This window comes from Streptomyces sp. NPDC008092 (assembly GCF_042957285.1).
GTDB lineage: Bacteria > Actinomycetota > Actinomycetes > Streptomycetales > Streptomycetaceae > Streptomyces.
Window position 1 is genome coordinate 1 of the sequence record NZ_JBIBHY010000001.1, and the last position, 107566, is coordinate 107566.

At 71.8% G+C, this 107566-nt stretch carries 84 protein-coding genes; 51 read left to right on the forward strand and 33 right to left on the reverse strand.

The genetic code is table 11. The features are described from left to right. The 6 genes from ACFZB3_RS00005 to ACFZB3_RS00030 all read left to right on the forward strand — a co-directional run. Window positions 1-518: alpha/beta hydrolase fold domain-containing protein (locus ACFZB3_RS00005; RefSeq protein ID WP_391367149.1), on the forward strand; the 518-nt coding region annotated here is incomplete at its 5' end. A 13-nt stretch (window positions 519-531) separates the two neighbouring features. After that, window positions 532-813, forward strand: a complete 282-nt coding sequence (locus tag ACFZB3_RS00010) for a hypothetical protein (RefSeq protein ID WP_391367152.1) — start codon at window positions 532-534, stop codon at window positions 811-813. A gap of 40 nt (window positions 814-853) precedes the next feature. Next, on the forward strand, window positions 854-1579 hold the full coding sequence (locus tag ACFZB3_RS00015; RefSeq protein ID WP_391367155.1) for an alpha/beta fold hydrolase: 726 nt from the start codon (window positions 854-856) through the stop codon (window positions 1577-1579). 118 nt (window positions 1580-1697) lie between these two features. After that, entirely contained in the window at window positions 1698-2420 is a 723-nt protein-coding gene (locus ACFZB3_RS00020) for a hypothetical protein (protein ID WP_391367158.1), read from the forward strand. A gap of 344 nt (window positions 2421-2764) precedes the next feature. Beyond that, complete coding sequence (locus ACFZB3_RS00025) at window positions 2765-3457, forward strand: hypothetical protein (RefSeq protein WP_391367161.1); 693 nt, start codon at window positions 2765-2767, stop codon at window positions 3455-3457. Between the two features lie 124 nt (window positions 3458-3581). Then, window positions 3582-4157 carry a sigma-70 family RNA polymerase sigma factor gene (locus ACFZB3_RS00030; RefSeq protein ID WP_391367164.1) on the forward strand — a complete coding sequence of 192 codons (576 nt, stop codon included), beginning with the start codon at window positions 3582-3584 and terminating at the stop codon, window positions 4155-4157. Here the strand turns inward: ACFZB3_RS00030 and meaB are convergent. From meaB to ACFZB3_RS00050, 4 genes are all read right to left on the reverse strand, one after another. After that, window positions 4145-5143, reverse strand: a complete 999-nt coding sequence (gene meaB, locus ACFZB3_RS00035) for a methylmalonyl Co-A mutase-associated GTPase MeaB (RefSeq protein WP_391367167.1) — start codon at window positions 5141-5143, stop codon at window positions 4145-4147. The two genes, ACFZB3_RS00030 and meaB, sit on opposite strands and share 13 nt — an antisense overlap. Beyond that, complete coding sequence (scpA, locus tag ACFZB3_RS00040; RefSeq protein WP_391367170.1) at window positions 5140-7299, reverse strand: methylmalonyl-CoA mutase; 2160 nt, start codon at window positions 7297-7299, stop codon at window positions 5140-5142. Before scpA ends, meaB begins: the two co-directional genes overlap by 4 nt. Further along, entirely contained in the window at window positions 7299-9104 is a 1806-nt protein-coding gene (locus ACFZB3_RS00045; protein WP_391367173.1) for a methylmalonyl-CoA mutase family protein, read from the reverse strand. The genes scpA and ACFZB3_RS00045 overlap by 1 nt, the downstream gene beginning before the upstream one ends. Before the next feature lie 113 nt (window positions 9105-9217). After that, window positions 9218-9715: a MarR family transcriptional regulator gene (locus ACFZB3_RS00050; RefSeq protein ID WP_391367176.1), complete on the reverse strand. Its 498-nt coding sequence runs from the start codon at window positions 9713-9715 to the stop codon at window positions 9218-9220. Window positions 9716-9814: 99 nt separating this feature from the next. Here ACFZB3_RS00050 and ACFZB3_RS00055 point away from each other — a divergent pair, with 99 nt between their 5' ends. Then, the gene (locus ACFZB3_RS00055; RefSeq protein WP_391367179.1) at window positions 9815-10330 is read left to right on the forward strand and encodes a YceI family protein; all 516 of its coding nucleotides are present in this window, start codon (window positions 9815-9817) and stop codon (window positions 10328-10330) included. Between the two features lie 357 nt (window positions 10331-10687). Here ACFZB3_RS00055 and ACFZB3_RS00060 read toward each other — a convergent pair whose 3' ends face one another. Then, complete coding sequence (locus tag ACFZB3_RS00060; protein ID WP_391367181.1) at window positions 10688-12385, reverse strand: hypothetical protein; 1698 nt, start codon at window positions 12383-12385, stop codon at window positions 10688-10690. A gap of 291 nt (window positions 12386-12676) precedes the next feature. Here ACFZB3_RS00060 and ACFZB3_RS00065 point away from each other — a divergent pair, with 291 nt between their 5' ends. The 4 genes from ACFZB3_RS00065 (at window position 12677) to ACFZB3_RS00080 (ending at window position 15715) form a co-directional block, all read left to right on the forward strand. Continuing rightward, on the forward strand, window positions 12677-13066 hold the full coding sequence (locus tag ACFZB3_RS00065) for a cell division protein SepF (protein ID WP_391367184.1): 390 nt from the start codon (window positions 12677-12679) through the stop codon (window positions 13064-13066). 386 nt (window positions 13067-13452) lie between these two features. After that, on the forward strand, window positions 13453-14736 hold the full coding sequence (locus ACFZB3_RS00070; protein ID WP_391367187.1) for an ATP-binding protein: 1284 nt from the start codon (window positions 13453-13455) through the stop codon (window positions 14734-14736). Continuing rightward, complete coding sequence (locus ACFZB3_RS00075) at window positions 14733-15062, forward strand: MazG-like family protein (protein WP_391367190.1); 330 nt, start codon at window positions 14733-14735, stop codon at window positions 15060-15062. The genes ACFZB3_RS00070 and ACFZB3_RS00075 overlap by 4 nt, the downstream gene beginning before the upstream one ends. Window positions 15063-15256: 194 nt before the next feature. Further along, on the forward strand, window positions 15257-15715 hold the full coding sequence (locus tag ACFZB3_RS00080; RefSeq protein ID WP_362588757.1) for a DUF6099 family protein: 459 nt from the start codon (window positions 15257-15259) through the stop codon (window positions 15713-15715). A gap of 220 nt (window positions 15716-15935) precedes the next feature. On the opposite strand, the gene ACFZB3_RS00085 is transcribed toward ACFZB3_RS00080, so the two are convergent. Then, a complete protein-coding gene (locus tag ACFZB3_RS00085) occupies window positions 15936-16118 on the reverse strand; it encodes a hypothetical protein (RefSeq protein ID WP_391367194.1) in 183 nt (60 codons plus the stop codon). Between the two features lie 244 nt (window positions 16119-16362). Between ACFZB3_RS00085 and ACFZB3_RS00090 the strand changes: the two genes are divergently transcribed. The 4 genes from ACFZB3_RS00090 (at window position 16363) to ACFZB3_RS00105 (ending at window position 22546) form a co-directional block, all read left to right on the forward strand. Further along, complete coding sequence (locus tag ACFZB3_RS00090; protein ID WP_391367196.1) at window positions 16363-17286, forward strand: TIGR03560 family F420-dependent LLM class oxidoreductase; 924 nt, start codon at window positions 16363-16365, stop codon at window positions 17284-17286. A 99-nt stretch (window positions 17287-17385) separates the two neighbouring features. After that, window positions 17386-18312 (forward strand): DUF4232 domain-containing protein, encoded by a 927-nt coding sequence (locus ACFZB3_RS00095; RefSeq protein ID WP_391367199.1) that lies wholly within the window; start codon window positions 17386-17388, stop codon window positions 18310-18312. A 230-nt stretch (window positions 18313-18542) separates the two neighbouring features. Continuing rightward, on the forward strand, window positions 18543-20003 hold the full coding sequence (locus tag ACFZB3_RS00100; RefSeq protein ID WP_391367202.1) for a 3' terminal RNA ribose 2'-O-methyltransferase Hen1: 1461 nt from the start codon (window positions 18543-18545) through the stop codon (window positions 20001-20003). Further along, window positions 20000-22546 carry a polynucleotide kinase-phosphatase gene (locus tag ACFZB3_RS00105; RefSeq protein ID WP_391367205.1) on the forward strand — a complete coding sequence of 849 codons (2547 nt, stop codon included), beginning with the start codon at window positions 20000-20002 and terminating at the stop codon, window positions 22544-22546. The genes ACFZB3_RS00100 and ACFZB3_RS00105 overlap by 4 nt, the downstream gene beginning before the upstream one ends. Window positions 22547-22592: 46 nt before the next feature. Here ACFZB3_RS00105 and ACFZB3_RS00110 read toward each other — a convergent pair whose 3' ends face one another. Next, a complete protein-coding gene (locus tag ACFZB3_RS00110; protein WP_391367208.1) occupies window positions 22593-23486 on the reverse strand; it encodes a hypothetical protein in 894 nt (297 codons plus the stop codon). Continuing rightward, window positions 23483-24616: an SPFH domain-containing protein gene (locus ACFZB3_RS00115; protein WP_391367211.1), complete on the reverse strand. Its 1134-nt coding sequence runs from the start codon at window positions 24614-24616 to the stop codon at window positions 23483-23485. The genes ACFZB3_RS00110 and ACFZB3_RS00115 overlap by 4 nt, the downstream gene beginning before the upstream one ends. A gap of 128 nt (window positions 24617-24744) precedes the next feature. Here ACFZB3_RS00115 and ACFZB3_RS00120 point away from each other — a divergent pair, with 128 nt between their 5' ends. The 3 genes from ACFZB3_RS00120 (at window position 24745) to ACFZB3_RS00130 (ending at window position 28886) form a co-directional block, all read left to right on the forward strand. Further along, complete coding sequence (locus tag ACFZB3_RS00120) at window positions 24745-25968, forward strand: arginine deiminase (RefSeq protein WP_391367214.1); 1224 nt, start codon at window positions 24745-24747, stop codon at window positions 25966-25968. A gap of 352 nt (window positions 25969-26320) precedes the next feature. Next, complete coding sequence (argF, locus tag ACFZB3_RS00125; RefSeq protein WP_391367217.1) at window positions 26321-27328, forward strand: ornithine carbamoyltransferase; 1008 nt, start codon at window positions 26321-26323, stop codon at window positions 27326-27328. A 118-nt stretch (window positions 27329-27446) separates the two neighbouring features. Further along, the gene (locus ACFZB3_RS00130; protein WP_391367220.1) at window positions 27447-28886 is read left to right on the forward strand and encodes an amino acid permease; all 1440 of its coding nucleotides are present in this window, start codon (window positions 27447-27449) and stop codon (window positions 28884-28886) included. A 184-nt stretch (window positions 28887-29070) separates the two neighbouring features. On the opposite strand, the gene ACFZB3_RS00135 is transcribed toward ACFZB3_RS00130, so the two are convergent. The 6 genes from ACFZB3_RS00135 to ACFZB3_RS00160 all read right to left on the reverse strand — a co-directional run bounded on the left by ACFZB3_RS00135 (window position 29071) and on the right by ACFZB3_RS00160 (window position 33728). After that, a complete protein-coding gene (locus tag ACFZB3_RS00135) occupies window positions 29071-29520 on the reverse strand; it encodes an ATP-binding protein (protein ID WP_391367223.1) in 450 nt (149 codons plus the stop codon). A 244-nt stretch (window positions 29521-29764) separates the two neighbouring features. Next, window positions 29765-30979 (reverse strand): GTP-binding protein, encoded by a 1215-nt coding sequence (locus tag ACFZB3_RS00140; protein WP_391367226.1) that lies wholly within the window; start codon window positions 30977-30979, stop codon window positions 29765-29767. A gap of 2 nt (window positions 30980-30981) precedes the next feature. Next, on the reverse strand, window positions 30982-31884 hold the full coding sequence (cysD, locus tag ACFZB3_RS00145) for a sulfate adenylyltransferase subunit CysD (RefSeq protein ID WP_391367229.1): 903 nt from the start codon (window positions 31882-31884) through the stop codon (window positions 30982-30984). Beyond that, entirely contained in the window at window positions 31881-32432 is a 552-nt protein-coding gene (gene cysC, locus ACFZB3_RS00150; RefSeq protein WP_391367232.1) for an adenylyl-sulfate kinase, read from the reverse strand. Before cysC ends, cysD begins: the two co-directional genes overlap by 4 nt. A 182-nt stretch (window positions 32433-32614) precedes the next feature. Then, window positions 32615-33427 carry a PaaX family transcriptional regulator C-terminal domain-containing protein gene (locus tag ACFZB3_RS00155; RefSeq protein ID WP_391367235.1) on the reverse strand — a complete coding sequence of 271 codons (813 nt, stop codon included), beginning with the start codon at window positions 33425-33427 and terminating at the stop codon, window positions 32615-32617. A gap of 106 nt (window positions 33428-33533) precedes the next feature. Next, a complete protein-coding gene (locus ACFZB3_RS00160; protein ID WP_391367238.1) occupies window positions 33534-33728 on the reverse strand; it encodes a DUF5999 family protein in 195 nt (64 codons plus the stop codon). A 270-nt stretch (window positions 33729-33998) separates the two neighbouring features. On the opposite strand from ACFZB3_RS00160, the gene ACFZB3_RS00165 reads away from it, so the two are divergent. Further along, window positions 33999-34436 (forward strand): DUF6299 family protein, encoded by a 438-nt coding sequence (locus tag ACFZB3_RS00165; protein WP_391367241.1) that lies wholly within the window; start codon window positions 33999-34001, stop codon window positions 34434-34436. A 64-nt stretch (window positions 34437-34500) separates the two neighbouring features. Here ACFZB3_RS00165 and ACFZB3_RS00170 read toward each other — a convergent pair whose 3' ends face one another. Then, entirely contained in the window at window positions 34501-35373 is an 873-nt protein-coding gene (locus tag ACFZB3_RS00170; RefSeq protein ID WP_391367244.1) for an alpha/beta fold hydrolase, read from the reverse strand. A 72-nt stretch (window positions 35374-35445) separates the two neighbouring features. Between ACFZB3_RS00170 and ACFZB3_RS00175 the strand changes: the two genes are divergently transcribed. Next, the gene (locus ACFZB3_RS00175; protein ID WP_391369651.1) at window positions 35446-37443 is read left to right on the forward strand and encodes a BTAD domain-containing putative transcriptional regulator; all 1998 of its coding nucleotides are present in this window, start codon (window positions 35446-35448) and stop codon (window positions 37441-37443) included. 78 nt (window positions 37444-37521) lie between these two features. Here the strand turns inward: ACFZB3_RS00175 and ACFZB3_RS00180 are convergent, their stop codons facing one another. From ACFZB3_RS00180 to ACFZB3_RS00195, 4 genes are read right to left on the reverse strand one after another with little or no spacing between them, the layout of a single operon-like run. After that, window positions 37522-38388, reverse strand: coding sequence for a TIM barrel protein (locus ACFZB3_RS00180; RefSeq protein ID WP_391367247.1), 867 nt, complete (start codon window positions 38386-38388; stop codon window positions 37522-37524). Further along, a complete protein-coding gene (locus tag ACFZB3_RS00185; protein WP_391367250.1) occupies window positions 38385-39401 on the reverse strand; it encodes a Gfo/Idh/MocA family oxidoreductase in 1017 nt (338 codons plus the stop codon). Before ACFZB3_RS00185 ends, ACFZB3_RS00180 begins: the two co-directional genes overlap by 4 nt. A 55-nt stretch (window positions 39402-39456) precedes the next feature. After that, a complete protein-coding gene (locus tag ACFZB3_RS00190; RefSeq protein ID WP_391367252.1) occupies window positions 39457-39609 on the reverse strand; it encodes a hypothetical protein in 153 nt (50 codons plus the stop codon). A gap of 11 nt (window positions 39610-39620) precedes the next feature. Next, window positions 39621-40571 carry a TIM barrel protein gene (locus tag ACFZB3_RS00195; protein WP_391367255.1) on the reverse strand — a complete coding sequence of 317 codons (951 nt, stop codon included), beginning with the start codon at window positions 40569-40571 and terminating at the stop codon, window positions 39621-39623. 234 nt (window positions 40572-40805) lie between these two features. Between ACFZB3_RS00195 and ACFZB3_RS00200 the strand changes: the two genes are divergently transcribed. Next, a complete protein-coding gene (locus tag ACFZB3_RS00200) occupies window positions 40806-41819 on the forward strand; it encodes a substrate-binding domain-containing protein (protein ID WP_391367258.1) in 1014 nt (337 codons plus the stop codon). A gap of 14 nt (window positions 41820-41833) precedes the next feature. Here ACFZB3_RS00200 and ACFZB3_RS00205 read toward each other — a convergent pair whose 3' ends face one another. Beyond that, window positions 41834-42838, reverse strand: coding sequence for a substrate-binding domain-containing protein (locus ACFZB3_RS00205; protein WP_391367261.1), 1005 nt, complete (start codon window positions 42836-42838; stop codon window positions 41834-41836). Window positions 42839-43576: 738 nt separating this feature from the next. On the opposite strand from ACFZB3_RS00205, the gene ACFZB3_RS00210 reads away from it, so the two are divergent. Further along, on the forward strand, window positions 43577-44677 hold the full coding sequence (locus ACFZB3_RS00210) for a helix-turn-helix domain-containing protein (protein WP_391367264.1): 1101 nt from the start codon (window positions 43577-43579) through the stop codon (window positions 44675-44677). Beyond that, a complete protein-coding gene (locus ACFZB3_RS00215) occupies window positions 44670-45662 on the forward strand; it encodes a helix-turn-helix domain-containing protein (RefSeq protein ID WP_391367266.1) in 993 nt (330 codons plus the stop codon). The genes ACFZB3_RS00210 and ACFZB3_RS00215 overlap by 8 nt, the downstream gene beginning before the upstream one ends. 19 nt (window positions 45663-45681) lie before the next feature. On the opposite strand, the gene ACFZB3_RS00220 is transcribed toward ACFZB3_RS00215, so the two are convergent. Next, window positions 45682-47652: a hypothetical protein gene (locus ACFZB3_RS00220; protein ID WP_391367268.1), complete on the reverse strand. Its 1971-nt coding sequence runs from the start codon at window positions 47650-47652 to the stop codon at window positions 45682-45684. Between the two features lie 292 nt (window positions 47653-47944). On the opposite strand from ACFZB3_RS00220, the gene ACFZB3_RS00225 reads away from it, so the two are divergent. Together ACFZB3_RS00225 and ACFZB3_RS00230 are read left to right on the forward strand one after the other, a co-directional pair. Then, entirely contained in the window at window positions 47945-48943 is a 999-nt protein-coding gene (locus tag ACFZB3_RS00225; protein WP_391367270.1) for a substrate-binding domain-containing protein, read from the forward strand. A gap of 275 nt (window positions 48944-49218) precedes the next feature. Further along, window positions 49219-50751: a DUF2867 domain-containing protein gene (locus ACFZB3_RS00230; RefSeq protein ID WP_391369653.1), complete on the forward strand. Its 1533-nt coding sequence runs from the start codon at window positions 49219-49221 to the stop codon at window positions 50749-50751. On the opposite strand, the gene ACFZB3_RS00235 is transcribed toward ACFZB3_RS00230, so the two are convergent. Further along, window positions 50727-51335: a flavin reductase gene (locus tag ACFZB3_RS00235; protein ID WP_391367272.1), complete on the reverse strand. Its 609-nt coding sequence runs from the start codon at window positions 51333-51335 to the stop codon at window positions 50727-50729. The two genes, ACFZB3_RS00230 and ACFZB3_RS00235, sit on opposite strands and share 25 nt — an antisense overlap. A gap of 518 nt (window positions 51336-51853) precedes the next feature. Between ACFZB3_RS00235 and ACFZB3_RS00240 the strand changes: the two genes are divergently transcribed. Continuing rightward, window positions 51854-52417, forward strand: a complete 564-nt coding sequence (locus ACFZB3_RS00240; protein WP_391367275.1) for a dihydrofolate reductase family protein — start codon at window positions 51854-51856, stop codon at window positions 52415-52417. Between the two features lie 199 nt (window positions 52418-52616). Here the strand turns inward: ACFZB3_RS00240 and ACFZB3_RS00245 are convergent, their stop codons facing one another. Further along, window positions 52617-54146 (reverse strand): UDP-N-acetylglucosamine 1-carboxyvinyltransferase, encoded by a 1530-nt coding sequence (locus tag ACFZB3_RS00245; RefSeq protein WP_391367278.1) that lies wholly within the window; start codon window positions 54144-54146, stop codon window positions 52617-52619. A gap of 264 nt (window positions 54147-54410) precedes the next feature. Here ACFZB3_RS00245 and ACFZB3_RS00250 point away from each other — a divergent pair, with 264 nt between their 5' ends. The 4 genes from ACFZB3_RS00250 to ACFZB3_RS00265 all read left to right on the forward strand — a co-directional run bounded on the left by ACFZB3_RS00250 (window position 54411) and on the right by ACFZB3_RS00265 (window position 56100). Then, window positions 54411-54572, forward strand: coding sequence for a hypothetical protein (locus ACFZB3_RS00250; protein ID WP_391367281.1), 162 nt, complete (start codon window positions 54411-54413; stop codon window positions 54570-54572). Between the two features lie 107 nt (window positions 54573-54679). Beyond that, window positions 54680-54883 (forward strand): hypothetical protein, encoded by a 204-nt coding sequence (locus tag ACFZB3_RS00255; protein ID WP_391367284.1) that lies wholly within the window; start codon window positions 54680-54682, stop codon window positions 54881-54883. Continuing rightward, window positions 54876-55820, forward strand: coding sequence for a hypothetical protein (locus ACFZB3_RS00260; RefSeq protein WP_391367287.1), 945 nt, complete (start codon window positions 54876-54878; stop codon window positions 55818-55820). Before ACFZB3_RS00255 ends, ACFZB3_RS00260 begins: the two co-directional genes overlap by 8 nt. Beyond that, complete coding sequence (locus tag ACFZB3_RS00265; protein WP_391367290.1) at window positions 55807-56100, forward strand: PqqD family peptide modification chaperone; 294 nt, start codon at window positions 55807-55809, stop codon at window positions 56098-56100. Before ACFZB3_RS00260 ends, ACFZB3_RS00265 begins: the two co-directional genes overlap by 14 nt. A gap of 77 nt (window positions 56101-56177) precedes the next feature. On the opposite strand, the gene ACFZB3_RS00270 is transcribed toward ACFZB3_RS00265, so the two are convergent. After that, window positions 56178-57530, reverse strand: a complete 1353-nt coding sequence (locus ACFZB3_RS00270; RefSeq protein WP_391367293.1) for a LuxR C-terminal-related transcriptional regulator — start codon at window positions 57528-57530, stop codon at window positions 56178-56180. Between the two features lie 146 nt (window positions 57531-57676). On the opposite strand from ACFZB3_RS00270, the gene ACFZB3_RS00275 reads away from it, so the two are divergent. The 4 genes from ACFZB3_RS00275 (at window position 57677) to acnA (ending at window position 64870) form a co-directional block, all read left to right on the forward strand. After that, window positions 57677-58840 (forward strand): hypothetical protein, encoded by a 1164-nt coding sequence (locus tag ACFZB3_RS00275; RefSeq protein WP_391367295.1) that lies wholly within the window; start codon window positions 57677-57679, stop codon window positions 58838-58840. Further along, entirely contained in the window at window positions 58837-59727 is an 891-nt protein-coding gene (locus tag ACFZB3_RS00280; protein WP_391367298.1) for a hypothetical protein, read from the forward strand. The genes ACFZB3_RS00275 and ACFZB3_RS00280 overlap by 4 nt, the downstream gene beginning before the upstream one ends. Before the next feature lie 1090 nt (window positions 59728-60817). Beyond that, window positions 60818-61942, forward strand: a complete 1125-nt coding sequence (locus ACFZB3_RS00285) for a hypothetical protein (RefSeq protein ID WP_391367301.1) — start codon at window positions 60818-60820, stop codon at window positions 61940-61942. Window positions 61943-62155: 213 nt separating this feature from the next. Continuing rightward, the gene (gene acnA, locus ACFZB3_RS00290) at window positions 62156-64870 is read left to right on the forward strand and encodes an aconitate hydratase AcnA (RefSeq protein WP_391367304.1); all 2715 of its coding nucleotides are present in this window, start codon (window positions 62156-62158) and stop codon (window positions 64868-64870) included. 60 nt (window positions 64871-64930) lie between these two features. On the opposite strand, the gene ACFZB3_RS00295 is transcribed toward acnA, so the two are convergent. Continuing rightward, window positions 64931-65932, reverse strand: a complete 1002-nt coding sequence (locus tag ACFZB3_RS00295; RefSeq protein WP_391367307.1) for a helix-turn-helix transcriptional regulator — start codon at window positions 65930-65932, stop codon at window positions 64931-64933. A 60-nt stretch (window positions 65933-65992) separates the two neighbouring features. Next, window positions 65993-69676: a S8 family serine peptidase gene (locus ACFZB3_RS00300; RefSeq protein ID WP_391367310.1), complete on the reverse strand. Its 3684-nt coding sequence runs from the start codon at window positions 69674-69676 to the stop codon at window positions 65993-65995. 300 nt (window positions 69677-69976) lie between these two features. Here ACFZB3_RS00300 and ACFZB3_RS00305 point away from each other — a divergent pair, with 300 nt between their 5' ends. Together ACFZB3_RS00305 and ACFZB3_RS00310 are read left to right on the forward strand one after the other, a co-directional pair. Beyond that, on the forward strand, window positions 69977-70702 hold the full coding sequence (locus tag ACFZB3_RS00305) for a winged helix-turn-helix domain-containing protein (protein ID WP_391367313.1): 726 nt from the start codon (window positions 69977-69979) through the stop codon (window positions 70700-70702). Then, window positions 70699-72210, forward strand: coding sequence for an ATP-binding protein (locus ACFZB3_RS00310; RefSeq protein WP_391367316.1), 1512 nt, complete (start codon window positions 70699-70701; stop codon window positions 72208-72210). Before ACFZB3_RS00305 ends, ACFZB3_RS00310 begins: the two co-directional genes overlap by 4 nt. 85 nt (window positions 72211-72295) lie before the next feature. Here ACFZB3_RS00310 and ACFZB3_RS00315 read toward each other — a convergent pair whose 3' ends face one another. Continuing rightward, window positions 72296-74563, reverse strand: a complete 2268-nt coding sequence (locus tag ACFZB3_RS00315) for an NEW3 domain-containing protein (protein WP_391367318.1) — start codon at window positions 74561-74563, stop codon at window positions 72296-72298. Window positions 74564-74938: 375 nt separating this feature from the next. Between ACFZB3_RS00315 and ACFZB3_RS00320 the strand changes: the two genes are divergently transcribed. Together ACFZB3_RS00320 and ACFZB3_RS00325 are read left to right on the forward strand one after the other, a co-directional pair. Beyond that, the gene (locus ACFZB3_RS00320; RefSeq protein ID WP_391367321.1) at window positions 74939-76030 is read left to right on the forward strand and encodes a lytic polysaccharide monooxygenase; all 1092 of its coding nucleotides are present in this window, start codon (window positions 74939-74941) and stop codon (window positions 76028-76030) included. Window positions 76031-76405: 375 nt separating this feature from the next. Beyond that, window positions 76406-79678, forward strand: a complete 3273-nt coding sequence (locus tag ACFZB3_RS00325) for a GH92 family glycosyl hydrolase (RefSeq protein WP_391367323.1) — start codon at window positions 76406-76408, stop codon at window positions 79676-79678. A 78-nt stretch (window positions 79679-79756) separates the two neighbouring features. Here the strand turns inward: ACFZB3_RS00325 and ACFZB3_RS00330 are convergent, their stop codons facing one another. Further along, the gene (locus ACFZB3_RS00330) at window positions 79757-83500 is read right to left on the reverse strand and encodes a GH92 family glycosyl hydrolase (RefSeq protein ID WP_391367325.1); all 3744 of its coding nucleotides are present in this window, start codon (window positions 83498-83500) and stop codon (window positions 79757-79759) included. 424 nt (window positions 83501-83924) lie between these two features. On the opposite strand from ACFZB3_RS00330, the gene ngcE reads away from it, so the two are divergent. The 10 genes from ngcE to ACFZB3_RS00380 all read left to right on the forward strand — a co-directional run bounded on the left by ngcE (window position 83925) and on the right by ACFZB3_RS00380 (window position 97924). Beyond that, window positions 83925-85400 carry an N-acetylglucosamine/diacetylchitobiose ABC transporter substrate-binding protein gene (gene ngcE, locus ACFZB3_RS00335; RefSeq protein WP_391367326.1) on the forward strand — a complete coding sequence of 492 codons (1476 nt, stop codon included), beginning with the start codon at window positions 83925-83927 and terminating at the stop codon, window positions 85398-85400. A gap of 30 nt (window positions 85401-85430) precedes the next feature. Continuing rightward, entirely contained in the window at window positions 85431-86357 is a 927-nt protein-coding gene (locus tag ACFZB3_RS00340; protein WP_093498536.1) for a carbohydrate ABC transporter permease, read from the forward strand. 4 nt (window positions 86358-86361) lie between these two features. Then, a complete protein-coding gene (locus ACFZB3_RS00345; protein ID WP_391367328.1) occupies window positions 86362-87261 on the forward strand; it encodes an ABC transporter permease subunit in 900 nt (299 codons plus the stop codon). A 336-nt stretch (window positions 87262-87597) separates the two neighbouring features. Then, on the forward strand, window positions 87598-88797 hold the full coding sequence (locus ACFZB3_RS00350; protein ID WP_391367330.1) for an ROK family protein: 1200 nt from the start codon (window positions 87598-87600) through the stop codon (window positions 88795-88797). 122 nt (window positions 88798-88919) lie between these two features. Further along, window positions 88920-90023: a substrate-binding domain-containing protein gene (locus tag ACFZB3_RS00355; RefSeq protein ID WP_391367331.1), complete on the forward strand. Its 1104-nt coding sequence runs from the start codon at window positions 88920-88922 to the stop codon at window positions 90021-90023. Between the two features lie 324 nt (window positions 90024-90347). Continuing rightward, window positions 90348-91139, forward strand: coding sequence for an ATP-binding cassette domain-containing protein (locus ACFZB3_RS00360; RefSeq protein ID WP_351490020.1), 792 nt, complete (start codon window positions 90348-90350; stop codon window positions 91137-91139). Beyond that, a complete protein-coding gene (locus ACFZB3_RS00365; protein WP_391367334.1) occupies window positions 91136-92488 on the forward strand; it encodes a sugar ABC transporter permease in 1353 nt (450 codons plus the stop codon). The genes ACFZB3_RS00360 and ACFZB3_RS00365 overlap by 4 nt, the downstream gene beginning before the upstream one ends. A 283-nt stretch (window positions 92489-92771) precedes the next feature. Further along, window positions 92772-94688 carry a 1-deoxy-D-xylulose-5-phosphate synthase gene (gene dxs, locus ACFZB3_RS00370; protein WP_391367336.1) on the forward strand — a complete coding sequence of 639 codons (1917 nt, stop codon included), beginning with the start codon at window positions 92772-92774 and terminating at the stop codon, window positions 94686-94688. Window positions 94689-94903: 215 nt separating this feature from the next. Continuing rightward, a complete protein-coding gene (locus ACFZB3_RS00375; protein ID WP_391367338.1) occupies window positions 94904-96400 on the forward strand; it encodes an amino acid permease in 1497 nt (498 codons plus the stop codon). 72 nt (window positions 96401-96472) lie between these two features. Continuing rightward, window positions 96473-97924: a glycosyltransferase family 39 protein gene (locus tag ACFZB3_RS00380; protein ID WP_391367340.1), complete on the forward strand. Its 1452-nt coding sequence runs from the start codon at window positions 96473-96475 to the stop codon at window positions 97922-97924. Window positions 97925-98033: 109 nt separating this feature from the next. Here ACFZB3_RS00380 and ACFZB3_RS00385 read toward each other — a convergent pair whose 3' ends face one another. Further along, complete coding sequence (locus ACFZB3_RS00385) at window positions 98034-98402, reverse strand: NTP pyrophosphohydrolase (RefSeq protein WP_391367342.1); 369 nt, start codon at window positions 98400-98402, stop codon at window positions 98034-98036. Window positions 98403-98466: 64 nt separating this feature from the next. Here ACFZB3_RS00385 and ACFZB3_RS00390 point away from each other — a divergent pair, with 64 nt between their 5' ends. Next, entirely contained in the window at window positions 98467-99483 is a 1017-nt protein-coding gene (locus ACFZB3_RS00390) for a hypothetical protein (RefSeq protein WP_391367345.1), read from the forward strand. Between the two features lie 76 nt (window positions 99484-99559). Then, the gene (locus ACFZB3_RS00395; protein WP_391369656.1) at window positions 99560-99946 is read left to right on the forward strand and encodes a hypothetical protein; all 387 of its coding nucleotides are present in this window, start codon (window positions 99560-99562) and stop codon (window positions 99944-99946) included. Between the two features lie 85 nt (window positions 99947-100031). Here ACFZB3_RS00395 and ACFZB3_RS00400 read toward each other — a convergent pair whose 3' ends face one another. The 3 genes from ACFZB3_RS00400 to ACFZB3_RS00410 all read right to left on the reverse strand — a co-directional run bounded on the left by ACFZB3_RS00400 (window position 100032) and on the right by ACFZB3_RS00410 (window position 104786). After that, the gene (locus tag ACFZB3_RS00400; RefSeq protein WP_391367348.1) at window positions 100032-102161 is read right to left on the reverse strand and encodes a 3-hydroxyacyl-CoA dehydrogenase NAD-binding domain-containing protein; all 2130 of its coding nucleotides are present in this window, start codon (window positions 102159-102161) and stop codon (window positions 100032-100034) included. Beyond that, a complete protein-coding gene (locus tag ACFZB3_RS00405; RefSeq protein WP_391367351.1) occupies window positions 102158-103375 on the reverse strand; it encodes an acetyl-CoA C-acyltransferase in 1218 nt (405 codons plus the stop codon). Before ACFZB3_RS00405 ends, ACFZB3_RS00400 begins: the two co-directional genes overlap by 4 nt. A gap of 373 nt (window positions 103376-103748) precedes the next feature. Further along, a complete protein-coding gene (locus tag ACFZB3_RS00410) occupies window positions 103749-104786 on the reverse strand; it encodes a hypothetical protein (protein WP_391367354.1) in 1038 nt (345 codons plus the stop codon). A gap of 572 nt (window positions 104787-105358) precedes the next feature. Here ACFZB3_RS00410 and ACFZB3_RS00415 point away from each other — a divergent pair. Next, window positions 105359-106111: a TetR family transcriptional regulator gene (locus tag ACFZB3_RS00415; RefSeq protein ID WP_391367357.1), complete on the forward strand. Its 753-nt coding sequence runs from the start codon at window positions 105359-105361 to the stop codon at window positions 106109-106111. A gap of 46 nt (window positions 106112-106157) precedes the next feature. On the opposite strand, the gene ACFZB3_RS00420 is transcribed toward ACFZB3_RS00415, so the two are convergent. Then, window positions 106158-107438 (reverse strand): HRDC domain-containing protein, encoded by a 1281-nt coding sequence (locus tag ACFZB3_RS00420; RefSeq protein WP_391367359.1) that lies wholly within the window; start codon window positions 107436-107438, stop codon window positions 106158-106160. Window positions 107439-107566 lie beyond the last annotated feature (128 nt).

The following is a 107566-nucleotide window of genomic DNA, read 5'->3' on the forward strand; positions in this document are numbered from 1 at the left end:
ACCTCGACGCCACCCGCATCGCCGTCGCCGGCGACTCCGTCGGCGGCAACATGAGCGCCGCCCTCACCCTCATGGCCAAGGAACGCGGCGACGTCCCCCTGCTCCAGCAGGTCCTCTTCTACCCGGTCACCGACGCCAGCTTCGACACCAACTCCTACCACCAGTTCGCCACCGGCTACTTCCTGCGCCGCGACGGCATGCAGTGGTTCTGGGACCAGTACACGACCGACGAGACCGAGCGCGCCCAGATCACCGCCTCCCCGCTGCGCGCCACCACCGAACAGCTCACCGGCCTGCCCCCGGCCCTGGTCATCGTCGCCGAGGCCGACGTCCTGCGCGACGAGGGCGAGGCCTACGCCAACAAGCTCCGCGCCGCCGGCGTCCCCGTCACCGCCGTCCGCTTCCAGGGCATCATCCACGACTTCGTCATGCTCAACGCCCTGCGCGAGACCCACGCCGCCGAAGCCGCCATCACCCTGGCCGCCCGCACCCTGCACGCGGCCCTGCACACCGCCTGATCCGGGAGCCGGCGTGACCACGAACGAGCCGCCGGAACCGTCGCCGGAGCCGTTGTCGGAGCCCTCCGTGCCGTCGGAGCCGTCCGCCCACGACGGCCACCCGCGCCTGCGGCACCTCAAGGACCAGCTGACCGAGCATCACCGCCGGGCCAAGGCGGAGCGCGAGGAAGCGGAACTTGAGGAGGCCATCGAGTCGGCGGCCTTCGACCTGGGGACCGACATCGCGCACCCCGCGCCCGACCACACGGAAGCCGCGTACGACATCGACACCGACATCGGCGTCGACCCACGCTAGCCGCCCGCCCAGACCTCGCACCGCACTCCAAGGAACTCCCATGACCGACTCCACACCCACCGTCGTCCTCGTGCACGGTGCCTTCGCCGACGCGTCCAGCTTCGCCCGGGTCGTCCCCGAGCTGCTGGCCGACGGCCTGAAGGTGCTCGTCCCGGCCGTGCCCAACCGCAGCCTCACCGGCGACTCCGCCTACATCGCCTCGGTGGTCCGGGCGATTCCCGGTCCCGTCGTCCTGGTGGGCCACTCCTACGGCGGTGCCGTCATCACCGTCGCGGGCGCCGAGGAGAACGTGCAGGCCCTGGTCTACCTGGCGGGCTACGCCCTGGAGGAGGGCGAGAGCCTCGGCGAGTTGCAGGGCCGGTTCCCGGACTCCGAGCTCGCCTCGGCCCTGGTGTACACGCCGTTCCCGGTCGAGGGTTCGGACGAGCCCGGCACCGACGTCACCGTCGAGACCGACCGGTTCCCCGCGATCTTCGCCCACGACGTGGACCCGGACCTCGCCCGGGTGCTCGCCGTCTCCCAGCGCCCGCTGGCCGGCGCGGCCTTCGCCGAGCCGGCCCCGGTCGCGGCCTGGAAGACCAAGCCGTCCTGGGGCCTGGTGTCGTCCTCGGACCACACCATCAACCCCGACGTCGAGCGCTACGGCTACGAGCGCGCCGGCATGACCACGGTCGAGGTCGACTCCTCCCACCTGGTGATGCTCGCGCACCCGAAGAAGGTCGCGGACCTGATCCGCGAGGCCGTCCGGAGCCTCGGTACGGAGTAAACGGCGCACCCCGCAAGGGTGATGCCGAGCGGGCCGCGCACCGGTGCCCACCGGGCGCGGCCCGTCCGCGTGTAGGTACGTTGCCATGCGGATGACACCGGCGCGGGTACGAGCACGCATGAGATCCCCCTGGACCTGGGCGGCGCTCGCCGCCGTGACGGGAACGTGCGCGGCGCTGCCGTTCCTCGCCGGCGGCGGCGAGGGTCCCCGCCCGCTCTCGGCGGACGAGGCCCGGCGCCTGGCCCTGACCCCGCTCCGCGCGTACCGGGACAGCCCGGCAGAGGTGACGGTGCGGGCACCGCTGCCCGGCGGTACGGCCGTGGTCCGCGCGGTGGTCGACGAGCACCGGCACCGGGCGGTGGGCTGGTTCGACACCGGGGACGCGGCGGAGCGGGGGCTGCTGGCGTGGGACGGTGCCGGGCTGGAGGTCGCCCGCCCCAAGACCGACGGCAGCGCGGGTCCGCTGGCGCGACCGGCGTCGACGGCGGAGGCGGTCCGGGACGCCGCGCGGCTGAGGCCGACGGCGTGGATCCGCCGCCGCTACGGGCCTGCCTCGCTGGACACGGCCCTGCGGCTGACCCTGTCCCTGGCCGCCGCCCGCCCGGACGACGCGCGCCGGATCGCCCGGTCGGGCCGCCGCCACCTGGGGACGGACCGCATCGACGGCCGTCGGTACGACGTCTTCTCCGCCGGTGACACGCCGGTGAGGTACTGGATCGACGGGGCGGGGCGGTTGCGCCGGGTCAGGGAGGACCTGGACGACGACCGGACGATCGAGGTGGACGTGACGGGGTCGAGAGTACGCACGGCGGTACCGGAGGCGCCGTGGGCGAAGGGCTGAGTGGGGCCGGGCCGGGGGGTGGGGACGCTTACCGGCGCTTGCTGGGTGCCTCCCCCAGCCTTCGGCCGGGGGGGACCCCCAGCGCCCACCCGTGCCGCCCCAGCGGCACGACTGCCCGCAGCCAAGTGCCCCTTCAGGGGCGCTGGGGGTCCCCCGGCCGAAGGCTGGGGGAGGAACTGCGCGACCAGCCCCCACCGGCCCGCACCCGACACCCGGCCCCACCGGCCCGCCCCGACACACGGTCGCTGTGAACCATCCCACCCGACCTGTGAGTTGAGCACACCGCCTGTGGATCGCCGTACCACTCCCCGACAGGTCGGCAGCGGATGCAAGGATGATGCGCCATGACGGCAGGGTGGTGTGCACGCACGATACGGTCCGCGGTGTTCGCGGCCGTCTGCGTGCTGCTCGCCGCCCTCGGTCACGTCATGATGTCCGGGAACCGAGTGCCCGGCTGGGCCCTGGCCGCCGCCCTGGCGCTCACCGGCGCCCTCGGCTGGGCCCTGTCCGGTCGCGAACGCGGGCTGCCGCTGGTCGTGTCCGCCGCGGTCGGCGCCCAGACGGTCCTGCACTCCGGCTTCTCCGCGGCCCAGGTGTGGACCACCCACACCGCGCCCATGGGATCCATGTCCATGCGCATGTCGATGCGCGTGGACACGCACATGGACATGGCCGGGGACATGGGCGCCATGAACACGGGGTCGATGCACATGGGCCCCGCCCACACCGACCCCTTCGCATACCTGGGCTTCGGCACCGGCGGCACCGCCTCCACCGGCATGTTCGCCGCCCACCTCCTCGCCGCACTGCTGTGCGGACTCTGGCTCGGCCACGGCGAACGCGCAGCGTTCCGTATCGTCCGGGCCGTCGCCGGCCGGCTCATGGCTCCGCTCCGGCTGCTGCTCACCCCGCCGGCCACCCCCGAGCGCCCGCGCCCCCGGCCGCACCGCCGCCGTTCGGACCGGGCGCCGCGGCTGCTTCTCCTCGTCCACGCGATCACTTCCCGGGGTCCGCCCGTGCGGACGGCTGTCATCTGACGACAGCTGGTGTTCCGGGACCGCCCCTGCGCGCCCCGGACGAACACGGCGGCCGTACGCCCGCTCAGGCACCGCGAGCGCCACCGGGCCGTCGCCCCCTTCACCTTTCTCACAAGGACACCGAGTGATCACTTCCGTCCTGCCCGCACGCCCTGCGCCGGACGAGAAACGCGACGCGTCGATCACGGCCTGGGCGCTCGCCGCCCGGTCCGGCGACACGGCCGCCGTGGACGCGTTCGTACGGGCTCTGCACCGCGACGTCCTCCGTTACGTCGCCCATCTCTGCGCCGACCCGCAGGCCGTCGACGACCTGGCCCAGGACACGTTCCTGCGCGCGCTGGGCAGCCTGCACCGGTTCGAGGGCCATGGCTCGGCCCGCGCCTGGCTGCTGTCGATCGCCCGCCGGGCCGTCGTGGACAGCCACCGGTACGCCGCCGCCAGGCCCCGCCCGGCGGACGTCCCCGACTGGCAGCAGGCCGTCGAGCGGGCCCAGCCGTACGGGCTGCCCGGGTTCGACGACGGCGTCGCGCTCCTGGACCTCCTGGAAGCGCTGCCCGAGGAGCGGCGCGAGGCGTTCGTCCTCACCCAGCTCGTCGGCCTGCCGTACGCGGAGGCCGCCGAGGTCAGCGACTGCCCCGTCGGCACGGTCCGCTCCCGGGTCGCCCGGGCCCGCGAGGCGCTCCAGGATCAGCTGGCCTGAGGACCCTCGGCCGGCTCCCCGAACGCCTTCAGAATGTGCTCGGCGGCCAGTGTCGCCGTCAACGTGCCGTCCCTGACCTGCTGTTCGAGGCCGGGGGCGGCCGCGCGCACCGCGGGGTGGGCGGCGAGCCGGCCGAGCAGTTCGTCCCGGACCATCGACCAGGTCCACCCCACCTGCTGCTCCCGCCGCTTCTCGGTGAGCCGCCCGGTGGAGTCGAGCAGCGCCCGGTGCTGCTCAAGGCGCTCCCAGACCAGCTCAAGGCCGGTCGACTCCCGGGCGCTGCAGCTCAGCACCGGGGGAGTCCAGAAGGCGTCCTTGCCGTGCATCAGGCGCAGCGCGCCCGCCAGTTCCCGTGCCGCGGAACGGGCGTCCCGCTCGTGCGGGCCGTCCGCCTTGTTGATCGCGATCACGTCGGCCAGCTCCAGGACGCCCTTCTTGATGCCCTGGAGCTGGTCGCCGGTACGGGCCAGGCTGAGCAGCAGGAAGGAGTCCACCATGTCGGCGACCGCGGTCTCCGACTGGCCGACGCCGACCGTCTCGACCAGGACCACGTCGTAGCCGGCCGCCTCCATGACCACCATGGACTCGCGGGTCGCCTTCGCCACCCCGCCCAGCGTTCCCGCGCTGGGGGAGGGCCGGACGAAGGCGTTCGGGTCGACCGCCAGCCGCTCCATCCGCGTCTTGTCACCCAGGATCGAGCCGCCCGTCCGCGTGGACGACGGGTCCACGGCGAGCACCGCCACCCGGTACCCCAGCCCCGTCAGCAGCGTGCCGAACGCGTCGATGAACGTCGACTTGCCCACGCCCGGCACCCCGCTGATGCCGATCCGCCGCGCCCGGCCGCTGCGCGGGAGCAGCTCGGTGAGCAGCTCCTGCGCCAGCGCCCGGTGCTGTGGACGGGTGGACTCGACGAGGGTGATGGCGCGGGCGACGACCGCGCGCCTCCCGTCGAGCACACCCTTCACATAGGCGTCGACATCGATCACAGGTCGTGCCCGAGTTCCGCCGACAGCCGCTCGACCAGGTCGTAGGCCGCGTCCGGAATCACCGTCCCGGGCGGGAACACGGCCGTGGCGCCCATCTCCAGGAGGGTCGGCACGTCCTGCGGCGGGATGACCCCGCCGACCACGATCATGATGTCCGCCCGGCCCTCCTCGGCGAGCTGCTCGCGCAGCGCCGGTACGAGGGTGAGGTGGCCGGCCGCCAGCGAGGAGACGCCGACCACGTGGACGTCCGCCTCCACCGCCTGGCGGGCGACCTCCTCCGGGGTCTGGAACAGCGGGCCGACGTCGACGTCGAAGCCGAGGTCGGCGAAGGCGGTCGCGATCACCTTCTGGCCGCGGTCGTGACCGTCCTGGCCCATCTTGGCGACCAGGATGCGCGGGCGGCGCCCCTCGGCCTCGCCGAACGCGTCGACCAGGGCCCGGGTGCGGTCCACGTTCGGGGACTCGCCTGCTTCGTTGCGGTACACACCGGAGATCGTACGGATCTGGCTCGCGTGCCGGCCGTACACCTTCTCCAGGGCGTCCGAGATCTCGCCGACGGTCGCCTTGGCGCGGGCCGCGTCCACCGCCAGCTCCAGCAGGTTGCCCTCGCCGTCCGCGGCCCGGGTCAGCGCGTCGAGCGCGTCCCGGCAGGCCGTCTCGTCCCGCTCCGCGCGCAGCCGCCGCAGCTTCTCGACCTGCTGGGCGCGCACCGAGGAGTTGTCGACCTTGAGGACCTCGATCTGCTCGTCGCTGTCGACGCGGTACTTGTTGACGCCGATCACCGGCTGCCGCCCGGAGTCGATCCGGGCCTGGGTGCGGGCCGCCGCCTCCTCGATGCGCAGCTTGGGAATGCCGGCGTCGATCGCCTTGGCCATGCCGCCCGCCGCCTCGACCTCCTGGATGTGCGCCCAGGCCTTGCGCGCCAGGTCGTACGTCAGCCGCTCCACGTAGGCGCTGCCGCCCCACGGGTCGATGACCCGGGTGGTGCCCGACTCCTGCTGGATGAGCAGCTGGGTGTTGCGGGCGATGCGCGCCGAGAAGTCGGTGGGCAGGGCGAGGGCCTCGTCCAGGGCGTTGGTGTGCAGCGACTGGGTGTGGCCCTGGGTCGCCGCCATCGCCTCCACGGCCGTACGCGTGACGTTGTTGAAGACGTCCTGCGCGGTCAGCGACCAGCCCGAGGTCTGCGAATGGGTGCGCAGCGAGAGGGACTTGGTGTTCTTCGGCTCGAACTGGTCGACCAGCTTGGCCCAGAGCAGACGGGCCGCCCTGAGCTTCGCGATCTCCATGAAGAAGTTCATGCCGATCGCCCAGAAGAAGGAGAGCCGGGGCGCGAACGCGTCCACGTCCAGGCCGGCTTCGCGGCCCGCCCGGATGTACTCGACGCCGTCCGCGAGCGTGTACGCCAGCTCCAGGTCGGCCGTCGCGCCCGCCTCCTGGATGTGGTAGCCGGAGATGGAGATCGAGTTGTAGCGGGGCATCCGCTGCGAGGTGTACGCGAAGATGTCGGAGATGATCCGCATCGACGGCTTCGGCGGATAGATGTAGGTGTTGCGGACCATGAACTCCTTGAGGATGTCGTTCTGGATGGTCCCGGCCAGCTTCTCGGGCGGTACGCCCTGTTCCTCCGCCGCCACGATGTACAGCGCGAGCACCGGCAGCACGGCGCCGTTCATCGTCATCGACACGGTCATCCGGTCCAGCGGGATGCCGTCGAACAGCTGCCGCATGTCGTAGATCGAGTCGATCGCGACCCCCGCCATGCCGACGTCACCGGTCACCCGGGGGTGGTCGCTGTCGTAACCCCGGTGCGTGGGCAGGTCGAAGGCGACCGACAGGCCCTTCTGGCCGGCCGCCAGGTTGCGCCGGTAGAACGCGTTGGACTCCTCGGCGGTGGAGAAGCCCGCGTACTGGCGGATGGTCCAGGGCTGGTTGACGTACATCGTCGGGTAGGGGCCGCGCAGGTACGGCGCGATGCCCGGGTAGGTGCCCAGGAAGTCCAGGCCCTCCAGGTCGCTGCCGGTGTAGAGCGGCTTGACCCCGATGCCCTCCGGGGTCTCCCACAGCGGCAGGTCACCGCCGGCCGCCCGCCATTCCCCGGGGCTGCCCTCGGTGACGGGGGTCCCCAGTTCGATGCCGGAGAAGTCGGGGATTCCCATCAGGACACTCCCATGCGGTCGAGGGTCTCGGACAGCACGGCCACGGCGTCGCAGCCCGCGAAGACGTAGGAGTCGACACCGGCGAACTCGCCCCGGCCCGCCAGGACCACGTGCCGGGCACCGGCCGCCTTCAGCGACTCGGCGGTCTGCGTGGCCTGTTCGGCATAGAGCGCGTCGCTGGAGCAGAGCACCGCCTCGGTGGCGCCGCTCTCCTCGAAGCCGCCCTCGGTGACGGGTTCGATGCCGCCGGCCTGGAAGAGGTTGGCGGCGAAGCCGGCCCGGGCGGTGTACGCGCCGGCGGGGCCGAGCGTCGCCAGGTAGATCCGGGGGCGGCTGCCCGTCGCCGCGAGGTGCGCGTCGGAGCGGGCGCGCAGCTCCTCGTACGCCTCGTCGCGGCGGACCCGGGGGAGGCCTCCCGACGGCGGCTCGGGCGCGGGCTCGCGCTCCACCGGCTTCTCGGCGAGGAACGGGAACTCGCTGACGCCGGTGACGGGTTCGCGGCGCCTGGCGAGCTTCTTGGAGCGCTCGGCCCAGGTGGTCGCCAGGTCCGTGCGCAGGCGGCCGGAGCGGAGCACGGCCGCCTGGCCGCCGTCCCGCTCGACGGTCCGGAAGAACTCCCAGGCGGCGTGGGCGAGTTGGTCGGTCAGCCGCTCCACGTACCAGGAGCCGCCCGCCGGGTCGATGACCCGGGCCAGGTGGGACTCCTCGATGAGGATCGTCGAGGTGTTGCGGGCGATCCGGCGGGCGAACGCGTCCGGCAGGCCGATCGCGTGGTCGAAGGGCAGCACGGTGACGGAGTCGGCGCCGCCCACTCCGGCGGCCAGCGTCGCGACCGTCGTGCGGAGCATGTTCACCCACGGGTCGCGGCGGCTCATCATCACCGGCGAGGTCACGGCGTGCTGCACCTGGGCGCCCGCGTCGGCGGCCCCGCTGACCTCGGCGACCCGCGCCCACAGCCGGCGGGCCGCGCGCAGCTTGGCGACGGTCAGGAACTGGTCGGCGGTCGCCGCGTACCGGAACTCCAGCTGCCCGAGGGCCTGTTCGACGCCGAGTCCGGCCTCGGCCAGCTCCCGCAGGTAGGCCACCCCGGTGGCCAGCGAGGCACCCAGCTCCTGCGCGGCCGAGCCGCCCGCCTCGTGGTACGGCAGCGCGTCCACCGTCAGCGCGCGCAGGCCCGGGAACTCCTCGGCGCACCGCTTCGCCAGGCCGGCGACGGGAGCGAAGGGGAGGGCGGTGCCGGTACGGGCCTCGTACCCCAGCGGGTCGGCGCCCAGGTTGCCGCGGACCGCCTCGGGGCCGACGCCCTTCTCGGCGTACAGCCGGAACAGCTCGGCCGCCGCCGCCTCGGTGTCCCGGCCGGCGTCCAGGACCACCGGGGCCAGGTCCAGGTAGACGCCGTCGAGAGCACGGGCGAGGCCGGGCACCGGGATGCCGCCCCGGCCCACGAGCAGCCAGAGCGAGGTGACGCCGTTCTCCAGGTCGGTCAGGAGCGCGCCGTCGGGAGCCGCCGCGTGCCGCTGCCGTACGTCCCAGCCGCCCGCGACGCCGCCCTCCGGACGGCCGCCGCGCACGTACGGCGCGAAGCCGGGCAGACCGGGGTCGGGCGCGGTGTCGTGCGCGGTGTACAGGGGACGGGTGCGCAGCCCGTCCTCCAGCGTCGTGGACAGAGCGTCCTCGGCGGCCTCGCCCGAAACTTCCTTGCCGGACTTGCGCAGCACACCTTCGACCAGGCGTTGCCACTGCTCTTGCGTCGCGTCAGGGAACTCGGCGGCCAGTGAGAGCCCGTCGTCAGGCAGGACCGTCATGCTCGGATGCTAGGGCAGACCGCTCGGGCCCACCTGGTGACAGGGCTGTGACCTTGCCCTCCCCGTGGTTGTGACCTGGGCCTCCCGGGGATGAAGTGGCCCGATTCGTACGGTCAGGGCGTGTCGTCGGCGAGCTCCGGGATCAGTGCGCACAGTGCCTCGCGCTGCTCCGGGCCGATGACATGGCCGACCGCCTGGCCGACCGTCTCGGCGAGCGCGCCGGAGGCGTCCTGGATCTGGCGGCGGGCCTTGTCGGTGAGGGCGACCTCGATGCCCCGCTTGTCTCCGCAGGCGGCCTTGCGGGTGACGAGACCGGCGTGCTGGAGGCAGGCGATCTGGTAGGTGAGGCGGGTCTTGGGGCGGCCCAGGAGTTCGGCGATCCGGGTCATGCGCAGACCCTCGCGCGGAAGTTCGGCCAGCAGGCACAGGATCAGGAACTCGTCGTGCGAGACGTCCAGCGTCTCCTTCACGACCGATCGCAGCCGCTGCTCCACCGCGCCGGTCGCGGCCAGCAGCAGCATCCAGGCGCGCAGTTCGGCCGGGAGCAGCCCGCCGCCCGCGTGGGACGGACATTCGGGCAGCTCTGCGGGGTGTTCCTGGTCGGCGGCCATGACATCGAGTCTACCTGTTGTCCAAATTTGGATATTGGGTTAGCGTGCAGCCGTAACCCAGTCATCCAAATTTGAACCATCAAGGATCGGAGTACGGCCATGACCGTCACCGTGGAAACCGGCGTCTGGCAGCTCGACCCGACCGCCTCCGCCGTCGCCGTCCGGCACAAGACCTTCTGGGGCCTGGTCGCCGTCAAGGGCACCTTCGCGGGCGTCACCGGCCGGGGCGAGGTCACCGCCGACGGCGCCGCCACCGGCAGCGTGACGATCGACGCGGCCACGCTGGACACCAAGAACAAGAAGCGCGACGACCACCTGCGCTCGGCCGACTTCTTCGACGCCGCGAACCACCCGGAGATCACCTTCGCGGTGCGCGGCGCCGAGCGGGGCCCGGGCGACGCGGTGCACGTCGACGGTCAGCTGACCGTCCGGGGCATCAGCAGGCCGCAGCAGGCCACCGCGAAGCTGGTGTCGGCGGACGCCGACGGGCTGACGCTGGAGGTGGAGTTCACAGTGGTGCGCGAGGAGTTCGGCATCACGTTCAACCAGATGGGCATGATGGGCGGCCCGACCACGGTGACCGCCACCCTGCGCTTCACCCGCACGACGGCCTGAACCACCCCGAACCTGCACCAGAATGCCGCTCCGCCGAGCGAACGCACCCCGGCAGCGCCCCCGAAGGGGCGCGGGGAACTGCGCGACGAGCCACGACGGTGCCGCACCTGGCGGATCGCGGCACCTCCGGCGGAGTGCTCGGCTGGCTGTCCGGCGGTGCGGTAGCGCCCTGAAGGGGCGCGGGGAACTGCGCGACGAGCCACGACGGTGCCGCACCCGGCGGATTGCGGCGCTTCCGGCGGAGTGCTCGGCTGACTGTCCGGCGGTGCGGCAGCGCCCCTGAAGGGGCGCGGGGAACTGCGCGACGAGCCACGACGGCGCCGCGGCCGACGGATCGCGGCACCTCCGGCGGAGCGCTCAGCGGACCGTCCGGCTGATCCTCACGTCCTGGCTGGACAGCGTCTGCGGATCCGCGGTGAAGGCGCGCAGCCGGATCCGGGTGCTCGGCTTGGCGGGGATGCCGAACCGCCCGTCCGAGGGAGCGAGTTCGACACTCGCCGTGCCGTGCCCGGGGATCGTCGCCGGCCCCCGCACCAGCAGCCAGTACTTGCTCATGCCCTGACCGGTGGTGAGCGTGTAGTGCGGGGTGAGCGGCACGCTCCCCCTGTTGACCACCTTCAGTGTCATCGCCCTGACCACCTCGGCCTGGTGCCCGGTGCGCCGCAGCGCGGTGATCTCCATCCGCAGCGGCGGCCGGCCGGACACCGCGAGCGCCGCGCTCACCAGCGCCGGGGTGAGCAGCAGCACGACCGTCACGGCCAGGGCGGGGCGGCGCCGGGCACCGGTCAGCAGGGCCGGACGCGGCTGCCAGGCGTGCTCGAACTCCGGCAGCGGGGCGGTGACCGCCGCCGCCAGCCACAGCGGGGTCATCAGCAGGTAGTAGCCGTCCTGGGAGCGGGTCGCCAGGAAGAAGGCGAGCCACGGCAGCACGGTCGCGGCCGGCCCGAGACGCCGCACGAAGAGCACGAACAGACCCAGCAGGGCCGCCGCGAAGAGCATGCTGGCGTGCGAGTACCAGTCGATGCGGTCGCTGCCGTTCGTGAAGTAGAGCGTGATGTCCACCAGGCCCTGGCCGTGCACCACGGCGCCCTGGGTGAGCGGCAGCGCGATCCCGCCCAGCCAGCGGCCGGGCTCGGACGCGATGAAGTACGTGTTGATCAGCAGCCACACCGTGACGGCCACCCCGGCGATCCGCAGGACCACCAGGGCGGCGGCCCGCCCGCCGAGCTCCCCGCGCCGCACCGCGTAGATGCCGGCCAGCAGGAACGGCGTGACGAACCACGGCAGTTGCTGCGCCGCACAGGCGGCCCCGAGGCACGCGGCCCGGGCGATCCCGGCCGCGCCCAGCCGGCCGCCCTGCCCGATCCGCGGCCAGCGCACCACCACCGGGATCAGCAGCGCCAGGGCGATCACCGCCGGGTAGCCGACCCGGGCGTACGTCGACAGGAAGCCGAAACCCAGGCAGGACAGGGTCGCCGCCGACCGCCACGGCACCGGGAGCATCCGCCACAGCGCGACCGTGCCGCAGATCAGGGCGCCCGCGCACACCGCCGTCGCGGGGGCGCCGTGGTGGCCGAGCCACAGGAACGGGACGGTCAGCAGCGGGGCCAGCGGGGGATAGCCGTAGGTGTAGTCGTAGCCGCCGCCTATCGTCGGCGTGAGGGCGACGCCCTTGCCGCCGAACAGCCAGGGCCAGGGCTGTCCGTACACCGGGTGGCCGGCGATGAGTTCCCTGGCGGCCTGGGTGGTGAGGACGCCCTCGTCGCCGCCGTTGTGGTTCAGCACCCAGGCGCACAGCGCCAGCGTCACCGCCGTGACCAGGATCACCAGGTCGAGGCGGGCCAGCGACCGGGTGCTGCGGACGGTCAGCGTCAGCACGCCGGTCACCAGGATGGAGACGTAGCAGAGGGAGATCAGGGCCGCCAGGACCTCGTGATGCGTCACCGCCTGCGTCCACACCGACCGGGTTCCGATGAACAGACCGATGTCGGCGAGGAGGGTCAGAACCCGGTGCCAGGGGGCCGGGGCTCCGGCATCGCCCGGAGCGGCGGACACCGCCGACTGTGTCCGCCGGCCGGGTGTCACCTGTTGTGTTTCTGCCAAGTGCACGGTCCGGACGGTAATCGCGGGCGGTGAGCGGGGCGTCGCAGGAGGAGAAGAGTCCGGTGTGAGGGCGGTAAGAAGCCCCCAATGCGCGGCAATCGCCTGAATGGTGACAAGATCACTTCTTTCGTGCGCAGCGCCCGGAAACGCTCGCGCCTCGTGTCGCTGTTGGGCCGAACGGGTGACTTGGCGTAAGAATTGGCTGGTGCAGGCATCGAGTGCGAGTCAGGTCGGGGGGAGCCGGTGAGCCGTTACGACGTCACCGATGAACAGTGGGAGGGGCTCGCCCAGGTCGTGCCGCTGCGGGGCCGCGACGCCTGGCCGTCGGCAGTGGGCCACCGGGCGCTGCCGGACGCGGAGACCGAGACGCGCCGCCGTTTCGTCGTCCTGCGGGTCAACGTCTTCGCCGACGCCCGCGACGTCGCCGAGACGCTGATGGCCGGGATACCGGTCCTGCTCGACCTCACCGGCGCCGAGACGGAGGTCGCCAAGCGCGTCCTCGACTTCAGCACGGGCGTGGTCTTCGGCCTGGCCAGCGGAATGCACCGGGTCGACCGCAACGTCTTCCTCCTCACCCCGCCCGGCACGGAGGTCGGCGGGCTGATGGAGGGCGCGGGGGTCTCCGGCAGCTGACGGCAGGTCCTGAGGGGCGGCCCCGCCGGTCCGCGGTGTGGCACGGCCGGTCCGCGGCGCGGCACGGCCGGTCCGCGGCGCGGCACGGCCGGTCCGAGGGGGGCACGGCCGATCTGAGATATGGCACGGCCGATCCGAGGAGTGACCGGGCCGGTCCGAGGTGTGGCCGGGCCACCCCACGGACCGGCCCGGCATCCCCCGATCGAAGGAAGGGTGCGCGGGCGGAACGGTTCGCCGGGCGGGCGGAGGCCTACGGTCCGCATATGGCCGTGCCCTCCGCCTCGTCCGCGTCCCGCCCTTCTCCTGCCGCCCGTTCCGCTGCGGGTGACACGTCGGCCCCGTCGCCGTTACCGCCGCTGTCACCCGCGGAAAGGGTGCCGTCGGCGGTGCCGAACGCGCCTGCGGAGCCCGGCGGTTCGACTCCCGGGCGGCCCCGTCCGGCCCGCTCCGGCACGCCCGCCGGACCGCCGGAGACCGTCCCGCGCGCCCGCTCGGGCAGCCGCCCGCCGGCCGCCGCACCGGCACCCCGCCCGGCGCCCGCCCCCACTCCCCGTCGCGACCCCCGCCCCCGCGTCACCGAGCTCCGGCTCTCCGCCTTCGCCCGGCATCGTGGTGCGGCCTTCCCCGTCGGCCAGGTCACCCTGTTCGCCGGGCCCAGCGGGAGCGGGAAGAGCGCGGCCCTCGCGGCCTACGAGGCGCTCGCCCGGCTCGGCGGCGGCGCCGTGCTCGCGGAGGTCTTCCCGGACCCCGGCGCGCTGGTGCCGGAGCGGGCCCGGCCCGACGCACAGCGGCGCCGGGGGTTCCGCATCGGGTGCACGGCCGACGGCGCCGAGGGGCCGGTGCGGCTCGACCTCGCCGTACAGGCCGAGCCCGAACTGCGCATCGTCGGCGAACGGCTGACCGCGGGCGGCCTCGTGCTCCTGGAGACCGCGCTGCGCGACCCGAGCCGCCCGGCCGTGCAGGCCGCCTGGCACACCGCGGGCTCCGCGCCGGTGACCCGGGCGCCGCTCCCCGACGACCGCCTCGGCACCGCACTGCTGCCGCTGCGCGTCGCGGGGAAGACGGACGGACAGCGGCAGGTCCTCGCCGCCGCCGAGCAGATGGTCGTCGCCCTGCGGTCGGTGTTCCCCTGCGACCCGCGGCCCGACGGCATGCGCGCCCCCGTCCGCACCGGCTCCGGCCGGCTGCTGCGCGGCTGCGACAACCTCGCCGACGTCCTGTGGCGGACCCGTGCCGAATGCGGCCGCCGGCACGGCCTGCTCGTCGACGCGGTGCGCACCGGCTGTGCGGGCCCCGTCGTCGACCTGCTCGCCGAACCCCTCGGCGACGGCACGGTACGGGCGCTCCTCGACCGCGGCGACGGCCACCGTACGGAGCTGGAGCGGCTCGGCGACGGCGAGCTGCGCTACCTCGCCCTCGCCCTGGTCCTCTTCACCGGACCCGGCGTCCTGGCGGTCGACGCGCCCGGCGAGGTCCCCGACGCCATGCGCGGTCTCACCGTCCTCGCCGACGGCTTCGACCGCGCCCTCGACCCGGGCCAGCGCGCCGAACTCCTGCGCACGGCAGTCCTGATGGGCGAGCGCGGCCACATCCGGCTGGTCGGCGCGGTGAGCGACGCGACCTGGGCCGAGGGCGCGGAGTCGATCACAGTGGTACACCTGGACGCGTGACCGACGAACCCCTCGACGTGGCGGGACTCCAGCACCGGCTGGCCGAGTTCGCCGCCGCCCGCGACTGGCGGCAGTACCACACCCCCAAGAACCTGGCCTCCGCCCTCAGCGTGGAGGCGTCCGAACTGGTCGAGATCTTCCAGTGGTTGACCCCGGAGGAGTCGTCCCGGGTGATGGCCGACCCCGGCACCGCCCACCGGGTCACGGACGAGGTCGCCGACGTCCTCGCCTATCTCCTCCAGCTCTGCGACGTCCTGGGCGTCGACCCGCTGGCCGCGCTGGCCGCGAAGATCGACCGCAACGAGGAGCGGTTTCCGCCCGCCTGACGGGCCGTGGGACGGCGTGGGCAAGGAGCACGGCACTCCGGTTTAACGCTCAGTAGCGAGTATCCCGCCCGAATCCGAATTGTTGTCCACAGATTTCCGTCTTCCCCTGGCTCCAGGTCTCAGGAACCCTCACTCTGGGTAGTGAACTACTGAGTGCGGCAAGGCAGTTCGGACCGACGGGGACGGGGCGACGGATGGACGCGATGCGGCTCATCGTGGCGAGCAGACAGGCGCTGGCGCACGGCGCGGGCGTTCCGGAGATGATGACCGAGGTGTGGCAGGCGCAGGCCCTGGCCCAGGCGATCGGCAGCCGGCTGGCCGTCTCCGGCCCGCCCGAGCTGCGTGGCGAGGCCCTCGGCCTGACCGAGCTGGCGGGCCGGGGCTGCGGCGTCCTGGGCACCCCCGACCTGGACCCCGGCACCCTGCGCGCCGCCCAGCTCACCGAACTGGACGACGCCCGCCTGACCCTGCTGAGCCTCGGCGGCCTCCTCGCCGAGGCCGGCATCGCACTGGTAGGCATGGCCAGCGCCGCGGCCGACGAGGCGACGTACTGGCAGTGCATGGAGGCCATCGACGCGGCCGACGAGTCCCGGGACCGGGTCCTGGAGATGCTCCGCAAGCTGGCGGCCCGGGAGGAGGTCCGCGACGGCTGAGCGTTCCGCACGAAGAGCCGCGATGCGTCGTCGTTCGTCCGCGGCGCCGTTGTGGCTGGTCGCGCAGTCCCCCGCGCATCTGAAGGGGCGGTCACTCCCGGTGCTTCCAGGGGCGCGGGGAACTGCGCGACCAGCCCCCACCAGCCCCCACCAGCCCCCACCAGCCCCCACCAGCCCCCACCCGACCGGCGCACCGCCCCCCTCACCTCGCCCGGCGGCCCTAGGGCCTGGGACGCGCCTCCCGGCCGAGATCGGCCTCTTCCCGCGGGGGCCGCTGCAGGTCCGCGTCGAGCGCGGAGAGGTCCGCGTTCAGCGCCGCCATGAGTTCCTCCATCTGCTGGAGCAGGCCCTTCGGCTGACCGGACGAGGCGCCGCCCTGCTGTGGAACGGTCTCTTCGGACAAGACGGCCTCCTCGGCCCCCCGGCCCGCCGCCGTCGGCGGGCCACGAACGACGCGCGGCGACGGCGGCCGTCCGGCGCGGGTGCCGGACGGCCCGGCTCCCCCCACCCAACGATCACCGCACAGGCCGGTCACTGGCCCGCGCCGCCCGGTGGCCCCGCCGTTGACGATATTCACCCGCGGGTGGACGCCCGTGACGGGCGGTGCCGGTGTCGTTGACGGGGCGGGGGCCGTGCAGGATAGGTGTATGGACCTTCGTATCTTCACCGAGCCCCAGCAGGGCGCGAGCTACGACACCCTCCTCACCGTCGCCAAGGCCACCGAGGACCTCGGTTTCGACGCCTTCTTCCGGTCCGACCACTATCTGAAGATGGGCGACGTGGACGGCCTGCCCGGCCCCACCGACGCCTGGATCACCCTCGCCGGACTCGCCCGCGAGACCAAGCGGATCCGCCTCGGCACCCTCATGACCGCGGGAACCTTCCGGCTGCCGGGCGTGCTCGCCATCCAGGTCGCCCAGGTCGACCAGATGTCCGGCGGCCGGGTCGAACTCGGCCTCGGCGCGGGCTGGTTCGAGGAGGAGCACAAGGCGTACGGCATCCCCTTCCCGAAGGAGAAGTTCGGCCGCCTGGAGGAGCAGCTGGCCATCGTCACCGGCCTCTGGGAGACCAAGCTCGGCGACACCTTCGACTTCCACGGCAGCTACTACGACCTCACCGGCTCGCCCGCCCTGCCCAAGCCCGCCCAGGCGCGGATCCCGGTGCTGATCGGCGGCCACGGCGCCACCCGCACCCCGAGGCTGACCGCGCGGTACGCGGACGAGTTCAACATGCCGTTCGCCTCGGTCGAGGACAGCGAGCGGCAGTTCGGCCGGGTGCGGGCCGCCGTCGAGGCGGCCGGGCGCGGCGCGGACGAGCTCACGTACTCCAACGCCCTCGTCGTCTGCGTCGGCAAGGACGACCAGGAGGTCGCCCGCCGTGCCGCCGCGATCGGCCGCGAGGTCGGCGAACTGAAGGAGAACGGCCTTGCCGGCACCCCCGCCGAGGTCGTCGAGAAGATCGGCCGCTACGCCGGGATCGGCTCCCGCCGCTTCTACCTCCAGATCCTCGACCTCTCCGACCTGGACCACCTGGAGCTGATCTCCGCCCAGGTCCAGTCCCAGCTGTCGTGACCGGCCGGGGTCGCGCATCCGGCCGGCTGTGACACGGCTGTGACCGGAGCTATGGCTTCCGTCACAGTCGCCCGGCGCCGTCCCTGATGAGGTGGCCGGATGCGCAGACCCCGTCCCCGTCTCCTCGTCCCCGCCGCCGTCGTCCTGCTGGCCACGGCCTGCGGCACGGAGCACCCGGACACCGGTGGCGGGGCCGGTGCGGCCGTCCCGGCACCGAGAGCCACCGTCACCGACCCCCCGGTGGACGGCGTCCGGATCACCTCGGTCACCATCCCCACCGCCTCCCCGACCCCGTCCGCCACCCCGGGCCTGGTGCAGGCGGACCGGCTGCCGGGCGACTCCGGCATCTCCGCCGCCTACCAGGTCAGCAACGACGGCGACGAAGCCATGACCTACACCGTGCGCTTCGACTTCACGACGGACACCGGCGAGGTCATGGGCAACAAGAAGGTGACCGTGCCCGGGGTCCGGCCGGGCCACAGCACCGCGGGCACCGTCGAGCTGGGCGTGCTCACTCCCGGCGCCTCCCCGGTGACCAGGGTGAAGGTCGCCGAGGTCACCAAGGTCCCCGCCGACGAGGCCCCGTCCGAGACGGGCGCCTGCCCCGCCTCGGGAGTACGGCTGTGGGCCGACCGCGGCGACGCCGCGATGGGCCTGCGGGTCGTCGGACTCCACCTGGAGAACTGCGGGAAACGGGACTACGCGCTCGACGGCTACCCGGAACTGAGCCTGCTGGACGACGACCGCGAGCCCGTCCACGGCATCCGTGTCCTGCACGGAGGTGACGCCATCGCCATGGGCACCGGCTTCGACGACCCGCCCGCCCAGCTCACCCTGAAGCCCGGCGAAGCCGCCCTCTCCGGCCTGATCTGGCGCAACACGACCCAGCTGGGCACGGCCGTGAACGTGCCCTACGTCCGGGTCCTGGCGAAGCCGGGCGCCGCGCCCGTGATGGTCACGCCGGGCCTTGATCTCGGGACAACGGGCAAGCTCGGTGTCGGAGCCTGGAAACGGGCCGACGGCTGACGTTCCGGTGGGAGGCCGCGGTGTGCCGTCCGCGGCGCCGTCGTGGCTGGTCGCGCGGTTCCTCCCCCAGCCTTCGGCCGGGGGTACCCCCAGCGCCGCTACGGGGCGCTGCCCCCGGCCGGGAGAAATTCCGCGCACCCGCCCCGCGTCCCCAGCTACGTTGGATTCGCGAACAACCGCGCGACCAGCGCGTTCGCACCCTTTCCAGATCCTTTTCGAGGCGACCCACCGTGTTCCTGACGATCACCACCACCGGCACCCCCGAACGTCCCGCGACCGACCTCGGGTTCCTGCTGCACAAGCACCCCGACAACGCGCAGACCTTCACCACCTCGCACGGCATCGCGCACGTCTTCTACCCGGAGGCGGATCCCGGCCGCTGCACGGCGGCGCTGCTCCTGGAGGTGGACGCGGTGGCGCTGGTCCGGCGCGGCAAGGGCAAGGGACGCGGCGGAGCCCCCGACGCGGCGCTCGCGCAGTACGTCAACGACCGCCCGTACGCGGCCTCCTCGCTGCTCGCCGTGGCGATCGGCAACGTCTTCTCCAGCGCGATCCGCGGTGTCTGCAAGGCCCGCCCCGAAGCCCCGGCGCAGGCAAGGCCGTTGCGGATCGAGGTGCCCGCGCTGCCCGCCCGCGGCGGCCCCGACCTCGTGCGGAAGCTCTTCGAGCCGCTCGGCTGGACGGTGACCGCCGAACCGGTCGCCCTGGACACCGAGTTCCCCGCGTGGGGCGACTCGCGGTACGTCGGCCTGGTCCTGGAGTCCGGGGCGCTGACCCTCTCCGAGGCGCTGCGCCACCTCTACGTCCTGCTCCCCGTCCTCGACGACGCCAAGCACTACTGGGTCTCCGCCGAGGAGGTCGACAAGCTGCTGCGCGCGGGCGAGGGCTGGCTGCCCGGCCACCCCGAGCAGAAGCTCATCACCAGCCGGTACCTCTCCCGCCGCTGGTCGCTGACCCGGCAGGCGATGGAGCGGCTGGAGCTGGTCCGGCTCGCCGAGACCGACGACAGCGAGGTCGAGGAGATCGACAACGCGGTCGAGGAGGAGACCGAGACGGAGGAGAAGCCGACCCCGCTCGCCGTGCAGCGCCGGGACGCGATCCTCGACGCGCTGCGGCGCGCCGGTGCCGCCCGGGTCCTCGACCTCGGCTGCGGTCAGGGCCAGTTGGTGCAGGCGCTGCTGAAGGACCCGTCCTTCACCGAGATCGTCGGCGTCGACGTGTCGATGCGGGCGCTCACCATCGCCTCCCGGCGGCTCAAGCTGGACCGCATGGGGGAGCGGCAGGCGTCCCGCGTCAAGCTCTTCCAGGGTTCGCTCGCCTACACCGACAAGCGGCTCAAGGGGTACGACGCGGCCGTGCTCAGCGAGGTGATCGAACACCTCGACCTGCCGCGGCTGCCCGCCCTGGAGTACGCCGTGTTCGGCGCCGCCCACCCGCGCACGGTCCTCGTGACCACCCCGAACGTCGAGTACAACGTCCGCTGGGAGACCCTCCCCGCCGGCCACGCCCGGCACGGCGACCACCGCTTCGAGTGGACCCGCGAGGAGTTCCGCACCTGGGCCCACCGGGTCGCCGGACTCCACGGCTACGACGTCGAGTTCACCCCCGTGGGCCCGGACGACCCGGAGGTCGGCCCGCCCACCCAGATGGCCACGTTCACGTTCTCTGCGAAGGAGGCGAAGGCAGCATGACAGAGACACAGCGCACCGGACGGGTCCTCCCCGTCACCGACCTCTCCCTGGTCGTCCTCGTCGGCGCCTCCGGCTCCGGCAAGTCCACCTTCGCGCACCGGCACTTCAAGCCGACCGAGATCATCTCCTCCGACTTCTGCCGGGGCCTGGTCTCCGACGACGAGAACGACCAGAGCGCGACCAAGGACGCCTTCGACGTCCTGCACTACATCGCCGGCAAGCGGCTCGCCGCCGGCCGCCGCACGGTCGTCGACGCGACCAGCGTGCAGCAGGAGTCCCGGCGCCAGCTGATCGACCTGGCCCGGACGTACGACGTGCTGCCCATCGCCATCGTCCTCGACGTGCCCGAGGAGGTGTGCGCCGAACGCAACGCGGCCCGCACCGACCGCGCCGATATGCCCCGCCGGGTCATCCAGCGCCACATCCGCGAACTCCGCCGCTCCGTCAGGCACCTGGAGCGCGAGGGCTTCCGCAAGGTGCACATCCTGCGCGGGGTCGAGGAGATCGAGTCGGCGACCGTCGTCACCGAGAAGCGCTTCAACGACCTGACCCACCTCACCGGTCCCTTCGACATCGTCGGCGACATCCACGGCTGCGCGAGCGAACTGGAGTCCCTGCTCGTAAAGTTGGGCTACCGCGACGGCGTCCACCCGGAGGGCCGTACCGCGGTCTTCGTCGGTGACCTCGTCGACCGCGGCCCGGACAGCCCGGGCGTGCTGCGCCGCGTCATGTCGATGGTCGGGTCGGGCAACGCCCTGTGCGTGCCAGGCAACCACGAGAACAAGTACGGCCGTTATCTCAAGGGCCGCAAGGTCCAGCACACCCACGGACTCGCCGAGACCATCGAGCAGATGGACGGCGAGAGCGAGGAGTTCAAGGCGCAGGTACGGGAGTTCATCGACGGACTGGTCAGCCACTACGTCCTCGACGGCGGGAAGCTGGTGGTCTGCCACGCCGGGCTGCCGGAGAAGTACCACGGCCGCACCTCCGGCCGGGTCCGCTCGCACGCGCTGTACGGTGACACCACCGGCGAGACCGACGAGTTCGGCCTGCCGGTGCGCTACCCGTGGGCCGAGGACTACCGGGGCCGGGCGGCCGTCGTCTACGGCCACACCCCGGTCCCGGAGGCCAGCTGGCTCAACAACACCATCTGCCTGGACACCGGCGCCGTCTTCGGCGGCAAGCTCACCGCGCTGCGCTGGCCGGAGCGGGAGCTGGTCGACGTACCGGCCGAGCGGGTCTGGTACGAGCCGGCCCGCCCGCTGCGGACCGAGGCGCCCGGCGGTCAGGACGGACGTCCGCTGGACCTGGCGGACGTGCACGGGCGACGGGTCGTCGAGACCCGGTACCAGGGCCGGATCGCGGTCCGCGAGGAGAACGCGGCGGCCGCCCTGGAGGTGATGAGCCGCTTCGCGATCGACCCGCGCCTGCTGCCGTACCTGCCGCCGACCATGGCCCCGACGGCCACCTCGCACGTCGAGGGCTATCTGGAGCACCCGGCGGAGGCCTTCGCCCAGTACGCCGCGGACGGGGTCGACCGGGTGGTGTGCGAGGAGAAGCACATGGGCTCGCGGGCGGTGGCGCTGGTGTGCCGGGACGCGGAGGTCGCCCACAAGCGCTTCGGCGTCGCCCCCGGCCCGACCGGCTCCCTCTACACCCGCACCGGACGCCCGTTCTTCGACGACGAGTCGGTCACCGAGGAGATCCTCGGCCGCATCCGCGCGTCGGTCGACGCGGCCGGCCTCTGGGACGAACTCGCCACCGACTGGCTCCTCCTCGACGCCGAACTGCTGCCCTGGTCGCTCAAGGCCTCCGGCCTGCTGCGCACCCAGTACGCGGCCGTCGGCGCCGCCTCCGGCGCGGTCTTCCCGGGCGCGCTGGCCGCCCTGGAGCGGGCGGCGGGCCGCGGTGTCGACCTCGGCGAACTCCGCGACCGGCAGCGCGAACGCGCCGCCGACGCGGCCGCGTTCACCGACGCCTACCGCCGCTACTGCTGGACCACCGAGGGCCTGGACGGGGTGCGCCTCGCCCCCTTCCAGATCCTCGCCGTGCAGGGCCGCAGCCTCGCCGCGCTCCCGCACGACGAGCAACTCGCCCTCCTGGACCGGCTGGTGGAGCACGACCCCAGCGGCCTGCTCCAGACCACCCGACGTCTGCACGTCGACACCGGCGACCCGGAGTCGGTGCGGGCCGGCGTCGACTGGTGGCTGGAGATGACCGGCCGGGGCGGCGAGGGCATGGTCGTCAAGCCGGCCGGCGCGGTCGTCCGCGACCCGCAGGGCCGCCTCGTCCAGCCCGGCATCAAGTGCCGGGGCCGGGAGTACCTGCGGATCATCTACGGTCCCGAGTACACCCGCCCCGACAACCTCACCCGCCTGCGCGGCCGCTTCCTCAACCACAAGCGGTCCCTGGCGATCCGCGAGTACGCCCTCGGCCTGGAGGCCCTGGACCGCCTCGCGGACGGCGAGCCGCTGTGGCGCGTGCACGAGGCGGTCTTCGGGGTCCTGGCCCTGGAGTCGGAGCCGGTGGACCCGCGGCTGTGACCCGCGGTCGTGACCCGCGGTCGTGACCCGCGGTGGCTCCGGCCGGTCAGCCGACCAGCCGGAGCCGCCGCGCGCACGCCCCCACCCGGACCGTCTGCCCCCAGGTCAGCTCCAGGGCGTCGGTCTCGATGCCGTCGCCGAAGGCGATCAGGCGGTCCGACTCGACCGTGAGGGTCAGGGCCGCCGAGGCCGCCAGCTCCCCGGCGACCAGGGACGTCCCGGTCGCCGGCGAGGGCCACGCCTCCCGGACGAACCAGAGGAGGCGGTCCTCCGTGGGGGCGGGCAGCGGCAGCCGGGCGCCGCGCTCCTGCCACACCGAGCGCAGCCAGCCGGTGGCCCCCGTGCCGGTGCCCACCAGCACCCCGGAGGATGCCTGGGCCTCGACGACACCCCCGTCGCCCTCCAGGCCCAGGCGGTATCGGGCGGTCTGATGACCGGCGGTACCGAGGTAGATCTCGTTGAGCGCCACGAGCCGCTGCGTGTCGTCGGCGACCGCCTCGACCATCGTCAGCTCGTCGGCCGCCGTGGCCGCGACCGAGGCCAGGAGCACGGCCGCCTGCTCCGGCCGGTGCCGCACCAGGACCCCCGGATTGCGGCCGGGGTCGGTGTCGATGCCGATCACCGGCTGGCCGTCCAGGTACTTGGCCACGTTCGCCACCAGCCCGTCCTGGCCGACCACCACGACCACGTCCTCCGGCGCGAACAGGAAGCGGTCCAGGTCGGCCCGCTCCACCCGGGCCTGGCGCCAGGCCAGCGGCACCGCCGAGGTCACCTCGGCGAGCGCCTGCCGGGTGCGCCGGTGCCGTTCGGCGACCTCGGCCATGTCCCGGCCCCGGGAGGCGAGGAAGAAGGCGGCCTGGCCGTGCGTGCCGTGCCGGGCCACCAGCTCCTCGTACTCCGTGGTCCGGTGGACGAGCACGGCCCGCGGCGCGAGGCTCATTCCCGCTCCCCGCCCAGCCTGGCGAGCAGCCCGGTCAGCACGTCCGGCGACACGGTCACGCTGTCGATGCGCGGCAGGTTCTCGGCGAGCCGGGCGCCGGTGAGGGCGTGCAGCGTGGCCACGTCCGCCTCGCCGTGCACCCGCAGCCAGGCCGCCTGCGCCGCGGCCCGCGCCTCGCCGACCTCCCGGGCCCCCGCGGCCTCGGCCCGCGCCAGCGTGACCGCGCGCGCCGCCTCCGCCTCGCCCAGCTTCACCGACCGGGCCGCCTCCGCCTCCGCCAGCCGTACCGTGCGCGCCGCCTCGGCGTCCGCCAGCGTCACGGACCTGGCTGCCTCGGCCTCCGCCAGCTTCACCGTCCGGGCCGCCTCCGCCTCCGCGAGGACCGCGTCGGCCGCCGCGTTCTCCTCCGCCTCGCGCCGTGCGTTGGTGCCCCGCTGCTCGACCAGCTGTTCCTCGCGGCGGGCCAGTTCGATCTGGCTCGCCAGCTCGTTCTCGGCGATCGCCCGCTCCCGCTCGACGGCCACCGCGCGCCGCTCGTACGTGGCCCGGTCGGCCTCCTGCTGGATCTGCTCGCGGGCCGGGGTGCGCAGCGCCCGCTCCACCTCGGGCTCCGGCCGCAGCGCCATCACGCGGACGGCCACCACCTCGATGCCGGTGGCGGGCAGCCGCGGCTCCGCCGCCAGGCCGGCCGCGACCCGCTCCCGGACCACCGCCACCCCGTCCACCAGCGCCTCCGCCAGCGGGGTGCGGGCCAGTGCGTCCAGCGCGTGCTGCTGGGCCGTCTCCGTGAGGAGGGTGCCCAGCTGTTCGAGCGGGGTGCCGCGCCAGACACCGGTGTCCGGGTCGATGGAGAAGTCGAGGCGGGCGGCCGCGACGGCCGGGTCGCCGACGCGGTAGGTGACGGTCGCCTGGACCGCCACGTCCTGGAAGTCGGCCGTACGGGCGTGGAAGGTCATCGCCAGTTCACGGTCGTCGACCGGGACCTCGGAGATCGCCGCGGTGAGCGCGCGGAACCAGAAGCTGAGCCCCGGTCCGTCGTGCAGCAGCTTCTCGCCCCGGTGGTGTCTGACGTGCGCCGTCGGCGCGCCGCGCAGATGGCGCCAGCCCAGGCGCCTGGTGATGTCGGCCATCGGATCCGCCCCCTCGCTTTTAGAGTCATGATGACCATAATCCTGGGACGTGTTTGTCGTCAAGGGGACGAGAACAAGAAACGGCCGAGCAGGGGGTGAACACGGTCCCCGGTGGTCAGGATGGAGGCATGGGATTCCACGTCGACTCCGAGGCCGGGCGGCTGCGCCGCGTCATACTGCACCGGCCCGATCTGGAGCTCAAAAGGCTCACCCCGAGCAACAAGGATGCCCTCCTCTTCGACGACGTCCTCTGGGTGCGCCGGGCCCGGGCCGAGCACGACGGTTTCGCCGACGTGCTGCGCGACCGCGGGGTCGCCGTCCACCTCTTCGGCGACCTGCTGGAAGAGGCGCTGGCGATCGAGGCCGCCCGCACCCTCGTGCTGGACCGGGTCTTCGACGAGAAGGAGTACGGCCCGCTCGCCACCGACCACCTGCGCGCCGCCTTCGAGAAACTGCCGGCGCGGCTGCTGGCCGAGGCGCTCGTCGGCGGCATGACCAAGCGGGAGTTCCTGTCCGCCCACGCGGAGCCCACCTCGGTCCGCTTCCACGCCATGGACCTCGACGACTTCCTCCTCGAACCGCTCCCCAACCACCTCTTCACCCGCGACACCTCCGCCTGGGTCTACGACGGCGTCTCCATCAACGCCATGCGCTGGCCCGCCCGGCAGCGCGAGACCGTGCACTTCGAGGCGATCTACCGGCACCACCCGCTCTTCCGTGGCGAAACGTTCCACGTCTGGTCGGAGGGGCAGGCCGCCTACCCCTCCACCATCGAGGGTGGCGACGTCCTGGTGATCGGCAACGGCGCGGTCCTGATCGGCATGAGCGAGCGCACCACCCCGCAGGCCGTCGAGATGCTCGCGCACAAGCTGTTCGCGGCCGGCTCGGCGCAGACCATCGTCGCCCTGGACATGCCGAAGCGGCGCGCCTTCATGCACCTCGACACGGTGATGACGATGGTCGACGGCGACACCTTCACCCAGTACGCCGGACTCGGCATGCTCCGCTCGTACACCATCGAACCGGGCGCCGGCGAGAAGGAGCTCAAGGTCACCGACCATCCGCCGGAGCACATGCACCGGGCGATCGCCGCCGCCCTCGGCCTCAGCGAGATCCGCGTCCTGACCGCCACCCAGGACGTGCACGCGGCCGAACGCGAACAGTGGGACGACGGCTGCAACGTCCTCGCCGTCGAACCCGGCGTCGTCGTCGCCTACGAACGCAACTCCACCACCAACACCCATCTGCGCAAGCAGGGCATCGAGGTGATCGAGATCCCGGGGAGCGAACTGGGGCGGGGGAGGGGCGGGCCGCGGTGCATGAGCTGCCCGGTGGAACGGGATGCCGTGTGAGGGGTGCCGTGTGAGGGGTGCCGGCTGAGGGGTGCCGGCTGAGGGGTGCCGTGTGAGGGTGCCGCGCAGGCCGCTCCGACCCGTGACAGGTCCGCGCTGCCCGGGGAGGGAGCCGCCCGGCGGGCGATGCGCCCCCGCCGACCGGGCGCACCACGCGCTGTGCGCGCCGTTCGGTCGGCCGGGAGGTCGCGCGCTCGGCCGTCCGTGGCGCGCGAGCCGTACCCGGCCCCGCAGGCGGCGCAGTATGAAGACGTACCGATCCGGACGGCCCGGCGGTACCTGTATAGAAATGTGGAACATCGTATAGACTTCCAAAGTTCTCGAAGCCGACCCCGACCGCTGGAGCGCCCCCATGGCGACTGTCCCGACCGCCCTCGCCGGACGCCACTTCCTCAAGGAGCTGGACTTCACCCAGGAGGAGTTCCGCGGGCTGGTCGAGCTGGCCGCCGAGCTGAAGGCGGCCAAGAAGGCCGGGACCGAGACGCAGTACCTGCGCGGGAAGAACATCGCGCTGGTCTTCGCGAAGACCTCCACCCGCACCCGCTGCGCCTTCGAGGTCGCCGCCGCCGACCAGGGGGCCGCCACGACCTACCTCGACCCGGCCGGCTCGCAGCTCGGGCACAAGGAGTCGGTGAAGGACACCGCCCGGGTCCTCGGCCGGATGTACGACGCGATCGAGTACCGCGGGCACGGCCAGGGCGTCGTCGAGGAGCTGGCCGCGTTCGCCGGGGTACCCGTCTACAACGGCCTCACCGACGAGTGGCACCCCACCCAGATGCTCGCCGACGTGCTCACCATGACCGAGCACAGCGACAAGCCGCTCACCGGGATCGCCTTCGCCTACCTCGGCGACGCCCGCTACAACATGGGCAACTCCTACCTCGTCACCGGCGCCCTGCTCGGCATGGACGTCCGGATCGTCGCGCCCCGCCTGCTGTGGCCGGACGAGACGATCGTCGAGCTGGCCCAGCAGCTCGCCGGTGCGTCCGGCGCCCGGATCACGCTCACCGAGGACGTGAAGGACGGGGTGCGCGACGCCGACTTCGTCGCCACCGACGTCTGGGTGTCGATGGGTGAGCCCAAGGAGGTCTGGGACGAGCGGATCGCGCTGCTCGGGCCGTACGCCGTCACCATGGACGTGCTGCGCGCCACCGGTAACGCCGACGTCAAGTTCCTGCACTGCCTGCCGGCCTTCCACGACCTCGGCACCGTCGTCGGCCGCGAGATCTTCGAGCGCCACGGGCTGACCGAACTGGAAGTCACCGACGAGGTGTTCGAGTCCGAGCACTCGGTCGTCTTCGACGAGGCCGAGAACCGGATGCACACCATCAAGGCGGTCCTGGTCGCCACCCTCGCCTGACCCGCTCTCCGCGAAGCTGCCCTGTCCTTTCCGGCGGCCCGGCACCACCCCACGCCGTGGCCGCCACCGCGACCGAACCCGGATCGCACCCGCACCACCAGAAACGAGCACCACCCGCATGCCCCGCATCAAGTCCCCGCACCTCCTGGTCGCCGAATCCGGCGCCGACCGGGAGGGTCACGGCCTCCGCCGCACCATGGGCCTCTTCCAGCTGATCTGCTTCGGCATCGGCGCGATCGTCGGCACCGGCATCTTCGTCGGCCTCTCCGACTCGGTCGCCCAGGCCGGCCCGGCCGTCGTCGTCTCCTTCGTGCTCGCCGCGATCACCTGCGTCTTCACCGCCCTCTCCTTCGCCGAGCTGGGCGGCGCGATCCCGGTCTCCGGATCGTCGTACTCCTTCGCCTACGCCGGGCTCGGCGAGTCCACCGCCTTCCTGGTCGGCTGGTGCCTGCTCCTCGAATACGGCATCTCGATCTCGGCCGTCGCGGTCGGCTGGAGCCAGTACGTCAACGAGCTGCTGCACAGCCTCACCGGCCTCCAGCTCCCGCACGCCCTGTCCGCGGGCCCCGGCGACGGCGGGATCGTGAACCTCCCCGCCGTGATCGTCATCGCCATGGCCGCCGTCCTGCTGGTGCGCGGGGTGCGGGAGAGCGCCCGGGCCACCGCCGCGATGGCAGCCGTGAAGCTGGTCATCCTGCTCGCGTTCTGCGCGATCGGCTTCAGCGCCTTCAAGGACGGCAACCTCGTCCCGTTCTCCCCGGCCGGACTCGGCGGCATCGGCGCGGGCACCACCGCCGCGTTCTTCTCCTACATCGGCTTCGACGCGATCACCACGGCCGGCGAGGAGGCCAAGAACCCGCGCCGGGACATCCCGGTCGCGATCCTGGTCTGCATGGGCGTGGTCACCCTGCTCTACTGCGCCGTCGCGCTGGCCGCCATCGGCGCCATCGGCGGCGACCAGGTCGCCGGCCGCCCCGCCGCCCTCTCCTACGTCGTCAATCAGGTCACCGGATCCACGATCGGCGGCGGCGTGATCGCCTTCGGCGCGGTCGTCGCCATCGCGTCCGTCGTCCTCGCGGTGATGTACGGCCAGACCCGCATCCTCATGTCCATGTCCCGGGACGGCCTGATCCCGCGCGTCTTCGAGAAGGTCTCCCCGAGGACCGCCACCCCGGTGGCCGGCACCCTGATCGTCGCGGCCGTCTTCGCCCTCCCGGCGGCCTTCGCCTCGCTGGACGCGGTGATGAACCTGTGCACCATCGGCACCCTCGCGATCATGGCCGTGGTGAACATCGCGGTGATCGCCCTGCGCCGCCGCGAACCGGCCCTGGCCCGCACCTTCCGGGTGCCGCTCTACCCGGTCGCGCCGCTCCTGGGCGTCGGCTTCTGCCTCTACTTGATGTACGAGACCGGCTGGACGACCTGGATCCAGTTCGCCGTCTTCCTGGCCGTGGGCCTGCTGGTCTACCTCGGCTACGGACGCCGGAACTCCACGCTGGCCGGCGGCCCGGGCGAGACCTCGGACACTGTCCCCGAGCGGGAGCCGCAAGCCGTCTGACACGTGCCGTAAGGGAGACCGGAGGGGTGAGGCGAAACGATCTCGGTGCGGCGCTGCGACGGCTGCGGGAACTCACCGGGCCCGCCGTGGCCGGCCCCTCGGCCCACCACCTCTTCCTACGCGCCCCCCGGCACGGCTGACCCCGCGGAAGCAGTACGCACGGAGCGCCGGCCCGCCTGGCCGGTTACGCCGGCCGCCACTGGCGCGGTACCGCAGGAAGCCTGAACCACACCGCCTTGCCGGACTCGGTGGGGCGGTGGCCGCAGGACGAGCTGAGGGCGCGGATCAGCAGCAGGCCGCGTCCGCCCTCCTGCATGGGGTCGGGCTCCTCGATCACCGGACGGGTGAGATGGCCGGGCGGCGCCGGGTCCGGGTCGTGCACCTCGACCTTGCAGCCCTCCGGCACCAGCTCGACGACCAGCTCTATCGGCCCCCTGCCGGCGGTGTGCTCCACGGCGTTGGCGACCAGCTCCGCGGTGAGCAGTTCGGCGGTGTCGGCGTCCGGAGCGTGCTCCGCCTCCTCCATCGCCGAGCGCACCAGGGCACGGGCGACCGGCACGGCCGCGACGGAGTGCGGCAGCGCGATACGCCAGGAGGCGGCGGAAGGTGGTTCGTACACGGCGATTCCGTTCATGGCGCAGGCGATCACTGCTTGTCCTGCTTTCAACTGTAGGAATGGTACGGGTCCCGTCCCGGACGCTGTCGGCGCCCCCCTGACGGGACCTTCGTCCCGGTAACGGGTGGCTTACCCCGCCCGTGGGCCTGTCTCGCACATCCGGCTCAGCTGTTACCGCGTTATTGACGCGCTGTGACCTTGTGACGCGGCACACACGAAAGAGCCCCCGGAGACCGGGGGCTCTTTCACCGCGGGGGGGGGATCAGCCGAACTCGACCATCCCCGCGGTCAGCGTCGCGCCGTCCGCCGGGTCGATCAGGATGAACGCACCGGTACGGCGGGAGACCGCGTACGCGTCCAGCGGCAGCGGTTCGGCGCTGCGCAGGGTGATCCGGCCCAGGTCGTTGACGCTCAGCGCGGTCGCGCCCCCCAGGTCCCGGACGATCGCCTTGACGGTCCGGGTGGCGTGCTTGAGCAGCACCCGGTCGCCGACCCGGAGCGGGCGGTCGGCCAGATGGCACACGGCCGCCGTCACGTCCTGGGTGAGCGCCGGCGCCTCCGGGCCCGCGGTGATCATGTCGCCGCGGGAGACGTCCCGCTGGTCGGCCAGCCGCACCCCGATGGACTGCGGGGCGTGCGCCGCCCCGACCTCGGTGCCGAGCACGTCGATCGCCGTGATCTCGGAGGTCTCGCCGGAGGGGTGCACGGTGACCCGGTCGCCCACCCGCAGCGCCCCCGAGACCAGCTGGCCCGCGTAGTGACGGACGTCACCGTGCCGGATGACGTACTGGACCGGGAAGCGGGCCGGAGCGTCGGCGGCGTCCGCGGCCACCGGGACGTTCTCGAGGAACTCCAGGAGCGCCGGGCCCTCGTACCAGTCCATGTGCGCGGAACGGTCCACGACGTTGTCGCCCACCAGCGCCGAGACCGGGATCGCGGTGACCTCGGGGAGCCCCAGCTCGGCGGTCTGGGCGGTGAAGTCGGCGACGATCCGCTCGAACCCGGCCCGCTCGTAGCCGACCAGGTCCATCTTGTTGACGGCGAGGACGACGTGCGGGACGCGCAGCAGGGCGGCCACGGCCGCGTGCCGGCGGGTCTGCTCGACGACGCCGTTGCGGGCGTCGACCAGGATGATGGCCAGTTCGGCGGTGGAGGCGCCGGTGACCATGTTGCGGGTGTACTGCACATGCCCCGGGGTGTCGGCGAGGATGAACCGGCGCTTGGGGGTGGCGAAGTAGCGGTAGGCCACGTCGATGGTGATGCCCTGTTCGCGCTCGGCGCGCAGGCCGTCGGTGAGGAGGGCGAGGTCGGGGGCGTCCTTGCCCCGGCTGAGGGAGGCCTGTTCGACGGCCTCCAGCTGGTCGGCGAGGACCGACTTGGAGTCGTGCAGCAGCCGTCCGACGAGGGTGGACTTGCCGTCGTCGACCGAGCCGGCGGTCGCGAACCGCAGGGTGTCGATGGTCGTGCTGGTGGTCATGCTTAGAAGTACCCCTCGCGCTTGCGGTCTTCCATCGCGGCCTCGGAGAGCTTGTCGTCGGCACGCGTCGCGCCGCGCTCGGTGAGCCGGGAGGCGGCGATCTCGGCGATCACCTTCTCGATGTCGTCGGCGTCGGAGTCGACCGCGCCGGTGCAGGACATGTCACCGACGGTCCGGTAACGCACCCGCCGCTTCTCGACGGTCTCGTCCGCGCGCGGCCCGCCCCACTCGCCGGCCGTCAGCCACATCCCGCCGCGCATGAACACCTCGCGGTGGTGGGCGTAGTAGATCTGGGGCAGTTCGATCTCCTCGCGGGCGATGTACTGCCAGACGTCCAGCTCGGTCCAGTTGCTGAGCGGGAAGACGCGGACGTGTTCGCCGGGTGCGTGGCGGCCGTTGTAGAGGTTCCACAGCTCGGGGCGCTGGCGGCGGGGGTCCCACTGGGAGAACTCGTCGCGCAGGGAGAAGACGCGTTCCTTGGCGCGGGCCTTCTCCTCGTCGCGGCGGCCGCCGCCGAACACCGCGTCGAACTTCTCGCTCTGGATCTTCTCGGTGAGCGGGAGGGTCTGCAGCGGGTTGCGGGTGCCGTCGGGGCGTTCGCGGAGCACACCGCGGTCGATGTAGTCCTGTACGGAGGCCACATGGAGGCGCAGCCCATGGGCGGCCACCACACGGTCCCGGTATTCAAGGACCTCGGGGAAGTTGTGCCCGGTGTCCACATGCAGCAGCGAGAAGGGAACGGCCGCGGGGGCGAAGGCCTTCAGCGCCAGGTGGAGCATGACGATGGAGTCCTTGCCGCCGGAGAACAGGATCACCGGCCGTTCGAACTCGCCCGCCACCTCGCGGAAGATGTGGACCGCCTCGGACTCCAGCGCGTCCAGGTGCGACAGCATGAAGGTGCTCATGCCAGCCCCCGCTCCGCCAGCAGCGCGTGCACCGCGTCCGCGGACTCCTGCGGGGTCTGCTTCTGGGTGTGCAGCACCAGCGCCGGATCGGTGGGCGGCTCGTAGGGGTCGTCCACCCCGGTCAGACCGGTCAGCTCACCCGCGGCCTGCCTGGCGTACAGGCCCTTCACGTCCCGTTCGCTGCACACCTCGACGGGGGTCGCCACATGCACCTCCAGGTACGGCGTCCCGCTCTTCTCGTGCCGGTTGCGGACCGCCTCGCGGCTGTCGGCGTAGGGGGCGATGACCGGGACGACGGAGAGCACGCCGTTGCGTGCGAGCACCTCGGAGACCAGGCCGATGCGCTGCACGTTCGTGTTGCGGTCCGCCCGGGAGAAGCCGAGGCCGGCCGAGAGGAAGCGGCGGATCTCGTCGCCGTCGAGGACCTCCACGCGGTGTCCCTCGGCCTTGAGCCGGTCGCCGAGGAGGCGGGCGATCGTCGTCTTGCCCGCGCTCGGCAGCCCCGTCAGCCAGACCGTGGCTCCCTGAGCCCTTGGCGTGGTGGTCATGCGCAACAGACCTCTTCCTTACCTTCTCGGCGAACTCGCGTACGACCCGTCGAAGAGTAGGTAAGAAGTCTGAGAGGAGTGGTTAAGGAACCTGAGGTTTAACTGAGTGACTCCTGGTATGCAAGAGGTCACAGGGTCCTGCAATGAACATTTCACAAAGGGCTGCCCGTTCACAGAGCCGTTCACAGGCCGACGAAGACGCCCCCGGCCGCCCGCAGCCGTTCGTGCAGGGCGCGGAAGACGGCCACCGAGCGGGTTCCGGGCCAGTCCGCGGGCAGCAGGTCCGTCGGCAGCCCGGGATCGGTGTACGGCAGGTGGCGCCAGGCGTCGAGGGCGCGGAGGTAGTCGCGGTAGGCGTCCTCGGGCGGGGTGTCGGTGCGGTGCTCCCAGTCGCGCAGCACCGGCTCGTGCACGTCGAGGAACTGCTCGTGGGCCTTGGCGATCGCCGTCAGGTCCCACCAGCGGGCGACCGCCTCGGTGGTGGGCTGGAAGCCGAGGTGGTCGCCGCGGAAGAAGTCCACGTACGGGTCGAGGCCGAGCCGGCGCAGCGTGTGCCTGGTCTCCTCGAACAGCCGGGCCGGGGCGATCCACACGCCCGGCGCGGCCGTGCCGAAGCCGAGTCCGGCCAGCCGGGAGCGCAGCACGTGCCGCTTCTGCCGCTCCGACTCGGGCACCGAGAACACCGCGAGCACCCAGCCCGCGTCCTGCGGCGGTGCGTCGGCGTACACCCGGCGGTCGCCGTCGTCGAGCAACTGCCGTGCCTCCGCGGAGAGCTCGTACCCGGCGGCGCCCTGCGCGGTCCGGGCCGGCGCCAGCAGCCCGCGCCGTTTCAGCCGGGACACCGACGAACGTACGGAGGGGGCGTCCACGCCCACGGCGGCCAGCAGTCTGATCAGCTCGGCGACGGGCACCGGGCCGGGCAGGAAGCGGCCGTACGCGCCGTAGAGCGTGACGATGAGGGACCTCGGGGCGTGTTGCTCGGGCACGTTGATCATTTTAGGTCCCCGGCATCACTGCTGGTCACCTTCGGTGCACGGCTGAATGAGAGTCAGGATTCCGGGGCCCGTCCCGGAGACCGCGCGCCGGCCGGCGGGGACCGGCTCAGGCGGCGACGGCGAGGCGGTCGGCCGGGCCGCGGTGCGGCGGGACCACGCTGCCGTCGGCGTGCAGCTCGCCGGTGTCGTCGAAGACGATCGCCCCGTCGCACAGCAGGGTCCAGCCCTGCTCGGGGCGGGCGGCGACGATGTGCGCCAGGCCGCGGTCGGCCGTCGCGCTCGGGGACTGGTGGTTACACATGGCGCACCTCCACGGGTCTGCCTCCGGCACGGTCGCCGACCGGCATGACCAGACCATGCTCCTGCTGTGAACGCCGGGGAACCTCCTGCCGCGACCTGTGACAACACGCGGACAACTCCCGGACGCAGCCACGACGGCCGCCGCGGCTCCGGGACACGCCAGGGGGCTTCGGCACCGCGGGACGCGCCACCGAAGGAGTGACGATCACGCTCCAAGGTGCGGTCGCCCGGTATCCAGGGCATGCCCCCCTCACGATCCGGGAAGGAAGCCATGCCCCTACGCCCCGCCCTCGCCGCGGCCCTCGGTTCCGCCGCCCTGGTGTGCGCCGCCGTCGCCCCCGCGACCGCCGCCCCGGCCGCCGCCCCCACCGAGTCCGTCACCGTCGACCCCACCGGCCGCCTCGCCGACGACGGCACCGTCATCCTGTCCGGCACCTACACCTGCACCGATGCCACCGGCCCTGTGTTCATCAGCGCCTCGCTCAGCCAGGACTCCCCGAACTTCCGGCACGGCATCGGCGGCACCCAGGCCGTGTGCGACGGCGCCGAGCACCACTGGGAGAACACCGGCGAGGTCACCTCGGAGAAGCTGAAGCCCAGCGCGGCCAACGTCGAGGCCACGATCATGGAGCTGCGCAACACGGGCGGCCTGCCGCTGCCGTCCTTCCACGCCGTCGACCGGCGGGACATCACCCTCACCAAGGCCTGACCCGCGTCTCCGGGCGGTCCGGCACCTCAGGGGCGCCGGACCCGCCGGACGCCGCCGGCATCCGTCAGCGGCTCAGCAGTCTCCGCAGCGCCGAAGTCACCTCGTCCGGTGCCTCCTCCGCCATGAAGTGCCCGCAGTCCACCGTGCGGTGCTCCAGATCCGGTGCCCAGGCCCGCCACAGCGCGGCGGCGTCGTAGCCGAGGGCGGCGCCCCAGTCCTGCTGAAGGACGGCGACCGGCATGCGCAGCACGTTCCCGGCGGCCCGGTCGGCCCGGTCGTGCTCGGTGTCGACGCCGGCCGAGGCCCGGTAGTCCGCCACGATCGAGGGCACCGCCGCCCGGCAGGCCGCCAGATAGGCGGCGCGGACGTCGGCCGGGATCGCCGCGGGGTCGCGGGTCCACAGGTCGAGGAAGTGGCCGAAGAACAGGTCCGGGGCCGCGCCGATCAGCTTCTCCGGCAATCCGGGCGGCTGGGCCATCAGGTACAGGTGGAAGGCGACGGCGGCCGTGGCGCCGTGCAGCACCTCCCACATGTCCAGCGTGGGCAGCACGTCCAGCAGTGCCAGGTGCGTGACCGCGTCCGGATGGTCGAGCCCGGCCCGGAAGGCGACCAGCGCGCCCCGGTCGTGCCCGGCCAGCGCGAAGCGCTCGTGTCCGAGGCCCCGGGCGAGCGCCACGACGTCGGCGGCCATGGTGCGCTTCGCGTACGACGTCCCGTCCGCGTCGGCCGGTCTGTCGCTGGCGCCGTAGCCGCGCAGGTCGGGGCAGATCACGGTGTGGCGGTCCGCGAGGCCGGCGGCCACGTGCCGCCACATCAGGTGGGTCTGGGGGAAGCCGTGCAGCAGGACGACCGGGCTGCCGGTGCCGCCGACGGCCGTGTGCAGGGCGACGCCGTCCGCGACCGGGACGCGGTGCTGCTGGAAACCGGGGATGTTCATGCGCCGAGGCTCCCGTGCCCGGATCAGCAGCGGATCAGCAGCGCGTGCGGCACGTACGGTGGGCGGGTGAGGATCGACCAGGTCGCCTTCGGGGTGCTCGGACCCGTGACGGCCGAGCGCGCCGGCCTCCCGCTCGCCCTGAAGGGCCCCCGGCACCGCGCCGTCGTGGCCCGGCTGCTCGTCGCCCGCAGACGTGTGGTGCCCGTCGCCCGGCTGGTCGCCGACCTCTGGGCGGAGCCGCCGCCCGCCGCCGTCGGCGCGATCCGCACCTTCGTGGGCGACCTGCGGCGGGTCCTGGAACCCGGGCGGCCGCCCCGCACCCCGGCGCGGCTGCTGGTCACCGACGGCCCCGGCTACGCCCTGCGCGCGGAAGCGGTCGACGCCTGGCGGTTCGAGACGGCCGTCGGCACCGCCGCGCACGAGGAGCCCGGGCGGGCCGCGCGGCTGCTGGGGGAGGCGCTGGAGCTGTGGCGGGGGCCCGCCTACGCCGAGTTCGCGGACGAGGAGTGGTGCCGGGGCGAGCGGGCCCGGCTCGCCGAACTGCGGCTGCGGGCCGTGGAGCAGCGGGCCGAGGCGCTGCTGGCGGCGGGCCGGGCGGCCGAGGCGGTGCCCGACCTGGACGCCCACCTCACCGGGCACCCGTGGCGCGAGGAGGCCTGGCGGCTGCTGGCACTCGCCCTCTACCGGACCGGCCGCCAGGGCGACGCCCTCGCGGTGCTGCGCCGGGCCCGCGCGACCCTCGCCGGACAGCTGGGCGTCGACCCGGGCCGGGCGCTGCGCCGGCTGGAGGCCGACGTGCTCGCGCAGTCCCCGGCCCTGGACGTGGAACGCGGGACGGCCGCGGCCCGGGTCTGGTCGCGGGCGGCCGAGGCGTACGACCGCACCGTCGCCGCCGGTTCCCGGGCCCGCCTCGAATCGACCGTCGGACTGCTGCGCACGCTCGCGGTGACCGGCTCCGGCGGACCGGCCGCCGCCGGCGAGCACCGGCTCGCGGCGATCACCGCGGCCGAGGAGTCCGGCGACCCGGAACTCACCGCCCGGGTCATCGGCGCCTACGACGTCCCCGCGATCTGGCCCCGGTCCGACGACGAGACGGCCGCCCGCCGCATCGTCCGGGCCGCCGAACGGGCCCTGGCCCGCCTCCCGGCCACCCCGGCCCAGGACGCCGCCCGCTGCCGGCTGCTCGCCACCGTCGCCCTGGAGTCACGCGGCACCCGGTCCGAGCGTGCCGCGCAGGCCGCCGCCGAGGCCGAGCACCTCGCCCGCCGCCTGGACGACCCGGCGCTGCTCGCCTTCGCCCTCAACGGCGTCTTCATGCAGTCCTGCACCGGGACCGGGCTCGCCCCGGACCGCGACGCCGTCGGCACCGAACTGGTCGCCCTCGCTGCCCGGCACGGCCTGGTCACCTACGAGGTGCTCGGCCACCTGATCCGGATCCAGGCGCGCGCCGCGCTCGCGGACTTCACGGCGGCCGACGAACACGCGGCGACCGTTGATCGACTGGCGGACCGTCATGAGCTGCCGCTGGTCGAGGTGTTCACGTCGGGATACCGGGCGCTGCGGCTGGCGGCGACGGGCGAGACCGGACACCGCGGGGGAGGAGCCGGTCCCGTCGAGGCCGCCTACCGCGAGGTCGGCCGACTCCTCGACGGGGCCGGCATGCCCGGGGTGCGCGACGGGCTGCTTCCCCTCGCACTGCTCTGCCTCCGCCTGGCAGCGCGGCCGCACGGCATCCGGGACGCCGTCGACCCGGTCGCCGACTGGGGCCCCTACCTCCCCTGGGTCCGTCCCGCGCTCGCCCTCGCCGCCGACGACGAAAGGGCAGCCCGCGAAGCACTCCGCGAACTGCCCGAGCCCCCTGCCGACCTCGTACAGGAGGCGCTGTGGTGTGTCGTGGCGGCCGCCGCCCTGGACCTCGACGACCGCCCGACGCTCCGCCGCTGCCGGCAAGCACTGCGCCCGGCCACCGGCCAACTCGCCGGCGCGGGCAGCGGTTTGCTGATGGCAGGCCCGATCGATACCTGGCTGACGGCGCTTGGAGACGCCCTCGGCCGACCAGCGCCCCGATAGGGGCGCGGGGAACTGCGCGACCAGCCACGACGGGCCCGCAGACGATCGACGGCCGATCGCGGTCCTCCCGCCGCAGCGCTACGCCGCCAGCTCCTTCCTGATGCGGTCCAGCATGAACGCCGAGGACTCACGCGCCCGTTCCTCCCAGGCGAAGACGCACGCGGTGGCGACCCCGTCGAAGTCCAGCTCGCGCAGGGTGCCGAAGAACGCGTCCCAGTCGACCTCGCCCTGGCCGATGTCCAGGTGCTGGTGGATCCGGGCCGTGGTGCCGGGCGGGTTGAGGATGTAGCGCAGCCCGCTGGAGCCCTTGTGGTTGAAGGAGTCCGCGATGTGCACGTGCCGGAGCTTGTCGCCGGCGTGGCGCAGCATCGCCGCGACGTCGGCCGTGGGGTCGGCCCCGGAGAGGTGGAAGGAGTGCGGGGCGCAGTAGAGGTAGTTCACCCACGGCTTGTCGATCGCGCGGACCAGGTCCACCGCGGGGGTGTTCTCCTCGCAGAAGTCGTCCGGGTGCGCCTCCAGGTTGAGGGCGATGCCCTCGCGCTCGAAGAGCGGGAGGAGTTCCTCCAGCGAGCGCCAGAACGCGGCCTCGCTCTCCGCGGCGCGCTCTGGGCGGCCGTTGAACTCGCTGTTCATCAGCGGGCATTCGAGGTCGGCCGTGATCTCGATCATCCGCTTCCAGTAGCGGACGGCCGCCTGCCGCTCGGCCTCGTCCGGCGACGACCACTTGTACAGCGGCAGCACCGAGGAGAGCTGCACGCCGTGCGTGCGCAGCGAGTTCTTCAGCTCCGCGATCCGCCCCTCGTCCGCGCGCGGATGCAGGAAGAACGGCATGAAGTCGTCGCGCGGCGACAACTCAATGTATTCGTAGCCGAGTTCGGCCACCGTGCGCACCATGTCGTCGATCGGCAGGGCACGGAACATGTACGGGTCGAGGGCGATCTTCATGCGGTGCCTCCGTAGAAGGCCGGGCGGGGCTTGAGGTCGGTGGCGACGACGGTGCCCGACTCCAGGGCCTCGACGGTCGCGGCGGTGATGACGGTGGCGGCGTAGCCGTCCCAGGCGGAGGGACCGGTGGGCTCCCCGCCCGCCGCCAGGTCGGCGATCCACTCGCGGAACTCGGTGTCGAAGGCGTCCCGGAAGCGGCCCACCCAGTCGGTGAGCACGGCGGTGCTGTGCCGACCGGCGGTACGGACGCCGACCGCGGCCGGGTCGGGCAGCCGGACCAGGCCCTCCTCGCCCACCGCCTCGCACTGGATGTCGTAGCCGTAGCGGCAGTTGACGAAGACCTCCAGGTCGACGCGGACGCCCTTGGCGGTCTCGAAGAGCATGATCTGCGGGTCCTTCAGGTGCTCGGACCGCTTGCTCGTGGAGCGCGGCAGGACCACCTGGGCGGAGACGATCTCGTCGTCGAGGAGCCAGCGCAGCACGTCGACCTCGTGCACGGCCGTGTCCAGCGCGGCCATCGCGGAGGTGTACGACGCGGGGACGGTCGGGTTGCGGTGGGCGCAGTGCACGATCAGCGGTGCGCCGATGCGGCCGGAGTCGATGACCTCCTTCAGCTGCCGGTACCCGGCGTCGTAGCGGCGCATGAAGCCGACCTGCACCAGCCGCCGCCCGTGCGCCTGCTCCGCTTCGACGATCCGCAGGCAGTCCTCGGCGGTGGTGGCGAGGGGCTTCTCGCAGAAGACGGGCTTCCCGGCGGCGATCGCGGTGAGCACGTGCTCGGCGTGGGTGGGGCCCCAGGAGGTGACGAGTACGGCGTCCACGTCGTCGGCCGCGACGACGGCCGCCCCGTCGGGCAGCACCCGGGCGCCGACCGGCTCCGCGGCCTGGGCGGCGCGGGCCGGGGCGATGTCGGTGACCGCGGTGACGCGGGCCCCGGTGACGGTGCGGGTGAGGCGCTGGATGTGCTCGTTGCCGATCCAGCCGGCGCCGATGACTCCTACACGTACGGTCATGGTCGTCCCTTCAGGGGGTCAGGCAGGGGGGTCAGGCAAGGGGGCAGGCAGGGGGTCAGGAGAAGCGCGTCCGGAGTTCGGCTTCGCCGAAGGTGGCGATGACCGTGATGAGCCGGAGCCGCCGGGCGGCCGCCGCGGAGGGCCGGTCGGCGCCGGGGGCGGCGGCCTCGGAGGCGGTGGCCTGGGCCGCGTCGTCCCTGACGTCCATGGGCTGCCTCCTCACCGGCCGGGGGCGGGGCGCCGGGTGCCGGAGAGCCCGTGGCCGTTCAGGTACGCGCGCGTGCTGGTGGCGATGGGCAGCGGCACCTCGGGGGCGCACGGGTACAGGTCCTGCTCGACGATCACGAACAACTCGGCGTCGAGCCCGGCCAGTTCGGCGATCACGTCGGCGGGGTTCGGCACCCCGGCCGGCGGCGAGACGCACACGCCCCGCTTCACGGCCTCGCCGAAGCCGAGGTCCTCGGCCGCGACCTGGGCGAGGATCTCCGGGTCCATCTGCTTGATGTGGACGTAGCCGACGCGCTCGCCGAAGCGGCGAATGAGGTCGACGTTGTCGCCGCCGCCGTAGGCCACGTGCCCGGTGTCCAGGCACAGGTTCGTGTACCGGCCGTCGGACTCGTTCAGCAGCCGCTCGATCTCCGGCTGGGTCTGGATGTGGCTGTCGGCGTGCGGGTGGATCACCAGCCGTACGTCGTACTCGTCTAGGAGCAGCCGGCCCAGCCGGTCGGCGGCCTTGCCGAAGCCCGCCCACTGCTCGGCGGTCAGCTCGGGCGGCTCGGTGAACGCGCCGGTCCTCTCGTCCCGGTACATGGGCGGGATGAGGACCAGGTGGTGGGCGCCCGCGGCCCGGGTCAGCGTGGCGACCTGCTGGACGTGGGCGAGCATCTCGTCCCAGGCCTCGGGGCGGTGCAGCGCGCCGAACGCGGTGCCGCCGGAGACCTTGAGCCCGCGGGCGTCGAGTTCGTCCTTGAGCCGCTGCGGGTCGGTGGGGAGGTAGCCGTAGGGGCCGAGCTCGAACCATGCGTAGCCGGCCTGCTTCAGCTCGTCGAGGAAGCGGGTGTACGGCACCTGGTGCTCGTCCTCGGGGAACCAGATGCCCCAGGAGTCGGGGGCCGAGCCGAGGCACAGGTTGCCGGCGGTGGTGCGGAGGGCGGATGGCGCCGTTGCCATGGCGTGTCCTTCGAGGGGAGGGGGTCCTTCGGGGAGGGGTGCTCTGTCGCGTGAGGCGGACCTTTGTCGCGCTCTACTAGCGCGCTCTAGTGCGAGTACGATGTCCCCTGTCCGAATGTCATGTCAATACCTTGTTGCCGAGGGATTTCCGGGGGCTTCCGGGGCAGGGCCTAGGGTGGGCTCCGTCGAAGGGTGGGTGCACTGGTGGATGCAGCGGGCAGGCGGCGGCCGACGATGGCCGACGTCGCCGACAGGGCGGGTGTCTCCCGGGCGCTGGTGTCGATCGTGTTCCGCAACCAGCCCGGCGCGAGCCAGGAGACGCGCGAGCGGGTGCTGCGGGTCGCCGACGAGATCGGCTACCGCCCCGACAGCGCGGCCCGGCTGCTGGCCCGGGGCCGCAGCCGCACCCTCGGCGTGATGTTCACCGTCCACCAGACCTTCCACACCGACCTCATCGAGGGCATCTACCCGGAGGCCGAGCGGCTCGGCTACGACGTGCTGCTCTCCGCCGCCGCCGAGGGCCGCAGCGAGGAGAAGGCGGTGGAGGCGCTGCTCGCCCACCGCAGCGAGGCGCTGATCCTGCTCGGCCCGGACGCGGACCCCGCCTACCTGGACGACCTCGGCCGGCGTGTCGTGACCGTGTCGGTCAGCAGCCGGGTGCCGCGGGCCCGGGTGGACTTCGTGCACAGTGCGGAGAGCAAGGGTGTCCGGCAGGCCATGGACTACCTGGTCGAGCTCGGCCACCGCAGGATCGTGCACATCGACGGCGGCCGGGGTCCCGGCTCGGCCGAGCGGCGGCGCTCCTACCGGGCCGCGATGCGCCGGCACGGACTGGAGCCGGAGACCCGGGTGATCCCCGGTGCGCACACCGAGCAGTCCGGCATCGAGACCGGACGGCTGCTGCTCGCCGAACGCGACCGCGGCCTGCCGCTGCCGACCGCGGTGCTGGCGGGCAACGACCGGTGCGCGATGGGCGTGCTGATGGCGATGACCCGGGGCGGTGTCGAGGTCCCGGGCGACGTCTCCGTGGTCGGTTTCGACGACAGCCATCTCTCCCACCTCATGCCGGTCGGCCTCACCACGGTCCGCCAGGACGCGCGGCTGATGGCCGAGTACGCGGTGCGGTTCGCCGTGGAGCGGCTGGAGGAGCCCGAACTGGAGCCCCGGGAAGCGGTGCTGGACCCGAAGCTGGTGGTACGCGGCACGAGCGGGCCGCCCCCCGCAGGAGACGGCCCGACCGCCGGCTGATCGCTGACTGGACGTCAGCGGGTGCCGTTGGCCGCGAACTTGGCGACGGAGTCGGCGTTCTCCTTGGTGACGAACGCGGGCCCGGTCAGGACGGGCGCCGTGCCGCCGCCGCTGTAGTTGCCGTTGTTCTTGTAGAGCCACAGGGAGTCGACGGCGAGATAGCCCTGCAGGTACGGCTGCTGGTCGACCGCGAACTCCACGGAGCCGTCCTGGACGGCGGACACCAGGTCTGTGTTCAGGTCGAAGGTGGCCACCTTCGCCTTGCTGCCGGCGTCCTTGACGGACTGGATGGCGGTCAGGGCGATCGGGGCGCCGAGGGTGACGACCTGGTCGATCGAGGGGTCCTGCTGGAGCTTGGCCGTGACGGTGGACTTGACCGAGGGCATGTCGGCGCCGTTGACGTAGATCTTGTCGGTCTTGCCCTTGAAGCCCTTGGCCAGTCCCGCGCAGCGGGCTTCGAGGGCGACCTGGCCCTGGGCCTGCACGACACACAGGGCGTGCTTCGCGCCCAGCTGGTCGAGGCGCTGCCCGAAGGCCTCACCCGCGATGTTCTCGTCCTGGCCGAAGTACTCAAGCATGCCGAGCTTCTTCCAGGCGTCCAGACCGGAGTTGAAGCCGACGACCGGGATGTCCGCGGCCCTGGCCTTGGCCACCACCGCCTTCAGGGCGTCCGGCGTGGCCGCGGTGAGGGCGATGCCGTCGACCTTCTGGTCGATCGCGTTCTGCACCAGGTTGGCCTGGTTGGCCGCGCTGGGGTCGGCGGAGTAGACCAGCTTGATGTTGTCCTTGGCGGCGGCCGCGGCCGCGCCCTTGCGGATCAGGTCCCAGAAGGTGTCGCCGGGCTGGGCGTGAGTGATCATGGCCACCGTCATCCGGGGCGTGGACGCCTTGCCGGCGGCCGCGACCGCGCCGCCGTCCTGCGACTTCTTGCCGCCGGAGCTGCTGGAGCAGCCTGTGGCGAGCAGGACGCCTGCCAGGACGGTGGCGGCCATGGCGGCGGCTCGGTGGTTTCTGTGCATGTCCCTTGCACCTCGCTGTGCGGTCTGGATCGGCTCTGCGGAGCGGAACGAGCGGTGAGTGACGGGGAAGGAATCCCGGGGGAGCGAGCGGTGGGGTGCGGCATCGGTGGCCGGCCGGATGCCTCGCACGGGGTGGGGACGGAGCTCCTTGCCGACGGCCAGGGGTGCGACCGCCGACGGCTTGTACCTGTGCTAGAGCGCTTTATTAGCGCGCTCTAGTGACACGTACTATGGGGGCGCCCTCAGGGGATGTCAATCACTTTGTCATGACGTTCCAACAAAGGGAGCGGGGCCGCCGCGGAGCAGGCCCGGGGTGGGGCAGCTCGCGCGGGGACACCCCCGTCGCCCCCGCGCGAGCTGGTTCGCGGAGCGCCGCGGTCAGAATCCGCAGGCGCCGTCGGAGCCGGTCCGCAGGCCGGCGCGACAGACACTCGCCGTCGCCGGCTCCACCCGGAGTGTCGGTCGCATGTCTCGCTCCTCGGTGGCTGCCGCCGCGGTGGCTGTCGTGGGGAGCCCCGGAACCGGTTGCGGTCGGTGCCCGGTCCATGGTGACCGAGCCGCCGCCCAACCGGCCATGGCTCGGGGTCAGTTGGGACAACAGGGGACGATCCCGCCGCTGAGCTGCCGGGATGTCGCGCGGGACGACGGTACGGCGGGATGTGTGGATATCGTGAAGGCGGGACGGGGGCTGGACGGGGGCTGGACGGGTGCGCCACGGCGTACGCGAAGGGTTGGGGCATGCCGCGATGGAAGGCGCTGCCCGAGTCGACGGATCCCCGGATCCGCCGGCTTGTGGTCGAGCTGCGCCGGTTGAAGGACCACAGCGGGCTGAGCATGGCCGCGCTGGCGTCCAGGACGGGGTTGAGCAAGTCGTCCTGGGAGCGCTACCTGAACGGCAGGGTGACGCCGCCCCGGCACGCGGTCGAGATCATGGCCGACGTGTGCGGCGGCGACCGGATCGGCCTGGCGGCGCTGTGGGAGGTGGCCACCTCGGGCACCGCGCCGGGTCTCACCGCACCGGCAGCGGCACCGGGTGCGTCACCGGCACCGGGTGTGTCACCGGCACCGGCAGTGTTACCGGCCCCGACGGTGTTACCGGTCCCGGCTTCGGCACCGGCTTCGGCTTCGCGGGAGCCGGAACAGCCGGAGATCCTCGAAGCGGTGCCCGAGGAGCCCCGCGAGTCACCGGTGCAGGACGGGCGCACGGAGCCCGGCGGACCGGCAGACGGCCGACCGGACGTCGAACGACCGGACACCGGCCGAGCGGATACGGGCCGAGCGGACTCAGGCCGACCGGACACCGGCCAACTGGATATCGGCGGCTCGGATATCGGCGGATCCGACTCCGGCCGACCGGACACCGGTCCACGGGAAGCGTCCCGGACTCCGCGTCGGCGGCGGCCGGCCGCGACGGTGGCCGGGGTCGCCGTGGTGGCGGCGGCCCTCGCGGTGGTGGCGGCGGTGGCCGTGGCGATCACCTGGCCCGGGTCCCCGTCGGCGGAGCCGGAGCCCCGCGCGGCCACCGCGACGACGAAGGTGCCGACCTCCACCTACTCCGCCGAGACGTTCCCGTGCTACTTCACCCTGCACGACGGCCTGCTGTACGCGGGGCACAGCACGACCGTCACCGACGAGTACCACGTCGGCATCACCGTCGAGGCGGTGGCGGAGGTGCAGTGCCTGGTCAGACGGCACGGCTTCGACCCGAAGGGCATCGACGGCTCGTTCGGGCCCCACACCAGGGCCGCGGTCCAGGGGTTCCAGCGGTCCCGCGGACTCACCGCCGACGGCATCGTGGGCCCCATGACCTGGCGCGAGCTCAGGAAGCCGGGTGACTGAGGGCGCCGGGCCGGCGCCGGGCCGTTCGGCGCGGGCGGACACCGCACCCGAGGTCCGCCACCTCGTGGAACGGCTGCGGGAGGCCCGGGAGGGGACCGGGCTGAGCTTTGCCGCGCTGGCGGCCAGGACCGCGTACAGCAAGTCGTCCTGGGAGCGGTACCTCAACGGCAAGACGCTCCCGCCCCGGGACGCGGTGGAGACGCTCGCGAAGCTGAGCGGTGCGGATCCGGTGCGGCTGCTGGCGCTGTGGCAGCTCGCCGACCGGGCATGGAGCGGCCGCGACGCCCACGCCACCGGGGCGGGCACGACCGGCGGCCCGGCGGAAGCGGCGCCGGGGCCGCAGTCCGCCCCCGGGGCCGCCGCCGTCGCGGACCGGCCCCCTGGCCGGCCCGCCGAGCCCACCGTCCCTGCCCGGAGCGCCTCCGTCCCGGGCGGACCCGGCTCGGGCGCGCCCGCGCCGAGCGCCCCCGTCCCGCGTACCCCGGACGACCGGAGCGGGCCGGAACCCCGGGGCCGGAAGCCGCGCCGCGGCACCGTCCTCCTCGTGGCGGCCGGGACCGCGCTGGTCACCGCCCTCGGCGTGGGCGCCGTGGCGTGGGCGTACGGCGGCTGGCACCGGGAACCGGCGCCCGTACCCACCAGCGGTACCTGCCGGGGGCAGGCCTGCACGGACCGCGACGCGGAGCAGCAGGACACGGACTGCTGGACGGACGCGGGCACCCGGGCGCGACGGGAGTTCGCCGGGCGGACCGTGGAACTCCGCTTCAGCCCGGCGTGCCGGGCGGCCTGGGGCCGGATCACGGCGCCGGGCACCGGGGACAGGGTGTGGGTCGACACCACCGACGGGCGGCACCAGTCACGGCTGGTGCTGGTGCCCGGCCGGTATCTCTACACCCTGATGATCGGCGTCGGGCGCCCGTCCGAGGCGCGGGCCTGCGTCGAGCTGCCCGACGGCGCTTCGGCCTGTACCGGCTGGGGGCACTGACGCACCCTCGGCCGCCCGTTCAGCCGGACACCTGCACCACGGCGGTCGCGCCCGCCCGTACCGTCGGCGTCGCGTACGTGTACGTCACGCCGTTCACCGTCCTGGTGCGCGCCCGCTGCGGCACGCCGTCGACGGTGATCCTCTTGTGGGCGCCGGGGAAGCGGGCCTCCCAGCGGTAGGCGCCGTGGCGGGAGTTGTTGGTGAGGGTGGTCTTCGTCGCGGCGTCGTGCCGGACGGTGATCGTGCCGGTCCCGACGGGGATGTCCGCCACCTGGAGCCACTTCATGCCGGACGGCAGCCGTGACTGCGTGGTCACCTGATGGTCCGCGGCGTTCGGGGTGATGCCCATCAGGCCCTCGACGGTCTGGCTGACCAGGGTGAACGACACCTCGGGGTAGTCGCCGTCCGGGCCCTGGCTGGAGTTGACGTGCTGGACGTCCCGCTCGCCGTAGATCTTCTTCATCCACCACCAGGCGGTGTCGGCGCGGTTGTTCCGGAAGAACATGTCGGGCAGGTACGTCGTCGACTCGATGTTGGGCGAGCCCTCGGGACCCAGCTCCTGCGCCTGGATGTAGTCGAGGTAGGCGTCGTTGCGCGGGCCGGGGTCGATGATCTGCTTCATCGGCATGAACACGCTGTTCTCCTTGCCCCAGCCGGTGACCGGGGTGCCGGAGACGGTGTACGCGCGGACCATGGCGGCTCCGCTGCCGGTTCCGCTCCACTCGTCGTTGAAGTACGCCTTCAGGTCGGCGGCCCGCCGGTCGTACGTCTTCGCCAGCGCGGTGTCGCCCTTGCCGCGGGCCAGCACGGCCATCGCCAGGTACGCCTGGTACTCCGAGGCGATGGTGTCCCCGGCCTCGGCGAGGTCGTCGCCGTCCTGCTCGTTGTAGCTGGCGGCACCGGCGAAGATGCCCTTGCCCGTGCCCTCGGCGACCTTGACCCTGCCGTTGTCCTTGGCGCTGTTGTGGAGGTCGATGAAGTCCTCGGTGGCGTGCCGGTAGAAGTCCCAGAGCGCCGGGTCGTCGACGTATCTGCGGTCGCCGGTCCAGAGGTAGGCCTGCGCCGCCTTCTCGACGAGTTCGAAGACGGCGGGGACCTCGCGCACGAAGTCGTCCGGGTTCTTGTAGTCGATGCTCAGGTACGTCCTGGCGTCGAAGTTGAGCGACCACACCGGGAAGTACTTGTGCTCGGCGGTCGCGGAGGCCGCGTACGAGCGGAGCATCGTCTCGTTCTCGGTGTCCAGGCCGAGCAGATGGGCGCCGTCGAGCTGGTGGGCCATGTCCCGCGAGTAGTACGCGCTGCGGTTGGCGTATCCGGCCCAGTAGCTGGGCCCGTACGTCGCGGTGCCGGTGCCGCTCGTGTGGTACTCGTCGGCGTTGACCGGGCCGACCGTGCCGGGCAGCTGCACCCAGCTGTTGGCCTTCCGCTTCGCCCAGTCGAACATCTCGACGACCTCGGGGTCGGACGAGGTGACCTTCGGGTCGGCCGGCGCGGCGGGCGAGATCATCAGGTCGTCGGCGTTGACCCAGCTGCTGCCCGAGCCGAAGGCGATCTCCAGCCGGTCTCCGGCCTTCAGCGCGACACGGCTGACGGTGTACCGGGCGTAGCCGGTGCGCTGCGGCAGCTCCACCGTACCGACGGTCTCGCCGTTGCGCCGGACCGTGTAGGTACCGCCGGTGCCGGCGCTCGCCGCCCATGTGGAGAAGTCGTAGCTGCCGTCGCGCGGTGCGACGAGGTCCAGCCGCGCGGTCCTGCCGGTACCGGCGTCCAGGTAGAGGAAACGGCTCCCGCTGTGCACGTTGCCGGTACCGACCCCGGTGCCCGGGTCGAAGGTCCAGCCCGTGCCGCCGTTCTCGAATCCCGGGTCGGGCAGGGCGAGTTGGGGACGGGAGTCGGTGCTCGTGCGCGGTGCCGTCGCGGCGGAGGTCGCGGGGGCGATCGGCGTGAGCAGAGCAACGGCGGTGAGCAGCATGAGCCTTGAGGGCTTCATCGGGTCTCCGGTCTTCAGCTACGGCGGGCGGGCGGCCGAGTCGTGGCCGAAAGCTAACAGGGCCGGAAGAAGCCGTTCAATGGTCATGCACAGCGAAGTTGCAAGTGGCTTGATGATGCCGCACATCTCGCTGCCTGATTCGGGCGAAAGTTTTCATCTTGATCCTGCAAGTGAATCGGGGCCGGGCAGCGTGACCCGCGCAGGGCCGCGTATCATCGACGCCTGCGAACGGTCGCGCGACGGCCGCGCGAGGGCCGCACGACGGGGCACGACGGGGGCAGGAGGGAGCCGTATGAAGGTCGGTATCACCGAGGTCGCGGGCCGGGCGCAGGTGAGTGAGGCGACGGTGAGCCGTGTGATCAACCGGCGTCAGGGGGTCTCGCGCAAGACGCGTGAGGCGGTCGAGCAGGCGATGGCCGACCTGGGGTACGAGCGGCAGACCCAGGGGCAGCTGGTCGCGGTCGTCACGGAGCTGGTCTCCAACCCGTTCTTCGCCGACGTGTGCGAGCGGATCGAGTCGGTGCTGGCGCCGCACGGCCTGAAGACGATCCTGTGCCCGTGCTTCGCGGGCGGGGTGCAGGAGGTGGACTACCTGACCGCGCTGGCCGACCGGGGGGTGGCCGCGGTGGTGTTCCTGTCCGCGAGCAACACGATCGAGGGTGCGGACCCGCAGGCGTACGAGCTGCTGCGTTCGCGCCGGATCCCGTTCGTGGGGGTCAACGGGCAGTTCGAGGGGGGCTGTCAGGCGCCGGTCTTCTCCACCGACGACCTGCTGGCCGCGGAGCTCGCCGTCGACCACCTGTACCGGCTGGGGCACCGGCGGATCGGGATGGCGTCGGGTCCGGTGGGCAACCGTCCGGCCGACCGGCGGGTCAGGGGGTTCGTCGACTCGCTGGCCCGGCGCGGGATCGAGGACCCGGAACAGTGGGTGGTGCGGCAGTCCTACACCGTCGAGGGCGGCCAGTCCGCCGCGCTGTCCCTGCTGGGCCGTGGTGCCACGGCGGTGGTCGCGGCCAGCGACTACATGGCGCTGGGGGCGATCCGCGGGGCGCGCCGGCAGGGTTACGACGTGCCGGGCGACGTCTCCGTCGTCGGCTACGACGGCTCCATGATCATGGACTTCGTCGACCCGCCGCTGACCACGGTCCGCCAGCCCGCCGACCGCCTGGCCCCCGAAGTCGCCCGCAGCGTCCTCGCCCTCCTCGGCAACCGCGACGTCCCCACCGGCGAACTCCTCTTCGACCCCGAACTCGTCGTCCGCGCCAGCACCGCACCCCCGAAGGCCCGGTGAACCCCGGCGTACGCGCCGGGAGCGCGATCGCCGTCCGCACGTCGGGACAGGCGCCGTACCCGCCGGGCACGGACGTACGGACGGATGACCTGCGGACGGATGGACGGAGGGACGCGGCATGCGCCGGCTCCGCGTCACCCGGATGCCCCAGTCGCCCGGCGTACCCGGACGGGCGGGCGGCACCGTAGAGGTACCGGGGCGAGCGGCGCGAGGGCGCACGGACGACGACTGAGGCGGTTCGCGTGGCGGACGAGACGGCCGGGACGACGGCGAACGTGAACGGAACCACTGCCACGGGTCCGAGGACCTGTCTGGTGACCGGCGCCAGCGGCTACATCGGCGGGCGGCTGGTGCCGGAGCTGCTGGACGCCGGGTACCGGGTGCGCTGCCTGGCGCGCACGCCCCGGAAGCTGCGTGACCAGCCGTGGGCCGGGCGGGTGGAGGTCGTCCAGGGTGACGTCACGGACGCGGACTCGGTGGCGGCGGCGCTGGCGGGCGTCGATGTCGCCTACTACCTGGTGCACGCGCTCGGCACCGGCCGCGACTTCGAGCGCACCGACCGGCAGGCGGCGCAGGTCTTCGGCGAGCAGGCCCGCAGGGCCGGCGTCGGCCGCCTGGTCTATCTGGGCGGCCTGACCCCGGCCGACGTGCCCGAACGGGAACTCTCGCCGCACCTGCGCTCCCGCGCCGAAGTGGGCAGGATCCTCCTCGGCTCGGGCGTGCCGACGGCCGTACTGCGGGCCGCCGTCATCATCGGGTCCGGCTCGGCCAGCTTCGAGATGCTGCGCTACCTGACCGAGCGGCTGCCGGTGATGGTCACCCCGCGCTGGGTGCACACCCGCATCCAGCCGATCGCCGTACGGGACGTGCTGCGCGTCCTGGTGGGGTGCGCCGCCCTGCCGCCCGACGTCAGCCGAGTCTTCGACATCGGCGGCCCCGACGTACTCACCTACCTGGAGATGATGCAGCGGTACGCCGCCGTCGCCGGGCTGCCCCGGCGGCTCATCGTGCCCGTGCCGGTGCTCACACCCGGCCTGTCCAGCCACTGGGTCGGCCTGGTGACCCCCGTGCCGGCCTCCATCGCCCGCCCGCTGACGGAGTCGCTGCGCCACGAGGTGGTGTGCCGGGAACGGGACATCGGGCGGTACGTGCCCGGCCCGCCGGGCCACCCGATCGGTTTCGACCGCGCCGTCTCCCTCGCGCTGCAGCGCGTGCGGGACGCCCAGGTCGTCACCCGCTGGTCCTCCGCCGCCGTGCCGGGCGCCCCCAGCGACCCGCTGCCCACCGACCCGGAGTGGGCCGGCGGCAGCCTCTACACCGACGTCCGCGAACGCCACGCCGGGGTGGCTCCCGGCGCGCTGTGGGAGGTGGTCGAGGGCATCGGCGGCGAGAACGGCTGGTACTCCTTCCCACTGGCCTGGGCGGTACGCGGCTGGCTCGACCGCCTCGCCGGCGGGGTCGGCCTGCGCCGCGGACGACGTGACGCGCGGCGCCTCCGGGTCGGCGACTCGCTGGACTTCTGGCGGGTGGAGGAGATCGAACGCGGGCGGCTGCTGCGGCTGCGCGCCGAGATGCGGCTGCCCGGCCTGGCCTGGCTGGAGATGTACGTCGACGAGGAGGGGGCCGGCGGCGCGCGCTACCGGCAGCGCGCCCTGTTCCACCCGCACGGCCTGCTCGGCCAGCTCTACTGGTGGAGCGTGTCGCCCTTTCACGCGGCCGTCTTCGGCGGCATGGCCCGCAACATCGTCCGTGCCGCCGAACGCGGGCACCCGGCCGGCCCCGGTCAGTGCGGGTCGGGCTCCTCGTAGGGGATGCGGTTCAGGTGCACGACCTCGCCCAGGGCGCCCCATTCGTCGCCGCCCAGTTTGGTGAGCGGACGCAGCAGCCCGCTGTCGGGCCGGCCGTCGACGAGGTAGTCGTCGTCGACGGCGGCATGCACCACGCGCCCGAAGACCAGCGTGGAGTTGCCCATGCGCAGCGTGGTGTGCGAACGGCACTCCAGAACCGCGTGGGAGGCGGCGACCCTGGGCGGACGCACACACTTGCTGGTCTCGCGCTCGATGCCCGCGATGTCGAACTCGCTCACCGAACGGGGGAAGTCGGTGGCGGTCGCGTTGATCAGCCGAAGGAGCGGTTCGGACGAGAAGTTGACGACGAACTCGCCGGTGTCCTCGACGTTCCGCAGGGAGTCCTTCCGGCCGATCGAGGTGAACTGGACGATCGGGGGATCGGTGCTGGCGATGCTGAAGAAGGAGTGCGGGGCCAGGTTCTCGGTACGTCCGTCGGGTGTGACCGTGGAGACCCAGGCGATCGGCCGCGGAACGACGACCGATGTCAGGAACCTGTAGAAATCCGTGCTGCTCATCGTCTCGGGGGCGTATTCCAGACGCATGGTGGCCTCTCAGACAGTGCTTCCTTCGAGATGGTCCGCGGCCTCCGCCGGGCCTCCCCGTTCATGCTCCACCAGCCGCCCGGCATCCGCGCCCGGGTCACGTGACCGCCGGGCGCGGCCGCGGTCGTCCGTACGCAGAGGTCGTACTCCGGCAGGCCGGTGCGTGCCGCGACCGCCCTCGTCACGGCGGCCTCCACCGCGCGGTTCGTCAGGACGATCCGTGGACCTGGGAGAGACGGACCTGGCAGGGACGCACACCGACCGACACCGGCCGTGCCGGCCTCGCTGTCCGGCCCGGTGCCTGGAATGCGGCCGATGAGACGGTCAACCGCGGCGCGTTGCCAGGAACAGGCGAGTCCGCGGGGCTTCCCCGAACCGGCGGCCCCCGAGGCCCCCGGATGTGATCGGCCCCACCGCTGACACTCGACTACGCTCACACCAGCCGCACAACCCGTGTCCGGGATTCGGGGTCGAGGCCCGTCTGGACTTCCGCGACCGGCTGACGGAAGGCTGGCGCCATGCGGAGACTGCTCTACGGCATGAACCTGTCCCTGGACGGCTATATCGCCGCGCCCGGCGACGACCTCGGCTGGAGTGCGCCGAGCGACGAACTGTTCCAGTGGTGGCTCGACGAGGAGCGGGCGATCAGCCTGTTGCTGTACGGGCGCAAGCTGTGGGAGACCATGAGCGCCTACTGGCCGACCGGCGACCAGCAGCCGGGTGCCACCCCGGCGCACATCGAGTTCGCGCGCAACTGGCGGGACACGCCGAAGGCGGTGTTCTCCTCGACGGTCGACAAGGTCGACTGGAACGCTCGCCTGGTCACCGGCGACGCGGTCGCGGAGATCACCCGGCTCAAGGCCGGGGACGGCGGGCCGATGCGGGTCGGTGGCGCAGCGCTCGCCGGGGCGGCGATGCGGGCCGGGCTGGTCGACGAGTACACGATCGTCACCCATCCGGTCCTGGTGGGCGGCGGCACACCGTTCTTCACCGCGCTGGACAGCTGGGCGAACCTGGACCTGGTGGAGACGCGGACGTTTCCCGGCGGCGTGGTCCTGACCAGGTACGAGACGAGGCGCTGAACGCGCCCGCCGAGCGGTGGGACATCGACGACGACCGGCGACGGTTCTCGCGTGGCCGCGGCCGGCCGGCAGAGCCAGCGGAGCGCGGCCGTTGGCCCACCGCGGGCCCGGAGGCCCGGAGAAGGCCCGGAGACGCCGCCGTACTCGTTCCTGACCTGCTACTCAGCACGTCAGGGACGAGTGCGGCGGCATCCGCGTATCAGATGTCCCGGAAGATCTCGATCTGTGCCCCGATCGAGTTCAGGCGTTCTGCGAGGTCCTCGTAACCGCGGTTGATGACGTACACGTTGCGCAGGACCGACGTGCCCTCGGCCGCCATCATCGCCAGCAGGACGACGACCGCGGGGCGCAGGGCCGGCGGGCACATCATCTCGGCGGCGCGCCAGCGGGTCGGGCCCTCGACCAGGACCCGGTGCGGGTCCAGGAGCTGGAGGCGGCCGCCGAGGCGGTTCAGGTCGGTCAGGTAGATCGCGCGGTTGTCGTAGACCCAGTCGTGGATGAGGGTCTTGCCCTGGGCGACCGCCGCGATGGCGGCGAAGAACGGGACGTTGTCGATGTTCAGGCCGGGGAAGGGCATCGGGTGGATCTTGTCGATCGGCGCCTCCAGCTTGGAGGGGCGGACCGTGAGGTCGATCAGGCGGGTACGGCCGTTGTCCGCGGAGTACTCGGGGCTGCGGTCGTGGTCGAGGCCCATCTCCTCCAGGACCGCGAGCTCGATCTCCAGGAACTCGATGGGGACGCGGCGGACCGTCAGTTCCGACTCGGTGACGACGGCCGCGGCCAGCAGGCTCATCGCCTCCACCGGGTCCTCGGAGGGGGAGTAGTCCACGTCCACGTCGATGTTCGGGACGCCGTGCACGGTCAGGGTCGTGGTGCCGATGCCCTCGACCTTGACGCCGAGCGCCTCCAGGAAGAAGCAGAGGTCCTGGACCATGTAGTTGGAGGAGGCGTTGCGGATGACGGTGACGCCGTCGTGCCGGGCGGCGGCCAGCAGCGCGTTCTCGGTCACCGTGTCGCCGCGCTCGGTCAGCACGATCGGGCGGTCGGGGCGGATCGCACGGTCGACCTGGGCGTGGTACTGCCCCTCGGTCGCGGCGATGTCCAGGCCGAACCGGCGCAGCGCGATCATGTGCGGCTCGATGGTCCGCGTGCCCAGGTCGCAGCCGCCGGCGTAGGGCAGCTTGAACTGGTCCATGCGGTGCAGCAGCGGGCCGAAGAACATGATGATCGAGCGGGTGCGTACGGCGGCCTCGGCGTCGATCGACGCCATGTCGAGGTCGGCGGGCGGCACCAGCTCAAGGTCGACGCCGTCGTTGATCCAGCGGGTGCGCACGCCGATGGAGTTGAGCACCTCCAGCAGGCGGTACACCTCCTCGATCCTGGCCACCCGGCGCAGCACCGTGCGCCCCTTGTTGAGCAGCGAGGCGCACAGCAGGGCCACGCACGCGTTCTTGCTGGTCTTCACGTCGATGGCGCCGGACAGCCGGCGGCCGCCGACCACCCGCAGATGCATCGGGCCCGCGTAGCCCAGTGAGACGATCTCGCTGTCCAGGGCCTCACCGATTCGAGCGATCATCTCAAGGCTGATGTTTTGGTTGCCGCGCTCGATGCGGTTGACAGCGCTCTGACTGGTGCCGAGCGCCTCCGCGAGCTGAGTCTGTGTCCAGCCGCGGTGTTGCCGGGCGTCACGGATGAGCTTGCCGATGCGTACGAGGTAGTCGTCTGCCATGAGGCCGAGGTTATCTCAGATATGAGATGCCGCCCGTCGGAGGGTCCGTTCGGGTGACGCCTTGTCAACGAGCCTGGCCGTTCGGCCCGTCGACCATGGTTCCGAATCGCACAAGGGCGGGGTGAGAGCGCGTCAAGACGGCTCCCAACGTTTGGTCAGGAATACCGCCGGCCGTTGTCCGGATGCCTTTCCTCCGTACGCTGGAGTGGTGCCCGGCACTCGGTACCGGCACGTGTCGTCAGGCTCAAGTCGGAGGTACGCGAAATGCCCCAGGCAGCCATTGAGAACGCTCAGCTCGTCGGAAATCTGGAAGTCCCGGAGATCACCCCGCTCGGCTCCCTCGACGCCGACCGCGGAACGACCGCCATGACGCCCGAGGGCGAGCACCCCAAGCCGTTCCTCGCGATCATCTACAACGGAATCTGATGCACGCTCCGCTGTACCGGAATCCGCCGCCGGCGGGCCGCACGGAGGTCTTCCGGCGGCGGTTCCCGGAATTCCCGCACTCTCACCGCACACAGTGGGGAGCGCATATGTCTCGGAGTATTTGGGTGGCGGAAGGCGTGGCGAGCGACGGTGACATCTACGGCCGCGCCCTGAGGATTCCGGACGGGAGCCCGGAGCCCGGCGCGGATGCCGCAGGGGGAGTGCGGCGGCAGGCGCCCACGGTCCTCAAGAGCCGTCTGGGCGACATCCCGACCTGCCCCTGCCTGGCCGCGCTGGTGCCCGATGCGTGACGGGCTGCTGGCCAACCTGGACGTGATCTTCGCAGGTCAGGAGGTGAGCATCCTGACCGATGAGCCCGGTCTCGCGGACTGGCTGGCCGCGCAGGGGGTGCCGGCGTCGACGTTCGGCTGCGTGCTGGACGGCCGTGCACCGGCGCCGTCACGAGCGGTCGCGGTACCGGTGGACTACGGCCGGCTGCCGTCCCGGCGGGCCCTGCGCGGCCTCTTCTCCGGGTCCAGTGTGCTGTGGATTCCGCTGGCCTCCTTCTCCGCCGACCCGCAGGCCGCCAGATACGCCCTGGAAAGGTTCGCCGAGATCGACATCCCGGGCTGTGTCGCGGCGAACCGGCGAATCATCTCCCAACTTCTCCTGGCCCGCGAAGAAGTACGGATGACCGGTCCCGGGACCGATCTCACCATCCGTCTTCCGGAACAACTCCAGCTCTCCAGCCGTACCCGTCCCGAACTCCTCCCGGACGAGCACTCCACCATCGGAAACTATTTCGAGGTGGCCATGTCGCCCACCGATCTGGCCGGCCGCGTCGACACCGACCTCACCGTTTCCGGAACCTTGCGAATAGATTCCGTACTCGTCGCCAAGCACCGAGAACTGAAAGGCGCCCGCGCCGGCCAATTCAGGGCCGCCGCCGAAATGGCGGAGGAGATGCGGAAATCCTGTCCGCTGTCCGTGGAGATCCGGGACAACCGGTTCGTCGACGGGTTCGGCCCCTTCGCCGACGGCATCCACGCCACGAGCGGGCCGGAGTACCGGGGCGCGGTCACCGAGGTCGCCGTCGGCACCGGTGTGCTCTCCGCCGACCGGGTGGACTGGGGCCTGAACTGCCTGCTCAACGAGGGTGCCGCGGGCGTCCATCTGGGGGTGGGCAACGGGCTGACCGGTATGCACTTCGACTTCATCTCGCGGGAGGCCCGGCTTGACACGCTCTGACCCGGTTTCCGACACGCCGGTGATCCGCCTTCCGGGTTCCGTGCACCTCCGTCCGGAGCCGGACGGCGGCGCACAGGTGATCGACGACACCACCTTCACCGCCGCCCGCGTCAACCGGGCGGCCCGCATCCTCCTGGAGGCGCTGCGCGAACCGTGCACCGAACAGGACCTGGTGACCACGCTCGCCACCGCAGCCGGCTGCTCCCCGGCCGAGGCCGCGACGCCGGTCGCCCGTCTTCTGGCCGACCTCACCGCCTACGGCTGGATCGAGCCCGCCTGAGACGAAGACCACGCGGACCCCGCGGCCGGCACCGACAGCGACAGCGACACCGGCAACGGCCACCCGGCCCGGCGCCCTCAGCCCGGTCCGGAGGCCTCCTTCCCGGCGGCCTCTCTCCCGGAGGCCTCCTTCCCGGCGGCGCGGCCCCGCGGACGTCTCCTGCCGTCCGTGGTCAGCGGGGGCTGGACCAGGCCGGGCAGGTAGTGGTGGAAGAAGACCTCTTCCATGAGTTCGCGGCGGCTGTGCACGTCCGCCTTGCGGAAGATCTTCTTGAGGTGGTCCTGGACGGTGTCCTCGGTGATCGCCAGCTCGTCCACGATCTCGGTGGTGGACCGGCCCACGAGCACCCGCTGGGCGATCTGGCGTTCGCGCGCCGAGAGGCCGTACGCGTCGAGCACGATCGCGGCGAGTTCGCCGGGCTGGCTGAGACCGACCGAGACGTACGTGTGCCCGGCGCCCGCGCCGGTCCCGCCCGCTTCGTCCTGACCGGTCGGCTCGCCGTCACCGGGAGCCGCCAGATGCGTGGCGTGCAGGGTGACCCAGTGGCCGCTGTGGGTCCGTACCCGGGAGCGGGTCGAGTGGACCGGGGCCGGTGACTCCCCGGTGTCCTTCCGGGTGTCCTCCCCGGAGTTCCCGTGCGCGGTGGTGCGGACCCTGGCCGCCACCGCCTGCAGGGCGAGCGGACCCGTCTCCTCGTCGGTCGGACGGCTCTCCTGGATCTGGCCGAGCCAGTGCCGCGCGGTCGGCGTGGCCTGCTGGATCCGCCCGTTCCGGTCGAGGATGACGAGACCGGGCGCGTCCGGGGTGTCGCCCAGGTCCGTGCCGCCCAGCAGGAACGCCTGGCGCAGCGCCCGCCCCGCCGGAGTGCTGAGCCGGGCCGCGAGCGCCACGTCGGCGGGCGAGAACGGCGTCGTGCCCCGGGCCCGGCAGAGCACCAGCAGACCCCAGCAGTGCCCCCGGTCCCGCAGCGCCACGCGCAGCTCGTCGGCGAGGCCCTCGGGGTGCAGGATGTCCCGGTAGTAGACGTTGTCCTCCAGCCGCCGGCCCGTGGACAGGCTCAGCAGACTGGCCGGCTCGGTACGGCGGGACAGCGCCCGGATGTTGTCGACGCCCGCCTGCTCGGCATGTTCGATCTCGAAGAGCCGGGGCATCACGCGTTCGGGGAAACCCTGTTCGTGGCGGCCGCCGGTGTCCAGCAGCGTCGCCGGATCGAGCAGCACCCCGCACCACACGTCGGCGGGCACCTGCCGGAGCAGGCACCGGGCGGCGGCGCCCAGCACCTCCAGGGCGGCGCCGGAGGCGGGCGCGGTGGCGAGCAGCCGGCGGGAGTGGCGCTCGAAGGCGTCCACCAGGTCGCCGGAACGGGCACGTAACGAACCGGAACGGCCCGCGGTGGGCTCTGGCCAGGGCTCTGCGGCGGGTCGAGGCATATCCGCAACTGTACGGATATCCCAGATGGTTGGGATGGGTTCCGGACGAACCGCCGCTTACGGTCGCCGTACCGCTCCACACGGGGGGTGTGCCGCGGGGCCCGTGTCCCCGCGACGCTGTTCCGCGTCACCGAACGAGGCACTGCATGGACACGATTCCTGTCACCGTGCTCGGGCCGTCCGGCTCGGGCAAGACCCTCTACCTGGCCAGCCTCTTCCGCCGGCTGGCCATCCAGCGGTCGGACACGGGGTTCTTCGTGAACGTCCCCGGCGCAGACAAGATCAGACTGAACAACATCTTCCGCGAGGTGACCTCCGGAGCGCCCGACGAGTGGCCCGACCCCAGCATGCAGGCGAACACCACGGAATGGACGTTCACGTGTTCGCTCCGGACCGAGGAGGGCGAGGTCTTCAGCCCCTTCGCACTCTCCTACCTCGACTATTCGGGCGCGTTCATGCAGATCGCGGACGCCTGGGAGAGCGAGGCGGGCCAGGCGGTCTGGGACCGGGTCAGGGCCTCCAGGTTCCTGCTGCTCCTCCTGGACGGCGAGAAGGTGCTCCGCCAGCTCGACGGCGAGCCCGGCCTCACCGACGAACTCATCGCGATCTTCAACGAGATCCAGCAGAGCGACGCCGCGGTGCACGTGGTCGTCACCAAGTGGGATCTGCTGCAGGCGGCCGGTCACACGCTGCGCAGCGTGCTCGACGGTCTGCTGGAGCATCCGGACTTCGCGGACTTCTACCTGGACCGGCTCAGCCGGAAGTCCGTCGGGACGTTCCGCTTCATCCCGGTGAGCGCGCTCGGCCAGGGGTACGCGGTCCTGGACCCCGCCTCCCGCACCATGGTCAAGCAGGTCAAGGCCGGCACGTACCCGAGGCCGTACAACGTCGAGATACCGTTCATGGCCGTCCTGGTGGACCTGGTCCGCGACGAGCTGCGGGCCTCGGCGCACCGGGCCGAGGGCGCGGGCCCGCTCCTTGAGCAGCATCGGCAGCGGCTGGTCCGGATGGACGGGTGGGACGGCAAACTGTCCTTGCTGCGCACGGTCCTGGGCGCCCGGCCCGCCCGCTCGCCCCTGCTGCGGACGATCCAGCAGGACGTCCTCGGCGCCGCGGAGGAGTACGGCAGGACCCGGATCGCCGAGCGCAGGCAGCAGGTCGAGCGGGAGATCGCCCAGGTGCGCGGACAGATGCTGCAGGCGCGTTCGGAGGACGAGGCGCTGACGCGCATGGCCGAGGTGTTCGACGCCGTGCTGGCCGAGTTCGAGGCCGTGCACCCGGGGTCGCGCGTGCTGAAGGAGGCCTCATGACCTTCGGAACGGACGGGCCGCCGACCGCTTCGGACCGGCCGGACGCCTGGCCCTTCGTCATCACCCGCACCGCCAGCCACGACTTCCAGGTGGTGGTCGCCCCCAGGTTCCTCGCCGACACCCGGACGCACGGACTGCTCACCAGCGTCGCGGGCGGCGAAGTCTCGGACGACAGCGCCTACTTGCGCGAGTACCGCGACCGGTCCGGGAACTCCCTGTGGCTGCTGTACCGGGTGGTCTACCTGACGGGAGCCGACGTCGGCCAGGACGTCGAGTACGTGCGCAACCACGGGCGCCGCACGCCACTGATGGAGGGCGTCGTCCGCCGGGACCGGCCGCGGACCGACGAGGCCACGCGGGAACTCTTCCAGCTCGTGCACGGCCTGTACGCGGACGTCGTCAAGGACTTCCACGACGCCGACTCCGACACCTTCGGGGTGCGTCCCGCCGACGAGGTCCGGGTGCCGGCGCGCGGAGCGCTGCTGCCCTGCGTCACCCAGGACACCTACCACTCGCAGAGGAGTATCCAGGCGGCCCTCTCGGGCCGCCCCCGATCGCCGGCCGCGCAGCCCGTCCCGGTGGCAACAGGCGGCGGACCCGCGCGCGTTCCCGTACCGCAGGACCACGGCGGGGCTCCTGCGGCTGGCGGGCACGACCCTGGACCAGGCCGGCCGGGGAGCCCGGAACCTGGGGGCCAGGGCCCACGCGGCCGCGGCGGCCCTCGAAGCCCGGGAGGCGCCGGCGGACCCGCGGTCGCGGGCGGCGGGCGGGCCGAGCCGGTCGTCGGACGGCCCGTGGACCGGGCGTGGAGCATCGTCGGCGCGCTGACGGTCACCGTACTGATCCTGTCCGCGGCCCTGCTGGTGGTGCTGCTGAGCTCGGTCTGACCCGGACCGGGCAGGAGCCGTGGGACGGAGGCGACCGGGGGTGAACGCGGCGGATTCCGATGGCCGGGACGGGGGCGGGGCACCGTCCGAGACGGTCCTGCTGGAGCACTGCCGTACGGCGGCGTCGGCGCGCCACCTGCTCGCGCTCGTGCCGGGCCTGCCCGGGCTGCTCCGGCCCTCCGTCGCGGACCGGCTCCGGGCCCGGGCGGAGCGGCTCGACGCGGCCGGGCGGCCCCGGGAGGCGCACGAGGCGTTCGTCCGCGCGGCGGTGCTCCGGCTGGCGGCCCGCGTGGGCCCGGAACGCGCCGCGGCCGCGCTCGAAGCGATCGCCTCGATCCTCGCGGAGGACGAGGGCCGCCGCCGGGAGACCGCCCTGGGCCGGCTCCGCGGCCTGCCTCCCGCGGAGAGCCAGGCCCTCTGGCAGGCCTTCCTCGCCCTCCTCCACCACGGGGCACGGACCGACCCGAACGGCACCGCGCCACGGGGGAAGCCAGAGGAGCCAGAGGAGCCAGAGGAGCCAGGGAGGTCGGGGAAGCCAGGGGAGCCGACGGGGGCGAGGGACGCGGCCGGGGAACCGCAGGGGAGTTCCCCGGCCGTACGGACACGGCCACCGGTGAGGCCACTGGAGGGTCCGCCACTGGCGGGGCCACTGCCCGCGGGTGCGTCACCGACAGGCGTGTCACCGACGGGTCCATCGCCTGCGGGTCCGTCTCTGGCGGGTCCGCCACTGGCGGGGCCACTGCCCGCCGGTGCGTCACCGGCAGGTGTGTCACCGACGGGTCCATCGCCTGCGGGTCCGTCTCTGGCGGGTCCATCGCCCGAGGGTGTGTCACCTGCGGGTCCACTGCCTGCGGGTCCGTCACCGGCGGGTCCGTCACTGGCGGGGCCTCTGTCTGCGGATCCGTTTCCGGCGGGGTGGTCAGCGGCGGGTCCATCGCCCGAGGGCGCGTCACCGGCGGGTCCACTGCCTGCGGGTCCGTCACCGGCTGGTCCACCGCTCGTTGGTCCGCCACCGGCAGGTCCATCGCCCGCGGGCTCGCCACCGGCATGCTCGCCACCGGCAGGCCCGCCACCGGCAAGCCCGCCGCCCGTGGGCTCCGCCGCACCACCGCCCACCGTCGACGCCCACTGGAAGGCGCTCGCCGCCGGGCACCGCGGTCTGGTCGTGGTCGATCCGGCGGTGCGTCCCGCCGAGTGGGAGGCCGTCGTCGACGGCCTGTGCACCGCGGTGGCCGCGCTCACCGCGCGCACCGCACTCCCCGTACCGCCGCCGCGCCGCGGCACGGCGTTCGTGCGCGATCCCGAAGTGCCGCTGGACGAGCGGCATCCCAGCACCGGACCGCTCCGCGAGAGCATCGCCCTGCTGACCTGGGCCGACCGTACGCGGGACGCCGAACTGGCCGACGCGGCACTCTCCTTCCTCACCGCGGTGGCCCGGACGGCGCACGACGCCTCCGCCGAGCAGCGGGGCTACGCCCGCTGGCACATCGGCCTGGCCCATGGCCTGCTCGCGGAGTCCCGCTCCGGCCACGCGGAGCGGGACCGCGTCGAGGCGGCGCTGACCGCGTACGGCGAGGCGCTCGCGACCGGATGCGGCGGAGCCGTCCGCGCCGCCGTCCTGACCTCGCAGGCCGCCATGCTCGTCCGGCGCACGACGGGCGAGCGGGGGGAGAACCTGGAGCGGGCGCTGTGCGCCGCGCGGGAGGCCGTACTCCTGTGGGACCGGCTCGCGGCGCCGGCCCAGCGGGCCAGGGCCCTGCTCGGTGCCGCGGCCGTGCACCTGGCCCTGCCGCCGGGGGACCCGGCCGAGCACGTGGCGGCCGCGTGCGAGGCGCTCGGCCGGGCGGTCGCCCTGCCGCCCGCACCCGCGGCGTGCGGCCCGGCCGCGTGGTCGCTGGCCGACTGGATCACCGCCGTCGACGAACTCGGCGCCGCCCTCGTGCTCCGCGGTGCCGCCGTCCCCGCCCGGGACGCCGACCGCGCGCTCGGTCTGCTGCGGGTGGCGCTCGCGGCGCGTCCCGCCGCGCCGGCCCCGGCCGCCCGCGCCGCCACCCTGCGCCGTCTCGGGCTCGCCGCCGCGGTCCGCCGGCTCCGGGCGGCCGACGACACCGAGCGGAACGCGCTCCGGGCCCAGGAGATCCGGTGGCTTCGGGAGGCGGCGGCACTCGACGGCAGGCCCGGCCGACCAGGGCAGCCGTGGGCCGGCGGCCGGTGACGGCGGCGCGGCGGCGCACAACACAGCGGGTCCGGGCATGACCAACCCGCGCCCGTGTACTAGAGTTATCTCGACATCGAGATATCTGCCCGGGCGCACCTAAGCCGCCACTCTGGTAAGGCATGCCTAACTTAGCCTGACCTTACTGGATCGGCCAAGTCGGCGTGGCGGCACGATGACGGTGGTACGCGCACATCAATGAAGGAGACTGTCGTGTCGGCGAACAGCTTCGACGCCCGCAGCACGCTGCAGGTGGGCGACGAGTCGTACGAGATCTTCCGGCTGGACAAGGTGGAAGGCTCGGCTCGCCTTCCGTACAGCCTGAAGGTGCTGCTGGAGAACCTGCTCCGCACGGAGGACGGCGCGAACATCACCGCCGACCACATCCGCGCCCTCGGCGGCTGGGACTCGCAGGCCCAGCCCAGCCAGGAGATCCAGTTCACGCCGGCCCGCGTGATCATGCAGGACTTCACCGGCGTGCCCTGTGTCGTGGACCTCGCCACCATGCGTGAGGCCGTGAAGGAGCTGGGCGGCGACCCGGCGAAGATCAACCCGCTGGCCCCGGCCGAGCTGGTCATCGACCACTCCGTCATCGCCGACAAGTTCGGCACCAACGACGCCTTCAAGCAGAACGTCGAGCTGGAGTACGGCCGCAACAAGGAGCGCTACCAGTTCCTGCGCTGGGGCCAGACCGCCTTCGACGAGTTCAAGGTCGTCCCCCCGGGCACCGGCATCGTCCACCAGGTGAACATCGAGCACCTCGCGCGGACCGTCATGGTGCGCAACGGGCAGGCCTACCCGGACACCCTGGTCGGCACCGACTCGCACACCACCATGGTCAACGGCCTCGGCGTGCTCGGCTGGGGCGTCGGCGGCATCGAGGCCGAGGCCGCGATGCTCGGCCAGCCGGTCTCCATGCTCATCCCGCGCGTCGTCGGCTTCAAGCTGACCGGTGAGCTGAAGCCGGGCACGACCGCCACGGACCTCGTCCTCACCATCACCGAGATGCTGCGCAAGCACGGCGTCGTCGGCAAGTTCGTCGAGTTCTACGGCGAGGGTGTGGCGGCCACGAGCCTCGCCAACCGCGCCACCATCGGCAACATGTCGCCGGAGTTCGGCTCCACCGCCGCGATCTTCCCGATCGACGACGAGACCCTGAACTACCTGCGTCTGACCGGCCGCGACGCCCAGCAGGTCGCGCTCGTCGAGGCGTACGCCAAGGAGCAGGGCCTCTGGCTGGACCCGAAGGCCGAGCCCGACTTCTCCGAGAAGCTGGAGCTGGACCTCGCCACCGTCGTCCCCTCCATCGCCGGCCCGAAGCGCCCGCAGGACCGTATCGTCCTCGCCAACGCCGCCGAGCAGTTCAAGACGGACGTCCGCAACTACGTGGACACCGCCGACGAGGCGGGCAAGGAGTCCTTCCCGGCCTCCGACGCCCCGGCGTCCTCCAACGGCGTCCCGACCAACCCGGTCACCGTCACCGCCCCCGACGGCACCACGTACGAGATCGACCACGGCGCGGTCACCGTCGCGGCCATCACCTCCTGCACCAACACCTCGAACCCGTACGTCATGGTCGCCGCCGCCCTGGTGGCCAAGAAGGCGGTCGAGAAGGGCCTGACCCGCAAGCCGTGGGTCAAGACCACCCTCGCCCCGGGCTCCAAGGTCGTCACCGACTACTTCGAGAAGGCGGGCCTGACCCCCTACCTCGACAAGGTCGGCTTCAACCTGGTCGGTTACGGCTGCACCACCTGCATCGGCAACTCCGGCCCGCTGCCGGAGGAGGTCTCCAAGGCGGTCAACGACCACGACCTGGCCGTGACCTCGGTCCTCTCGGGCAACCGCAACTTCGAGGGCCGGATCAACCCCGACGTCAAGATGAACTACCTGGCCTCCCCGCCGCTGGTGGTCGCCTACGCGCTCGCGGGCTCCATGAAGGTGGACATCACCAAGGACGCCCTCGGCACCGACCAGGACGGCAAGCCGGTCTACCTGTCGGACATCTGGCCGACCGAGGCCGAGGTCAACGACGTCGTCGCCAACGCGATCGGCGAGGACATGTTCAACAAGTCCTACGCCGACGTCTTCGCCGGTGACGCCCAGTGGCAGTCCCTCCCGGTCCCGACCGGCAACACCTTCGAGTGGGACGCCGAGTCGACCTATGTCCGCAAGCCCCCTTACTTCGAGGGCATGCAGCACGAGCCGTCCCCGGTCACCGACATCGCCGGCGCCCGCGTCCTCGCCAAGCTCGGCGACTCGGTGACGACGGACCACATCTCCCCGGCCGGTGCCATCAAGGCCGACACCCCGGCCGGCAAGTACCTCACCGAGCACGGTGTGGAGCGTCGTGACTTCAACAGCTACGGCTCCCGCCGAGGCAACCACGAGGTCATGATCCGCGGTACGTTCGCCAACATCCGCCTGCGCAACCAGATCGCGCCGGGGACGGAAGGCGGCTACACCCGCGACTTCACCCAGGCCGACGCGCCGGTGGCGTTCATCTACGACGCCTCCCGCAACTACATCGAGCAGGGCATCCCGCTGGTCGTCCTGGCCGGCAAGGAGTACGGCTCCGGCTCGTCCCGCGACTGGGCCGCCAAGGGCACCGCGCTGCTCGGCGTGAAGGCCGTCATCGCCGAGTCCTACGAGCGCATCCACCGCTCGAACCTGATCGGCATGGGCGTGCTGCCGCTGCAGTTCCCGGAGGGCGCCACCGCCGAGTCCCTCGGCCTGACCGGCGAGGAGACCTTCTCCTTCACCGGCGTCGAGGAGCTGAACAACGGCACCACCCCGCGCACGGTGAAGGTCACCACCGACACGGGCGTCGAGTTCGACGCGGTCGTCCGCATCGACACCCCCGGTGAGGCCGACTACTACCGCAACGGCGGCATCATGCAGTACGTGCTGCGCAGCCTGATCCGCAAGTAGGCGCAAGAGGTCCCTGAGGGCCGCATCCCCGGTGACGGGGGTGCGGCCCGCCTCGTTCCGCTACAGCCAGCCGCGCTGGGCGGCCCGCAGCCCCAGCTGGAACCGGCTCGCCGCCCCGAACCGTTCCTGCAGGTCGCTCACCCGCCGCCGCAGGGTGCGCAGGCTCACCCCCAGATGGCGGGCCACCGCCTCGTCCTTCATCCCGGCCGCCAGCAGCCGCGTCAACGTCTGCTCGTCCTCGGAGAGTTCGCCGCCCACTTCGGGCCGGCCGAGCGGAGTCGCCTGCTGCCAGGCCAGTTCGAAGAGCTTCTGCAGGGCCTCGGTGACCGCCGAGTGCCAGACGACGACGGCGCAGTAGCCGCCCGCCGCGGACGAGGTCAGCGGGAGCATCGCCCGGCGTCCGTCGACCACCAGCAGCTTGAGCGGCACGGACGGCAACACCCGGGCCTGCTCGCCGAGTTCGACCATGTTCCGGACGCGGGACAGTGCGCTCGGATCCTCCAGGTCGCTCGCCGCGTAGAGGCCGCGTGAGACGATCCCGCGCTTCAGCAGATCGGCCTGCAGGTCCGCCTGCGGTGCGGGCGGGGCGAGGTACGGCGGGGTGTCGAAGAGGCACACCTCGTGCTCGGCGCGGGCGTACATCTCCTCCAGGCGGGCCGCGATGGCGCCCTCGCCGGAGGCGACCTCGATCAGCCGGGACGGCTCCTCGCGCAGCAGCCCGGCCTCGTACGCCGTGGCCATCTCCTCGGCGGTGGCGGCGAGCAGTTCGGACTCCGTCTCGCGCCGCCGGATCAGCGCACGGATCGCCACCCGCGGGTCGACCGCGCGCAACCCGCCCATGGAGTCCGGCGGCTGGAGCAGCCCCAGGGCGAGCAGCCGGTTGCAGGCCTCGCGCAGCTGGGCCGGGGTCGCCCTGGTCAGCAGCGCCCAGCCGGCCGCTCCCGCGTCGGGCTGATGCAGGATCGACTGGTACACCACCTCGTCGAAGGCGGAGACCCCCACCGCGGCCCAGGGGCTCGCGGCAGGGGTCTGTCGTGCCGGATCTTGTGCCCTGTTCACCATGGCTCGCCACGGTAGAGGGTCTTTGTTAAGGATCCTTACCGTGGCTCGTCGGGGCGTTGCTCACTTCAGGCCGAACGCCCGCAGCACGGTCTGGTCGATCCCGTCGCCGTCCCCGTCCGTGGCCCGCACCCGCAGCGACACCGTCTCGGCACCCTTCTCCGGCCGGAACCGCGCGGTGCCCTTCTTGACCTTCACTTCCTTCCAGGACGTGCCGTTGTCGTAGGAGACCCAGGCCTGCAGACTGGTCGCCCGCACGCTCCCGAGCTGGTTCGCGACCGGCAGCGCGATCTTCACCGTGTGCCCGCGGTCGGCCCGGTTGAGCAGGTCCAGGCCCTTCGGGCTGATGCCGACGGTGAGCAGCGGCAGCGCCGTCTTGGTGTCGGTGTGCGCCGAGGGGAAGGTCCACTCGGTGTGCGTGCTCGTCGAGTACCTGGCCCACGCCGCCCTGCGCTGCACGTCCAGTTCGAAGCGGTAGGCGGCCCGGTCCGCCGCCACGTCGAAGGTGCCGTATCCGCCGAGCGTGGAGTCGCCGACCAGTTGCCCGTCCGCGTAGAGCTTGCCCTTCGCGGTGTTGTCGATGCCGTCGATGGCTCCGTAGTGGCCCGGCGTCGAGTCGGTCAACTCCGGCACCCGGAAGGTGAGTCTGTCGCCGTCACGCGCGGAGAGCCCGTACTCCGTGCTGCTGCCCGGCCGGACGACCTGGCGCAGCCAGTCCTCGGTGGGCTCGGTTCCGGGCTCGGTGAAGGTGCGCAGCGGGCTCCACTCGCCCTTGAGCGTGTCCCACTTCGGATAGACGACGTGCCAGGTACGGGTGTCCGGGTCGACGTAGTAGTACTCGTCGCGCTCCGTGCCCAACCGCGTCGGCACGCTGGTCTCGATGCCGAAGCGCTGCCAGGGCCGGAAGGTGTACAGGGTGTCCGCGCCCATGTCGTCGGCCGTGGCACCGTAGTAACGCGCCTTCCCCTTCACCGTGTCGGACTTGTCCAGGCGGTAGGTCTGGTCCGCGGTGATGGCACCGCTCTGCGCGGCGAGCAGGTTGTAGACGTAGGGGCTGGTCGGCGTGGAGTCCAGCTTCAGCTTGACCTTCTTGCCGGTCTTCAGCAGGCTGCCGAGCGCGGCGCCCTGCTCGCCGGTGGCGATCATCAGCGGGACGGTGGTCGCCCGGTCCACCGCCTCGATCCAGAAGCCCGGGGTCTTGCGGTAGGCGATCAGGTAACCTGCCCCGGCCTTGGTCGCGTTGTCCAGGGCGGACTGCGCCCGCTCCGTGGCGCCGAGCGCGACCACCGCCACCTTGCCCTTCACGTCGAGCCCCGCGAAGTCGGCCTCGGTACCGCCGCCCGCGTCCACCGCCTGGACCGTGTGCTCACCGCTGAACTTCAACGGGAAGTCCTCGTAGGTCTGGCAGTAGTAGAGCGAGGAGAGCGACGTCTTCTGCGAACCGGTGACGCTCGCCGTCAACTCCTTCGCGTACAGGCGGAACTTGGCGTAGAAGCTCAGAGTGCCCTCGGTGACCTGCTGGGTCGGCGCCACGTAGACGTGATCGGTCCAGAAGCCCTGGCTGTAGGTGAGCCCCCAGGCGCTGCCCGGCCCGCTGCGGTACCAGTTGGTGCTGAAGCCCTGGAACTCGGAGTCCTCCTTGGTCTTCGGTTTGATCTCCACCGCCTTGCGGGCGTCGAGCACCACCGCGGTGTCCCCGTCGACCTTGATCTCCGGGTTGCCGACGATCGACGTGCCCACGGCCAGACCGCCCGCGTCCCGGTCCGGGATCCAGGTCGCGATGGAGTAGGTGCCGGCCGGCACCCGCCAGGTCCAGCCGGAGCCGATGAAGCCGTACTCGTCGGGGTAGGCGCCGTTCAGCTCCTGGAGCGTGTAGATCGACGCCCCGGCGGACGGGTTGCCCTCGCGGTCCACGATCGAGAGCTTGAGGTCGTACGTCTTCGGCGCCCTCTCGAAGCCGACGCCCGTGGTGACCTGGACGCCGTCGGCACTCGCCGTGACATGGCCGGTGTAGCGGCCCTTGGCCTCCTGCGCCGGGTCGACGGTGACCGGGAGCGTGGCGGTGCCGTGCGCGGGCACGGTCAGCGCGTCGGCGCCCAGCGTGAGGTCGGCGAGCGACGACGAGATCTTCAACTCCACCGCCTTGTCGGTGGTGTTGGTGTACGTGATGTCCTTCTCGACGGCCCCGGTGTCGCCGTCCTCGAACTCGCCGAAGCTCAGCGCCGAGGTCGCGAAGACGTCCTGCTCGACCGCCCGTACCGCGTCGACCCGGCCGTCGCCCTGCTCGAACACGGAGTCGTCGGGGTTCGTCTTCGCGGTGCTGGCGAGGGCCTCCTTGATCTGCTCGCCCGTCCAGTCCGGATGCGCCTCGGCGACCAGTGCCGCGGTGCCCGCGACATGCGGGGTGGCCATCGACGTACCGCTCGCCGTCGTGTAGTAGTCGTCGACCGGCGTACTGCCCGGCATGCTGGTGCCCGCGGCGCGGGCCGCCGTGATGTTCACGCCCGGTGCGGTGATCTCCGGCTTGACCGCGTAGTCGCCGATGCGCGGACCCCGGCTGGAGAACGAGGCCAGCTGGTCCGACTTGTCGACGGCGCCCACCGTCAGCGCGGAGTCGGCGATGCCCGGGGTGCCCACGGTCTGCTCGCCCGGTCCCGCGTTGCCCGCCGCGATCACGAACAGCGTGCCGGTGGCCGCGGACAGGTCGTCGACGGTCTCGCTGAGCACGTCGGAGGGGCCGGACGCCGTACCGCCCAGGGACATGGAGACGATCTTCGCGCCGGAGTGCGCCGCCCACTCCATGCCCGCGATGATCCAGGAGGCCTGACCGCTGCCCGTGTTGTCCAGCACCTTGCCGACCAGCAGCCGGGCGCCCGGGGCCACCCCCTTGTACCGGCCGCCCGAGGCCGCGCCCGAGCCGACGATCGTGGACGCCACATGGGTGCCGTGGCCGAAGCCGTCCTGCACGGTCTCGTCCGGTACGAAGCTCGCCGAGTCCGCGATCTTCCCGGCCAGGTCCGGGTGCCCGAGGTCCACGCCGGTGTCCAGGACCGCGACCTCGACGCCCGTGCCGTCGTATCCGGCCTTCCACACCTCGGGCGCGCCGATCTGCGGCACGCTCACGTCGAGGGACGCCTTCACCCTGGCGTCCAGCCAGATCTTGTCGATGCCGTCACCGAGCCGCTTCGCGGCCTTCGCGGTGGGCGCGGTGCCGAGCGGCGGGGCGATGTCCGACCAGAACGCGCTCGACTTCCTCGCACTGAGCGCCGCACCGTCGATCCCGGGCAGCGCCAGCGTCCGGCGCGCGCCCTCGGGGGTCTCGGCGCCCTTGCCGTACGTCGCGATGACCGGGGTGCTGGCGGTCTTCGCGTCCGTGTACCCCTGTGCGACCAGCTCGGAGACGTTGAACAGGGCCGGGTCGAGGCGGCCCGCCTTGATCAGCGGGATGGCGTCCGCCGGCAGGACGCTGATCTCGCCGTCCTTCTCGCTCGACAGGAAGGTGGCGGCCTCGCGGCCCTTGCCGCGCCGGACGTCGACGGCGTTCTTGCCGTCCGGTCCGACGGTGAGGGTCACCGTGTCGCCGGTGATGAGGGTGACGGTCTGCGGCGGGGTGCCGGTGCTCGGACCCGTGAGGGGTGTGACGGGTGTGGTGACCGTGGACCCCGGAGCGGCTGTCGCGGGCGTGAGCGCCCCCGCGAGCAGTCCGGCCGCTCCTGCCACGGCCCACAGGGCGTGGAGTCTTCGCATGGGTGGACGTCCTCCCCTGAACGTGGAAACACTTCCGCCCGGTAAGCGGAAGCCAGAGATCAGAGTGGGCGCCGGGCCGACGGCGGCTCAAGGGATCACGGTGGCCGGAGCGTGCCAATGCCCGCTTCGGTCAAGGGAGTTGGCGCAAACGCCGCGCCCGGGCGGACCCGGTCGCGACCGGTCGCCCCGGTTGCCCCCGGTCCTGGCGTCCGCATTCCGGCCCCCGTACCCGTCCTGTCCCACGGCTTCGGCTCAGTGGGAACACAGCATTCCCCCAGCAAACCGGCACAGACTTGCTACATGTCTGCCACCGCAGGGGCCCGAACCGGCCGAGTCCGCGTCCTGATCGTCGACGACGAGCCCGGCCTCACCGAGCTGCTCTCCGCCGCCGTCGCCGACGCGGGCTGGCGCCCCTACCCCGCGCTCGACGGGCAGAGCGCCCTGCGGCTGGCCCGCGGCTGCGCCCCGCACGCGGTGGTGCTCGACGGGATGCTGCCCGACCTCGACGGCCTCCAGGTACTGCGCAGACTCCGCTACGAGATGCCGAGGCTCCCCGTCCTGATGCTCACCGCCCGCGACGCCATCGAACACCGCATCGACGGCCTGGAGGCCGGCGCCGACGACTACGTCACCAAGCCGTTCTCCCTGGAGGAGGTCGTGCTGCGGCTGCGCGGACTGCTGCGCCGGGCCGGCAGCGAACAGCCCCCGGCCGACGACTCGGTACGCGTCCTCGGCGACCTGGTGCTGAGCGGCGAGTCCCGCGAGGTGCAGCGGGCCGGCACCCCGATCAGGCTCACCGCCAAGGAGTTCGACCTGCTCAGCCTGCTCCTGGACCATCCGCGCCAGGTGCTCAGCAAGGCGCAGATCCTCGACCACGTCTGGAGCACCTCCTTCGACGGCGGCGGCAACCTCGTCGAGGTCTACATCTCCAGCCTGCGCCGCAAGATCGACCGGGGCCGCGCGCCGATGATCCACACCGTGCGCGGCATGGGCTACGTCGTACGACCGGTGGAGGACGGCAGATGACCGCCCGGCTGCGGAGCCGGTCGCTGCGCACGCGGCTGCTCGTCTTCATCACCGCCGTCCTGGTCTGCGTGTGCGCCGCGATGGCCCTGACCACGGTGTTCGCCCAACGCGCCTACCTGATGGGCAATCTGGACAACCAGGTCAGCGACGCGGCCGAGCGCGGCGTCGGCGGCGCCGCCCTGCATCCGGACCTCACCCGCGACCTGACCTTCCTCAACGAGAGCGGTCACCCGGCCGGCATGCTCGCCGCCCGCCTGGACGCCGAGGGCAACATCATCAACGCGGCCGTCGTCAGCCAGGACGCACCCCCGCGCTCCCTCGACACGGCCCAGACCAGTGCCCTCAAGGGCCTCGCCCAGGACGGCTCCACCCACACCCGCCAGGTCCCCGGCCTCGGCACCTACCGCGTCACCGCCCTGAACGCGAGCGGCGTCCGGGTCCTGGCCGGGCTCCCCATGGACGACGTACTGGACACCATCAGCGGCCTGGTCGAGGTCGAGACCGTGGTCGCCGTCGTCGGCCTCACGATCGCGGGCTGCGTGTGCGCGGTGGTGATACGACGCCAGCTGCGCCCCCTCGGCCGGGTCGCCGCCACCGCCGTCGAGGTCTCCCACGCGCCGCTCGGCCGGGGCCAGGTGACCGGCCTGACCCGGGTGCCCGAGCGGGACACCGACCCCGGCAGCGAGGCCGGGCAGGTCGGCGCCGCCCTCAACCGCATGATCGACCATGTCGAGGCGTCCCTGGCCGAACGCCAGCGCAGCGAGGAACAGGTGCGCCGCAGCGAGGAGCGGATGCGCCGCTTCCTCGCCGACGCCAGCCACGAACTGCGCACCCCGCTCGCCTCGATCGCCGGGTACGCCGAGCTGATGAACCGCGGCACGGACCGCATCGAACCCGGCCTGGCCTGGCGCCGGGTCAACGCCGAGTCGGCCCGGATGCGCAGCCTGGTGGAGGACCTGCTGCTGCTGGCCCGCCTCGACGAGGGCCGCCCGCTGCAGTCCGCCGAGGTGGACATGGCCGCGCTGGTCGCGGAGGCGGTGTGGGACGCGCGGGCTGCCGGCGCCGGCCATGTCTGGCGGCTGGAACTCGACCTCGACGGCCCGTCGCTGGTGCTGGGCGACGAGGCCCGCCTGCACCAGGTGGTGGCCAACCTGATGGCCAACGCCCGGGTGCACACCCCCGCGGGCACGACGGTGACCGCGACCGTCGAGTCCACCCGCACCACCTGCGTGATCCGGGTCCGGGACGACGGCCCCGGCATCCCGCCCGCCCTCCTGCCGACCGTCTTCGAACGCTTCACCCGGGCCGACACCTCCCGCACCCGCGCCGGCGTCCTGGAGGGCGGCTCGGGCCTGGGCCTCGCGATCGCCTCGGCCATCACCGCGGCCCACGGCGGCCGCCTCGACGTGGACAGCGTCCCGGGCCGCACGGAGTTCACCCTGGAACTCCCGGTCACCGACCTCCCGCCGACCGGAACGGCGATCGGCGCCCGCACGGCACCCGTGTAGCCGGGCACCGTGCGGGCGGACACCGGGATCGCCCGGACCGCTGGGGATCCGACCGCTGGGGATCGGACCGCTCGGGATCGGACCGCTAGGGAGTGGTCGTGAACGTGTCGAAGTCGGCCTCGCCCGTGGTGCCCGAGGCGTGCGAGGTCTGGGTGAGGCCGACGTCCTGGGTGGCCGCGGCGGTCGGGACGGTGACGGTGCCGACCAGGTTCCAGGTGGTGTCGTCGGTGGAGTAGTAACCGCTGTACGTGGTGCCGTCGCGGACCAGCTTCAGCCACGAGGGGTAGGCGGCGGTGCCGGTGGAGTCCTGGGAGTCCAGCTTTCCGTCGCCGTCGCTGTCCCAGTCGAGGAGGTAGCCGTTGGAGGGGGTCGCGACCAGGGCCAGGTAGCCGGCGGAGCTGTCGGACTGGGTGATGTCGTTGCGGACCATGATCCCGGCCTTCGCCCAGACGCTCGTGTTCGACTGGGAGTCGAGCTTCACGGTGGTCACGGAACCGTCGTGCTCGGCCCCCGGCAGATAGACCGTGCCGTATTCGTTGGTGCCGTTGTACAGGTCGGCGCCCTGGGCCCGGATCCCGAGCCGGCTGCCGGACTCGCTGAAGCTCGCCGTGGTGGAGGCGAACGTCCGGTACGGGGCCGTCACCTGGTGGTTGACGGTGATCGTGTCACCGGCGGTGAGCCTGGCCCTCGCACCCGGCCGGAAGCGGTAGACGGCCGTCCCCCGGAAGTCGCTGGAGGCGAAGAGTTCCGCCGAGGGCGGGATGGCGACGGAGTAGGTGGCCTTCAGCGCGTGGCCGCCCCGGATCGTCCGGGCCGACGTCGGGGACTTCGTGGTGATCTTCGTGCCGGACGGCCCGGTGAGGGTCAGAGCGGTGTCGGTGACCGGCCGCGACCCGTTGTCGGACAGGACCGCGGTCACGGTGCGCGTGGTGCTGTCGCTCGACGCGGGGGCCCAGTTCAGCGCCAGCGAGACGTCCGGAGCCGCACCGGCCACCGGGTGGCGGCTGGGGTGCACCCGGTACAGGACCACACCGTGCGGCGGCACGTTCGCCGCGATCCGGCCGGCGGACTCGGTCAGCCGCTGGTTCCACAGGTCCCGCAGGGCGTAGTCGCGTGCCGCGGGCAGACCCAGCGCGGCCGCGGTCGTGGCGACCTCCCGGGGAGCCGAACCGGTGTTGAACAGACCGACGACCACGTCACCGTCGCGCTCGGTCTTGGCGAACACCTGGGAGTTCGCGTCCGAGGAGATCCGCCGGGCGTCGATGCCGTCCTGGTCGACCGCGAGCACGTCGGTGTTCTTCAGCAGGGCGAGGTCGGCGGGGTCGAGGTGGGTGAGGTCGGTGCCGAGGATCAGCGGGGAGGCGGCCAGCGACCACAGGCTCATCTGCGTCCTGCGCTCGTCGGGGGTCAGGCCGTTGTGGTCGCCGTTGCCGATCTCCAGGGAGTCGTAGTCGTTGTACCCGCCGGGACCGCCGTACGGGGCCCACGCGGCGACCTGGTCGAACCGGGAGGCGACCGAGGCCCAGGTGGTCAGCGGATAGCTGCTGTCGTCCGGCCCGCAGTAGCACTCGATGTCGCCGCCGGTGCGCCAGCCGTTGGACAGCTTGTCCCAGGTGGCCGCGTTGTTGATGTCGAGGTTGTTGGACAGTTCCAGATGGATGGGCCGGCCGGTGTGCTTCAGCGCGTCCGACCAGGCCTGGACGTCCTGTTGGTCCCAGGTGCCGACTCCGTCGATCTTGAGGTAGTCGATGCCCCAGCCGGCGAACTGCCCGGCCCAGGAGTCGATGAACGCCTGCGCACCGGGCTTGGTGTAGTCGATGCCCACCATGCCACCGCAGTTGTAGTTGTTCTCCGAGGTCGTCGTGGCGATGTCCCGGGCGTGGTACGGGGTTCCCTGGATCGCGGTGTTCTGCGCGACCGCCTGCTGGGAGATGCCGGGAGTGACGTACAGGCCGAACTTCAGCCCGAGGGCGTGGACATGATCGGCCACCACCTGGACGCCGTTCTCACCGCCCCGGGGCGGGAACTTGGCGGGGTCGGTGACCCAGCGGCCGTACTGGTCGACGTCCGGCCCCTGGCTGCCCGGGCACTGGTACCAGAAGTCGTCGACGTTGGCGTAGACGAACCCGTTCTTCGCGAGCCCGCTGTCCTTGAGCGCCTTCGCCTGCGCTTCTATGGTCTGTGCGGTCGGGTTGCGGCGGACGAAGCTCCAACTGCTCCATCCGAGCACGGGTTTGAGCCCGACACCGTTGTCATCGGCCAGTGCGGACCCCGCTCCCGCACCGGTGATCCCCGTGGCGAGCAGCAGCGCTCCGGTGAACGCGGCCAGCAGGCCGCGGATCTGTCTTCTCATGAGTTCTTCCTCCATCGCAGCGCCCTGACAGCGCGACGGTCGGTATCGGAAGGCCAATGGCTCAGAAACCGTCAAGAACCAACCTCATGGCCGCGTCAAGTGAACATGACCGAACTCCAGTCACCACATAGCGCGGTTGGCCAAAAAAGGGTCAAGCCTGTGCGCCCACTGTGGTGACCCGGCTGTCCGATTTCGTCGGCCGTCCACCGTTTACAGCCGCCCCCGACCGCGCTAGCTTCACAGGGGAGTGGGGTGGGAGCGCTCCCATTGGCTTCGGCGGACCGGAACCCGTCGACGCGCCGGGCTCGCTTCCACCCCGCACTCGTCCCCGTGACCCGTGCACGGCCACCCACCCCACACAGAGGTAGATCTGTCATGCCTATGACAAACAGGCAACTCCTCTCCCGTCTCCCCCGATTACCCCGCCCCGCCAGGGGCCGAGCCCTGTTCCTCACCCTCCTCGCCGTCCTCACCACGGTCCCCGCCCTGGCCCTGATCCTGGCCGCCGGCACCCCGGCCCAGGCGCACGGCACCCCGATGAAACCCGGCAGCCGTACCTTCCTGTGCTGGCAGGACGCGCTCACCGACACCGGGGAGATCAAGCCCGTCAACCCCGCCTGCAAGGCGGCCCAGCAGGTCAGCGGGACCACGCCGTTCTACAACTGGTTCTCCGTGCTCCGCTCGGACGGCGCCGGCCGCACCCGCGGCTTCGTGCCCGACGGGCAGCTGTGCAGCGGCGGCAACCCCAACTTCACCGGCTTCGACCTGCCCCGCGACGACTGGCCGGTCACGCATCTCACCTCCGGCGCGACCGTCGACTTCTCCTACAACGCCTGGGCGGCGCACCCGGGTTGGTTCTACGTCTACGTCACCAAGGACGGCTACGACCCGACCCAACCGCTCACCTGGGACGACATGGAGAACACGCCGTTCCTGACCGTCGACCACCCGCCGCTCAATGGCACCCCGGGCACGGTCGAGGCCAACTACTCCTGGACCGGGCAGCTTCCGGCCAACAAGAGCGGGCGGCACATCATCTACATGGTGTGGCAGCGCTCGGACAGCACGGAGACCTTCTACTCCTGCTCGGACGTCGTCTTCGACGGCGGCAACGGCGAGGTCACCGGCATCCACGACCCGGGCAACCCCACCGAACCCCCGCCCGGCACCTGCACCGCCACCCGGACCACGACCAACAGCTGGCCCGGCGGCTACCAGTCCGAGGTCACCGTCACCAACAGCGGTGACGTCCCGATGCTCGGCTGGATGGTCGACTGGACGCTCCCCGGCGGACAGTCGGTGGCCAGCCTCTGGAACGGCAACGCCACCTACAGCGGACAGGACGTGATGGTCCACAACGCCGACTGGAACGGCTCGCTCAGTCCCGGACAGAGCACGACGTTCGGCTACGTCGTCCAGGGCGACGGCGGGGACAGTACAACCGGCCTGCCGTGTCAGGTCGGTTGACGTACGCGCTCCGCTCTGGGCGGACCCGGTGTCGGTGCACACCGGGTCCGCGAGCCGGGCAGGCGAGGGGGGGTGGGTGGGCCTGTCCGGGTGGGAGTTGCTCGAAATGCCTCTTGAGCGCCTTGCTGTGCGCCTTGCTGTGCGGCTTGTGTCGACGCCACGGCGGGCGACAACGTTGTCTCATGTTTTGTACATGACTTTACCGTCTCAACCGACAACGATGTCAAGGCATTTCGGATCGCCCGACCGGGTGAACCGGTCCGATGGCCTGCGGGGAATTCGCGGTCTTCCGTGGTACCGGTGGCGCACGTTACTGTCCCTGCGGCTTGTGCGACCCGTGGTGCGCGACCCGTCCGGAGGAGGAAGGGCCGCGTCATGCGTTTCCGACCCATGTCCCTGCTGCTCGCCGCGGTACTCGCGGCCGGCGGCGCCACCCCCGCCCTCGCGGCCCCCGCGAGCGCACCACCCGAACTGGTCAAGGACCCCACGGCGTACGTCGATCCGCTGATCGGCAGCAGGAACGGCGGCAACACCTTCCCGGGCGCCGTCGTGCCGTTCGGCATGCTCTCCTGGAGCCCGGAGAACACCAGAGGCGACGCGACCAGAACGGCCGCACCGGGCGGCTACCAGTACGACGCCACCCGCATCCGCGGCTTCAGCCTGACCCACATGTCCGGCACCGGCTGCGCGGGCGGCAGCGGTGACATCCCGTTCTTCCCGTACGCCGGCGAGGTCACCTCGTCCCCGGCGAGCGACACCAAGGACGCCGTCTACGCCTCCGACTTCAGCCACGCCGACGAGACCGCCGAGCCCGGCCACTACCGGGTGGGCCTCGCCTCCGGCGTCACCGCCGACCTCACCGCGACCACCCGCACCGGCTCGGCCCAGTTCAGCTACCCGGCCGACAAGCCCGCCTCCCTGCTGATCCGCACCGCCAACTCCGAGGTTGGCTCGGCCGATTCGACGGTGACCATCGACCCCGAGACGCGTACCGTCTCCGGCTCGGTCACCTCCGGCGACTTCTGCGGCTATCTCGACCCCGAGGGCCAACGCTCCTACTACACCCTCTACTTCACCGCGCATTTCGACCGCGCCTTCACCGCCACCGGCACCTGGCAGGACGACCGGCTCAGCCCGGGTTCGACGACCGCCTCCGGCGGCACCGGCGGCTTCTCGGCGAACGGCGGCCGGCCCGTCGCCGGCAAGGGGGCCGGCGGATACGTGCGGTTCGCGCCCGGCTCGGACCCGGTGAACGTCAAGGTCGGTATCTCGTACGTCAGCCAGGCCGCCGCCGCGGCGAACCTGCGGGCGGAGAACCCGCCGCGGCGCTCCTTCGACGCCGTCCGTGACGCGGCCCACCGCGCCTGGCGCGACCGCCTGGACGCCATCCGGGTCGGCGGCGGCACGGACGCCGACCGCACCACCTTCTACACCGCGCTCTACCACTCGCTCTTCCACCCCAACGTCATCAGCGACGCCGACGGCCGCTACCGGGGCAGCGACGACAAGGTGCACCGGGTCGCCCGCGGCCACCGGGCGCAGTACGGCACCTTCTCCGGCTGGGACGTCTACCGCGACCAGGTCCAGCTGCTCACGCTGCTGGACCCCGGGACCGGCTCGGACGTCGCCCAGTCGCTCTACGAACTCGCCCGGCAGAACGGCGGGGTCTGGGACCGCTGGCTGCACGGCGCGAGCGGCACCCACGTCATGAACGGCGACCCGGCACCGACCGCCCTCGCCGGCATCCGCGCCTTCGGCGGCACCGGCTTCGACCTGAAGGGCGCGCTGGACTCGTTGGTGACGGCGGCGACGGTCCCGACGGCCCAGGACCTGTCCGCGGCCGGCAAACCGGTGCTGTCGGTCGGCCAACGGCCCTCCCTCGACAAGTACCTGGCCGACCACTACATGCCGTCCGTGTCCAACGCCTGGGGCGGGGCCGCCGAGACCCTGGAGATGTCCACGGCCGACTTCTCCCTCTCCCAGCTCGCCGCGGCGGCGGGGGAGAAGGAGACGGCTGCCGCTTTCGCCGACCGGTCCCAGTGGTGGCAGAACAACTTCGACATCGCCGCCGACGCCACCGGCGGCTACATCGCCAACCGCAAGGCCGACGGCAGCTGGGTCACCGGCTTCACCCCGGGCACCGGCAACGGGTTCGTGGAGGGCACGGCCGCCCAGTACACGTGGATGGTCCAGCACAACCCGGCCGGGCTCTTCGCCGCGATGGGCGGCACCGACCGGGCCCTCGCCCGCCTCGACGCCTTCTTCCACAACGACGACGGCAGCTGGGCCTTCACCGGCAGCGGCGGCGACAAGTCCGAGCTGGACAACGAGCCCTCGCTCAACGTGCCCTACCTGTACGACTACGCGGGCGCGCCCTACCGGACACAGGAGACCGTCCGTGCGGCGATGACACAGCTCTGGTCGACACAGCCCGGCGGCATCCCCGGCAACGACGACCTCGGCGCGATGTCCTCGTGGTACGTCTTCTCGGCGCTCGGCATGTACCCGCAGGTCCCCTCCCGCGCCGAACTCGTCCTCGCCTCACCCCTGTTCGAGCGCGTGGAGATCGACCGCCCGAACGGGAACGACATCTCGATCCACGCACCGGGAGCGGCCGCCGACGCCCCGTACGTCCAGTCCCTGAAGGTCGACGGCCGTACCAGCGACCGCCCCTGGCTCGACAGCTCGTTCGTCCGCGACGGCGGCCGGCTCGACTACACCCTCGCCGCGACCCCGAACCGCACCTGGGGCACCTCCGCCGCGCCCCCGTCCTTCCGCCGGGGCGAGCAGCCGTACCAGATCGGCGTCGGCCCGACGGCCGCGACGATCGCCCCCGGTGACAGCACGAAGGTGGACATCCGTGCGCTCTCCCTGACCGGTGGCACCGGCCCGGAGGTCCGCTACCGCGTCGAGACCCCGGACGGCGTCCGGGCCACCCCGGCGGAGGGCACGGTGACCGACGGCTCCCAGCAGATCACCCTCACCACCGACCCCGGCACCGCCCAGGGCTACTACGACATACGGGTCACGGTGACCTCCGCGGACACCTCCTACTCGCAGCCGGTCGCCCTCACCGTCGCCGCGCCCGGCACCCTTCTCGCGGCCTACTCCAACACCGGCATCTCGGACGACTCCGGCGACCACGACGAGGCCGACTTCGACGGCGGCGGCTGGAGCTACTCCCGCCAGGCCCTCGCGGCGGCCGGCCTCACCGCGGGCGGCCGGGGCACGGTGGACGGCCTCACCTACACCTGGCCGGACGCCCCGGCAGGCCGCCCCGACAACGCGACGGCCACCGCCCAGACCGTCGCACTGCCCACCCCCGCCACCAGGCTGTCCTTCCTGGGCAGCGCCACCAACGGCAACCAGTCCGCCCAGGCGACCGTCACCTACACCGACGGCACCACCGGCACCGTCGACCTCTCCTTCACCGACTGGACCGTCGGCGGTGGCGGCGGCACCGTCCAGTACGGCAACGAGACCGTCGCCAGGAGCGCCTACCGGAACGTCGCGGGCGCGGACAAGGACCCGGTGGCGACCTACGTCTTCGCGACCAGGCCCTTCACGGCCCCGGACGGCAGGACCATCAAGAGCGTCCGGCTGCCCGACAACGGCGACCTGCACGTGTTCACCCTCGCCACCGGCTGACCGCTGAACGGCAGAGGGGGCGGACCCTAACGGGCCCGCCCCCTCTGCCTGTTGTTCCCTGTTGCCCGTGCCGCCGTCTCAGGCCAGCAACTCCACCTCCGACAAGGTCGATGCGCCGTCCAGGACGAGGCGGTAGTGCGCGTACGCCCCGGGCTTCTGGATCGTGAACGCCCGTGTCTGCAGGTTCCAGTCGAAGGTTTCACCGGAACGACTGTCCAGAGTCCGCCAGTTGGTGCCGTCCGCCGAGGCCTGGAGGGTCCAGCCGGTCGGGGCCTTCGTGCGGTCCGACGGCGAGGTGAGGGTGTACTGGACGCCCTTGGCCGGCCCGGTCACCGGCAGGTCCACCGACGTCACGGTCGCCTCGGTCGCCGAGGTGTTGTCGAACAGGGAGCCGTCGGCCTTCAGGACGTCGGCGCGCGGGGCCGGGACCTTGTCGTCCTTGGTGATCGAGACCGGGGCGGCGTTCCTGCCGGTGCCCCACTCCGACGGCTTCGGGCCCATCGTGAAGTCGATGACCCCGCCCTGGGAGATCAGCGAGTGGGGCAGCGAAGTCGACGTCCAGGTCTTGCCGTCGACGCGCACCCCTTGGACGTAGACGTTCCGCGCGCTGTTCTGCGGGGCCTTGATCACCAGGTCGTGGCCGTTCTCCAGGTGGACCGTGGCCTTCTTGAAGAGCGGGGAGCCGATGGTGTAGTCGCCGCTGCCCATCACCAGCGGGTAGAAGCCGAGGGCCGAGAAGAGGTACCAGGCCGACTGCTCGCCGTTGTCCTCGTCGCCGTGGTAGCCCTGGCCGATCTCGCTGCCGAGGTAGAGCCGGGAGAGCGCCTCACGGACGTAGGCCTGTGCCTTCCAGGGCTCGCCGGCCGCGTCGTACATGTAGATGACGTGGTGGGCGACCTGGTTGGAGTGGCCGTACATGCCCATCCGGACGTCCCGGGCCTCGGTCATCTCGTGGATGACCCCGCCGTAGGAGCCGACGAAGTCGGGGGAGGCCGTCTCGGGCGTCGCGAAGAACTCGTCGAGCTTGTCGCCGAGGCCGGACCGGCCGCCGTACAGGTTGGCGAGGCCGCGGCTGTCCTGCGGGGCGGTGAAGGCGTAGCCCCAGCCGTTGGTCTCGGTGTAGTCGTAGCCCCACACGCGGGGGTCGTACGACCCCGAGTCCACCCGCCAGCCGCCCTGGGCGTCCTTGCCCTGGAAGAAGCCGGCCTTGGAGTCGAAGAGGTTCACGTAGTCCTGGGCGCGGTTGAGGAAGTAGTCCGACTCCTCCTTGTAGCGCTTCTCGCCCGTCTTCTTGTAGAGCGCCTTGCCCATCTCGGCGATGCCGTAGTCGTTGACGTATCCCTCCATCGCCCAGGACAGGCCCTCGCGGGTGTCGTCGCTGGTGTAGCCGAGGAAGGGGGAGGTGGACATGCCCTTGCGGCCGACGCCCGAGGAGGGCGGGACCACCGTGGCGTTCTTCAGGGCCGCCTCGTAGGCCGCCTTCGCGTCGAACTTCACGCCCTTGACGTAGGCGTCCGCGAACGCCACGTCCGAGGAGGTGCCGGTCATCAGGTCGGCGTAGCCGGGGGAGGACCAGCGGGAGGTCCAGCCGCCGTCCTTGTACTGCTGCACGAACCCGTCGACCATCTCCCCGGCCTGAGTGGGCGTCAGGAACGAGTAGGCCGGCCAGGTCGTGCGGTACGTGTCCCAGAAGCCGTTGTTGACGTACACCTTGCCGTCCACGATCTTGGCGCCGGTGTGCGTCGGGGTGTCCTGGCTGGTCATCGGGGAGAAGGGGGAGGCGTACTGGTAGGTCGAACCGACCTTCTCGAAACCGGAGTTGGGATACAGGTACAGCCGGTACATGCTGGAGTAGAGGGTGGTCAGCTGGTCGGCCGTGGCACCCTCCACCTCGACCTTGCCGAGCAGCCTGTCCCAGACCTTGCGGGCCTGTGCCTTCACCGTGTCGAAGGAGGTGCCGTCCGGGATCTCCTGGCGCAGGTTGTCCTTGGCCTGGTCGACGCTGATGAGGGAGGTGGCCAGCCGGAGCGTGACGGTGTGGTCGGAGCCCGCGTCGAAGCGCAGGTAGCCCTTGACCCCGGTGGAGTCGCCGCCCGTCACCGGCTTGTCGAAGACGCCGTAGACGAAGAGCCGCGTCGCGCCCGTCGACAGCCCCGACTTGACGTCGGAGTAGCCGGTGACGATCCCGTGCTCCTTGTCGAGGGTCAGGCCCGCCTGCTCGGTCACGTTGTCGAAGATCACGCTCGCGTCGTCGCCCGGGTAGGTGAAGCGCAGCGCGGCCGCGTGGTCGGTCGGTGTTATCTCCGCCTTCAGGCCGTTCTCGAACGTGACGCCGTAGTAGTACGGCCGCGCGGTCTCGTTCTCGTGCCGGAAGGCCAGTTCGCGGGCCTCCCGGCCGGTGTCCGGGGTGCCGGAGGCGGCGGACGGCATCATCTGGAAGGTCTGCCGGTCGCCCATCCAGGGGCTGGGCTCATGGCTCGCGCTGAACGCCTGGATCGTCGGCAGGTTGTCGTCGTTGTTCGCGCGGGCGTATTCGTACAGCCAGCTCTCCGAGGACGCGTTGGTCACCGGCGTCCAGAAGTTGAAGCCATGCGGCAGGGCCGTCGCCGGGAAGTTGTTGCCGCGCGAGAAGCTGCCGCTGGAGTTGGTGCCGCGGGTGGTCAGCGCGTAGTCGGACAGATGCGCCTTGGGCTTCCCGGGGGCCACCGGCTTCAGCGACACGTCGTCGATCCAGCCGCGGAACTTCGTGGGACCGGCGGGGGAGTCGTAGCCCACCAGGATCCGGTCGACCGTCCGGCCGGCCGCGACCGAGCCGATCACCGACGAGATGTCGTTCCACTGGTTGACGTACAGCGCCTTGGACGTGCCCTGTCCGCGCGGCGAGAGCGCGAACCCGTGCTGGTCGACCGCGCCGAGGTCGCTCAGGTACGTGCCGTCGGTGAAGGCCAGGTCGACCGAGACGTAGGTGGCGTCGTAGTCGAGGTCACCGTCGGCCATCGAGGGGAAGATCCGGTACGCGAGCTGCGTGTCCCGGCCGACCTTCACGTTCACGTCGAAGACCTTGTTGTACGAGTACGCCCGGCCGGTCGCCGTGTGCCGTCCGGCGTAGCGCAGCGCGTGCGTTCCGGTGAACCCGGCCCGGGCCTTCGCGGTCGGCGAGCCGTTCGGGCCCTTGTCGACCAGCGAGAGCATGTCCTGGGGCACCGGACCGCCGCTGCCGCCCGTGGAGAACTGCACGTCGGCGATCTGGAGGATGTCCGGGGCGCCGTTGTTCTTCGTGACGTCGAGCCGGAAGTGCTGGTACTCGGCGGGCGCGGCGAGGTCGTACGACTTGGTCTGGAACCGCTCCGTGAAGGCTTCGCCGGTGCGGGTGTCGACGGTCTTCCAGTCCTTGCCGTCCGTCGAGCCCTGGAGGGTCCAGTCCTTCGGGTCGCGTTCGTCGTAGTCGTTCGCCGAGGTGAGGGCGTAGGTGACCAGCTTGATGGGCTTGTCGAAGTCGAACTCGACCCAGCCGGTGGGCTCGAAGGTGAGCCACTTGGTGCCCGACTCGCCGTCGACGAGGTTCTCCTTGACCTCGCCCGCGCCGGTGTTCTCGGCGCTCGCCCGCACGTCGGTCACGTGGTCGGTGACATTGCCGGGGATGCCGGTGCTGTAGCCGCCGTCCACTCCGGCGGCGCGGGGTGCGCCACTGGCGTCCGTGTCCACGGTGTCGGTCCAGTCCGGTGACGGATCGCCAGACTCGAACGAGGATGCGAACTGCGTCGCGGCGGCCGGTGCCTTCGCCGGCAGCGCCACCGCGGCTCCCTGGGAGCCCAGGGTCATGACTACGGCGGCCGCGATCACGACCGCCGTGCCAGATCCGTGTCCTGTTCTTCGCTGCGTTCTCCGCTGCATCACCACGGGTGCCCTCCCTGCCGCATGAGACAACGTTGTCAGTTGCGTGGCGCAGGAACCAGTAGGTGGTCAAGTGACCCGTGATGTCAAGGGTGTTGGGTGCGGCATTCAGGGGTGTATGTCGGCTCTTTTTCCGGCAAGGCGTACAGAGATCGCTCATATTTCCGACAGGTCTCAACTAGGAAAAGACCCATCGGCAACCCTGCATTCGATCTTGCCTCGCTGACGGGAAGTGGACTATACCTGTCGGCGTTTCCCGCATGACTTCCTGCACGACCCAGCACTACCCGACCGCGGTGCCGGGGAGGATCCGGTTCACCGCCTGAGTCCTGGAGAAGGCGAGGACTTGAGCATGGGATCCACTTCCGCAGCGAACCCCGGTTCCGATTCCGCAGCGACCCCCGGTTCCGAGGGTGTCGGCCGTCGCGATCTGATCAGGCGTTCGGCCGCGCTCGGCCTGATTTCCGTCCCCGCCGTCGGATTCCTCTCCGCCTGCGCCAGCAGTGGCGGCGGCGGCCAGTCCAAGGACAAGGCCGGCAAGAAGACGGCCAAGAACCCGCTGGGTGTCAACGACACCGCGCAGATGGAATTCGTCCTCTTCGACGGCGGTTTCGGCAAGGAGTACGCCGAGGACGCGGTGAAGATCTACGAGAAGGACTTCCCGAAGGCCAAGGTCAAGTTCTCCGCCACCCAGAAGATCCAGTCCACGCTGCAGCCGCGTTTCAACCAGGGCACCCCGCCGGACCTCATCGACAACTCCGGCGCCGAGCAGATGGACATGGGTGTGCTCGTCGGCAAGAACCAGCTGGCCGACCTCACCCCGCTCCTCGACGCCCCGTCGTTCGACGACCCGAACAAGAAGGTCCGCGACACGCTGCGCCCCGGGATCGTCGAGATGGGCCAGTTCGACGGCGACCCGGTCTGGATCATGTACTACGCCTACACGGTCTACGGCGTCTGGTACTCGCAGAAGGCCCTGGACTCGCTCGACGCCGAGTACCCGCAGACCTGGGACCAGATGATCGCCGTCTGCGCGAAGGCCAAGAAGAAGGGCATGGCCGGCTGGACCTACGCCGGCAAGTACCCCTACTACATCCCCTTCTCGCTCTACCCGATGATCGGCAAGGTCGGCGGCGTCGAGGTCCTGAACGCGATCGACAACCTGGAGCCGAACGCCTGGAAGCACCCGGCCGTCAAGGCGTGTTTCGAGGCCTACTACGAGCTCTACAAGAAGGGCTACATCCTCAAGGGCACCCCCGGCCTCGACCACATCCAGTCGCAGACCGCCTGGGCGCAGGGCAAGGCCCTGTTCATCCCGAACGGCTCCTGGGTGGAGAACGAGTCGGCGAACGTCATCCCCTCCGACTTCAACCTCGCCGTCTCCGCGCCCACCGGCATCGACAAGAACGACAAGATGCCGTTCGGCACCATCTGGGCCTCCGGCGGCGAGCCGTTCATCGTCCCGGCCAAGGCCGCGAACGCCCAGGGCGGCATGGAGCAGCTGCGCATCATGCTCAGCGAGGCGTCGTCGAAGAACTTCACGGCGAAGGTGAAGTCGCTGACCGCGTACAACGGCGGCACCGAGGGCATCACCCTCACCCCGGGTCTCGGCTCCGGCGTGGCGGCGCTCAAGCTGGCCGGCTCGAACGTGGTCAATCCGCGGCTCCAGGACTGGTACGTGCAGCTCCAGAAGGAGAAGATCGGAGTCGCCGGTCTCGGCGAGATGATGGCCGGCCGGCTCACCCCGGCGGAGGCCGTCAAGAAGATCCAGGGCTTCGCCGACGAGGCCGCCAAGGACACCACGATCAAGCACTACAAGCACCAGTAACCAGAAAACCCTCTCGGCACCGGAGTGGCGATGCAGCACGGCAAGTACCGGTTCATCGTGGGGTTTCTGGCGTTGCCCCTCGGACTGTACGCGCTCTTCGTGGTGTGGCCGTTCATCCAGTCCATCTACTACTCGTTCACGGACTGGACCGGCCTGAGCCCCGAATTCAAGATGGTGGGCCTGGACAATTACCGGAGGATGCTGCACGACGACGTCTTCTGGAAGTCCTTGCAGCACAGCTTGATGTTCGCGGTCGTGCTGCCGCTGGTGACGATCAGCCTGGCGCTGTTCTTCGCCTTCATGATCAATGTGGGCGGCCGGAGAAGGAGGGGCGGCCCGGTCATCTCCGGGGTCCGGGGCTCCTCCTTCTACAAGATCGTCTATTTCTTCCCGCAGGTGCTGTCGATCGCGATCGTCTCGCTGCTGTTCGCCTTCGCCTACAACCCCGACAGCGGCGCGATCAATTCGCTGCTCCGCGGAATTGGTCTGGACAATATCCAGCCGCTCTGGCTGGGCGACCCGAGCCTCGCCCTGTGGTGCGTTATGGCCGTCCTGGTCTGGTCCACGGTCGGTTTCTTCGTGGTCCTCTTCTCGGCGGGCATGGCGTCCATCCCCATGGACCTGTACGAGGCCGCCCTGCTCGACGGCGCCGGCCGCGCCACCACCTTCTTCCGCATCACGCTGCCGCTGCTGTGGGACACCGTGCAGTCCGGCTGGGTCTACATGGGCATCCTCGCGCTCGGCGCCGAGTCGTTCGCAGTCGTACAGATCATGACGACCGGACCGGGCGGTCCCGACTACTCGACGACCGTGATGGTCCTGTACGTGTACCAGAAGGCGTTCCGGGACGGTCAGGCCGCCTACGCCACCACCATCGGCGTCGCCCTGCTGGTCGTCACGCTCGCCTTCGCGGCGGTCGTGATGCGGCTGGGCCGTCGCGAGCGGCTGGAGTACTGAAGCGATGACGACGACCGAGACCGACGTCACTGTCACCGAGACCGAGCCCACCGAGCCGAAGCCGCCCCGCCGGCAGCGCGAGAGCGGGGTCCTCAACGTCTTCTCCCACGGCGTCCTGGTCATCTGGGCGTTCATGGTGGTCACCCCGCTGCTCTGGGCGGTGATGACGTCCTTCAAGGACGACCGGTCGATCTTCACCTCGCCCTGGGCGCTCCCGGACCGGCTCCACTTCGAGAACTGGGCGCGGGCCTGGACCGACGCCAACATGAGCGACTACTTCCTGAACACCGTCCTGGTGGTCGGCGGCTCGCTCATCGGCACCCTGGTCCTCGGCTCGATGGCCGCCTACGTCCTGGCCCGCTTCGACTTCCCGGGCAACCGGTTCATCTACTACCTCTTCATCGGCGGCATGAGCTTCCCGATCATGCTCGCGCTGGTCCCGCTGTTCTACGTCGTCAACAACCTGGGCCTGCTGAACACGATCCACGGCCTGATCCTGGTCTACATCGCGTACTCGCTGCCGTTCACGGTCTTCTTCCTCACGGCGTTCTTCCGCACGCTGCCCACGTCCGTGGCCGAGGCCGCCTTCGTGGACGGCGCCTCGCACACCCGCACGTTCTTCCAGATCATGCTGCCGATGGCCAAGCCCGGCCTGATCAGCGTCGGGATCTTCAACTTCCTCGGCCAGTGGAACCAGTACATGCTCCCCACGGTCCTCAACACCGACCCCGACAAGCACGTCCTCACCCAGGGCCTGGTCCAGCTGGCGGTCAGCCAGGGCTACAAGGGCGACTGGTCCGGCCTCTTCGCCGGCCTGGTGATGGCGATGCTCCCGGTCCTCGCCGCGTACATCGTCTTCCAGCGCCAGGTGGTGGCGGGTCTGACGGCGGGCGCTCTGAAGTAACCCGAACGTTCGCAACCCGAAAGTGCGGTGCCCTGATCCAGGCGGTCACCGCAGCGTCGTGAAGGGGCGCGGGGAACTGCGCGACCAGCCACAACGGCGCCGCACCCGTACTCCACGCGCGCCCTCCCACCTGCTCACCAGTGGCCTAGACATGTCCATCGCATGTCCCCCAGGCGACCCCCGAACCGCCAACGATTTCTGTCAAGGACTTGACGGCGGTAACCCGTTCAGCAGAGCTTGGAGTTCATAACTTGTAAGTGACCCGGTCTCAGTGAGGTGATCTGGGTCACGTTGGCGGCACCGTGGCCGCCTCCGATGGCAGGAGTGGATGGGTCGATGGAGACTCCGGGGTCGCAGTCGTCGCTGCACCGAGCCAACCTGGAACGTGTCGTACGGGCCGTACGTCTGGCCGGATCGCTCACGCAGGCGGAGATCGCGCGCACGACCGGCCTGTCGGCTGCGACGGTCTCCAACATCGTGCGCGAGCTCAAGGACGGCGGAACCGTCGAGGTCACGCCCACGTCGGCGGGCGGCCGCAGGGCCCGCAGCGTGAGTCTGAGCGGTGACGCCGGCATTGTCATCGGCGTCGACTTCGGCCACACCCACCTGCGTGTCGCGATCGGGAACCTCGCCCACCAGGTGCTGGCCGAGGAGTCCGAGCCCCTCGACGTGGACGCGTCGTCCAGCCAGGGCTTCGACAGGGCGGAGGAGCTGGTCAACCGCCTGATCGCGGCGACCGGCGTGGACCGCTCGAAGATCGCCGGCGTGGGTGTCGGCGTCCCCGGCCCGATCGACGTCGAGTCCGGCACCCTCGGCTCCAGCGCGATCCTGCCCGGCTGGATCGGCGCGAGACCCGCGGAGGAGCTCCGGCTCCGCCTCGGCGTCCCCGTGCACGTCGACAACGACGCCAACCTCGGCGCCCTCGGCGAGCTGGTCTGGGGCAGCGGCAAGGGCGTCCGTGACCTTGCTTACATCAAGGTCGCGAGCGGTGTCGGCGCCGGTCTGGTGATCAACGGGAAGATCTACCGGGGCCCCGGCGGGACGGCCGGCGAAATAGGGCATATTACACTCGACGAGTCCGGCCCGGTCTGCCGCTGCGGCAACCGCGGCTGCCTGGAGACCTTCGCGGCGGCCCGCTACGTGCTGCCGCTGCTCCAGCCCGGCCACGGCCCCGACCTGACCATGGAAGGCGTCGTACGGCTGGCCCGGGACGGCGATCCGGGCTGCCGTCGGGTGATCGGCGACGTCGGCCGTCACATCGGCAGTGGAGTGGCCAACCTCTGCAACCTGCTGAACCCGAGCCGGGTGGTCCTCGGCGGCGACCTCGCCGAGGCCGGAGAGCTGGTCCTGGGGCCCATCAGGGAGTCCGTGGGGCGCTATGCGATCCCCAGTGCCGCACGCCAGCTCTCGGTGCTTCCGGGGGCCCTCGGCGGCCGCGCCGAGGTGCTCGGGGCGCTCGCTCTCGCACTCAGCGAGATGGGCGATTCGACCCTTTTGGACGGGTCGGTTCAGGCCGTTGCACCTGTCTTCACTTAGAGAACGCATGGCGCCGTTGCCATCTCGTTAAGTATTTACTTCTTGACGTCGAACTTGCGGCCGAGTTGACTTCGAGCCACCTCGGCCGCAGCGTTGCGGCCCTGTCAGGGAGGCACCCCCAAATGAACGCAACGATGCGTAGAGTCGTGATCGGCACCGCCGCGGTTTCCATGGCGCTGTCCGTCGCCGCCTGTGGCAAGGCCGGCGACGACAAGAAGAGCGACTCGTCCAGCAGCAGCTCCTCCGGTGGCAAGACCATCGGCCTGCTGCTCCCCGACAGCGTCACCGCGCGCTACGAGAAGTTCGACCACCCGTACTTCGAGGCGCAGGTCAAGTCGCTGTGTGCCGACTGCACCGTCGACTACGCGAACGCTGCGGGTGACGCGGCCAAGCAGGCCCAGCAGGTCAGCACCATGGTCACCAAGGGCGTCAAGGTCATCGTGATCTCCGCCCAGGACTCTGCGGCCATCAAGTCCTCCATCGACGCGGCCGTTGCCAAGGGTGTCAAGGTCGTCGCGTACGACCGCCTCGCCCAGGGCAAGGTCTCGGCCTACGTCTCCTTCGACAACGTCAAGGTCGGCGAGCTGCAGGGCCAGGCCCTGCTCGACGCCCTCGGCTCCAAGGCGACCACCAAGTCCAAGGTCGTCATGATCAACGGTGACGACGCCGACCCGAACGCCGCCCAGTTCAAGTCGGGTGCGCACAAGGCCCTGGACGGCAAGGTCGACATCGCCTACGAGCAGTCGGGCCTGTGGAAGGACACCGTCGCCGCGCAGAAGGTGAAGGCGGCCATCACCCAGCTGGGTGCCAAGAACATCGCGGGCGTCTACTCCGCCAACGACGGCATGGCCGGTGGTATCGCCACCACCCTCAAGGGCGCCGGCATCAGCGGCATCCCGCTGACCGGTCAGGACGCGGAGCTCGCGGGCATCCAGCGCATCGTCGCCGGCACCCAGTCCTCCACCGTCTACAAGGCGTTCAAGCCGGAGGCCGACGCCGCCGCCACGATCGCCGTGGACCTGCTGCAGGGCAAGAGCATCGACTCGCTCGCCACCAGCACGCAGACCAGCGGTTCCGGCGACAAGGTGCCCTCGCAGCTGCTGACCCCGGTGTCGGTCACCAAGGCCAACATCAAGGACACGGTGATCAAGGACGGTCTGTACACCGTCTCCGACATCTGCACCAGCGAGTTCGCCAAGGCCTGCAAGGCCGCCGGCCTCCAGTAGTCCCGCCCCGGAGCCGCCAGGCTCCGGTCGCCAGCGCCCGGGTGGTCGCAGTACGACACCCGGGCCCCGGCCGCCCGACGCCGGCCCTTCCGCAAGGTGCCCCGGCCGTCCGGCGGTCACGCGAAACCCCTCCGACGCCCGCTCCGGCCTTCATACCCCGCTGCCGGAGCGGGCGTCGGACGGACCCGTTGCCAAGCGCAGCGGATTCGCGCATGTTCATCTTGTAAACCGCGTGCGTTACCCCGACGACAGTCCGAGGTACCGCACGACCCTCCGCGCCTGATCACCAAGCGCGGCATCCCCGCCGGTCAGGCGGCGAAGGAGATGGTTCACGTGTCCGCTACGCCCGTGCTGGCGTTGCGCGGAGTCTCCAAGCGATTCGGTGCGGTCCAGGCACTCACCGACGTCGAACTGGAGGTCCACGCCGGAGAAGTGGTCGCCCTGGTGGGCGACAACGGCGCAGGAAAGTCGACCCTGGTCAAGACGATCGCGGGTGTGCACCCCATCGATGAGGGCGTCATCGAGTGGGAGGGCAACTCCGTCAGCATCAACAAGCCGCACGACGCCCAGGGACTGGGTGTCGCGACGGTCTACCAGGACCTCGCGCTCTGCGACAACCTCGACGTGGTGGGGAACCTCTTCCTCGGCCGTGAGCTGCTGCACCGCGGCGTCCTCGACGAGGTGACGATGGAGAAGCAGGCGCGCGAGCTGCTGAGCACGCTCTCCATCCGCATCCCGAGCGTGCGCATCCCGATCGCCAGCCTCTCCGGCGGCCAGCGCCAGGTCGTGGCCATCGCCCGCGCCCTGATCGGCGACCCCAAGGTCGTCATCCTCGACGAGCCCACCGCCGCCCTCGGCGTCGAGCAGACCGCGCAGGTCCTCGACCTGGTGGAGCGGCTGCGCGAGCGCAACCTCGCCGTCATCCTCATCAGCCACAACATGGCCGACGTCAAGGCGGTCGCGGACACCGTCGCCGTGCTGCGACTGGGCAAGAACAACGGTTTCTTCCCCGTGAAGAGCACCAGCCAGGAAGAGATCATCGCCGCGATCACGGGTGCCACGGACAACGCCGTGACCCGTCGTTCCGAGCGACGCACCACGGAGGCGGCAAAGTGAGCGAGACGTCGAACAAGACCGTGCAGGGCGACGAGTCGCCCCAGCTCGACAAGACCGAGGCGGCGGCCGAGGCCCCGACCACGGCCGCCCCCGCCGCCGACCCGACGGCCGCGCCGGTCGCGGTCGTCGACCCGCGGCTGCTCGTCCGTGAAGAGGGCTTCAAGGGCTACCTCACGGAGTTCAAGCGCCGGGTGAAGGGCGGCGAGCTGGGCTCGCTGCCGGTGGTGGTCGGCCTGATCATCATCTGGACCATCTTCCAGGTGAAGAACAGCCTGTTCCTCAGCGCGGACAACCTCTCCAACATCAGCTACTTCCTCGCGGCCACCGGCATGCTCGCCATCGGCCTGGTGTTCGTGCTGCTGCTCGGCGAGATCGACCTGTCCGTCGGCTCGGTGAGCGGTCTGGCCTCCACGGTGTTCGCCGTCCTGGCGGTCAACCACGGCATGAACCAGTGGCTGGCCCTGATCCTCACGATCATCACGGGCATCGGCATCGGCGCCCTGCACGGCTGGTTCTTCGCCAAGATCGGCGTACCCGCGTTCGTGGTCACCCTGGCCGGCTTCCTCGGCTGGAACGGTCTGATGCTGTGGCTGCTGGGCTCCAGCGGCACGATCAACATCCCGGCCGACAGCGGCCCGGTGAAGCTCCTCGGCCAGAGCTCCTTCTTCATGGACCAGGCCATCATCGGTGCCTACCTGCTGGCCGGTCTCGGTGTCGTGCTCTCGGCCCTGGGCCAGTTCAACGAGCAGCGCCGGCGCCGTGCGGCGGGTGTGCCGTTCCGGCCCACCAGCGAGATCCTGCTCCGCGTCGTCCTGCTCGCCATCGCGTCCTTCGTGGCGGCGGCCGTGCTGAACAACGCGGCCGGTGTCTCCAACGCGCTGGTGATCTTCCTCGCGTCGCTGGTCATCGTCGACTTCGTGCTGCGTCGTACGACGTACGGCCGCAAGGTCTTCGCGGTCGGCGGCGGCATCGAGGCGGCCCGCCGTGCGGGTATCAGCGTGCCGATGGTCCGGATCACCGTGTTCGCGATCTCCGGTGGCTTCGCGGCGATCGGCGGTATGTTCTTCGCCGGCCAGACGGCGAGCGCGACGCTCAACGCCGGTGGCGGCAACACGCTGATGCTCGCCATCGCGGCGGCCGTCATCGGTGGTACGTCGCTGTTCGGTGGCCGCGGTACCGTCTGGTCCGCGCTCCTGGGCATGCTGGTCATCCAGTCCATCCAGACCGGCCTCGACCTGCTGAACATGAACACGTCGATCCAGTACATGATCACTGGTGGTGTTCTGCTGGGTGCGGTCGTCATCGACTCCGTCTCCCGCAAGAGCCAGAAGGCGGCGGGGCGCGGATAGCGCCGTGGGGGGTGCGGTGCGCTGCCGAGTGCCGGTCCGTCGTGGCTGGTCGCGCAGTTCCTCCCCCAGCCTTCGGCCGGGGGTACCCCCAGCGCCCCTAGGTTTCCGACTGTGCCCGGCACTGGACAGTGCCGGGCACAGTCGTGTCATAGGTGGGGCTCATGATGGGTACAGCCGATCGCGTGACCCATGACCCAAGGGCCGGAGTCGTTCCGCCCGAGCGGAACACTAGACTCGACGAGCCCGGCAACAGCTCGATCAGCTCTACTGCAAGGAGGCACGGGTGCCGCTGCTGACCCGTATCAGGGGACCGCGCGATCTGGACCGGCTCAGCCCCGAGGAGCTGGTCCAGCTGGCAGAGGAGATCCGGAGCTTCCTCGTGGAAGCGGTCTCCAAGACCGGCGGACACCTCGGTCCCAACCTGGGCGTGGTCGAGCTCACCATCGCCCTGCACCGCGTCTTCGACTCCCCGAAGGACAAGGTGCTCTGGGACACCGGCCACCAGTCCTACGTGCACAAGCTGCTCACCGGCCGTCAGGACTTCTCGAAGCTGAAGCAGAAGGGCGGCCTGTCCGGCTACCCCTCGCAGGCCGAGTCCGAGCACGACGTCATCGAGAACAGCCACGCCTCCACGGTGCTCGGCTGGGCCGACGGCATCGCCAAGGGCAACCAGCTGCTCGAACGCGACAGCCACGTCGTCGCCGTGATCGGTGACGGCGCCCTCACCGGCGGCATGGCCTGGGAGGCGCTGAACAACATCGCCGACGCCAAGGACCGCCCGCTCGTCATCGTCGTCAACGACAACGAGCGTTCGTACGCCCCGACCATCGGCGGCCTCGCCAACCACCTGGCGACCCTGCGCACGACGGACGGGTACGAGCGGTTCCTGGCCCGCGGCAAGGACCTGCTGGAGCGCACCCCGGTCGTCGGCAGGCCGCTCTACGACACCCTGCACGGCGCCAAGAAGGGGCTGAAGGACTTCATCGCCCCGCAGGGCATGTTCGAGGACCTGGGCCTGAAGTACGTCGGCCCGATCGACGGCCACGACATGGAGGCCCTGGAGTCGGCCCTCGCTCGCGCGAAACGGTTCGGCGGGCCGGTGATCGTGCACTGCCTCACCGAGAAGGGCCGCGGCTACCAGCCCGCCCTCCAGGACGAGGCCGACCGCTTCCACGGCATCGGCCCCATCCACCCCGACACCGGCCTGCCGGTCAAGGCCTCCGGCGCCGACTGGACCTCGGTCTTCGGCGACGAGATGGTCGAGCTCGGCAAGGAGCGCAAGGACATCGTCGCGATCACCGCGGCCATGCTCCAGCCGGTCGGCCTGAAGAAGTTCGCGGACACCTTCCCGGACCGCATCTACGACGTCGGCATCGCCGAGCAGCACGGCGCCGTCTCCGCGGCGGGCCTCGCCACGGCCGGCCTGCACCCGGTCTTCGCCGTGTACGCCACCTTCCTCAACCGCGCCTTCGACCAGGTACTGATGGACGTGGCCCTGCACAGGTGCGGGGTGACCTTCGTCCTGGACCGGGCCGGCGTCACCGGCACCGACGGCGCCTCCCACAACGGCATGTGGGACATGTCGATCCTCCAGGTCGTCCCCGGCCTCAGGCTCGCCGCCCCGCGCGACGCCGACCAGGTCCGCGCCCAGCTCCGCGAGGCCGTCGAGGTCGACGACGCCCCGACGGTGGTCCGCTTCTCCAAGGGCGCGGTCGGCCCCGCCGTCGCCGCCGTCGGCAGGATCGGCGGCATGGACGTGCTGCGCGAGCCCGGCACCGACACCCCGGACGTGCTCCTGGTCTCCGTGGGCGCCCTCGCCCCCATGTGCCTGGAGATCGCCGGCCTCCTCGACAAGCAGGGCATCTCGACGACCGTGGTCGACCCGCGCTGGGTCAAGCCGGTCGACGAGGCCATGGCCCCGCTGGCCGAGCGCCACCGGGTGGTCGTCACGGTCGAGGACAACAGCCGCGTCGGCGGCGTCGGCTCCGCGGTCGCCCAGGCACTGCGCGACGCGGGCGTGGACGTACCGCTGCGCGACTTCGGCATCCCGCCCCGCTTCCTCGACCACGCGTCCAGGGCCGAGGTGATGGCCGAGATCGGCCTGACGGCCCCGGACATCGCCCGCCAGGTCACCGGTCTGGTGGCGAAGCTGGACGGCCAGCCGACGGACGTCAGCTCCGTGGAACCTGCAAGAGACTGAGGTGAAGCGCCCCTGAAAGGGGCGCGGGGAACTGCGCGCTCAGCCCCCACTCGCCCGCACTCCCGCACCAAACCCGCACCACCCCAATGGGTCGGTTTCCCCACACCTCCAAGTGGCGAGACCGACCCATCTGCGTGAACCTGCCCTTGCCGGGGCATACGCACCCCCCGGCCCTCTCGATCATGTCGAGGACGACAAACGTGGGAGGTAGGCACGTGAGCAGTACCCTCTTCAGGACCAAGAACGTCGAACAGTCCATCAAGGACACCGAGGAACCGGAGCACGCGCTCAAGAAGTCGCTGTCGGCCCTGGACCTCACGGTCTTCGGCGTGGGTGTCATCATCGGCACCGGCATCTTCGTCCTGACCGGCACGGCCGCCAAGAACAACGCGGGGCCCGCGGTCGCCCTGTCCTTCGTCGCGGCCGGCGTCGTCTGCGGCCTCGCCGCACTCTGCTACGCCGAGTTCGCCTCCACCGTCCCGGTCGCCGGTTCGGCGTACACCTTCTCGTACGCCTCCCTCGGCGAGTTCCCCGCGTGGATCATCGGCTGGGACCTGGTCCTCGAACTGGCGCTGGGCACGGCGGTGGTCGCCGTCGGCTGGTCGGGGTACATCCACTCACTGCTCGACAACGCGGGCTGGCACCTGCCCGAGTACCTCAGCGGCCGCGACGGCGCCCACGGCTTCGGCTTCGACATCCTCGCCGCCGCCCTGGTCCTCGTGCTCACCGCGATCCTGGTCGTCGGCATGAAGCTCTCCGCCCGGGTCACCTCGGTCGTCGTCGCCATCAAGGTGGCCGTCGTCCTGGTCGTCATCATCGCGGGCGCCTTCTTCATCCACAGCGGCAACTACAGCCCCTTCATCCCGCCGAAGCAGGCCGTGCCGGCGGGCGGCAACCTCAAGGCCCCGCTGGTCCAGCTGATGTTCGGCTGGGCGCCCTCCAACTTCGGCGTGATGGGCATCTTCACCGCCGCCTCGGTCGTCTTCTTCGCCTTCATCGGCTTCGACGTCGTCGCCACCGCCGCCGAGGAGACCCGCAACCCCCAGCGGGACGTACCGCGCGGCATCATCGGCTCCCTGATCATCTGCACCGCGCTGTACGTCGCCGTGGCCATCGTGGTGACCGGCATGCAGAAGTACAGCGAGCTGTCCGTGGACGCCCCGCTCGCCGACGCCTTCAAGGCCACCGGGCATCCCTGGTTCGCCGGCCTGATCAGCTTCGGCGCCGCCGTCGGCCTGACCACCGTGTGCATGATCCTGCTGCTCGGCCAGTCCCGGGTGTTCTTCGCGATGAGCCGGGACGGCCTGCTGCCCCGCTTCTTCTCGCACACCCACCCGAGGTTCCGCACCCCGTACCGGCCGACGATCCTGCTCGGCGTCGTCATCGCGATCGTCGCCGGCTTCACCAGTCTCAGCGAACTCGCCGAACTCGTGAACATCGGCACGCTCTTCGCTTTCATCGTCGTCGCGATCAGCGTCGTCATCCTGCGCAACACCCGGCCGGACCTGGAGCGGTCCTTCCGCACCCCGTGGGTGCCGGTGCTGCCGGCCGTGTCCGTGCTGGCCTCGCTGTGGCTGATGCTCAACCTGCCGGCCGAGACCTGGCTGCGGTTCGCCATCTGGATGGTCATCGGCTTCGTCGTCTACTTCCTCTACGGCCGCTCGCACAGCCGCCTCGCCCAGGCCGAACGGACCCCTGCCGACGCTCCGTGACCGCCAGGCTCGTCGCTCCGGCCCCGTATGTCCCGTCCGGGTGGGACTGCGGGGCCGGATAGCGTGCTCCCCATGCTTCTCGCGCCCCTCGCCCCGCCACGGTCCGTAGTCGCAGGGAAGGGGTACTGGACGCGGCTGCTGCCGCTGCTCGCCGTACTGGCCTGCGTGACCCGGGTGCCGTCCTTCCTCCGGCCGCTGTGGAACCCCGACGAGGGCTATCTCGCCGTACAGGCCCGCATACTGGCGCGCGGCGGGCAGCTGTACGAGACGGTCGTGGACCGCAAGCCGCCGCTGCTGCCGTGGCTGTACGAGGGGACGTTCGCGGTCTTCGGGTCCGGGTCGCTCACCGCGGTCCGGGTCCTCGCCGTACTGGCCCAGCTGGCCACCGCGGCCCTGCTCGCGTCGATCGCCCGGCGGCGCTGGGGCGACCGCGCGGGCCGTACCGCCGGGACGCTGTACCTGCTGGTCTCGGTCGGGCTCAACCCCGAGGACGCCCAGGCGGCCACCTTCGAGGTGTTCATGCTGCCCTGCACGGCCGCCGCGATGTGGTGCGCCGACCGCCGCCGCTGGGGAGCGGCCGGCGCCGCCGTCGCGTGCGCCTTCCTCACCAAGCAGACCGGCGGGGCCGTCCTGCTGCCGGTGCTCTTCCTCCTCAACCGGTACGGCGGGCCGCGCGCGGGACTGCTCCGGCTGGCGGCCGGCGCCGCCCTGCCCGTGCTGGGCGCCGCCCTGGCCACCGACCCGGCCGGCTTCGCCTTCTGGACGGTCACCGGGTCCGGTGCCTACGCCTCCTTCACCGGCTCCGAACTGCACGTCCTGGCCCGGGCGTTGACCAACACCGCGATCCTCGGCGCGGCCTCGGCCGGCCTGCTCCCGCCGATCGCGCGGGCGCTGCGCATCGCCCGTACCGGCGCCGCCGACCTGTGGCTGTGGCTGGCCGCGTCGGCGGCCGCGGTCACCCTCGGCTTCCACTTCTTCGGCCACTACTTCCTGCAACTCACCCCACCCCTGGCCCTGTTGGCCACGGCCGCGCTGCAGATCCTGCCGTGGGAACGGACCTCGGCCGCCGTGCTGGCCTCGGCCTGCGCCTGCACCCTCTTCCTGGCCTGGGGCGTCCTGGCCCCCCGCCCGGAACTCGCGCACGCCCAGCGGCTGGCGCTCTCCCTGGACCGCCGTACCGCGCCCGGCGACCGGGTCCTGGTCTGGGGCATACACCCGGAGACGTACTGGCTCGCCGACCGCACCCCCGCCACCCGCTACCTCACCGCCGGCCTCCTCACCAACTTCAGCGGCGGCCGGGACGGCCCGCAGGTCGGCGAGAAGTACGCCGTCGAGGGCACCTGGCCGGTCTTCCGCGCGGAGCTGGCCGACCGGGCACCGGCCCTGGTGATCGACGACTCCCGCGGCAAGCCGTACGGCCCCGACCGCGTCCCGAGCCTGCGCAGGCTGCTCGCGGCCGGATACGAGCAGGCGGGCGAGGTGGACGGGGCGGTGCTGTACGTCAAGGTGCCGAGCGCCCCGTAGGGGCGCGGGGCTGTGTTCATATGCGGCTCCGCCGCGTGGGCGCGACCAGCCCCCACCGGCCCGCAGCGAACGAACCGCCCGATCAGCGAACCGCCCAACCAGCGGAGCGCTACAGCAGCGCGCTCGGCCCGATCACCTCGGCGCCCAACTCCACCACCCGGCGGCGCAGTTCACGGTCGGCGGTGACGACGAGCCGCGGCCGGCCGGGGTCCTCCGCGGCCAGCTCCACGATCCGGTCGTCGCCGCTGCCGGGTGCCGACTCCACCCGTACCCCGGGCACCGACGCCACCCCGCGGGCGGCCCCCTCGACGACGAGCACCAGCTCCACCGGCGTCGGCCGGCCGGGCAGCCCCTGCTCGGCGAGCCGGTCGCGGAGCCGTTCGGCGGCCCCCTTGCGGTCCCGCCACCAGCCGTCCGGCCGCGACCCGACGACGTTCGCGCCGTCGACGATCACCAGCAGGGGAGCTTCGTCTTCCATGCCCCAAGCCTCGCACGCCAGGGGCCGCCCCACTGCTCCGAACGGCCCCGCTTAGAGTGAAGCGGTGAACGGCGACTGGCTCCTCCGCGGCCGTGACGGCCGGCTCAGTGTCTATCTGCCGTCGGGCGAGGCCGTGCTGTGCCGGGCGGAACGCGGACCCGGCGCGCCCTGGTCCGCTCCCCGGAGGATGGGCGGCGACCAGCGGCTGCACCCGGGCTTCACGGTGGGCCAGGGCGCCGACGGGTACGCCCACCTGGTCGCCTGGCGGCCCACCGTGAACGGCGAGTCGGGGCTCGTCCACTCCACCCACTACCGGCCGCACCTGGCCGCCCTGGATTGGCGGTCGATCGGCCACCCGAGCAAGAAGGGCGACGTCACCGGTGCCCCCGCCGTCGCGGTGGACGCGCAGGGCCGCGCCCATGTCTTCGTGCGCAACAGGGGGCGCGGGGTGAGCATGGCCGCCCAGAAGGACAAGGGCGGCTGGGAGCCGTGGCGGGACCTGAAGGGGCGGCTGGTCGAGGACGGGCTGGCGGCGGTGACCGGCGAGTCGGGGCGCGTCGAGGTGTACGCGGCCGTGCCCGGCGGGGTCGTGCACTGGCGTCAGGAGGAGGCGGGGAAGCCGCCCGTGCTCCTTGAGGCGCTGGAGGCCCCGGTCCGGCCGGGCACCCTCACCGCCCTCGCCACCTCCGCCGAGAGCACGACCCTCTACTACACCGACGAGTCCGGCGACCTGTGCGCCTGGCGCCCGGGCGGCAAGCCGTACGCCCTGCTGCCCTCGGCCGGGCCCGGCCCGGTGGCCGCGGTCCGCTGTGAACTCGACGGGTACGACTGCACCCTGCTCGCCCAGCGCTCGGCGAGCGGCCGGGTGGCCTTCGCCGCGTATCCGACCCAGGACGAACGGGCCGGCGCCTGGTGGACCGAGTCCGGACCGCAGCTCCCGGCCGACGCCCAGATCGCCCTGGCCACCGACGAGGCGGGCCGGGTGACCGCGGCCAGCCTGTCCCCCTCCACCGGCCAACTGCTGCTCACCCGCCGCAAGGACGAGCCGGGGCTGGCACTGGAGGCCTGGCGGCCGGTCTGAGACGCGCTCCGGGCCTTCGCCGCCCGGCCCGCGGACGCGGACTTGGCGGCACGGCGGGAGGTACGGGTGAGCCATGATGGCCACCGTGGACAACCAGACACTCATCGACGCCTGGCGGCGTCTGCTCACCGGCTCGGGCAAGTCATGGGTGCTGTTCGAGCACGGCACCTGCGTGGTACTCGAACACCCCGCCGGCGACGTCGCCGAGCAGGCCGTCGGCATTCTCCGCGAGTTCGGCCCCATGCATGTCGCCACCGCGGCGGGCGACTTCCGGGTGCTCGAACTCAACCAGGGCGAGGGCTGGCTGGTGACGAGCCATCATCCGGACGTCATCACCTTCGTGCCGCGCGACGATCCCGAGGACCCGTCCCACCTGGCCGTCGGCATCCTGGGCCGCTCCCGCCGCGACCTCGACGGCACGGAACTGACCGTCGTCCACGTCGAGGCGACGCCGCCCTCCTGAAGCGGCCGCGGCCGGCGCGTGCCCCGGCACGCCGATGCCCGGCACACCAGTCGGTGCGCCGGGCATCGGGTCCGTGCGGAGGCGGTTACGCCGGGACGCTCGCCACGCCCGGGGCCAGGAACTTCTTGCCGTTCACGCGCTCCGAGACGCCCTCGCGGTCCAGGTACGGCGTGATGCCGCCCAGGTGGAAGGGCCAGCCGGCGCCCGTGATCAGGCAGAGGTCGATGTCCTGCGCCTCGGCCACGACACCCTCGTCGAGCATGAGCCCGATCTCCTGGGCGACGGCGTCCAGGACGCGGTCGCGGACCTGCTCCTCGCTGAGGACCGAGTCGCCCTGCTTGAGCAGCGCGGCGACCTCGGGGTCCAGCTCCGGCTTCCCGCTGTCGTACACGTAGAAGCCGCGCTTGCCGGCCTTGACGACGGCCGCGAGGTTCGGGGAGACCGTGAAGCGGTCCGGGAAGGCCCGGTTGAGGGTCTCCGAGACGTGCAGACCGATGGCGGGACCGACCAGCTCAAGCAGCACCAGCGGGGACATCGGCAGGCCCAGCGGCTCGACCGCCTTCTCCGCGACCTCGACCGGGGTGCCCTCGTCGATGACGTTCTGGATCTCGCCCATGAAGCGGGTGAGGATGCGGTTCACGACGAACGCCGGGGCGTCCTTCACCAGGACCGCGGTCTTCTTCAGCTTCTTGGCGACGGCGAACGCCGTGGCCAGCGAGGCGTCGTCGGTCTGCTCGCCGCGGACGATCTCCAGGAGCGGCAGGATCGCGACCGGGTTGAAGAAGTGGAAGCCCACGACCCGCTCGGGGTTCTTCAGCTTCGACGCCATCTCCGTCACCGAGAGGGAGGAGGTGTTCGTCGCCAGGATCGCGTGCGCCGGGGCGACCGCCTCGACCTCCGCGAACACCTGCTGCTTGACGCCGATCTCCTCGAAGACCGCTTCGATGACGAAGTCCGCGTCGGAGAAGCCCTCGGCCTTGTCCAGGACACCCGTCACCAGCGCCTTGAGGCGGTTGGCCTTGTCCTGGTTGATCCGGCCCTTGCCGAGCAGCTTCTCGATCTCGGCGTGGACATAGCCCACACCCTTGTCGACGCGCTCCTGGTCGATGTCGGTCAGCACGACCGGCACCTCCAGGCGGCGCAGGAAGAGCAGCGCGAGCTGCGAGGCCATCAGGCCCGCGCCCACGACGCCCACCTTGGTGACCGGACGCGCCAGGTTCTTGTCCGGCGCACCGGCGGGGCGCTTGCCGCGCTTCTGCACCAGGTTGAACGCGTAGATGCCGGCGCGCAGTTCGCCGCCCATGATCAGGTCCGCGAGCGCCAGGTCCTCGGCGTCGTAGCCCTGCTGCAGGTCGCCGTTCTTGGCGGCGGCGATGATGTCCAGGGCGCGGTAGGCGGCCGGGGCGGCGCCGTGCACCTTGGAGTCGGCGATGAAGCGGCCCCGGGCGACGGCCTGGTCCCAGGCCTCGCCGCGGTCGATCACCGGGCGCTCGACCGCGAGGTCGCCCTTCAGTACCTGGGCGGTCCAGATCAGCGACTGCTCCAGGAAGTCGGCGCCCTCGAAGAGGGCGTCGGCGATGCCCAGGTCGAAGACCTGCTCGCCCTTGAGCTGCTTGTTCTGGTTCAGGCTGTTCTCGATGATGACCGAGACGGCCTTGTCGGCGCCGATCAGGTTGGGCAGCAGCGCGCAGCCGCCCCAGCCCGGGACCAGCCCGAGGAAGACCTCGGGGAGGGAGAACGCCGGGATGGCCTTGGAGACGGTCCGGTACGTGCAGTGCAGACCGACCTCGACGCCACCGCCCATGGCGGCACCGTTGTAGTACGCGAAGGTCGGCACCGCGAGGCCCGCGAGGCGCTTGAAGACCTCGTGGCCGCCCTTGCCGATGGCGAGCGCGTCCTCGTGGTTCTTCAGCAGCTCGACGCCCTTGAGGTCGGCGCCGACCGCGAAGATGAACGGCTTGCCGGTGATGCCCACACCGACGATGGCGCCCTCGGCCGCTTCCTTCTCCACCTGGTCGATCGCGGTGTTGAGGTTCGCCAGCGAGGCCGGGCCGAAGGTGGTCGGCTTGGTGTGGTCCAGGCCGTTGTCCAGGGTGATCAGCGCGAAGCGGCCGGCCCCGGACGGCAGGTCGAAGTGGCGCACGTGCGCCGACGTGACGACCTCGTCGGGGAACAGGTCCGAGGCCTGCTTCAGAAGCTCGGCGGTGGTGCTCACTTGTCCCCCTCGAAGTGCGGGTTCTCCCAGATGACCGTCGCGCCCATGCCGAAGCCGACGCACATGGTGTTCAGGCCGTAGCGGACGTTCGGGTGCTCCTCGAACTGGCGGGCCAGCTGCGTCATCAGACGCACGCCGGAGGAGGCCAGCGGGTGGCCGAAGGCGATGGCGCCGCCGTACTGGTTGACGCGCTCGTCGTCGTCCGCGATGCCGTAGTGCTCCAGGAAGGCCAGCACCTGCACGGCGAAGGCCTCGTTGATCTCGAACAGACCGATGTCGGAGATCGACAGACCCGCCTGCGCGAGGGCCTTCTCGGTGGCCGGGATCGGGCCGTAGCCCATGACCTCCGGCTCGACACCCGCGAAGGCGTACGACACGAGCCGCATCTTCACCGGCAGGTTGTTCTCGCGGGCGAAGTCCTCGGAGGCGATGATCGAGGCGGTCGCACCGTCGTTCAGACCGGCCGCGTTGCCGGCGGTGACCCGCCCGTGCACGCGGAACGGCGTCTTGAGACCGCTGAGGTTCTCCAGCGTCGTGCCCGGGCGCATCGGCTCGTCGGCCGTCACGAGACCCCAACCGGTCTCGCCGCCCTCGGGGTTGGTGCGACGCACCGAGATCGGCACCAGGTCGGCCTGGATCTTGCCGTCGGCGTACGCCTTGGCGGCCTTCTCCTGGGAGCGCACCGCGTACTCGTCCGCGCGCAGCTTGGTGATCGTCGGGTAGCGGTCGTGCAGGTTCTCGGCGGTCATGCCCATGAACAGCGCCGACTCGTCGACCAGCTTCTCGCTGACGAACCGCGGGTTCGGGTCCACGCCCTCGCCCATCGGGTGGCGGCCCATGTGCTCGACACCGCCGGCGATGGCGACGTCGTACGCGCCGAAGGCGACGGAACCGGCGACCGTGGTGACGGCGGTCAGCGCGCCGGCGCACATGCGGTCGATGGAGTAGCCGGGCACGGAGGTCGGCAGGCCCGCGAGGATGCCCGCGGTACGGCCGATGGTCAGGCCCTGGTCACCGATCTGCGTGGTCGCGGCGACGGCGACCTCGTCGATCTTCTTGGTGTCGAGACCGGGGTTGCGGCGCAGCAGCTCCCGGATCGCCTTCACGACGAGGTCGTCGGCACGGGTCTCGTGGTAGATGCCCTTCGGGCCCGCCTTGCCGAACGGGGTACGGACGCCGTCGACGAAGACGACATCCCTGACGGTACGAGGCACGATTGGCTCTCCTCCAGGGTGCGGGATGGCACTGCTGCGATGCGCTGAGCGCGCGCTCAGGCCCCATGCTACTTATGAGTAACGTGACTGCCCAGTCCTGGCGGGGGGAGCGGCGAACGTCACATGGAACGGCGCCTCGTCCGGAGGCGGGAACCGTGCGGGCAACCCGCCGCGATCCGCACTCCTGTCGCGACGGTCGCCGGGACGGCGCGAGGCGACGCCGGGGCCGTGGTCCGCGGTGTGCCCAGCTCGAAGATGCGGGTATTGCCCGTCAGCAGCCGCCGGGCGGGGGCCGGGCGGGACCGGGGCGCGGGGGGCGTGAGCATGTGAGCTCCTCTCGGGTGGCGGTGTACGCGGGCGGACGGCCGTCGGGTCATGGACGGTCCCGGGACAAGGGGAAGGACAAGGGGAAGAAGGGGACGGCGGGAGCGGGCCTGAGGCCCGGCACGCCGACGGCCCGGAGGCGGCCGGTCACCGGACCCGGTGCCTCGTCGGCCCGGGTCATGACGGGCGCCGCGAGTGCGCAGATCAGCAGCGGCCCGCGGCCCGCCGCGCCGTCGTCGCCGGACGCGAGCCGGACGGTGGCCGGACCGCACACCACGCCGAGCGCGTCGAGCACCCGGTTCGTGTAGCCCGCGAGAGCCCGCGCCGACGGGCCGCCCGGCGGGTGCGGTCCGGCAGGGGCGTCCGCCCGCAGACCGGTGACGACGTGCTCGGGCCGTCCGTCCGGGCCGGGGCGGGTGACGGTGTCGACCGTGTACCGGCGGCGGCCGGGCAGCTCGGTCAGCACCAGGTGCGGGCTGCCCGAGTGCCGGGCCGCCGCGTGCCACAGGGCGGGCCAGGCCGTGTTGATCCGGCCTTCGTCCGCGCATTCCACCGCGTCGACCGGGATGCCGGCGGCTGCCGGGGCGAGCAGGTAGCCGGCCGCGGGGTGCGACCGCGCCCAGGCCGCCGCGTCGGCCGGACACGCGGTACGGATGCTCCGCGGCGCCGGGATCCCCAGCCGGGCCAGCCGGGCCGCCTGGGCGCCTCGGTCGTATCTCAGCGGCGAGGACGCCGGATCGGCTCCGGGCAGACCGAGCTGCCAGGCGATCCGCTCGGCCAGCTCGATGCCCCCGGTCCCGCCCGCGACCACGGCCGACACCCCCAGCGCCCGCAGCGCCTTGACCGTCTGCCGCAGCCCCCGGTGCACCACCGTGTCGCCGTACCCGGCGGGCGGCGCCGCGTTCCGGTACGCCGGCGGGCGCAGCCGGTGTTCCGGAAGGACGGCCACGGTCCGCCAGCCGTGCCGTGCGAAGGCCCGCTGATACGTTCCGCCACCCTCCTCGTACGGGGCGACCACCGCCGCGGTGCGGGTGGCGGAATCGGCCCTTGACGCGGCCGTGGCGGCGGAGAAGGGGACGGCGGTCATGGCGGCGGACTCCCGAGCGGGTGCGGGTGCGGGTGCGGGTGCGGGTGCGGGTGCTGGGTGTGGGTGTCGGCGGAGGCGGGGTCACGAATCGGCTCGCCGCTCGGCCGGTGAAAGTGTCTGAAAGGGCACTGCCGTACCCTGCCCGGCCGACGGCCTCCGGTCCGGTGCCGTCGGGCCTGTTTGGACCAAGTGGTCTCTTCTGCTCCGTGCCCCCTAGGTTCCGGCAGAACAGCATGGCCGGGTGGCCGGTTGAGCGCTCACGGCAGCCAGGGAGCCTCGCTCGGAAGGGAGCGATGTCCAGGTTGTCGTGATGGCCTCCCGGCTAGAAGGGACCACTCGGTCTGTTCTGGCGTTGCCAGTTTGGAACCCGGGTGCGGTGACGTCAAGGGAACAACGGCCGCGGGCGGTGTCTCCGCAGTCCCGCAAGCCCCTCGACCGGTCCGGCCACCGGGGTACTATCGGGACGCTGATCAGCGCGCAGGTGGCGGGGTGTCCCGAAATGCGTGCGCAGTTGTCCCGGACGAAGCCGGTTCGGTCGTGAACCCGTTGATGGGCCTCGAAGGCGAGATCGAATGAGCAATCCGCGCAGGCCGCGACGGCAGCAACAACGCGCCATCGACACGAGGCAGCGCATCCTCGACACCGCCGGCGCGCTTTTCGTGATGGACGGCTACGAAGGGACGTCGGTCGGTGACCTCATCACCGCCGCACGGACCAGCAAGGGCGCCTTCTACCGGCATTTCCCGGGCGGAAAGATCGACGTGGCGACGGCCATCATGCACAACGCGCTGACCATGGACGGCCTGCGGGAACAGCGGATCATGCTCCAGGAAGTGGTCGACATCGGAATGATCCTGGCCTACCGGATCTCGCACGAGAACGCTCTTCAGGCCGCTTTGAAGCTGTCGTTCCACAGTAATGCGCCGGATACCTACGGAACGCCGTGGCCGGACTGGATCGCTTTCAATACCGGACAGCTCGCCGAAGCCCGGCGCCGCGGCGAGCTGAGGACATTCGTCGATGTCGAGGAGCAGGCCCACCAGATCGCGGGGAACTGGGCCGGAGTGGTGCTCATGTCGAACACCCTCGACCGGCACCCGCGCAATGTCGAGGCGCGGGTTTCCCGCATGTACCGGAACCTGGTGACCGCGATCGCGGTCCCGGACCTCCTGCCCGAGATCGACTTCTCCGTGGACCGCGGCAGGCACCTCTACACCGCGTTCCTGGAAGCCCCGGCCGGCCGGACCGATCCGGCCGGACCTGAACCGTCGCGGACCGGACCGGAACCGTCGCAGGGCGAGCGGGCCGAGGGCGGCCCGGAGTGAGTGGGCGAGGCGGAACGGCCGCCGACGCCGTACGCCGGCTGTCCGCCTAGGCGGACAGCGCCGCCACCAGCACCGGTGTCACCTGCTCCACCTGCCAGGGCCGCGCGCCGTACCCCACCAGCGCGGTCCCCACGCTCTCCGCGTCGACCACCTGCGGCGGCTCCCAGCAGAGCCTGCGCACGGTGTCCGGCGCGATGAGGTTCTCCTGCGGCATGGTGAGCTGCTCGGCCAGCGCCGAGACCGCGGCCCGGGCCGCCGACAGGCGGGCCGCCGCGACGGGATCCTTGTCGGCCCACGCCCGGGGCGGCGGCGGCCCCGTCACCTGCTGCCCCGGCTGCGGCAGCGCGGAGTCCGGCAGCGCCTTCGCGCGGTCCACCGCCGCCTGCCACTGCTCCAGCTGGCGCCGGCCCATCCGGTGGCCGTAGCCGTTCAGCCCCGCGAGGGCGTGCACGTTGGGCGGCAACGCCAGCGCCGCCTCCACGATCGCCGCGTCGCTGAGCACCTTGCCCGGCGACACGTCCCGCTTCTGCGCGATCCGGTCCCGGGTCTCCCACAGCTCCCGCACCACCCCGAGCTGCCGGCGCCGGCGCACCTTGTGCATCCCCGAGGTCCGGCGCCAGGGGTCCTTGCGCGGCTCGGCCGGCGGCGCGGCCGCGATCGCGTCGAACTCCTGCCGCGCCCACTCCAGCTTCCCCTGCCGGTCCAGCTCCTTCTCCAGGGCGTCCCGCAGGTCGACGAGCAGCTCGACGTCCAGCGCCGCGTACCGCAGCCAGGGCTCGGGCAGCGGCCGGGTCGACCAGTCGACGGCGGAGTGGCCCTTCTCGAGCACGAACCCGAGGACGCCCTCGACCATCGCGCCGAGCCCGACCCGGGGGAACCCGGCGAGCCGGCCGGCCAGCTCGGTGTCGAAGAGGCTGCCGGGCGTCATGCCTATCTCGCGCAGGCAGGGCAGGTCCTGGGTGGCCGCGTGCAGCACCCACTCGACGCCGGCCAGCGCCTCGCCGAGGCCGGACAGGTCGGGGCAGGCGACGGGATCGATCAGCGCGGTCCCGGCGCCCTCGCGGCGCAGCTGGACGAGGTAGGCGCGCTGGCCGTAGCGGTAGCCGGAGGCGCGCTCGGCGTCGACGGCGACGGGCCCGGAGCCGGCGGCGAAGGCGGCGATCACGCCGGCCAGCGAGGCCTCGTCCACGACCACCGGCGGAATGCCCTCACGGGGCTCCAGCAAAGGGATCGGCGCCCCCGTCGCAGAAGATCCGGCGTCGTCCGGAGGAGTGCCCCCGGTGGTGCGCAGTGAACTGTCTGCTGCGGTGTCTTGGGCGTCGGTCACATGTCAAGGGTATCTGTGTGTGGACGGCGTGCCGGGGCGGGCCCGTACGGGGCGGGGCGCCGCCGGGGGGGTTAAAAAAAAAGCCCGGGGAATAAAAACTTCAAAAAAACGGGGCAAAAAGGTTAGGG

Bases quoted from the DNA above. Each gene is read 5' to 3' on its own strand.
- ACFZB3_RS00015 (WP_391367155.1), top strand. From the start codon at position 854: ATGACCGACTCCACACCCACCGTCGTCCTCGTGCACGGTGCCTTCGCC.
- ACFZB3_RS00020 (WP_391367158.1), top strand. From the start codon at position 1,698: ATGAGATCCCCCTGGACCTGGGCGGCGCTCGCCGCCGTGACGGGAACG.
- ACFZB3_RS00025 (WP_391367161.1), top strand. From the start codon at position 2,765: ATGACGGCAGGGTGGTGTGCACGCACGATACGGTCCGCGGTGTTCGCG.
- scpA (WP_391367170.1), bottom strand. From the start codon at position 7,299: ATGGGAATCCCCGACTTCTCCGGCATCGAACTGGGGACCCCCGTCACC.
- ACFZB3_RS00045 (WP_391367173.1), bottom strand. From the start codon at position 9,104: ATGACGGTCCTGCCTGACGACGGGCTCTCACTGGCCGCCGAGTTCCCT.
- ACFZB3_RS00050 (WP_391367176.1), bottom strand. From the start codon at position 9,715: ATGGCCGCCGACCAGGAACACCCCGCAGAGCTGCCCGAATGTCCGTCC.
- ACFZB3_RS00055 (WP_391367179.1), top strand. From the start codon at position 9,815: ATGACCGTCACCGTGGAAACCGGCGTCTGGCAGCTCGACCCGACCGCC.
- ACFZB3_RS00080 (WP_362588757.1), top strand. From the start codon at position 15,257: ATGGACGCGATGCGGCTCATCGTGGCGAGCAGACAGGCGCTGGCGCAC.
- ACFZB3_RS00090 (WP_391367196.1), top strand. From the start codon at position 16,363: ATGGACCTTCGTATCTTCACCGAGCCCCAGCAGGGCGCGAGCTACGAC.
- ACFZB3_RS00095 (WP_391367199.1), top strand. From the start codon at position 17,386: ATGCGCAGACCCCGTCCCCGTCTCCTCGTCCCCGCCGCCGTCGTCCTG.
- ACFZB3_RS00105 (WP_391367205.1), top strand. From the start codon at position 20,000: ATGACAGAGACACAGCGCACCGGACGGGTCCTCCCCGTCACCGACCTC.
- ACFZB3_RS00110 (WP_391367208.1), bottom strand. From the start codon at position 23,486: ATGAGCCTCGCGCCGCGGGCCGTGCTCGTCCACCGGACCACGGAGTAC.
- ACFZB3_RS00115 (WP_391367211.1), bottom strand. From the start codon at position 24,616: ATGGCCGACATCACCAGGCGCCTGGGCTGGCGCCATCTGCGCGGCGCG.
- ACFZB3_RS00120 (WP_391367214.1), top strand. From the start codon at position 24,745: ATGGGATTCCACGTCGACTCCGAGGCCGGGCGGCTGCGCCGCGTCATA.
- argF (WP_391367217.1), top strand. From the start codon at position 26,321: ATGGCGACTGTCCCGACCGCCCTCGCCGGACGCCACTTCCTCAAGGAG.
- ACFZB3_RS00130 (WP_391367220.1), top strand. From the start codon at position 27,447: ATGCCCCGCATCAAGTCCCCGCACCTCCTGGTCGCCGAATCCGGCGCC.
- ACFZB3_RS00135 (WP_391367223.1), bottom strand. From the start codon at position 29,520: ATGAACGGAATCGCCGTGTACGAACCACCTTCCGCCGCCTCCTGGCGT.
- ACFZB3_RS00140 (WP_391367226.1), bottom strand. From the start codon at position 30,979: ATGACCACCAGCACGACCATCGACACCCTGCGGTTCGCGACCGCCGGC.
- cysD (WP_391367229.1), bottom strand. From the start codon at position 31,884: ATGAGCACCTTCATGCTGTCGCACCTGGACGCGCTGGAGTCCGAGGCG.
- cysC (WP_391367232.1), bottom strand. From the start codon at position 32,432: ATGACCACCACGCCAAGGGCTCAGGGAGCCACGGTCTGGCTGACGGGG.
- ACFZB3_RS00155 (WP_391367235.1), bottom strand. From the start codon at position 33,427: ATGATCAACGTGCCCGAGCAACACGCCCCGAGGTCCCTCATCGTCACG.
- ACFZB3_RS00160 (WP_391367238.1), bottom strand. From the start codon at position 33,728: ATGTGTAACCACCAGTCCCCGAGCGCGACGGCCGACCGCGGCCTGGCG.
- ACFZB3_RS00165 (WP_391367241.1), top strand. From the start codon at position 33,999: ATGCCCCTACGCCCCGCCCTCGCCGCGGCCCTCGGTTCCGCCGCCCTG.
- ACFZB3_RS00170 (WP_391367244.1), bottom strand. From the start codon at position 35,373: ATGAACATCCCCGGTTTCCAGCAGCACCGCGTCCCGGTCGCGGACGGC.
- ACFZB3_RS00180 (WP_391367247.1), bottom strand. From the start codon at position 38,388: ATGAAGATCGCCCTCGACCCGTACATGTTCCGTGCCCTGCCGATCGAC.
- ACFZB3_RS00185 (WP_391367250.1), bottom strand. From the start codon at position 39,401: ATGACCGTACGTGTAGGAGTCATCGGCGCCGGCTGGATCGGCAACGAG.
- ACFZB3_RS00190 (WP_391367252.1), bottom strand. From the start codon at position 39,609: ATGGACGTCAGGGACGACGCGGCCCAGGCCACCGCCTCCGAGGCCGCC.
- ACFZB3_RS00195 (WP_391367255.1), bottom strand. From the start codon at position 40,571: ATGGCAACGGCGCCATCCGCCCTCCGCACCACCGCCGGCAACCTGTGC.
- ACFZB3_RS00200 (WP_391367258.1), top strand. From the start codon at position 40,806: ATGGCCGACGTCGCCGACAGGGCGGGTGTCTCCCGGGCGCTGGTGTCG.
- ACFZB3_RS00205 (WP_391367261.1), bottom strand. From the start codon at position 42,838: ATGCACAGAAACCACCGAGCCGCCGCCATGGCCGCCACCGTCCTGGCA.
- ACFZB3_RS00210 (WP_391367264.1), top strand. From the start codon at position 43,577: ATGCCGCGATGGAAGGCGCTGCCCGAGTCGACGGATCCCCGGATCCGC.
- ACFZB3_RS00220 (WP_391367268.1), bottom strand. From the start codon at position 47,652: ATGAAGCCCTCAAGGCTCATGCTGCTCACCGCCGTTGCTCTGCTCACG.
- ACFZB3_RS00225 (WP_391367270.1), top strand. From the start codon at position 47,945: ATGAAGGTCGGTATCACCGAGGTCGCGGGCCGGGCGCAGGTGAGTGAG.
- ACFZB3_RS00235 (WP_391367272.1), bottom strand. From the start codon at position 51,335: ATGCGTCTGGAATACGCCCCCGAGACGATGAGCAGCACGGATTTCTAC.
- ACFZB3_RS00240 (WP_391367275.1), top strand. From the start codon at position 51,854: ATGCGGAGACTGCTCTACGGCATGAACCTGTCCCTGGACGGCTATATC.
- ACFZB3_RS00245 (WP_391367278.1), bottom strand. From the start codon at position 54,146: ATGGCAGACGACTACCTCGTACGCATCGGCAAGCTCATCCGTGACGCC.
- ACFZB3_RS00250 (WP_391367281.1), top strand. From the start codon at position 54,411: ATGCCCCAGGCAGCCATTGAGAACGCTCAGCTCGTCGGAAATCTGGAA.
- ACFZB3_RS00255 (WP_391367284.1), top strand. From the start codon at position 54,680: ATGTCTCGGAGTATTTGGGTGGCGGAAGGCGTGGCGAGCGACGGTGAC.
- ACFZB3_RS00260 (WP_391367287.1), top strand. From the start codon at position 54,876: ATGCGTGACGGGCTGCTGGCCAACCTGGACGTGATCTTCGCAGGTCAG.
- ACFZB3_RS00270 (WP_391367293.1), bottom strand. From the start codon at position 57,530: ATGCCTCGACCCGCCGCAGAGCCCTGGCCAGAGCCCACCGCGGGCCGT.
- ACFZB3_RS00275 (WP_391367295.1), top strand. From the start codon at position 57,677: ATGGACACGATTCCTGTCACCGTGCTCGGGCCGTCCGGCTCGGGCAAG.
- ACFZB3_RS00280 (WP_391367298.1), top strand. From the start codon at position 58,837: ATGACCTTCGGAACGGACGGGCCGCCGACCGCTTCGGACCGGCCGGAC.
- ACFZB3_RS00295 (WP_391367307.1), bottom strand. From the start codon at position 65,932: ATGGTGAACAGGGCACAAGATCCGGCACGACAGACCCCTGCCGCGAGC.
- ACFZB3_RS00300 (WP_391367310.1), bottom strand. From the start codon at position 69,676: ATGCGAAGACTCCACGCCCTGTGGGCCGTGGCAGGAGCGGCCGGACTG.
- ACFZB3_RS00305 (WP_391367313.1), top strand. From the start codon at position 69,977: ATGTCTGCCACCGCAGGGGCCCGAACCGGCCGAGTCCGCGTCCTGATC.
- ACFZB3_RS00310 (WP_391367316.1), top strand. From the start codon at position 70,699: ATGACCGCCCGGCTGCGGAGCCGGTCGCTGCGCACGCGGCTGCTCGTC.
- ACFZB3_RS00315 (WP_391367318.1), bottom strand. From the start codon at position 74,563: ATGAGAAGACAGATCCGCGGCCTGCTGGCCGCGTTCACCGGAGCGCTG.
- ACFZB3_RS00320 (WP_391367321.1), top strand. From the start codon at position 74,939: ATGCCTATGACAAACAGGCAACTCCTCTCCCGTCTCCCCCGATTACCC.
- ACFZB3_RS00325 (WP_391367323.1), top strand. From the start codon at position 76,406: ATGCGTTTCCGACCCATGTCCCTGCTGCTCGCCGCGGTACTCGCGGCC.
- ACFZB3_RS00330 (WP_391367325.1), bottom strand. From the start codon at position 83,500: ATGACCCTGGGCTCCCAGGGAGCCGCGGTGGCGCTGCCGGCGAAGGCA.
- ngcE (WP_391367326.1), top strand. From the start codon at position 83,925: ATGGGATCCACTTCCGCAGCGAACCCCGGTTCCGATTCCGCAGCGACC.
- ACFZB3_RS00340 (WP_093498536.1), top strand. From the start codon at position 85,431: ATGCAGCACGGCAAGTACCGGTTCATCGTGGGGTTTCTGGCGTTGCCC.
- ACFZB3_RS00345 (WP_391367328.1), top strand. From the start codon at position 86,362: ATGACGACGACCGAGACCGACGTCACTGTCACCGAGACCGAGCCCACC.
- ACFZB3_RS00350 (WP_391367330.1), top strand. From the start codon at position 87,598: ATGGAGACTCCGGGGTCGCAGTCGTCGCTGCACCGAGCCAACCTGGAA.
- ACFZB3_RS00355 (WP_391367331.1), top strand. From the start codon at position 88,920: ATGAACGCAACGATGCGTAGAGTCGTGATCGGCACCGCCGCGGTTTCC.
- ACFZB3_RS00360 (WP_351490020.1), top strand. From the start codon at position 90,348: ATGGTTCACGTGTCCGCTACGCCCGTGCTGGCGTTGCGCGGAGTCTCC.
- ACFZB3_RS00380 (WP_391367340.1), top strand. From the start codon at position 96,473: ATGCTTCTCGCGCCCCTCGCCCCGCCACGGTCCGTAGTCGCAGGGAAG.
- ACFZB3_RS00385 (WP_391367342.1), bottom strand. From the start codon at position 98,402: ATGGAAGACGAAGCTCCCCTGCTGGTGATCGTCGACGGCGCGAACGTC.
- ACFZB3_RS00395 (WP_391369656.1), top strand. From the start codon at position 99,560: ATGGCCACCGTGGACAACCAGACACTCATCGACGCCTGGCGGCGTCTG.
- ACFZB3_RS00410 (WP_391367354.1), bottom strand. From the start codon at position 104,786: ATGACCGCCGTCCCCTTCTCCGCCGCCACGGCCGCGTCAAGGGCCGAT.
- ACFZB3_RS00415 (WP_391367357.1), top strand. From the start codon at position 105,359: ATGAGCAATCCGCGCAGGCCGCGACGGCAGCAACAACGCGCCATCGAC.